The 113,197-nt window shown below is 64.5% G+C and carries 105 protein-coding genes and 1 pseudogene (1 of these 106 cut by a window edge); 51 read left to right on the forward strand and 55 right to left on the reverse strand.

Features of this window, described 5'->3' with window-relative positions; all coding sequences use genetic code 11:
- The 5 genes and pseudogenes from IGS61_RS17355 to tssF form a co-directional block, all read right to left on the reverse strand.
- Positions 1–686 (reverse strand): annotated as a pseudogene (locus IGS61_RS17355) (virulence factor); the annotation flags it as partial.
- 34 nt (positions 687–720) lie between these two features.
- Positions 721–2,943 (reverse strand): T6SS effector phospholipase Tle3 domain-containing protein, encoded by a 2,223-nt coding sequence (locus IGS61_RS17360; RefSeq protein ID WP_230540816.1) that lies wholly within the window; start codon positions 2,941–2,943, stop codon positions 721–723.
- A 40-nt stretch (positions 2,944–2,983) separates the two neighbouring features.
- Positions 2,984–5,737 (reverse strand): type VI secretion system Vgr family protein, encoded by a 2,754-nt coding sequence (locus IGS61_RS17365; RefSeq protein ID WP_230540817.1) that lies wholly within the window; start codon positions 5,735–5,737, stop codon positions 2,984–2,986.
- 79 nt (positions 5,738–5,816) lie between these two features.
- Positions 5,817–6,848 carry a type VI secretion system baseplate subunit TssG gene (tssG, locus tag IGS61_RS17370; RefSeq protein ID WP_230540818.1) on the reverse strand — a complete coding sequence of 344 codons (1,032 nt, stop codon included), beginning with the start codon at positions 6,846–6,848 and terminating at the stop codon, positions 5,817–5,819.
- Positions 6,812–8,653 (reverse strand): type VI secretion system baseplate subunit TssF, encoded by a 1,842-nt coding sequence (tssF, locus tag IGS61_RS17375; RefSeq protein ID WP_230540819.1) that lies wholly within the window; start codon positions 8,651–8,653, stop codon positions 6,812–6,814. The genes tssG and tssF overlap by 37 nt, the downstream gene beginning before the upstream one ends.
- A gap of 483 nt (positions 8,654–9,136) precedes the next feature.
- Between tssF and leuA the strand changes: the two genes are divergently transcribed.
- Positions 9,137–10,843 (forward strand): 2-isopropylmalate synthase, encoded by a 1,707-nt coding sequence (gene leuA, locus IGS61_RS17380; protein WP_230540820.1) that lies wholly within the window; start codon positions 9,137–9,139, stop codon positions 10,841–10,843.
- 168 nt (positions 10,844–11,011) lie between these two features.
- On the forward strand, positions 11,012–12,616 hold the full coding sequence (locus IGS61_RS17385) for a methyl-accepting chemotaxis protein (RefSeq protein WP_230540821.1): 1,605 nt from the start codon (positions 11,012–11,014) through the stop codon (positions 12,614–12,616).
- Positions 12,617–12,639: 23 nt separating this feature from the next.
- Here the strand turns inward: IGS61_RS17385 and egtB are convergent, their stop codons facing one another.
- Positions 12,640–13,884 carry an ergothioneine biosynthesis protein EgtB gene (egtB, locus tag IGS61_RS17390; RefSeq protein ID WP_230540822.1) on the reverse strand — a complete coding sequence of 415 codons (1,245 nt, stop codon included), beginning with the start codon at positions 13,882–13,884 and terminating at the stop codon, positions 12,640–12,642.
- A gap of 7 nt (positions 13,885–13,891) precedes the next feature.
- A complete protein-coding gene (gene egtD, locus IGS61_RS17395; protein WP_230540823.1) occupies positions 13,892–14,884 on the reverse strand; it encodes an L-histidine N(alpha)-methyltransferase in 993 nt (330 codons plus the stop codon).
- 322 nt (positions 14,885–15,206) lie between these two features.
- Here egtD and IGS61_RS17400 point away from each other — a divergent pair, with 322 nt between their 5' ends.
- From IGS61_RS17400 to IGS61_RS17410, 3 genes are all read left to right on the forward strand, one after another.
- On the forward strand, positions 15,207–15,899 hold the full coding sequence (locus tag IGS61_RS17400; RefSeq protein ID WP_230540824.1) for an ABC transporter ATP-binding protein: 693 nt from the start codon (positions 15,207–15,209) through the stop codon (positions 15,897–15,899).
- Positions 15,900–16,080: 181 nt separating this feature from the next.
- On the forward strand, positions 16,081–16,368 hold the full coding sequence (locus IGS61_RS17405; protein ID WP_034786045.1) for a hypothetical protein: 288 nt from the start codon (positions 16,081–16,083) through the stop codon (positions 16,366–16,368).
- Positions 16,369–16,650: 282 nt separating this feature from the next.
- On the forward strand, positions 16,651–22,110 hold the full coding sequence (locus tag IGS61_RS17410; RefSeq protein WP_230540825.1) for a CHAT domain-containing protein: 5,460 nt from the start codon (positions 16,651–16,653) through the stop codon (positions 22,108–22,110).
- Here the strand turns inward: IGS61_RS17410 and IGS61_RS17415 are convergent.
- On the reverse strand, positions 22,043–22,804 hold the full coding sequence (locus tag IGS61_RS17415) for a GNAT family N-acetyltransferase (RefSeq protein ID WP_046683713.1): 762 nt from the start codon (positions 22,802–22,804) through the stop codon (positions 22,043–22,045). The genes IGS61_RS17410 and IGS61_RS17415 overlap by 68 nt on opposite strands.
- Positions 22,805–22,948: 144 nt before the next feature.
- On the opposite strand from IGS61_RS17415, the gene IGS61_RS17420 reads away from it, so the two are divergent.
- Positions 22,949–25,252 (forward strand): FdhF/YdeP family oxidoreductase, encoded by a 2,304-nt coding sequence (locus IGS61_RS17420; protein WP_230540826.1) that lies wholly within the window; start codon positions 22,949–22,951, stop codon positions 25,250–25,252.
- Here the strand turns inward: IGS61_RS17420 and fdhD are convergent.
- The 4 genes from fdhD to IGS61_RS17440 all read right to left on the reverse strand — a co-directional run bounded on the left by fdhD (position 25,249) and on the right by IGS61_RS17440 (position 29,637).
- Positions 25,249–26,076: a formate dehydrogenase accessory sulfurtransferase FdhD gene (fdhD, locus tag IGS61_RS17425; RefSeq protein WP_230540827.1), complete on the reverse strand. Its 828-nt coding sequence runs from the start codon at positions 26,074–26,076 to the stop codon at positions 25,249–25,251. The two genes, IGS61_RS17420 and fdhD, sit on opposite strands and share 4 nt — an antisense overlap.
- Before the next feature lie 67 nt (positions 26,077–26,143).
- Positions 26,144–26,836 carry a hypothetical protein gene (locus IGS61_RS17430; protein ID WP_268993928.1) on the reverse strand — a complete coding sequence of 231 codons (693 nt, stop codon included), beginning with the start codon at positions 26,834–26,836 and terminating at the stop codon, positions 26,144–26,146.
- A gap of 95 nt (positions 26,837–26,931) precedes the next feature.
- On the reverse strand, positions 26,932–28,389 hold the full coding sequence (locus IGS61_RS17435) for a Ppx/GppA phosphatase family protein (RefSeq protein WP_230540828.1): 1,458 nt from the start codon (positions 28,387–28,389) through the stop codon (positions 26,932–26,934).
- A gap of 165 nt (positions 28,390–28,554) precedes the next feature.
- A complete protein-coding gene (locus IGS61_RS17440; protein ID WP_230540829.1) occupies positions 28,555–29,637 on the reverse strand; it encodes a calcium:proton antiporter in 1,083 nt (360 codons plus the stop codon).
- Positions 29,638–29,930: 293 nt separating this feature from the next.
- Here IGS61_RS17440 and IGS61_RS17445 point away from each other — a divergent pair, with 293 nt between their 5' ends.
- Positions 29,931–30,290 (forward strand): hypothetical protein, encoded by a 360-nt coding sequence (locus tag IGS61_RS17445; RefSeq protein WP_230540830.1) that lies wholly within the window; start codon positions 29,931–29,933, stop codon positions 30,288–30,290.
- A 19-nt stretch (positions 30,291–30,309) separates the two neighbouring features.
- Here IGS61_RS17445 and IGS61_RS17450 read toward each other — a convergent pair whose 3' ends face one another.
- Entirely contained in the window at positions 30,310–31,461 is a 1,152-nt protein-coding gene (locus IGS61_RS17450; protein WP_230540831.1) for a GGDEF domain-containing protein, read from the reverse strand.
- A gap of 37 nt (positions 31,462–31,498) precedes the next feature.
- Positions 31,499–31,774, reverse strand: coding sequence for a hypothetical protein (locus IGS61_RS17455; protein WP_230540832.1), 276 nt, complete (start codon positions 31,772–31,774; stop codon positions 31,499–31,501).
- A 152-nt stretch (positions 31,775–31,926) separates the two neighbouring features.
- On the opposite strand from IGS61_RS17455, the gene IGS61_RS17460 reads away from it, so the two are divergent.
- Both IGS61_RS17460 and IGS61_RS17465 read left to right on the forward strand, forming a co-directional pair.
- Positions 31,927–32,697, forward strand: a complete 771-nt coding sequence (locus tag IGS61_RS17460) for a transferase spermidine synthase (RefSeq protein ID WP_230540833.1) — start codon at positions 31,927–31,929, stop codon at positions 32,695–32,697.
- Between the two features lie 153 nt (positions 32,698–32,850).
- Positions 32,851–35,736, forward strand: coding sequence for a bifunctional diguanylate cyclase/phosphodiesterase (locus IGS61_RS17465; protein ID WP_230540834.1), 2,886 nt, complete (start codon positions 32,851–32,853; stop codon positions 35,734–35,736).
- 17 nt (positions 35,737–35,753) lie between these two features.
- Here IGS61_RS17465 and IGS61_RS17470 read toward each other — a convergent pair whose 3' ends face one another.
- The 5 genes from IGS61_RS17470 to IGS61_RS17490 form a co-directional block, all read right to left on the reverse strand.
- The gene (locus IGS61_RS17470) at positions 35,754–35,978 is read right to left on the reverse strand and encodes a hypothetical protein (RefSeq protein ID WP_230540835.1); all 225 of its coding nucleotides are present in this window, start codon (positions 35,976–35,978) and stop codon (positions 35,754–35,756) included.
- A gap of 23 nt (positions 35,979–36,001) precedes the next feature.
- A complete protein-coding gene (locus IGS61_RS17475; protein ID WP_230540836.1) occupies positions 36,002–36,883 on the reverse strand; it encodes a LysR family transcriptional regulator in 882 nt (293 codons plus the stop codon).
- 91 nt (positions 36,884–36,974) lie between these two features.
- The gene (trhA, locus tag IGS61_RS17480; RefSeq protein WP_070222989.1) at positions 36,975–37,592 is read right to left on the reverse strand and encodes a PAQR family membrane homeostasis protein TrhA; all 618 of its coding nucleotides are present in this window, start codon (positions 37,590–37,592) and stop codon (positions 36,975–36,977) included.
- Positions 37,593–37,728: 136 nt separating this feature from the next.
- Positions 37,729–39,216, reverse strand: coding sequence for an NYN domain-containing protein (locus IGS61_RS17485; RefSeq protein ID WP_230540837.1), 1,488 nt, complete (start codon positions 39,214–39,216; stop codon positions 37,729–37,731).
- A 111-nt stretch (positions 39,217–39,327) separates the two neighbouring features.
- Positions 39,328–40,467, reverse strand: a complete 1,140-nt coding sequence (locus tag IGS61_RS17490; RefSeq protein WP_230540838.1) for a dienelactone hydrolase family protein — start codon at positions 40,465–40,467, stop codon at positions 39,328–39,330.
- A gap of 226 nt (positions 40,468–40,693) precedes the next feature.
- Between IGS61_RS17490 and IGS61_RS17495 the strand changes: the two genes are divergently transcribed.
- Positions 40,694–41,065, forward strand: a complete 372-nt coding sequence (locus IGS61_RS17495) for a flagellar basal body protein (RefSeq protein WP_230540839.1) — start codon at positions 40,694–40,696, stop codon at positions 41,063–41,065.
- Between the two features lie 16 nt (positions 41,066–41,081).
- Here the strand turns inward: IGS61_RS17495 and IGS61_RS17500 are convergent, their stop codons facing one another.
- On the reverse strand, positions 41,082–41,690 hold the full coding sequence (locus IGS61_RS17500; protein WP_230540840.1) for a TetR/AcrR family transcriptional regulator: 609 nt from the start codon (positions 41,688–41,690) through the stop codon (positions 41,082–41,084).
- A gap of 140 nt (positions 41,691–41,830) precedes the next feature.
- Between IGS61_RS17500 and IGS61_RS17505 the strand changes: the two genes are divergently transcribed.
- From IGS61_RS17505 to IGS61_RS17515, 3 genes are read left to right on the forward strand one after another with little or no spacing between them, the layout of a single operon-like run.
- On the forward strand, positions 41,831–42,892 hold the full coding sequence (locus tag IGS61_RS17505; RefSeq protein ID WP_230540841.1) for a sugar phosphate isomerase/epimerase family protein: 1,062 nt from the start codon (positions 41,831–41,833) through the stop codon (positions 42,890–42,892).
- A gap of 13 nt (positions 42,893–42,905) precedes the next feature.
- Positions 42,906–43,766: an alpha/beta fold hydrolase gene (locus IGS61_RS17510; RefSeq protein ID WP_230540842.1), complete on the forward strand. Its 861-nt coding sequence runs from the start codon at positions 42,906–42,908 to the stop codon at positions 43,764–43,766.
- Positions 43,763–44,692, forward strand: coding sequence for an alpha/beta hydrolase (locus IGS61_RS17515; protein WP_230540843.1), 930 nt, complete (start codon positions 43,763–43,765; stop codon positions 44,690–44,692). The genes IGS61_RS17510 and IGS61_RS17515 overlap by 4 nt, the downstream gene beginning before the upstream one ends.
- A gap of 52 nt (positions 44,693–44,744) precedes the next feature.
- Here IGS61_RS17515 and IGS61_RS17520 read toward each other — a convergent pair whose 3' ends face one another.
- A complete protein-coding gene (locus IGS61_RS17520) occupies positions 44,745–45,290 on the reverse strand; it encodes a molybdopterin-dependent oxidoreductase (RefSeq protein ID WP_230540844.1) in 546 nt (181 codons plus the stop codon).
- A 27-nt stretch (positions 45,291–45,317) separates the two neighbouring features.
- Positions 45,318–47,297, reverse strand: a complete 1,980-nt coding sequence (locus tag IGS61_RS17525; protein ID WP_230540845.1) for a TonB-dependent receptor plug domain-containing protein — start codon at positions 47,295–47,297, stop codon at positions 45,318–45,320.
- A gap of 280 nt (positions 47,298–47,577) precedes the next feature.
- Between IGS61_RS17525 and IGS61_RS17530 the strand changes: the two genes are divergently transcribed.
- From IGS61_RS17530 to IGS61_RS17565, 8 genes are all read left to right on the forward strand, one after another.
- Entirely contained in the window at positions 47,578–48,402 is an 825-nt protein-coding gene (locus IGS61_RS17530; RefSeq protein ID WP_230540846.1) for an IclR family transcriptional regulator, read from the forward strand.
- A gap of 39 nt (positions 48,403–48,441) precedes the next feature.
- A complete protein-coding gene (locus tag IGS61_RS17535; RefSeq protein WP_034782861.1) occupies positions 48,442–49,596 on the forward strand; it encodes an acyl-CoA dehydrogenase family protein in 1,155 nt (384 codons plus the stop codon).
- An 11-nt stretch (positions 49,597–49,607) separates the two neighbouring features.
- Positions 49,608–51,146, forward strand: coding sequence for a class I adenylate-forming enzyme family protein (locus tag IGS61_RS17540; protein WP_230540847.1), 1,539 nt, complete (start codon positions 49,608–49,610; stop codon positions 51,144–51,146).
- Positions 51,147–51,206: 60 nt separating this feature from the next.
- The gene (locus IGS61_RS17545; protein WP_230540848.1) at positions 51,207–52,373 is read left to right on the forward strand and encodes an ABC transporter substrate-binding protein; all 1,167 of its coding nucleotides are present in this window, start codon (positions 51,207–51,209) and stop codon (positions 52,371–52,373) included.
- A gap of 104 nt (positions 52,374–52,477) precedes the next feature.
- A complete protein-coding gene (locus IGS61_RS17550; RefSeq protein ID WP_230540849.1) occupies positions 52,478–53,350 on the forward strand; it encodes a branched-chain amino acid ABC transporter permease in 873 nt (290 codons plus the stop codon).
- On the forward strand, positions 53,347–54,330 hold the full coding sequence (locus IGS61_RS17555) for a branched-chain amino acid ABC transporter permease (protein ID WP_230540850.1): 984 nt from the start codon (positions 53,347–53,349) through the stop codon (positions 54,328–54,330). The genes IGS61_RS17550 and IGS61_RS17555 overlap by 4 nt, the downstream gene beginning before the upstream one ends.
- The gene (locus IGS61_RS17560; protein ID WP_230540851.1) at positions 54,323–55,036 is read left to right on the forward strand and encodes an ABC transporter ATP-binding protein; all 714 of its coding nucleotides are present in this window, start codon (positions 54,323–54,325) and stop codon (positions 55,034–55,036) included. Before IGS61_RS17555 ends, IGS61_RS17560 begins: the two co-directional genes overlap by 8 nt.
- Before the next feature lie 28 nt (positions 55,037–55,064).
- Positions 55,065–55,766 (forward strand): ABC transporter ATP-binding protein, encoded by a 702-nt coding sequence (locus IGS61_RS17565; RefSeq protein ID WP_230541021.1) that lies wholly within the window; start codon positions 55,065–55,067, stop codon positions 55,764–55,766.
- Positions 55,767–55,780: 14 nt separating this feature from the next.
- Here the strand turns inward: IGS61_RS17565 and IGS61_RS17570 are convergent, their stop codons facing one another.
- Positions 55,781–56,782, reverse strand: a complete 1,002-nt coding sequence (locus tag IGS61_RS17570; RefSeq protein WP_230540852.1) for an HDOD domain-containing protein — start codon at positions 56,780–56,782, stop codon at positions 55,781–55,783.
- A 160-nt stretch (positions 56,783–56,942) separates the two neighbouring features.
- Here IGS61_RS17570 and IGS61_RS17575 point away from each other — a divergent pair, with 160 nt between their 5' ends.
- The gene (locus IGS61_RS17575) at positions 56,943–57,527 is read left to right on the forward strand and encodes a DinB family protein (RefSeq protein ID WP_230540853.1); all 585 of its coding nucleotides are present in this window, start codon (positions 56,943–56,945) and stop codon (positions 57,525–57,527) included.
- Between the two features lies 1 nt (position 57,528).
- Here the strand turns inward: IGS61_RS17575 and IGS61_RS17580 are convergent, their stop codons facing one another.
- On the reverse strand, positions 57,529–57,921 hold the full coding sequence (locus tag IGS61_RS17580; RefSeq protein WP_230540854.1) for a VOC family protein: 393 nt from the start codon (positions 57,919–57,921) through the stop codon (positions 57,529–57,531).
- An 81-nt stretch (positions 57,922–58,002) separates the two neighbouring features.
- Here IGS61_RS17580 and IGS61_RS17585 point away from each other — a divergent pair, with 81 nt between their 5' ends.
- The 7 genes from IGS61_RS17585 to fghA all read left to right on the forward strand — a co-directional run bounded on the left by IGS61_RS17585 (position 58,003) and on the right by fghA (position 63,488).
- Entirely contained in the window at positions 58,003–58,545 is a 543-nt protein-coding gene (locus IGS61_RS17585) for a GNAT family N-acetyltransferase (RefSeq protein ID WP_230540855.1), read from the forward strand.
- Between the two features lie 79 nt (positions 58,546–58,624).
- A complete protein-coding gene (locus IGS61_RS17590) occupies positions 58,625–60,199 on the forward strand; it encodes an oleate hydratase (RefSeq protein WP_230540856.1) in 1,575 nt (524 codons plus the stop codon).
- A 126-nt stretch (positions 60,200–60,325) separates the two neighbouring features.
- Positions 60,326–60,577, forward strand: coding sequence for a hypothetical protein (locus IGS61_RS17595; RefSeq protein WP_230540857.1), 252 nt, complete (start codon positions 60,326–60,328; stop codon positions 60,575–60,577).
- A complete protein-coding gene (locus IGS61_RS17600) occupies positions 60,574–60,819 on the forward strand; it encodes a hypothetical protein (RefSeq protein WP_230540858.1) in 246 nt (81 codons plus the stop codon). Before IGS61_RS17595 ends, IGS61_RS17600 begins: the two co-directional genes overlap by 4 nt.
- Positions 60,820–60,981: 162 nt before the next feature.
- Complete coding sequence (gene lepB / locus IGS61_RS17605; protein ID WP_230540859.1) at positions 60,982–61,653, forward strand: signal peptidase I; 672 nt, start codon at positions 60,982–60,984, stop codon at positions 61,651–61,653.
- Positions 61,654–61,701: 48 nt separating this feature from the next.
- Complete coding sequence (locus IGS61_RS17610) at positions 61,702–62,565, forward strand: NAD-dependent protein deacetylase (RefSeq protein ID WP_230540860.1); 864 nt, start codon at positions 61,702–61,704, stop codon at positions 62,563–62,565.
- A 56-nt stretch (positions 62,566–62,621) separates the two neighbouring features.
- Entirely contained in the window at positions 62,622–63,488 is an 867-nt protein-coding gene (gene fghA / locus IGS61_RS17615) for an S-formylglutathione hydrolase (RefSeq protein ID WP_329958070.1), read from the forward strand.
- Between the two features lie 9 nt (positions 63,489–63,497).
- Here fghA and IGS61_RS17620 read toward each other — a convergent pair whose 3' ends face one another.
- From IGS61_RS17620 to IGS61_RS17635, 4 genes are all read right to left on the reverse strand, one after another.
- Positions 63,498–64,163 (reverse strand): dienelactone hydrolase family protein, encoded by a 666-nt coding sequence (locus IGS61_RS17620; RefSeq protein ID WP_230540861.1) that lies wholly within the window; start codon positions 64,161–64,163, stop codon positions 63,498–63,500.
- A gap of 174 nt (positions 64,164–64,337) precedes the next feature.
- On the reverse strand, positions 64,338–66,656 hold the full coding sequence (locus tag IGS61_RS17625) for a xanthine dehydrogenase family protein molybdopterin-binding subunit (RefSeq protein WP_230540862.1): 2,319 nt from the start codon (positions 66,654–66,656) through the stop codon (positions 64,338–64,340).
- Positions 66,649–67,116 (reverse strand): (2Fe-2S)-binding protein, encoded by a 468-nt coding sequence (locus IGS61_RS17630; protein ID WP_230540863.1) that lies wholly within the window; start codon positions 67,114–67,116, stop codon positions 66,649–66,651. Before IGS61_RS17630 ends, IGS61_RS17625 begins: the two co-directional genes overlap by 8 nt.
- A gap of 29 nt (positions 67,117–67,145) precedes the next feature.
- The gene (locus IGS61_RS17635; protein WP_230540864.1) at positions 67,146–68,444 is read right to left on the reverse strand and encodes a cytochrome c; all 1,299 of its coding nucleotides are present in this window, start codon (positions 68,442–68,444) and stop codon (positions 67,146–67,148) included.
- Between the two features lie 176 nt (positions 68,445–68,620).
- Here IGS61_RS17635 and IGS61_RS17640 point away from each other — a divergent pair, with 176 nt between their 5' ends.
- From IGS61_RS17640 to IGS61_RS17670, 7 genes are all read left to right on the forward strand, one after another.
- Positions 68,621–70,273, forward strand: a complete 1,653-nt coding sequence (locus IGS61_RS17640) for a Na+/H+ antiporter (RefSeq protein ID WP_230540865.1) — start codon at positions 68,621–68,623, stop codon at positions 70,271–70,273.
- 195 nt (positions 70,274–70,468) lie between these two features.
- Positions 70,469–71,050, forward strand: a complete 582-nt coding sequence (locus tag IGS61_RS17645) for a YfiR family protein (RefSeq protein ID WP_230540866.1) — start codon at positions 70,469–70,471, stop codon at positions 71,048–71,050.
- 8 nt (positions 71,051–71,058) lie between these two features.
- A complete protein-coding gene (locus tag IGS61_RS17650; protein WP_230540867.1) occupies positions 71,059–72,318 on the forward strand; it encodes a diguanylate cyclase domain-containing protein in 1,260 nt (419 codons plus the stop codon).
- Between the two features lie 16 nt (positions 72,319–72,334).
- The gene (locus IGS61_RS17655; protein ID WP_230540868.1) at positions 72,335–72,838 is read left to right on the forward strand and encodes an OmpA family protein; all 504 of its coding nucleotides are present in this window, start codon (positions 72,335–72,337) and stop codon (positions 72,836–72,838) included.
- 29 nt (positions 72,839–72,867) lie between these two features.
- The gene (locus IGS61_RS17660; RefSeq protein ID WP_230541023.1) at positions 72,868–73,338 is read left to right on the forward strand and encodes a gluconokinase; all 471 of its coding nucleotides are present in this window, start codon (positions 72,868–72,870) and stop codon (positions 73,336–73,338) included.
- 71 nt (positions 73,339–73,409) lie between these two features.
- Complete coding sequence (locus IGS61_RS17665; protein WP_092712778.1) at positions 73,410–73,727, forward strand: DUF3144 domain-containing protein; 318 nt, start codon at positions 73,410–73,412, stop codon at positions 73,725–73,727.
- Positions 73,727–74,668: an acyl-CoA desaturase gene (locus tag IGS61_RS17670; RefSeq protein WP_230540869.1), complete on the forward strand. Its 942-nt coding sequence runs from the start codon at positions 73,727–73,729 to the stop codon at positions 74,666–74,668. The genes IGS61_RS17665 and IGS61_RS17670 overlap by 1 nt, the downstream gene beginning before the upstream one ends.
- On the opposite strand, the gene IGS61_RS17675 is transcribed toward IGS61_RS17670, so the two are convergent.
- From IGS61_RS17675 to IGS61_RS17695, 5 genes are all read right to left on the reverse strand, one after another.
- Entirely contained in the window at positions 74,641–75,183 is a 543-nt protein-coding gene (locus IGS61_RS17675) for a gamma carbonic anhydrase family protein (protein WP_230540870.1), read from the reverse strand. The two genes, IGS61_RS17670 and IGS61_RS17675, sit on opposite strands and share 28 nt — an antisense overlap.
- Before the next feature lie 35 nt (positions 75,184–75,218).
- On the reverse strand, positions 75,219–75,962 hold the full coding sequence (locus tag IGS61_RS17680; RefSeq protein WP_230540871.1) for a CPBP family intramembrane glutamic endopeptidase: 744 nt from the start codon (positions 75,960–75,962) through the stop codon (positions 75,219–75,221).
- An 85-nt stretch (positions 75,963–76,047) separates the two neighbouring features.
- The gene (locus tag IGS61_RS17685; RefSeq protein ID WP_230540872.1) at positions 76,048–77,250 is read right to left on the reverse strand and encodes a benzoate/H(+) symporter BenE family transporter; all 1,203 of its coding nucleotides are present in this window, start codon (positions 77,248–77,250) and stop codon (positions 76,048–76,050) included.
- Between the two features lie 95 nt (positions 77,251–77,345).
- Complete coding sequence (gene pdxR / locus IGS61_RS17690) at positions 77,346–78,815, reverse strand: MocR-like pyridoxine biosynthesis transcription factor PdxR (RefSeq protein WP_230540873.1); 1,470 nt, start codon at positions 78,813–78,815, stop codon at positions 77,346–77,348.
- Entirely contained in the window at positions 78,812–79,759 is a 948-nt protein-coding gene (locus IGS61_RS17695; protein ID WP_230540874.1) for a hypothetical protein, read from the reverse strand. The genes pdxR (IGS61_RS17690) and IGS61_RS17695 overlap by 4 nt, the downstream gene beginning before the upstream one ends.
- A gap of 151 nt (positions 79,760–79,910) precedes the next feature.
- Here IGS61_RS17695 and IGS61_RS17700 point away from each other — a divergent pair, with 151 nt between their 5' ends.
- Together IGS61_RS17700 and IGS61_RS17705 are read left to right on the forward strand one after the other, a co-directional pair.
- Entirely contained in the window at positions 79,911–80,378 is a 468-nt protein-coding gene (locus IGS61_RS17700) for an META domain-containing protein (RefSeq protein WP_230540875.1), read from the forward strand.
- Between the two features lie 55 nt (positions 80,379–80,433).
- Complete coding sequence (locus IGS61_RS17705) at positions 80,434–81,144, forward strand: HAD-IA family hydrolase (RefSeq protein WP_230540876.1); 711 nt, start codon at positions 80,434–80,436, stop codon at positions 81,142–81,144.
- Here IGS61_RS17705 and IGS61_RS17710 read toward each other — a convergent pair.
- From IGS61_RS17710 to ssuE, 5 genes are read right to left on the reverse strand one after another with little or no spacing between them, the layout of a single operon-like run.
- On the reverse strand, positions 81,101–81,931 hold the full coding sequence (locus IGS61_RS17710; RefSeq protein WP_230540877.1) for an ATP-binding cassette domain-containing protein: 831 nt from the start codon (positions 81,929–81,931) through the stop codon (positions 81,101–81,103). The two genes, IGS61_RS17705 and IGS61_RS17710, sit on opposite strands and share 44 nt — an antisense overlap.
- 17 nt (positions 81,932–81,948) lie before the next feature.
- Complete coding sequence (gene ssuC / locus IGS61_RS17715; protein ID WP_230540878.1) at positions 81,949–82,740, reverse strand: aliphatic sulfonate ABC transporter permease SsuC; 792 nt, start codon at positions 82,738–82,740, stop codon at positions 81,949–81,951.
- A gap of 1 nt (position 82,741) precedes the next feature.
- A complete protein-coding gene (gene ssuD / locus IGS61_RS17720) occupies positions 82,742–83,902 on the reverse strand; it encodes an FMNH2-dependent alkanesulfonate monooxygenase (protein WP_070218242.1) in 1,161 nt (386 codons plus the stop codon).
- A gap of 17 nt (positions 83,903–83,919) precedes the next feature.
- Complete coding sequence (locus IGS61_RS17725; protein WP_230540879.1) at positions 83,920–84,930, reverse strand: sulfonate ABC transporter substrate-binding protein; 1,011 nt, start codon at positions 84,928–84,930, stop codon at positions 83,920–83,922.
- A gap of 24 nt (positions 84,931–84,954) precedes the next feature.
- Entirely contained in the window at positions 84,955–85,575 is a 621-nt protein-coding gene (gene ssuE, locus IGS61_RS17730; protein WP_230540880.1) for an NADPH-dependent FMN reductase, read from the reverse strand.
- 255 nt (positions 85,576–85,830) lie between these two features.
- On the opposite strand from ssuE, the gene IGS61_RS17735 reads away from it, so the two are divergent.
- The 5 genes from IGS61_RS17735 to IGS61_RS17755 all read left to right on the forward strand — a co-directional run bounded on the left by IGS61_RS17735 (position 85,831) and on the right by IGS61_RS17755 (position 90,837).
- Positions 85,831–87,045 (forward strand): acyl-CoA dehydrogenase family protein, encoded by a 1,215-nt coding sequence (locus IGS61_RS17735; RefSeq protein WP_230540881.1) that lies wholly within the window; start codon positions 85,831–85,833, stop codon positions 87,043–87,045.
- A 21-nt stretch (positions 87,046–87,066) separates the two neighbouring features.
- A complete protein-coding gene (locus IGS61_RS17740) occupies positions 87,067–87,894 on the forward strand; it encodes a MetQ/NlpA family ABC transporter substrate-binding protein (RefSeq protein ID WP_230540882.1) in 828 nt (275 codons plus the stop codon).
- Positions 87,895–87,897: 3 nt separating this feature from the next.
- Entirely contained in the window at positions 87,898–89,289 is a 1,392-nt protein-coding gene (locus tag IGS61_RS17745; protein WP_230540883.1) for an LLM class flavin-dependent oxidoreductase, read from the forward strand.
- A gap of 86 nt (positions 89,290–89,375) precedes the next feature.
- On the forward strand, positions 89,376–90,272 hold the full coding sequence (gene bla / locus IGS61_RS17750) for a subclass B3 metallo-beta-lactamase (protein WP_230540884.1): 897 nt from the start codon (positions 89,376–89,378) through the stop codon (positions 90,270–90,272).
- An 85-nt stretch (positions 90,273–90,357) separates the two neighbouring features.
- Positions 90,358–90,837: an META domain-containing protein gene (locus tag IGS61_RS17755; protein ID WP_230540885.1), complete on the forward strand. Its 480-nt coding sequence runs from the start codon at positions 90,358–90,360 to the stop codon at positions 90,835–90,837.
- Positions 90,838–90,934: 97 nt separating this feature from the next.
- On the opposite strand, the gene epsC is transcribed toward IGS61_RS17755, so the two are convergent.
- Entirely contained in the window at positions 90,935–91,888 is a 954-nt protein-coding gene (epsC, locus tag IGS61_RS17760) for a serine O-acetyltransferase EpsC (RefSeq protein WP_230540886.1), read from the reverse strand.
- 189 nt (positions 91,889–92,077) lie between these two features.
- Between epsC and IGS61_RS17765 the strand changes: the two genes are divergently transcribed.
- Positions 92,078–93,265, forward strand: a complete 1,188-nt coding sequence (locus IGS61_RS17765) for a multidrug effflux MFS transporter (protein ID WP_230540887.1) — start codon at positions 92,078–92,080, stop codon at positions 93,263–93,265.
- A gap of 127 nt (positions 93,266–93,392) precedes the next feature.
- On the opposite strand, the gene IGS61_RS17770 is transcribed toward IGS61_RS17765, so the two are convergent.
- Together IGS61_RS17770 and IGS61_RS17775 are read right to left on the reverse strand one after the other, a co-directional pair.
- The gene (locus IGS61_RS17770) at positions 93,393–93,689 is read right to left on the reverse strand and encodes a hypothetical protein (RefSeq protein WP_230540888.1); all 297 of its coding nucleotides are present in this window, start codon (positions 93,687–93,689) and stop codon (positions 93,393–93,395) included.
- Positions 93,690–93,766: 77 nt separating this feature from the next.
- A complete protein-coding gene (locus IGS61_RS17775; protein ID WP_230540889.1) occupies positions 93,767–94,207 on the reverse strand; it encodes a carboxymuconolactone decarboxylase family protein in 441 nt (146 codons plus the stop codon).
- Between the two features lie 103 nt (positions 94,208–94,310).
- Here IGS61_RS17775 and pdxR (IGS61_RS17780) point away from each other — a divergent pair, with 103 nt between their 5' ends.
- Positions 94,311–95,783 (forward strand): MocR-like pyridoxine biosynthesis transcription factor PdxR, encoded by a 1,473-nt coding sequence (gene pdxR, locus IGS61_RS17780; RefSeq protein ID WP_230540890.1) that lies wholly within the window; start codon positions 94,311–94,313, stop codon positions 95,781–95,783.
- On the opposite strand, the gene IGS61_RS17785 is transcribed toward pdxR (IGS61_RS17780), so the two are convergent.
- The 5 genes from IGS61_RS17785 to trxC form a co-directional block, all read right to left on the reverse strand.
- Complete coding sequence (locus IGS61_RS17785; RefSeq protein WP_230540891.1) at positions 95,752–96,342, reverse strand: DUF1287 domain-containing protein; 591 nt, start codon at positions 96,340–96,342, stop codon at positions 95,752–95,754. The genes pdxR (IGS61_RS17780) and IGS61_RS17785 overlap by 32 nt on opposite strands.
- A 62-nt stretch (positions 96,343–96,404) precedes the next feature.
- On the reverse strand, positions 96,405–96,740 hold the full coding sequence (locus IGS61_RS17790; RefSeq protein WP_230540892.1) for a DUF6616 family protein: 336 nt from the start codon (positions 96,738–96,740) through the stop codon (positions 96,405–96,407).
- A 24-nt stretch (positions 96,741–96,764) separates the two neighbouring features.
- The gene (locus IGS61_RS17795) at positions 96,765–97,511 is read right to left on the reverse strand and encodes a HEAT repeat domain-containing protein (RefSeq protein WP_230540893.1); all 747 of its coding nucleotides are present in this window, start codon (positions 97,509–97,511) and stop codon (positions 96,765–96,767) included.
- Complete coding sequence (locus IGS61_RS17800; protein ID WP_230541024.1) at positions 97,508–98,029, reverse strand: MarR family winged helix-turn-helix transcriptional regulator; 522 nt, start codon at positions 98,027–98,029, stop codon at positions 97,508–97,510. Before IGS61_RS17800 ends, IGS61_RS17795 begins: the two co-directional genes overlap by 4 nt.
- 70 nt (positions 98,030–98,099) lie before the next feature.
- Positions 98,100–98,552, reverse strand: coding sequence for a thioredoxin TrxC (gene trxC, locus IGS61_RS17805; RefSeq protein ID WP_230540894.1), 453 nt, complete (start codon positions 98,550–98,552; stop codon positions 98,100–98,102).
- Positions 98,553–98,740: 188 nt separating this feature from the next.
- Here trxC and IGS61_RS17810 point away from each other — a divergent pair, with 188 nt between their 5' ends.
- Positions 98,741–100,156, forward strand: a complete 1,416-nt coding sequence (locus tag IGS61_RS17810) for a coniferyl aldehyde dehydrogenase (protein WP_230540895.1) — start codon at positions 98,741–98,743, stop codon at positions 100,154–100,156.
- Here IGS61_RS17810 and IGS61_RS17815 read toward each other — a convergent pair whose 3' ends face one another.
- The gene (locus tag IGS61_RS17815) at positions 100,157–100,762 is read right to left on the reverse strand and encodes a LysE/ArgO family amino acid transporter (RefSeq protein WP_230540896.1); all 606 of its coding nucleotides are present in this window, start codon (positions 100,760–100,762) and stop codon (positions 100,157–100,159) included.
- A gap of 204 nt (positions 100,763–100,966) precedes the next feature.
- Between IGS61_RS17815 and IGS61_RS17820 the strand changes: the two genes are divergently transcribed.
- Positions 100,967–101,872: a LysR family transcriptional regulator ArgP gene (locus IGS61_RS17820; RefSeq protein WP_230540897.1), complete on the forward strand. Its 906-nt coding sequence runs from the start codon at positions 100,967–100,969 to the stop codon at positions 101,870–101,872.
- Positions 101,873–101,957: 85 nt separating this feature from the next.
- Positions 101,958–102,980, forward strand: coding sequence for an alpha/beta hydrolase (locus tag IGS61_RS17825; protein WP_230540898.1), 1,023 nt, complete (start codon positions 101,958–101,960; stop codon positions 102,978–102,980).
- Positions 102,981–103,086: 106 nt separating this feature from the next.
- On the opposite strand, the gene IGS61_RS17830 is transcribed toward IGS61_RS17825, so the two are convergent.
- The 6 genes from IGS61_RS17830 to IGS61_RS17855 all read right to left on the reverse strand — a co-directional run bounded on the left by IGS61_RS17830 (position 103,087) and on the right by IGS61_RS17855 (position 107,698).
- On the reverse strand, positions 103,087–103,725 hold the full coding sequence (locus tag IGS61_RS17830) for a phasin family protein (protein WP_230540899.1): 639 nt from the start codon (positions 103,723–103,725) through the stop codon (positions 103,087–103,089).
- Positions 103,726–104,005: 280 nt separating this feature from the next.
- Positions 104,006–104,341 (reverse strand): hypothetical protein, encoded by a 336-nt coding sequence (locus tag IGS61_RS17835; RefSeq protein ID WP_230540900.1) that lies wholly within the window; start codon positions 104,339–104,341, stop codon positions 104,006–104,008.
- Between the two features lie 27 nt (positions 104,342–104,368).
- Complete coding sequence (locus IGS61_RS17840; protein WP_230540901.1) at positions 104,369–104,740, reverse strand: VOC family protein; 372 nt, start codon at positions 104,738–104,740, stop codon at positions 104,369–104,371.
- Between the two features lie 115 nt (positions 104,741–104,855).
- The gene (locus tag IGS61_RS17845) at positions 104,856–106,133 is read right to left on the reverse strand and encodes a YncE family protein (protein ID WP_230540902.1); all 1,278 of its coding nucleotides are present in this window, start codon (positions 106,131–106,133) and stop codon (positions 104,856–104,858) included.
- Between the two features lie 54 nt (positions 106,134–106,187).
- The gene (locus tag IGS61_RS17850; protein ID WP_230540903.1) at positions 106,188–106,958 is read right to left on the reverse strand and encodes a creatininase family protein; all 771 of its coding nucleotides are present in this window, start codon (positions 106,956–106,958) and stop codon (positions 106,188–106,190) included.
- 272 nt (positions 106,959–107,230) lie between these two features.
- Positions 107,231–107,698, reverse strand: coding sequence for an SRPBCC family protein (locus IGS61_RS17855; RefSeq protein WP_230540904.1), 468 nt, complete (start codon positions 107,696–107,698; stop codon positions 107,231–107,233).
- A gap of 214 nt (positions 107,699–107,912) precedes the next feature.
- Between IGS61_RS17855 and IGS61_RS17860 the strand changes: the two genes are divergently transcribed.
- The 3 genes from IGS61_RS17860 (at position 107,913) to IGS61_RS17870 (ending at position 110,279) form a co-directional block, all read left to right on the forward strand.
- Positions 107,913–108,332, forward strand: a complete 420-nt coding sequence (locus IGS61_RS17860; RefSeq protein ID WP_230540905.1) for a hypothetical protein — start codon at positions 107,913–107,915, stop codon at positions 108,330–108,332.
- A gap of 430 nt (positions 108,333–108,762) precedes the next feature.
- Entirely contained in the window at positions 108,763–109,164 is a 402-nt protein-coding gene (locus IGS61_RS17865; RefSeq protein WP_230540906.1) for a ribonuclease E inhibitor RraB, read from the forward strand.
- Positions 109,165–109,322: 158 nt separating this feature from the next.
- The gene (locus tag IGS61_RS17870; RefSeq protein WP_230540907.1) at positions 109,323–110,279 is read left to right on the forward strand and encodes a hypothetical protein; all 957 of its coding nucleotides are present in this window, start codon (positions 109,323–109,325) and stop codon (positions 110,277–110,279) included.
- 305 nt (positions 110,280–110,584) lie between these two features.
- Here IGS61_RS17870 and IGS61_RS17875 read toward each other — a convergent pair whose 3' ends face one another.
- A complete protein-coding gene (locus tag IGS61_RS17875; RefSeq protein WP_230540908.1) occupies positions 110,585–112,225 on the reverse strand; it encodes a methyl-accepting chemotaxis protein in 1,641 nt (546 codons plus the stop codon).
- A gap of 93 nt (positions 112,226–112,318) precedes the next feature.
- Positions 112,319–113,197: the 3' portion of a patatin-like phospholipase family protein gene (locus IGS61_RS17880; protein ID WP_442908079.1), read on the reverse strand. 237 nt of this gene lie beyond the right edge of the window; 879 of the gene's 1,116 nt are visible here — the last part of the coding sequence; the start codon falls outside the window, past its right edge — the gene reads right to left on this strand; the stop codon is at positions 112,319–112,321.

The following is a 113,197-nucleotide window of genomic DNA, read 5'->3' on the forward strand; positions in this document are numbered from 1 at the left end:
GTTTCCTTCGGATGCGCCTGCAGATAGTCGAGGGCAGCCGCCAGAGACACAAAGCCTGCATTCGCGCCGCCGGCCGTCACGCGCACGTCGGGTGGCGTGGACTTGGTCCAGGAGTTGGGGAAGTTCGGGTTGCCGATGGAAAAAGTACTTGTAATTTGCTTGCGCAAGTCATCCCCGGCGAGAAGGGGATCAAACCGTTCTGCAGGCAAAGCGTACTCAACATGGATACCCGCCAGTTCATTCCAGCCTTTTTTGTTTTTTACGTCGTGGGCGTTATAAAAATAGGTTGGATTTGAAAAATACATACCATGGAATTTTGTTATTATTTGCCTAGCGTATTTAATATGGAAATCACTAAAATTAATTCTCCCATCGTTCGAAGATGCTATCCCTGCAACGGATCTTACATTCGAAAAAATAGCTGGGTACAACTCTACCATGTCGTCTTTTTTATTTGGACGAACTTTTCCCATAGTCCACAATAACTGCCATTCAGTAGGATAATCTTGTCTATGAAGCGGATTCAACCATTGCACCCCAACTACTTGGGCAGTAAAAGGCACGCCAACATCAGCAGTACCATTTTTGCTTTTATCGATAATTGGTTCCGATTTGAGTACGCATGACGATAGTCCTACCGTCGCCATGATCGCCGCGACAGAAGTAAATATAAAATTCTTAGCCACTCTCCCCTCCCATGCATATATTTAAAAATAAAAATTAAGGTACATTATTTTCACGTAAATCACTTATTTTTTTTGGCATTACGCCGTCTACTGATTTTCTTACCCACTTCGAAGGCGCGGCTCCATTCACTTTGCCTTCGTAAAAATATTCAATAGACATATTTATATGCTCAGGGCCTCCAAGATCATCAAGAAACCGCCAATCCGCCATCGTCCTCAACTCCCGCAAATCCGTTTCCAACAAATGGCAACAGCCCACGGCCACGTCATACGCCAGCGCCTTTCTGGAGTGCTCGCTGTTGGTCAGGATGGTGGAGTGATCGGTGGCATAGGTGCCCACATTGCCAGCCAGGCCCGCCTGGATTTTCCGATGGCGCCATGCCGTGTATTGCGCACTCGCCGTCTCGGGACGGTCTTCTTCCGTGACGTGTTTGTCTTTCCCGACCTTGCCTTCGCGCTTGGCCATCATGCGCAGGGAGGCGTGGTATTCGTATTGCAGCGCCGCTTCGCTCTCCTCGTTGCCGCGCGCGGCATCGGTGCGCTGTTTTTCGCCATGCAGGCCGCCGCGCGGTATCGACAGCTCGCGCTCGCCATGGAACGGGTCGCCCGCCGGATGGGCGGCATCCTTGTTGCGATTCCAGCCATGCGGATGCAGTCCCATGTCGAAACTGGGGCAGATAGCGCCAAACAACTTCGCCTGCGGGAAGAAGGTCTCTGGCAGGTCGGGCGCTTCCAGCGGGATTTTCCAGTACTTGTCGGGCGAGGCATTGATACGCTTGCGCATCAAGGTGGTGGCCACGATGGCGATGGGCGCAAACGCCACGGTGAGTATCTTGAACAGCCAGTTCTCTTGCGCTTCCACCCCCTTTTCCACGCTATAGGTGGAAATCATGGAAGGCGGATTCCAGAAATGGTCGCTGCCAAAATCAATGGCAGGACGGTGATCACCCCAGTAGTCGTACGCGCCTTTTACGCCGACGGGAAAACCCTCGGCAAACACGCGCTGGGTAAATATTCCCTCGCCGCCTGCCCTGGCGATTTCGCCGGGGTCGAGCTTGCCCTGGCGGTCTTTCTTTGGCAGGCCATTCTTGTCCAGCACTGGGCCGGCCAGGCCGCGCCAGCCGATGCCTTGCACCGTCAGGGACGAGATCACCTGGTCGTGCGGATTGCAATACAGGGTCACGCGTCCCACGGTCGCGCCCCGTACGCCATAACTGTCAATATCGTGCTGCGCCTTGAATGGGTGGTGCGCGCTGCTCATGGACTGGTCGATTTTCCCGGCTGGCCATTGTGCGGCGCGCCGCTCGCCGATGAGGGCAAAAAAGGCCGCCAGCGTGTCGATGCGCGCCGCGGCCGTCTGGCGGCCCGTGCTGCCATCGGCCGCCTTCAGATTCGACGACGTCCAGTTCTCCGCCATATTGTCTTCCACCACGCTGTAGGGTGGATTGCACAACACATAATTGTCGGCAATACAAGGCCACAGCCTGCCTTGGGAATCAGCCACCTTGGGCAGGCGTTCGCCCAAGAAGGCCGCCGCCATGCTGACCATATTGCCCTGGCTATGGCAGACGATGGTGATCGGCACGTCGGCCTGTTTTTGCCGGATGGCCTCGATCAACCGGGCCAGGCGGTAAGCGGCCAGCACGAAGTACGGGCGCGGCGGGCAGGCATACACCTGCCGGTCATTGGTCGGGTTCATGTGCTGGATCTGCATCCACAGGAACAACTGGTCCGACAGGCCTTCGCCCCACAAGTCCGGCAGCGAAGTGCAGCCATTGGCGAACGGTCCGCCGCCCCAGTAATTCTGTTCGTTCAGGAATATGCCGTCGCCATACGTCTGCAACTCGATATCATTGGCTGCGTAACCCCAGCGAAAGCGGATCACGGGCGAATAGCCATCGCCTTCCATGAAGGTTCTGGGTTTCATCAGCGGGTTAATGAAACCGTCGCGCGTCAGCTGTTTCAGATAGCGGGCCGGCGTCATGGCGATGCCTTCCTGGGCGCCACGCCCGGCATCGTGTACGCGCCGGTGCAGGCGCGCATTCAATCCCGCGCACAAACCGGTTTCCGCCTCGTCATACCATTCGCCATCGGAATTGACGCCATGCACGAAGATCATGATGCCTGGCAAGGGCAGGCGCGTGGTAATCGGCAGCGTGTCATGGTCGAAGCGCAGCAAGCCGTCTTTTTCGCCTATCTGCAGGTATTTGCTTTCATCAAAGGGCAAGGAACCCGCCTTGGGCTTGTGCACGCTCATGCTTGACTCCCGTGAATGATGGACAACGCACTATCCACGCTCAGTCGCGCGGCCTGAAAATACGCACCTTGAGTTTTTCCAGGCTGTCGCCCACGATGGCGGCCCCCTTGCCTTCGCTGTCGGCATCGACCACTTGCTGCGAACCATCTTCGCGCTCGACGACGATTTTGACGCCACTGACGGGACTGCCGTCGAGGCCGGAAAGCACCTGCGGCATGCGGCCCAGGTCGCCCTCGTCAAAGCTCGGCAGTTCAGCCTTGCTGCTGGCCGGGCCATTCCAGTGATGGCCGTCGGTCTTGATGGTCAGCGCACCCGGGCCGCCCAGTTCCACGCTGCCGCCCGCCAGTTTCAGATAGGCGCCCCCGGCCGTCATGAACGTGATTTCATCCTGCGCCATGCCGATCAGGCGGGTATTCGCCGTCAATTTCAGGGCCTTGGCGGCGTTCAGCTGCATCTCGTCAAACTGGCTCTGCATGAGAAATTTGCCATGGTGCGCGATCTGGGTGATGCCGCCCTTGTGGGCAAACACGGAAACGCCGTCGCCAGCCTGTATGCTGCAGCGCTGGCCCGCGATCACGTGTACATGCTGCTGCGCCACCGTATCGACATTCACGCCGGCGTAGCTGACGATGGTCTTCGGGCTGCTCAGCGCCAGCCCCGCAGGCGCCGTCAGGCTGGCCGCAGGCGCCACCGCACCCGCTACCGCCTCCTTCAAGGCTGCGGCGGGCGCTGCGTCGACCGGCAGCGCCTGGTGCGCGCCAGCGTACTCGCCCAGCGATTTGAACAGGTCCAGGCACTCCTGCATCAGGGCCACATGCTCCTCGGCGGATAACTGGCCGCCTGTGGCGTCGAGCCGCTGCCAGGCCGACAGCAGCAGCGCCTTGCCGCTACGCACGGCGCCGCCATGATCGCTGCGCAATTCGAATCCGTCGCCGCGCTGCCGGCCAGCGCCGCCGGCGCGCGGCTCGACGAGGAATCCCAGGTTCAGCTCGGTGGCGGCGTGATCGCTGGCCAACTGGGCGCTGATCTGCCGCGGCGTATCGTCGAAACGCAGCTGATTGCCGCCCTGACCACGCACTTCGCGGCTGCGCATGCCCGCCAGGTAACGGTTGCCCGGCAGCGCGCCGCGCTTGCTGAGGGCCGGCGGCGGCGCCACGGTATTGAACAACTGCCCCAGGACAATCGGCCGGTCAGGGTCGCCCGCCAAAAATCCGATCAGCACTTCCGACCCGACTCGCGGCAACGCCAAGGTGCCGCACTGGTGCGCGCTGCCCTGTCCGTCGCCAGCCCAATTGCCGACGACGCGCAGCCAGGCTGTGTCGCGCTCCGTATCCGAGGCACCGGAACCTTGCGCGTGCGCATGGTCTGCGGCGCGGGTGGCAGGGAAACGCACCTTGATGCGCCCCTGTTCGTCGCAATGCACTTCTTCACCGGCAGGTCCGACGACGATGGCGCTTTGCAGTTGCGGCTGGGGCACATCGCGTTGCGGATCGAAGGCGGGCACCAGCACCACGCTGGAGCGGACGCAACTGAAGCGCATGCGATAACGCGGCGTTTCCGGCCCCGTCTCGCCGTGCAGCCAGGATGTTCCTTGCGCCTGCCAGCCATTGGAGGCGAACAGGCGCGCGAGGCGCGCATCCAGGGTTTGCGGCAGATTGTTGCTGGCATGCACCTCCAATGCCGTGACCAGGAAACGCCGGCCATCCGGCCGGTGCCGGTCGATCTCCGGATGACCTTCCAGGCTGAACTGCTGGCCGGCGCACAGCGAGCGCACCACGCCCTCGCCATGAAAACACTTGGTTTCCACGTCATGGCGCGCCATCGCCAGCAAACCCAGCTGGCGAAAATCTTCTGCATCGTTGCCCAGGTGCGGCGTCGCCACAAAATAGTCGTCGAGGCTGGTTGCCAGGCTATTGCCGCTGGCACCCTGGTCCGCCATCGCGCCCGCATCCGTTTGCATGAACTGGCGGTTGCGCGGCGCCGCATAATCCCAGCTATGGCGCCCCGTGCTGCCTGCCTGCAAAGTGCGTACGGCGCCCCAGGCCGTGATGGTATCGCTCTCTTCAGTGCCATCCGCCCGGTGGTAGCGGATGACCGGCGCCACATTCTCCGGCAGGCGGCTGGCGTCGTCGAACAGCAACAAAACGTGCGAGGGCATGGCGTCGGATGCCCCATGTTGTGCGGCGCCAGGCTGGATGACCCAGGAAATGCCGCGCCGCCGCAGCAGGCGCCGGATGAATGCGGCATCGGATTCATTGTGCTGCATGGTCAGCTCGCGCGCCGGAAAGTGACGACCGGCCAGGGCCTGATCGATTTTGCAAGCGAACGTGGCACCGATGATGCTGTTGCCCAGCCGCCATTCGGCAATCAGTAATTCGACGATCTCCAGCTCCGTCTTGGCACGAAAAACCCGCGTATTGCGGCGCTTTTCCATCAAGGTCAGCGCATCGTGCAGCACCAGCCGGTAAGTGGCGAGGCCGCCATCGCTCAGTCCGGCCGATGCCTGCGCGACGATGCCGCACACGCTGCGCAATTGCCCCGTATCGGTGACAATCTGCAACTCGGCCGGCACACCGATGAACTGCTTGAGCGGCAAATGCGCGTCAAGCGAGACGCAACCTATGCTGTACTCGAGGCCAGCACAAATGGCTTCGCGGCCATCTACCCGCTGCGGCAACAGCACATCGTCGTTGATGCCGTCCGCATACGCCAGCCGCAGGCGCAATGGCCGGTTGCTGGAGTTCAATTCCTTGTCCGCCAGCATGAATTGCATGAATTCGTCCGCGCTATCCATTCCATCTCCCTCAATGCCGATAGGCATCGCCCCAAGCTCATCAGTATTCATGCATTTACCGGCGGCCAATTGCGGCACATCAAGCGGCGCCGGGAAACCGGAGGTCATAGTGCATGGCGTCGCAATCGCTGCTTGCCTCTCCCGCCAGCAGACGCGCTGCCTGCCCCAGGCAAGCTGCGCCTTGCCCCATCCTGTCCGTCAGGCTGCTGCCGTGCACATCCGCAGTGCGCAGGATCAGACGGATTTCGTATTGCATGGAAGGCATGCCAAACAGGCTCAACATGCTTTTCAAGGCCAGCGCGCCTGAATTTCCAGGAAGAAAATCGTCAAACTGTGCCCGCGTCAGAGGACCCAGGTAAAGGCGCACGCGCAAGTCCCGGCGCCGGCAGCGTGCGCCCAGCATGGCACCCTGCCCCAGACTCACATTGCCAAGGTTGAGCAGGGAATGCTCATCGCCTGGGCGCACGTGCCAGGTGCTGACGAAGGACTCGATGCGCAAGGGCACGCCGAAATAGTCGCCCAGCACGTCCGCCATCAATTCGGCGCTGACGGGGCGGTGCCGCAGTGCCGCCGCGTAGTAAGCCAGCGCTTCCGGCGGCAGCGCGCCAGCACTTGCCAGGCGCGACGGCCAGGCGCCAGCCAGCGCCAGCTGCAACGACAGGAAGCCGGGGCGGCCGCTTGCGTCGGCCTGGCACTCGATCCGGCTGCCGGCCCAGGCCTGATAAAACAGCACGGGGGCGCGTTGCGACAGGGCATCGAGAAAAGCACGCGCGCCGGCATCGCCCATGGCACGTTCCTGGCGAATCAGGCGTTCCGTATAGTGCAGGGGCAAAGTGCCGTTCACGCCCAGCAAGCCCATGAAACTGGGCCGCAGGTGCAGGCGGCCATGCTCGCCGTCATGCCACACTGCCTCTATTTCACAGGCAGGAAAGGCCAGCGCAACGCTCTGATGGAAACGCAGGCCATCGTGCAATGCGGAATCGGCGCACGCTCCCTGCCGGCATAGCCAGCGTTCGAGCAAGCGCACGGTCTGAAAGAAACCAAAACGGTATGGCGCCTCGGACAGCAGCGCGATTACGCCAGTGCTTGCTGGCCATTGCGGGGCAGGCATCGCAGCAGCTCCTTCCCACTCTTGTGCGAAATCAAGAACAAACGGCAATAGCTGTTGACATGAACATACATGCCCAGCACATGCTCGATCACTTGCGCAAAGATATGCAGGCCACTGCCGACGTAAGCCTCTTCATCCACTGCCAGCAAGACATCGATGCCAAACACCAGCACGCCGCCACTGGCGTCGGGCATCCAGGTGCTGCTGGCGCGCTGCGTCAACGCCTTGATGCCTTGAATTTGCCGTTGTGACATCAAGGAAGCGGGCAAATCATGCAGCGCCAGCATTTCCTGAAACAGCGCCAGACCATCGTCCAGCAAAGATTGATGATTCAACGACAACAATGCCAGCAAACGGGCTTGCGCAGGCAAGTTGGCTTTAAAGCGATACGCCGGACTCGGCTGGCGCAACAGGCGCACCGGCAGCGCACCAGCCGCCCCCTCGTGCCGCAGATCGCCACCGGGCACGCCGAATGGCAATGCGCTCGGTAAATCGCGATTGCTGCACGTCAGGTCGACCGATACCGTCGCCAGGCCGTCATAGGTATCGTCCTCGTCGCTGTCGACAAACGCCAGGCTGCTTTCGTAACCGGGATGGCTGAGCGCCCGCGCTTCATCGCGCCGCGCCACCCAGTAACGGCGCTTCGCTCCGCCAGCCTGCCCATGGTGCATGGCATAAAACGGTTGGCAGTGTGTCACCATGCCGGCATCGGCGCCCTGCCGTACCACACGCACGGCATCGACACTATGGATGTCGTACGCGTGCGCATATTTATGCTCGGCGAGCAACGGATATTCGCTGTGCATGTGCGTCAGCCTGATCGGCGCTGCCGCTTGCTGGAACAGATTAATCACTGGCGTGCAGGCAAGCAACAAATTACTTGCCGATACAGAACGCAGCAGGCGTGCGCCAGCGCTGCTGACGGGCATGTCCCGCAGGCCGACATACAGCGTCCAATTCCGGCATCCAGGCGGCAAAAGCGGTGTGATCAAGCCAAGGTCGATATCGAAGAACTGGAATTTTTCAGGGAAGGCAAAGTATTCGGTCAGCAGGCAATAGGCACGATGGGAACCCGGCTTGCGCGGCAACAGCGCTTCCTCCGGCAAAAACCCGACGGCACGCAGCGGCACTTGCGCCAGCGGCAACTGCGCGCCTCCGGCCTCGATCCAGGCGTACGCGGCATGCAGAAACAGGGCATCGCGCAAGGTGGCCGTCAGCGATGGCGTGCCGTCGATGAAGACGCGTACGCCAGGCAACGTCAATTGCTCCAGCGTGCCAGTGGCCGATGTGGACACGATATCGATGGCAATCGCGGTCGATATGTCGGACGGCAAATGAATCGCCGCAGTAACATCAAGAATGGGAACGAAACGCGCGCCAGCGAGGCTGAGCGGCGCCAGCACCACATCATAGGCGGTGCGAAACTTGCAGACGACACCCTGATATTGCGGTGCATGCATCAAGGTTCCGCGCGGCAGCGTGTCGATGCCGTCACGGGCCTGACCAAGCGCTCCACTGGCATCCACATGGGCAATCGAACACGCTGGAAACGGCCTCAGGTAGTGCGGAAAATTCACTTCCAGCATGGACTCGGTGAAAACATGGCGCGCATCATCGATCTTCTTGGCCGTGCGGGCATTGCACAGAGCGTATGCCTCGATCAGGCGTTCGATGTGCGGATCGTGGCAGTTGCTGCCCACGATACCCAGTGCGGCAGCGACACCAGGATAGCGGGCGGCAAATTCCTGCTGGTGCGTACGCAGCATGCCCAGTTCCAGTTCATAGTATTTCAGCAAGGATTCCATGCAGCCGACTCCAATGCAGGACGGGCGACAAACGTCGCCATACGGAAACTGTATTATTCAACAATGATAGAAAAGTAAGTTGCGCAGGAACAATAAGTCGCCCTGCGGCATGGCAGCAGCAGCATTCCCGGCTGAAATATGCTTGACAGCCCCGCCCGACATCCCTTACATTGAGTGCATGTCCTCCTTCAAACATTCCTCCCCTTCCCTGCTGTCGCTATCGCGACTACTACTAGCACGCGCATAAGTTTGCCGCATTGCTTCGCCTGGCCACACGCCGGCGTGTTTCAAAAACCCTGGAAGGTTTGATGATGTTTGCACCATCCCCATACGTACACGTAATCCCCGCTGCGACCGCTCCTGCCGGCATCGCGGCCGCACTGCTACCGCTACCGATCGCTTGCCTGGCCTAGTGTTGCGTGGCCGCCCGGCAAGCTTGCGCCACAACCATTGATTTCCCCCTATCTTCAGGAGTACCCGATCATGATGTTGCAAAACCCAGCTTCCAAATACCGCGCCTTTCCTCCAGTCAAATTGACCGACCGTCAATGGCCGAACCAGATCATCAGCAAGCCGCCCATCTGGATGAGCACAGACTTGCGCGACGGCAATCAGTCCCTGATTGAGCCGATGAGCGCGGAAAAGAAGCTGCGGTTCTTCGAGATGCTGATCGCCATCGGCCTGAAGGAAATCGAAGTGGGTTTTCCATCGGCATCGCAGACGGATTTCGATTTCGTGCGCAAGCTCGTCGATGAAGGCCGCATCCCGGACGACGTCACCATCATCGTGCTGACCCAGTCGCGCGAAGAATTGATCCGCCGCACGGTGGAATCCGTCGTCGGCGCCAAGCGCGCCATCGTCCACCTGTACAACTCCGTGGCGCCCGTGTTCCGCAAGGTCGTGTTCGGCATGTCGCGCGAAGAAATCACGCAGATCGCCACCACCGGCACCACCCTGGTAAAACAGCTGGTGGCCCAGCATCCGGAAACGGAATGGGGCTTCGAATACACGCCGGAATCGTTCTCGACGACGGAACTCGATTTCTCCAAGCATATCTGCGACGCCGTCAGCGCCATCTGGAAGCCGACGCCGGCCAACAAGATGATCATCAACCTGCCGTCGACTGTGGAATGCAGCACGCCGAACGTGTATGCGGACCAGATCGAATGGATGTCGCGCAAGCTGGCGCGCCGCGATTCCATCATCATCAGCGTGCACCCGCATAACGACCGCGGCACGGCCGTCGCCTCGGCCGAGCTGGCCGTGATGGCGGGCGCCGATCGCGTCGAAGGCTGCTTGTTCGGCAATGGCGAGCGCACGGGCAACGTCGACCTCGTCACTTTGGCGATGAACTTGTACACGCAAGGCGTGCACCCGGGCCTGGATTTTTCCGACATCGACACCGTGCGCAAGTGCGTGGAAGAATGCAACCAGTTGCCCGTCCACCCGCGCCACCCGTATGCGGGCGACCTGGTGTTCACGGCATTCTCCGGCTCGCACCAAGATGCCATCAAGAAAGGTTTTGCCAAGCAACAACCGGACAGCATCTGGGAAGTGCCCTACCTGCCCATCGACCCGGCCGACCTGGGCCGCAGCTACGACGCCGTGATCCGCGTCAACAGCCAGTCCGGCAAGGGCGGCATGGCGTATTTGCTGGAACAGGAATACGGCCTGGTCTTGCCGCGCCGCCTGCAGATCGAATTCTCGCGCGCCGTGCAAGCCGTGGCCGACGCCACGGGGCGCGAAATCGCCGCGCAGGATATCCACGAAATCTTCCAGAAGGAATACCTGGAGCAAACGGCGCCGTACGCCTACGCTTCGCACCGCATGGTGGAAGACACCAGCAGCGACGAGTCCGTGCAGATCGACATCAGCCTGTCGCACCGCCAGACGCCATTGGCCCTGCAAGGCGGCGGCAACGGCCCCATCGACGCCTTCGTCAATGCGCTCGGTCTCGACATCAAGCTGATGGATTACCATGAGCACTCGATCGGCTCCGGCGCCAATGCGCAAGCGGCTTGCTATGTGGAATTGCGCCTCGACAACGGCCCGACCCTGTTCGGCGCCGCCATCGACAGCAATATCGTCACCGCCTCGTTCAAGGCAGTGCTGTCGGCCGTGAACCGCCGCATCAAGCAGACGGACGCCGAAAAAACAACAGCGGCCGACGTGGCGGCCAGCGCCGCCTAAGAACGACGCTCCCTCTCGCACAGGAAAAAAAAGCGGCATGGCTTGATCCACGTGCCGCTTTTTCATTTCCGTAGGGCAATTGTTGCTGCAAAAGAAGTATCACTCGCCGTATAATCGACTCATAATAAGACCACCGGGGACAGGATTCTAGCTACCGAGGGAATGAGTATGAAATTGACGGACATGAAGATAGGCGCGCGCCTGGGCGCGGGTTTTGGCGTGGTACTGCTGCTGATGGCGGTGCTGGTGGGCACGGGCCTGTTCCGGCTGGACAAGATCGGCGCGCTCAGCGAAGCCATCATCGAAAAAGACTGGGCCAAGGCGGACGCCATCGCCACCATCCGCAGCACCACGCGCTCGAACGCGGCGCTCGTGCTGGAACTGTTCATCCATGAAGATCCGGCCCGCGCCAGCGCCATCCACGGCGAAATCGACGCCAACAAGGCCACCATCACCGATGCGCTGGCCATCCTCGACCGCCTGATCGTGCTGCCGGAAGGCAAGGAACTGCTGGCTACGCTGAAACAGCAGCGCAAGGCCTATGTCGTCTCGTTCAGCCAGGCAGACAAGCTGCTGGTGGCGGGACAGCGCGCGGAAGCGGCCAAACACGTGCGCGACGACACCCTGCCCGCCCTGAATCAGTTGCAAAAGACGGTCAACCGCCTGAATGAAATCCAGCGCGGCGTGGTCGTGCATGGCGGCCAGCAAATCCAGCAGAATATTTCCGCCGCTAATGTGCTGATGGCCAGCCTGGGCACGGCCGCCTTGCTGCTGGGCATACTCTTTGCATGGCGGGTCACGCGCTCGATCACCACGCCCGTCGCCTATGCGCTTGGCGTGGCGCAAGCCGTTGCGGCAGGCGACTTGAGCAGCAAGATCGTGGCCGAGGGCAACGATGAAATGGCCCAGCTGCTGCGCGCGCTGCACGACATGAACCACAACCTGGCCACCCTCGTGGGCCAGGTGCGCGGCGGCACAGGCACGATCGCCGTGGCGTCGAGCCAGATCGCCAGCGGCAATGCCGACCTGTCGGCCCGCACGGAAGCGCAAGCGAGCGCGCTGGAAGAGACGGCCTCGTCGATGATCGAACTGACGGGCACCGTGCGCAGCAACAGCGACAATGCGCGCCAGGCCGACAGCCTGGCCCGCTCGGCGTCCGCCATCGCGCAGCGCGGCGGCACGGCCATGGCGGAAGTGATCGGCACCATGGACGCCATCAATGCCTCGTCGCGCAAGATCGTCGACATCATCGCCGTCATCGACGGCATCGCTTTCCAGACGAATATCCTGGCGCTCAATGCGGCCGTGGAAGCGGCCAGGGCCGGCGAGCAGGGGCGCGGCTTTGCCGTCGTGGCCACCGAAGTGCGCAGCCTGGCGCAACGTTCGGCAGCGGCCGCCAAGGAAATCAAGGAACTCATTGCCGACTCCGTCAACCGCGTGGGCCAGGGCGCGCAACTGGTCAGCCAGGCGGGCGCCACAATGGATGAAGTAGTGGCCAGCGTGGGCCGGGTCAGCGCCATCGTCGGTGAAATCAGCGTCGCCAACCACGAGCAAAGCGAAGGCATCGAGCAGATCAATGCCGCCATCATGCAGATGGACCAGACGACGCAGCAGAATGCGGCCCTGGTCGAGGAAGCAGCCGCAGCCGCCGCCGCCATGCATGAACAGGCGGGCGAACTGGAAACCCTCGTCAGCCAGTTCAAGCTGGAACAGAACGCCGTCGCCAAGGCGCCGCCCCGCCCTGACGCGCCCGCCGTCCCGCGCCTGCACTAAGTTACTCCACCTTTATTCCACCTTTATTCCACCTGGCGCGCCAGGCGGATGCCGGCAAACTGCCAGCGCGCGCTTGCTGGAAAGAAATTGCGGTAGCTGGCGCGCGCATGGCCGGCCGGCGTGGCGCACGAAGAGCCGCGCAGCACGTACTGGTTCAGCATGAACTTGCCATTGTATTCGCCCAGCGCCCCGGGCGCCGTGCGGTAGCCGGGATACGGCGCGTAGCTGCTGCTGGTCCATTGCCAGCAGTGGCCGAACATCTGCCGCAACCCTGTTCCCGGCACGCCGGCCGCCGGATGCAGCCGGCCCACTTGCATGTCGACGCCCTGCGCCGCCACTTCCCACTCCGCTTCCGTCGGCAGGCGCGCGCCGGCCCAGTGCGCATACGCATCGGCCTCGAACAGCGACAGATGCGTGGCCGGCGCCTGCGGGTCCAGCGGGCGCAAGCCGGATAAAGTGAATTCCTGCCAGTGCCCCGCGTCATCGCGCTGCCAGTACAGCGGGCATGCCAGCTGTTGCGTGCGGACCCAGTCCCAGCCCTCGGCCAGCCACCAATGCGCCGTGCGGTAGCCGCCCGCCTCGATGAAGGCGAGAAATTCGCCATTCGTCACGAGCGCGCTGGCCAGTTCGAACGGCGCCACGTATTGCGGGTGGCGCGGCAATTCATTGTCGAAGCAAAAACCGTCGCCCGCGTGGCCGATCTGCGCCAGGCCGCCGTCGAAGGCGAGCCAGGCCGTGGGCTGCGCGTGTTCTTGCGCTGGCGCAAACGTGCCGTCCAGCGCATTGTCCAGGTAAGCGGGAAACAGGGCGCTCTGCGCCAGCAGGTGCTTGACATCCGTCAACAGCAATTCCTGGTGCTGCTGCTCGTGTTCCAGGCCCAGCGCCAGCAGCATGGTCAGCCGTTCGCGCGCGTCGCGCGCCAGTTCGCCCGCCAGCAGGCGCGCAATGCGCGCATCGACGTTGGCCCGGTAGGCACGCACGACGTCCATGCCGGGGCGCGTCAGCAAGCCACGCTGGGCGCGCGGGTGCTTTTCGCCCACGCCGTTGTAATACGAGTTGAACAGCACGCGGAAAGCGGGGTGGAATGGCGCGAACCCCGCTTCCATGCTCTCCAGAATAAACGTTTCAAAAAACCAGGTGGTATGCGCGAGGTGCCATTTGACGGGACTGGCGTCCGGCATCGACTGGGCGCCGCAATCCTCGTCGGACAGCGGTTCGGCCAGCCGCAGCGAGTGCTGGCGCACTGTATGGTAATGATCGATCAGCATCTTTTTCTTAATCCCTGATGATGCGCGCATAAATGACGGCAAACCACTGCTGCGGGTCCGTCCAGACTTGCACGGTGGAAAACCCTGCCTGTTCCAGCAAGCCGACGAAGGCCGGGCGCGTGTATTTATAGCTGTCTTCGGTATGGATGCGTTCGCCTTTCGCGAAACGGCGCTGGCCACCTTGCCAATGGACAAACTGTTCGCTGCGCGCCTCCAGGTGCATTTCCACGCGGTGCTCATCGGCATTGAAAAACCCATGGTGCCGCCAGGCGCGCACGTCGAAGTCGGCGCCGATCAAGCCGTTCACGTGGCGCAGCATGTTCAGATTAAAGGCGGCCGTGACGCCCAGCGCATCGTCATAGGCCGCGTCGAGGACGGCGTCATCCTTGATCAGGTCGACGCCGATCAGCAGGCCGCCATCGCCGTCCGCATTCGCGCGCAGGCGGCGCAGGAAGGCAGTCGCTTGCTCAGGCTCAAAATTGCCGATCGACGAGCCGGGATAGAAGAACAAGCGCCGCGCCTCGCGCACGCTGTCGGGCAAGTCCAGGCGGCTGGAGAAATCCAGGCCCAGGCCCGTCATCTCGATGTGCGGAAAGCGCTGCTGCAGCCGGCTCAGCGATTCGCTGAGAAAATCGTAGGAAATATCCACGGCCACGTATTGCGCCGGGTGCAGCAGGGGAAACAGGCTGGCGGCCTTGGCGCAATTGCCCGCGCCCAGGTCGATCAGGGTGCTGCCCGGCCCCACGGCGTGCGCGATCTCGGCGCCGTGGCGGGCGAAGATGGCCGCCTCCGTGCGCGTGGGATAGTACTCGGGCAAGGCGCAGATGGCTTCGAAGAGTTTCGAGCCCAGCGCATCGTACAGGTACTTGGGCGAGGTCCAGGCCGCGCGCGCCAGCAGGCCGCTGCTGATCTCGGCTATCGTGGCAGGAGTGGCGCTGGCCGCGCGGGCGTTGCTAGCGGGATACAAATCGGACAGATGCTGCGCGGGTGGCGTGGTCATGGGCTGGCGTCGTCAATGTTGGGTTCACGAAGGGCTTGCACGGTCGGCCACCGGACGCGCCGCCCCTGCCGCAGCGCTTGCGGGCGCCTTTGCCGATGACTTTTTCTCATCATAGCGGAATCCGCGCAAGCCAGCCGTGCGGCAGGTAACTTAAGGTCAACCGCGCGGCGCGCACATAAAATTGGTATTGCCAAGCAAAAAGCATAAGGCTGTCGTATACTACACATTGCCGGCCAAACAATCCGCGCGCCCTTGCAGTTCCCAGGCCCCCCTCTCCCCCGCGTGCCTCCCTTTACGATAGCCGTTATTAATCAAGATCACCATGCTCGAATTGCGCCATCTGTCGAAGTCCTATGCCAATGCCCGTCCCGTGCTGGCCAATCTTTCCTGCCGCTTCAAGGCGGGGGAATTCATCGCCATCATGGGCGATTCGGGCGTGGGCAAGTCGACCTTGCTGAACCTGATCGCCGGCCTCGATACGCCCGATGCGGGTGCCGAAGCGCACCCTATCCTGGTGGACGGCATTGCCATGTCCAGCCTCGATGACGCCGCCGCCACCCGGCTGCGTCGCGCCCGCATGGGCTTTATCTTCCAGGCCTTCCACGTCTTGCCGCACCTGACCCTGCTGCAAAACGTGGCCCTGCCGCTGCTGCTCAACGGACTGCCCCAGGAGCGTGCCGCCAGCATGCTCGAAGCGGTCGGCCTGGGCGGACGCGGCGGCGACTTTCCGCAGCAATTGTCGGGCGGCGAAATGCAGCGCGTGGCCATTGCCCGCGCGCTCGTGCACAAGCCGGCGCTGGTGCTGGCCGATGAGCCGACCGGCAACCTCGATCCGGACACGGCGCACAGCATCCTGCAATTGCTGCGCGCCGAAATCAAGGCCAACGGCAGTTGCGCGATCATGGTCACGCATTCGCTGGCCGCCGCCGAAATGGCGGACAGAACCATGATCCTGACGAAAAGCGGCTTACAAAATACAACAATCGTCAACCAAATTGATCAAACAATCAGTTAATTTAACTGACCATCTGTCACAAGTTTTGTTATCGTAGTATTATTGAAAACACTTGCATGGTTATCAATGTTGTAACGCAAATGGTGTACTACGTCACCCGGACAGCCGTACTGCGATGACGAACTATAGCCGGGACCACGTAAAGTGGTCTCGTCCCTTGCATAACCTGAAGGAGGAGTAAATGAACGTTCGGCAAAAGAAGCTGGAAATGATTGAAGCGATGAACCGGGCGCGCGCGCTCGAACCATCGAGTTTTGTGCCCAACAAGCTGCTCGATACCCTGATCGAGAAGATGAACCTGAAAAATGATGCGGAACTGTGCCGAGTTCTCGAGGTCCAGCCCCCCATCATCAGCAAGATTCGTCACGGCAAACTGTCGGTCGGTGCAACGATTTTATTGCGCATGCATGAAAAATCGGACATCACCATCCGCGAACTGAAGGAACTGTCCGCCACGCCAGTCCATTGAACCACCCGCTGTTGTCATGCCATGCCAGGCACCCAGGTCCCCGGCGCCATGAACTTTTGCCATGAAATTCGCGTAGTTCGCTCACCGCACCGCATCCGGGCACGATAGCGAAGAGACCCAGCCCAAACCATGCTGACCGTTTCTCTGCCTTCCCGCTCCAGCAGCACCCCCTCCCTGCCCCGCCCTCCCGATCGCCAGCATTTCCACTCAAACTTGATCTGACACAACACGCATAGTCGCCGCAGGCATCAAGGTCAGCTTTTAACCAGTTTTCTCAACCGCATGTCCAGCGACCCTCTTGCGCCGCCCGTGCTGCGCCTGACGCTCACGCGCGATCCCCTCGCCGGCGCCGGCGACTGCCCCGCCGCGCCCGGCTGGCATGCCGAGACCCATGTGCTGTCGAGCGCGCGCGGCATCGGCAGCTGCCGCATCGCCCTCGATATCGGCCCGGCCGACGTGGTGCAGCTGCTGCTGTGCGACGGCAGTTCCTTGCTGGCAAGCAGCCTGGACCTGCCACGCTACCTGGGGCCGGCCACGGCGGCACGCGACGGCGCGCCCGCCAGCATCGAAGTGGGACTGGCCTTGCGCCCGCAGGCGGCGTGCCAGCCGCCCGGCGCCAGCCGCGACGGCCTGGGCGCCTGGATGCTGCGGGCCGTGCGCGTGTACCGCTGCGGCGCTGCCGCCATGACGGCGCTGGCGGCGGCGGGTACCTTTCAGGACCGCCAGCTGGAACAGCGGCTGGGCCTGTACCGCTGCGGCATCGAGGCGGGCAGCATGACGGCCGTCGCCAGCCTGCCCGCCGGGCCGGAACCGGTGCTGCTGCTATTGCACGGCACGGCGTCATCGACCCAGCGCAGCTTTGGCGGCCTGTGGCGCAACGGCCTGGCGCCGCAGCTGGCGGCACAGTACGGCAACCGCATCTATGGCTATGAGCACCGCAGCCTCAGCGAAAGCCCCATCGACAACGCGCTGGCCCTCGTGCGCCAGTTGCCGCACGGCGCCGTGCTGCACCTGCTGACGCATTCGCGCGGCGGCCTGGTGGGAGAATTGCTGGCGCGGGCGCAGCGCATCGACAGCCGCGGCGCCGTCGACCTGGCGGGCGACGGCCTGGAGCGCCTGAGCGAAAACACGGTGGGCGGCGAAGCCTTCAACAGCCACGATATCGAGCACTTCACGGCGCAGGCGCGGCTGGGCGGACGCGGCGGCCACGACGGGGATGCGGCGCGCCTGCGCGCACTGGGCGTGGAGCTGAAAACGCGCGCCATCCGCATTACCCGCTTCGTGCGCGTGGCATGCCCGACGCGCGGCACGACCCTGATGTCGGGCCGGCTGGACCGCTGGGCCAGCGTGATGTTCAACCTGCTGCAGGACGATGCCCCCGATGGCGCCGCCGCCTTTCTGCTGGCCGTGGTGCAGCAGCGCTGCGACGCGCGCATCCTGCCGGGCCTGGAAGCGATGATGCCCGACTCGCCCCTGGTGGCGCTGCTCAATGCGCCCGACGTGCGCGTGGCCAGTCCGCTGCATGTGCTGGCCGGCGCGTGCAGCGGCGAGGGCCTGCTGGGGTGGCTGGGCGACTGTCTCGGCGAACAGCTGTACGGCGGGCAGAACGACCTGGTCGTCAATTGCGCCTCGATGGCCGGCGGCGCCACGCGCAGCACGCCCGTGCGGCAACTGCTGCTGCGCGGGCCGCGGACGCACCACCTGAACTACTTCGAGCGCGCGCCTTCGAGCCTGGCCGCCGTACAGGCGCTCACGGGCGACGAGACTGCCTACCAGCCGCTGAGCGGCATGGAACATGGCCCGCTGGGACGCGGCGGCGAAGTGCCGAAACGGCGCGCGCACGCGCCCATCGCGCTGCTGCTGCCCGACATGCTGGGCAGCCATCTGCAAGTGGGCAGCAACCGCATCTGGTTCGACCCCGTCAACCTGGTCGAAGGACGCATCGAACGCCTGGCAGTGGGCCAGCCGCACATCGTCAGCGCCGGCTGGCTCGAGTCCTGCTATGAGCCGTTTGCCCGCTTTCTCGCGCAAAGCCAGGAAGTGCGGCCCTTTACCTATGACTGGCGCCTGTCGCTGCAGCACTCCAGCAGCGCCTTCCTGCCCGTGCTCGATGAAGCCATGCGCGACGCCGGAGAGCGCGGCCAGCCCTTGCGCATCGTCGCCCACGGCATGGGCGGGCTGGTGGCGCGCCTGGCCCTGAAGGACCGCTGGCAGCGCTTCGGCGCCCTGCCCGGCAGCCGGTTGCTGCAGGTGGGCACGGCCAACCGGGGCACGCAGGCGATGGTGCAAGTGCTGCTGGGACGCGACCGGCTGGTGCAGATGCTGGCCTGCTGGATCGGCTGGAAGCACACGCGGCGCCAGTTTCTCGGCTTCGTGCGCGCCTTTCCCGGCGTGCTCGACATGCTGCCGTGGCCGCAGGCGGGCGGCATCGACTATTTCGACGCCGGCGCCTGGGCGCAGCTGGCGGCCGGCGACGCGCAAGCGGGCCTGCCCGGCGGCTGGCAGGCGCCCGAAGCGCCAGCGCTGGCCGCCGCGCGCGCCACCGTGGCCCTGCTGGAAGCGGCCCCGCTCGACGCCCGCCATTGCAGCTACCTGGCCGGCTGCGCCGACACGCCGGTGGCGCTGCGCCTGCGCGACGGCGGCATCGAGACGGCGTGGTCGCTGGATGGCGATGGCCGCACCGCCTGGCAAGGCGCCGTGCCGGCCGGCGTGGAAGCGTGCTACCTGCCCGTGGCGCATGGCGACCTGCTGCTGCAAAAGGAATACTACCCGGCCATCGCGCAGCTGCTCGAGGGCGGCCAGGCGGCAGCCCTGTCCCGGCAGCCGCCGCACGCGCCTGGCGGCGTTCCGCCCCGCTTCCATCCCTACGTCCCCGAGGCCAGGCCGCTGTACCCGCAGCCGCAGGAATTGCTCGACGCGGCCATCGGCGCCGCCGGCCCCGCCAGCGCGCCGGAAAGCCGCGCGCCGCAGCTGAGCCTATCCGTCATCCACGGCAGCATGGCCTCGGCCGATGCGCCCGTCATGAGCGGCTGCTACGCGTCCGAATCGCTGCGCGGCAGCATGAGCTTTCTCGACCGCCTGCTGGCCGGCAAGCTGCAGGAAATCCACGCGCTGGGGCGCTTCCCGCAGCGCCCCGACTCCGCCCTGGTGGTGCTGCAGCCCGATGCGGCGCGCCGGCCCGGCGGCGCCATCGTCATCGGCCTGGGCGCGCTGGGCGAGCTGACGCCTGGCGAACTGGCGCGCGCCTTTGCCGGCGGCCTGCTCGAATACGCGTGCGTCTGCCTGCAGGTGCGCGCCGCCGGCCACGTGGCCGCGCCGCCGATGGGCGAACACGGCTTGCGCGTGGCCAGCCTGCTGTCCGGTTCCGGCTACGGCGGCTTGAGCATCGCCCTGTGCGCGCGCGCCCTGATCGACGGCGCGCGCAGCGCCAACCGGCGCCTGGAAGACGCGGGCATGGCCTGCCGCATCGGCCACATCGCCATCTATGAACAGTCCGAGGCGCGCGCCATCGCCGCCGCCGTGGCCATCGAGCAGATCATGGCCGAGGCGCGCTACCAGGGCAGCTTCTCGTTCGAGCGGCGCATCCGCCACAGCCCCGGCGGCTACCGGCGCATCCTGCCCAGCCTGAGCGGCGACAATGGCTGGCGCCGCGTGCAGATCGTCGCCGCGGATCTCTCGGGCGCCCTGCGCTTCACGGTGCTGACGGACCGCGCCCACAACAGCGTCGATGAAGAGCCGAACCAGCGGCAAGCCGTCGATGGCCTGATCATGGATGCCACCGACAACACCACCGACCAGCCGGGATTGTCGCGCGCCCTGTACGAACTGATGCTGCCCAACGGCCTGAAGGCGGCCATCCCCGAGATGCGCGGCCTGATCCTGGCCGTCGACCAGAGCGCCGCCATCTACCCGTGGGAACTGATGCGCGACGAGGCGGGCAGCGAGGAAAGCCCCCTGTCGACGCGCATCGGCATGGTGCGCCAGCTGGCCAGCCTGCGCGAGCAGCCGCCGGCCGTCAGCCCGCCCAGCAACAGCGTGCTGGTGATCGGCGACACCGATTCCGGCCTGCCCGAGCTGCCCGCCGCGCAGGCCGAGGCGCAGGACGTGGCGCGCATGTTCGGCGCGTACGGCTACCAGGTGCGCGAGCTGCTGCGCCCGCAGGCGCAGCGCGTGCTGGTGCACCTGTTCGACGAGCGCTATTTCGCCATCCACCTGGCCGGCCATGGCGAAGTGGCCGGCCCCGGCATCGCCCATACGGGCCTGGTGCTGGGACCGAAGACGCGGCTGACGGCGGCGCAGGTGGGCAAATTGAAGCGCGTGCCGCAATTCGTCTTCATCAATTGCTGCCACCTGGGCGACATGCGCGCGGACGCCATCGCGCCATGGTCGAAACTGGCCGCCAGCCTGGCCACGGCCTTCATCGAAATGGGCTCGCAAGCGGTGATCGCGGCCGGCTGGCGCATCGACGACGAGGCGGCCAGCATCTTCGCGCACAGTTTTTATCACGCCATGCTGAGCGGCGAGTACTTCGGCGACGCCGTGCGCCTGGCGCGCGAGGCGGCGTATCTGCGGTTCCCCGCGTCGAACACCTGGGGCGCCTACCAGGCCTACGGCGACGACCGCTACCGCTTTCCGAACACCCAGAGCCGGCCCTGGCAGGCGCCCGACTACCACTACCACGGCCATTTGCTGGCCGACCTGGAAACCCTGCACGCGCGCCTGGCGGGCGCCGATGCGGCGCGCCGCGCCGCCATCGAGGAAAAGCTGGCCAGCATCGAGGAAGCCGTGCGCGCGCGCTTCTTCGGCTGCGCCGACATCCGCGAAAACATGGCCGCCACGCGGGCCGGCCTGGGAGGCCTGGACAATACACTGCGCGCCATCGAGCACTATCGGGCGGCGCATAGCGCGGCCGACGGCAAGGTGGGCCTGCGCGCGCTGGCGCACTGGGCGGAACTGGAGATACGCCAGGGCGCGGCCCTGTGCGGCCTTGATGCGGGCGCCGGCATCGAGGTGCCGGCCGTGCCCGATCCGGTACAGGGACGCCAGCTGCTGCAGGACGGAAAACAGCATATCGACCTGCTGGTGGCGCTGGCGCCCACGGCGCAGCGCCTGGCCCTGCTGGGGCGCTACTGGGCCTTGCAGGGGCGCCTGGCCTGCGGCGAAGGAAGCTCCGGCGCGCCGGCCCTGCGCGCCATGACGGACGCCTGCCTGGCCGCGCTGGAAGAAGCGCGGCGGCGCAGCGGCGTGGCCGACTGCGACCTGATTTTCCAGGTGCTGGCGGGCGCCCTGCTGCTGAAATCCCACGGCGACGGCGGCCCCTGGCGCGCCCTCGATCCGCAGCTGGGCGACCTGCTGCACGACGCCATCGCCTATGCGCGCCAGCGCCACGCGGACGAACACCGCGCCATCGACGCCGGCGCCCCCGTGCGCGCCGCCCTGCTGGCGGCCCTGTGGCAGGTGCCGGACGGCCAGCCCCTCGACGCGCCGGCGCGCGCCGCTTTCCTGGCGCTATATCACGACGCCGTGCGGCGCCACGGCAGCATCGGCGAACCCGAGGCGATCACGGCGCCGTTGCGCTTCCTGCTCGAACTGCTGCCGCCCGGCGGCGCGGACACCGGCTTGCGCAGCGCCGTGCAGGCGCTGGCTGGCCAGCTGCAGGCTTCACTGCCCGCTCTTAGCCAGGCACCACCCCGTAATGGCGCGCATAGCGCTCGTCCAGATTCGCCAGCGGCATCATCATGAACATGTCGGCGCTTTCGAAGTCAGGATCCCAGGCCGGTTCGCCGCAAATCCAGGCGCCCGAACGCAGATAGCCCTTGATCAGCGGCGGCACTTGCGGCTTGTGCGCCGCTTCCACCTGATGGATGGGGAAAGGCAGGTGCGGCGTGACGCGGTACTCGCTTGGGGCCATGTGCTTTTCGGCCAGCGCCTGGTACACGGCGACGGCGTTATGGCCGCCATCGGCCAGGCTGATGCTGGCGCAGCCGACCAGGTAGTCGCAGCGCTCGCGGCGCATGTACTCGGCCAGGCCCGACCACAGCAGCATGATCACGCTGCCGCCGCGGTATTTCGGGTGGATGCAGGCGCGGCCCGCTTCGACCATGCGGCCGCGCAGGTTCTTCAGGCGGCTCAGGTCGAACTCGTTTTCCGAATACAGGCGGCCGATCTTGGCTGCCTTGGCCGCGCTCAGCACGCGGTAGGTGCCCACCACTTTCAGGGTATCGGCGTCGCGCACGATCAGGTGGTCGCAATGCGCGTCGAATTCATCGCTGTCGAGGCCATCGGCATTCGCCAGCGACGTCAGGCCCATGGTCTCGATAAACACCTTGTAACGCAAACGCTGGACTTCGCGCAATTCCGCCGCTGTAGTGGCCTGGCTCAGCACCAGTTGGACCGGCCGGGCCTTGGCTTCGTTTGATGCGATTATGTTTTGCATGGTTTCATCCCTGTGATCAAGACGACTCCAGCGTACTTGCCTAATATGTCAGGAAAATGACAGCCGAATGTCATTTCCATGACGCAAGTCAATGCCATGCGGGGATCGTGCATAATTACCACACTCCCCTTCCGGAAAGCCACGATGGACGATCACGAAGCGCCCCGCATCACCCCCTATACCAAGCCTGCCGCCGGCTGGGACTCCCTGAAACACATGGCCATCAGCCTGCGCCAGGAGCGGGTCGCGCCCGGGAACCTGAAGGCGCTGCTGGCGCAAAACCAGCCGGACGGCTTCGATTGCCCCGGCTGCGCCTGGCCCGACCGCAACCACGCTGCCACGTTCGCGTTTTGCGAAAACGGCGCCAAGGCCGTCGCCGCCGAAGCGACCAGCCGCCGCGCCGGCCCGGAGCTGTTTGCCAGCCACACCGTCACGCAGCTGCTGGAACAATCGGACTACGCGCTGGAACAATACGGCCGCCTGACCGAACCGATGGTCTACGACGCCGCCAGCGACCGCTACGTGCCCATCGCCTGGGAAGACGCCTGCGCCCTCGTGGGACGCCACCTGCGCGCCCTGCCCGACCCGAACCAGGCTGCGTTCTATACCTCGGGACGCGCCAGCAACGAGGCGGCCTTTTTGTACCAGCTGATGGCGCGCCTGTACGGCACGAACAACTTCCCCGACTGCTCCAACATGTGCCACGAGGCGACCAGCCGCGGCTTGCCGGCCACCGTGGGCATCGGCAAGGGCACGGTGACCCTGGCCGACTTCGAACTGGCCGACACCATCCTGATTTTCGGCCAGAATCCCGCCACCAACCATCCGCGCATGCTGGGCGAGTTGCGCGAGTGCGCGCGCCGCGGCGGCAGCATCGTTTCCATCAATCCCCTGCGCGAGCGGGGCTTGCAGCGCTTCATGGACCCGCAAAGCGCGCTGGAAATGGCGACCCTGGGCAGCACGCGCCTGGCCGGCCTGTTCGTGCAACCGACACTGGGCGGAGATTTCGCCCTGATCAAGGCCGTCGCCAAGCGCGTCGTCGAGCATGACGACGCGGCGCAGGCGGCTGGCGCGCAGGCCGTCATCGACCACGCTTTCATTCTTGAGCACTGCAGCGGCTTCGACGCCTTCCGCGACGACCTGCGTGCAGAAAGCTGGGAACTGCTGCTGCGGGAGTCGGGCGTGGCGCGCGCGCAGATCGAGGCATTGACGGACATTGTCGTCAAGGGCAAGCGCATCATCGCCACCTGGGGCATGGGTTTGACGCAGCACAAGCACAGCGTGGCGGCCATCCGCATGCTGTCGAACCTGATGATGTTGCGCGGCCAGATCGGCAAGCCGGGCGCCGGATTATGCCCCGTGCGCGGCCATTCCAACGTGCAGGGCGACCGCACGGTGGGCATCGAGGAAAAGCCCACAAACGCCTTCCTCGACCGCCTGGGCCAGGTGTACGGATTCGAGCCGCCGCGCGCGCACGGCCACGACGTGGTGGCCACCATCGAAGCCATGCGGCGCGGCGACGTCAAGGTCTTCATCGCGCTGGGCGGCAATTTCGCCGCCGCCACGCCCGATACGCCATTGACCTTTGCCGCGCTGCGCCAGTGCGCGCTGACGGTGCAGGTGGCCACCAAGCTCAATCGCAGCCACCTGGTCATCGGCAAGGAAGCCCTGCTGCTGCCCACCCTGGGCCGCACGGAGATCGACCTGCAGCACGGCGTGGCGCAGGGCGTGACGGTGGAAGACTCGATGAGCATGGTGCATATCTCGTACGGCCGCAATGCGCCCGCCTCGCCGCAGCTGCGCTCGGAAGTGGCCATCGTGGCCGGCATGGCCGAAGCAACGGTGGGCAGCGCCCTGGTGGACTGGCGCGCGTATGCGGCCGACTATGCGCGCATCCGCGACGATATCGAAAAGGTGTTTGACGATTTTTACGACTACAACGCCAGGGTGGCGCAGCCGGGCGGTTTTCATTTGACGGTGGCTTCGCGCGAACGCGTGTGGAAGACGGCCAGCGGCAAGGCCAGCTTCCTCGTCGCCCCGCTGGACCTCGATACGCCGCTGCACCGCGCCCGCGCGCGCCATGGCGAACGCCTGATGGTGTTGATGAGCACGCGCTCGCACGACCAGTACAACACCACCATCTACGGCATGGACGACCGCTACCGGGGCGTGTACGGCACGCGCAAGGTCGTCTTCGCGAATGCGGCCGATATCGCCATGCTGGGTTTTAAGGATGGCGACATGATCGATATGATTAGCGCCTGGGACGACGGCGTGGCGCGCCGCGCCGACGGTTTCCGCCTGGTCGCCTACGACATCCCGCGCGGCTGCCTGGGCGCGTATTACCCCGAAACGAATGCGCTGGTGCCGCTGGCCAGCACGGCCGACGGCGCCGGCACGCCCACGTCGAAATCCGTGCCGGTGCTGCTGCAGCGTTCTGCCGCTTAGATGCTGATGCCGGGCGTGTAGTCCACGTACGCATCCTGGCGGCAGAAGCCCACCAGCTTCATGCCCGCCTGCGCGGCGATGGAAATGGCCAGCGAACTGGGGGCGGAAATCGTCGCCAGCAGCGGAATCTGCATGCGCGCCGCCTTGCGCGCCAGCTCATAGCTGCCGCGGCTGGACAGGAAGACGAAGCCGCGCCGCATGTCGGCGCCGTTCAGCGCGAGGTGGCCGATCAGCTTGTCGAGGCCGTTATGCCGGCCGACATCCTCGAACACGTGCACAATGTCGCCGTCTGGCGCGCACCACGCGGCAGCGTGCACGCCGCCCGTTTCCCGCATCAGCGCCTGGCGTTCGCGCAAGCCCGCGGAGGCTCGCGCCAGCGCGGCCGGCAAGTCGACGCGGATCAGGGACGGCGGCAGCGCCGCAGGCTGCAAGTCGAGCATGTCGATGCTGTCGATGCCGCACACGCCGCAACCCGTGCGGCCCGTCAGCTGGCGCCGCCGATCCTTCAGGCGCATGAAATCCTCTTGCGCGATGGTCAAGGCCACTTCGGCGGAGTCGGAACGCAGGAACACTTCGCAATCGAAGATGGCGGCAGCCGATGCCACCACGCCTTCCGTCAGCGCGAAACCATACGCGAATGCTTCCAGGTCGCGCGGCGTGGCCATCATGACGACGTGGGAAATGCCATTGAAGACCAGCGCGACGGGGATTTCCTCGGCGACGTGGTCGATGGCATCGGTGGACTGGCCCGCCTGGTGGCGGACGATGGAACGCTCGACGAAGCCGGCGCGTTCGGTATTGGTATCTTCTGACATGGCAACCATGGGGGAACTATCACAGGCCCCATGGTAAACCAGAATGGGCAAGCGGGGGCGGCCCCTGCCCGCGCCATCAATCCTTCTTCGGACGGCCCGTTTTCAGCTGCGGCAAGCCGGCCAGCACGTTTTGCAGCGTGGCCAGGTCGATCTGGCTGATCAACGCCACGCCGATGCGCAGCAATTCGCTTTTCTTGATCTCGAAACCGGCTTTCAGGCAGGCTTTCTTGACCTGGCCCAATACCTCGTATTCCGCTTCCGGCATAGTGAAGCTGTCGCGCACCAGTTTCGGCTTGCGGGCTTTTTCCTTGACGGCGGCGACCTTGGCGGCTGGCGCCTTTTTCACGGCGGCGGGCTTGGCAGCAGCTTTGGCCGCCGGTTTGACCGTGGCTTTCGCTACCGGCTTGGCGGCTGTGGCAACTGGCTTGACAGCGGCTTTCGCGGCTGGCTTGGCGACAGCTTTGGCGGCAGGCTTGGCAACGGGTTTGGCAACGACGGCCTTGGCCGCCGGCTTGGCGGCTGGCGCCTTGGCTACGGCAGGCTTGGCGGCAACAGGCTTCGCTGCTGCCGGCTTGGCTGCTGCGGGTTTGGCAGCCACTGGCTTGACGGCGGCTTTGGCCACCGGCTTGGCGGCCGCCTTCGCCGCAGGTTTGGCGGCAGGTTTGCTGGCCGGTGCGGCCTTGGCCGCTGCCGCATTGATCGATGCGCTGGTGGGGAACATCGATACGGGCGCGCTGTCGGCCTTTTTCACTGGAACGGTTTTGGTCATGGATTTTCCAATCTAATCAATAATATAAACAATATATACTGTTTTTTGAAATCTTGCTTGCTGCACATCAAACCATGCGCACGACAGACACCCTCTCACGCGCTGGCGCGGATGGTGAAATCGACCCCGACCTCGTCCCAGAATTCCTGCTCCTTCTCGATCCAGAACGACACGGTGGGATGGTGCGCCACCCAGCCGCGCTTGATGTCGAGCTCGATGCGGCTCTTCATGCGCAGGCGCAGTTCGCTGAAATCGGCCTCGATGCGCGCGTGCATGAGCAAAATCGACAGGCGCAGCGCCAGCACGGCCTTGGCGAAATCTGGGTCGGACAGCACTTCGCCGATCTTGCGCAGGTTGCCCTTCTGCGCCAGGATCAAGCGGCTCATGGTCTTCTGTTCGCGCGTGGTAAAGCCGGGCAAGTCCGCGTTTTCCACGATGTAGGACGCGTGCTTGTGGTAGCCCGTCTGCGACACGGCCAGCCCCACTTCGTGCAGCAGGCTGCTCCAGCGCAGGCTTTTCACCAGGGCGTCGGACGTGGGCTTGAGCTGTGCGTACAGGGCCAGCGCCTGCTGCGCCACCCGGCCGGCGCGCTGCTGGTCGATATGGAACTTCTCCATGCAGCCCTGCACCGACTGTTCGCGGCGGTCGCGCTTGGTCGAGCGCAGGTACAAATCCCACATCACGCCCATGCGCAGGCCCGCCTCGATCGGCGTCATGGCGGGAATCGCCAGTTCGCGGAACAGGCCGATCAAGATGGCCAGGCCGCCGACGATGGTGCTGGCGCGGTCGGGGCGCAGGCCGGGCATGTCGATGCGGCTGGTGTGACCGAGTTCGATGAAGCGGCGCGCCAGCGCATCGAGGCTGGCGCTGGTGAGCAAGCCGTCGCCAAGCTTGTTGCGGGCGATGATGTCGGCGATGGTGCGGATGGTGCCGGAAGAGCCGTAGGCCGTCTTCCAGTGCTGCGGGTGGTACGGCGGCGCGGCATCCTCGAAATGGCTGCGCGCCGACAGGATGGCCGCCTCGAACGACGGCGCGTCGATGCGCCCGCCGATGAAGAACGACAGGCTTTGCTTGACCGTGCCCAGGCTGAACGACTCCACGCGCTCGATATCGTTGCCGCGCCCCAGTATCAGTTCGGTCGAACCGCCGCCGATATCCATCACCAGGCGGCGTTCGCCGGGAATGGCCAGCGCATTGGCCACGCCCATGTAGATCAGGCGCCCCTCTTCCTCGCCCGAGATGATTTCGATCGGGTAGCCGATGGCTTGCTCTGCCAGCGGCAGGAAGACGGCGCCGTTGCGCGCCACGCGCATGGCCGACGTGGCCACCACGCGCACGGCTTCAAGCTCGAAACCTGCCAGGATGGCGCGAAAGCGCTGCAGGCAGGCCAGCGCGCCCTGCATGGCCGCCTCGGTCAGGTCGCCATTGGCGTCCAGGCCAGCGGCCAGGCGTATCGGGTCGCGCACGCTCTTGACCACGCGGATGGTGTCGCCATCATGCTTGCCGACGTGTAAACGAAAACTGTTGGACCCCAGGTCCACCGCTGCATACATACTGGCCTCTTGTCTTGTCATTGCTGCACCAACTGAAAAAAGTTGGCAAAATCAGTTGCTAAACTATATAAATCATTTAAACGATTTAAAAATCCTACCACACTACCCTCATCGTATGACAGCGGCGTGACAGGATTGTGACAAAACGGCGGCCAGCCGTGGCGCTTACGGCACGATGGTGGTAAATAAATAAACGGCGAAAATCACCAGGTGCACCGTGCCCTGCATGACCGTGGTGCGGCCCGTGCCCAGCGACAGGGTGGCCACCATCAGCGACAGCAGCAGCAGCACTGTCGATTTGATATCGAGTCCCAGGGTAATCGTCAGGCCCGTGGCCAGCGACACGACCACCACGGCGGGTATCGTCAGGCCGATGCTGGCCAGCGCGGAGCCGAGCGCCAGGTTCAAGCTCGTTTGCAGACGGTTCGCGCGTGCGGCGCGCACGGCGGCCAGGCCTTCGGGCAGCAGCACGATGGCGGCGATGACGATGCCGACCAGGGTTTTCGGCGCGCCCATGGCGGCAATCGCCGTCTCCAGCGCGGGCGCCAGCGACTTGGCCAGCAGCACCACGGCCCCCAGGCACACCAGCAGCGCGCCGGCGCTGACCCAGGCGACTGTGGGCGTGGGCGGCGCCGCATGCACCTCTTCGTCGCCGACGGCTTCCTTGGGCAGGAAGTAGTCGCGGTGGCGCACCGTCTGCACCAGCACGAAGGTGCCGTACAAGACCAGCGAGATGACGGCGATGAAAATGAGCTGGCTGGAATTGTAGAAGGGGCCGGCGGCGCTCGACGTGTAGTTCGGCAGCACCAAGGTCAGAATCGCGATGGCGGCCAGGGTGGCCAGCGAGGCGCTCACGCCCAGCAGGCCGAAGGTCTGCTCGCGGTGGCGCCCGGCGCCCAGCAACAGGCAGATGCCGACGATGCCGTTCAAAATGATCATGATGGCGGCAAACACGGTGTCGCGCGCCAGGCCCGTCGTTTCCGGTCCGCCGGCCAGCATCAGCGAGACGATCAGCGCCACCTCGATCAGGGTCACGGCCAGCGCCAGCACCAGGGTGCCATACGGTTCGCCGATGCGGTGCGCCACCACTTCCGCGTGGTACACGGCGGCCAGCACGCTGCCGATCAGGCCAGCGACCAGCAGGATCTGGTAGTAGCCGCCGACATTGAAGGTGGAACCGAACAGGAACAGCCAGCCGGCAAGCGGGGCGGCAAGCGGCCATACAGGCAGGGATTTGAGCATTTTCATTATGGGCCTGGCAAGAGTAAGAAAGGGGAACTGCGGTGCGGACGACAAGAGGGGCCGAGCGTGCACCCCACAGCATAACTTGCTTAGCTTAAATGAATGTTAGGGAATGCACATGTCCGGGTGCCGGCGCCCGCGCCTGGGTCGCCTTTCAATCACCTTGCCACAGTGCACCTGCTTGCTATCGGTAACTATAGTCCCTTTGGTAACATGCCGTTGCAATTTTCTTGTCTTTTTACTTCCTGAATCCGTCATACTGCAGGGCAGGCCCTCCCGCCACCGACCAAGGACACACCATGAAACGAGCAAGCAGCGCAGCCACGCGCACCGTCACCGTATTAGCCATCTTCGCTAGCAGCCTGCTGTGCGCCGCCGCGCAAGCGGACACGCCGCCTGCGCCGCCAACGCAGGCAGCGCAGGTGGATGCAAACTGGGCCACCCCGCCCGCGCCCGCCGCAGAGGCACGCTGGCAGGACAGCCTGCCGCCCGCGCCGCCCGTGGCGCCACGCGAAGAAAAGATACTGCCCAAGAGCGAATGGCTCACCGTCGAGCCGATGAAGGCGCCGGACCGGCGCTGCGATCCCGGCCTGGACGCCCTGTTCCTGCCCAAGGAGTGCGGCAAGGAACCGAGCTGGCTGGGCTCGCGCAAGAAATAATCCGGTTTATTAGTCCGGTTTATATATCGAGGGTGCTGGCGCCCTGCGCCTCCACCACCCTGTTGCGGCCCGCCTGCTTGGCCGCCTGCAGCGCCTCGTCGGCCCGCTTGAACAGGCTGACGGTGCTGTCTTCGGCGCGGATGGTGGTCACACCCAGGCTGGCCGTCAGCTGCAGCACGGCGCGCTCCGTCTTGACGGGCAGCGCCTCGACGGCGGCGCGGATGCGCTCGGCCACCATCAGTGCATCGGCCAGGCTCGTGCGCGGCAATTGGATGGCGAATTCGGCGCCGCCCAGGCGGCCCATCAGGTCGCTGTCGCGCAGCTGCTGGCGGCACGTGTCGACGATGGTTTTAAGCACCGCATCGCCCACCGGATGGCCATAGCTGTCGTTGACGCGCTTGAAATGGTCGATATTGAGCACCACCAGCGCCGTCGGCAAGCCGGGCCGGCGCGCCAGCGCCATCCACGGCGCCAGCGCCTGGTAAAAACCGCGCCGGTTCGGCACGCCCGTGGCCGCGTCCAGCACTTCCAGGCGCGCCAGTTCGCCGCCCAGTTTTTCACGCGACAGCAGCAGATAGCCGAAGGCGTTCGTCAGCATCATCAGGTACAGGGCGCCAAAACCGGCCAGCTGCAGCAGCTCCGCGTCAAAAGCCGGGACGGCGGCGGCGAGCACGCCGCGCGCCGCGATCAGCAGCGACAGCAGGCCCATGCTGACGACGAGGAAGCGGCGCAGCATGCTCGCCTCGCGCCATTTCAGGCACAGCGCCGCCACGCCAGCGAGGAAAAAGCCGGCCACGATCAGCGAACCGCCGGCGCTGCGCAGCAATGGCGCCACGTCGAACAGGTAGCAGGCGGCAAACAGGCCGATCGCCGCGCCCAGCGCCGGCAATATGTAGCGGCGCCAGCCGCTGCGTCCGGCCGCCTGCCACAGCGCGCCCGCGTCCAGCGCCATGCCGGCAAACAGCAGGCTGTTGCCGAGCAGGATGGAGAGGAAATCGGGCAGCACGCCGCGAAAATACAGCAAACACCAGGCCACGGCCTGGCATTGCTTGGCCACCGCCCAGGTGGACATGCTGAGCGACTTCTTGCGCTCGTACTCGAAGAAGAACAGGGCCGCGCACAGGCTCAGGTTGCCGAGCGCCAGGGCCAGTACCAGGGTCTTGATATCCATGGCTTACAGTATCGCCGCGCTGGCGCGCCGCGCCGGGTCAGATTTCGTGTTCGACATTGGTGCTGCCGTCGCCGACCTTGCTGGCCCAGGCCTGCACGAAATACTGCTTTTCCACTTCGCTGGGAACTTCATGCCAGAACACGATGAGGGTGCCCTTGTGATCGTGGATTTGCGCCACTTTTTCAATGAAGCCGAAATTTTCGGCCTGGTCGGCCAGCGCCGCCGCGTAACCATACACGCGCGTCAGCCGCTCGATGCGGTCAGGTTCGGTAAAACTGTTCGTCGCCGTAATGATGGGGTGATCCAAAAACATGCTTGTCTCCATGGTGCCCGACTGCGCGGCCGTGCCGCCGCGTACCGTTACGCATGCTCGGCGCGGATTAATCGGGTATGCTCACGGGAGCTTATCAGATTTCTCTGAATGCAACAAAGCATCTCCCCCTGTCCACTCAGCGAAGTCGTCCCATGCCGGAAAACAGAAGCACCACCCCACTCGCCCCGCAGGTGCATACCTGCGGCGACCGGCGCCGGCTGGAATTCCAGCCAGGCATGATCCAGAGCGAAATGCTGCTGTCGCGCCCCGACCATCTGCTGCTGCGCTATGCGCGCGCCATGATGTGCTTTACCCTGTTCGTGCCGCGTCCGCGCCACATCCTGATGGTGGGCCTGGGCGGCGGCTCGCTGCTGAAATTCTGCCACCGGCACCTGCCCGACACGCGCATCACGGTGCTGGAACTGCGCGCCGACGTGATCGCCCTGCGCGAGCAATTCATGCTGCCGCCCGACGACGCGCGCCTGCGCATCATCGAAACGGATGCCGTCAGCTATATCCGCCAGCATCCGGGCTGCGCCGACGTGCTGCTGCTCGACGGCTATGATGAAACGGGCCTGCCGCCGGCCCTGGGCAGCGCGCGCTTCTATGCGGACTGCCTGCGCGCCCTGTTGCCCGGCGGCGTGCTGGTGGCCAACCTGTTCAGTTATGACGAGCACTACCCCGCCATGCTGGAACGCCTGATGCTGACCTTCCGCGGCGCCGTGTGCCAGTTCGACGGCATCGCCGGCAACAACCGCATCCTCTTCGCCGCCAGACCGGACAAGCTCGGGGCGGGCCGCGCCGTGCGCATGGTGCGGCTGGTGCGCTGGCGCCGGGTATGCGGCCTGGCGTTCCTGAACCGCTGGCTGCCGGCATGGCAGTTGTGGCGCTTGCGCCGGCAATCAGGCGCACCCGACAACTGATAGTCGTCCGCCATGGCCATAGATATTGTTGCTTATTAGCAGCGATCTGGTGCAAAATTCGCATGATGGATGTGGTTTATGACAAACTACGGCCTGCGCGGGCCCGCAGGTGCTGCCGAGCAATTGTGTCCATGAAGTGAGATAGGAAAACCCATGCTGCGTGGCCGCCTGCCATTGTCGATTTCCGCCGCGGCCGCGCTGACCTTCGCCTGCGGCGTCAGCGTGACGGCCGTGCTGTTCGCCGCCATCAGCCAGCTCGAATACGACAAGATGGGCCTGAGCCTGCAGCAGCGCGCCGGTGCCAGGGTGGCCGCCATCGAGCAGGGACTCGACGACGCGGTCGAGGTGCTGACGACGACGAACCAGCTGTTTTCCGCCGTCGTGCCCGTCACGCGCGAGCAGTTCCATGCCTTCACCACGCCGCTGCTGCAGCGCCACCCGTTCATCCAGGCCTTCAATTTCCACCGTATCGTGCCGCATGCCCAGCGCGACGCCTTCGAGGCCGGGCTACGGCGCATCGTGCCCGATTACGCCATGACGGAAATGCGCGACGGCGTCATCGTGCCCGCGACGACGCGCGCCAGCTACCTGGTGGTGGACTACCTCGAGCCCCTGCAGGGCAACCGCCCCGCCTTCGGCCTGAACGTCAGCCCGAACGGCGTGCTGGCGCGTGCGCTGGAACAGGCGATCATCAGCGGCCAGACCACCGCCACCGGCCTGCTGGCCCTGGCGCAGGGACCGCAGCAGGGCTTCGTCATCGTACGTCCCGTGTACCGCCACGGCGTGCCCCTGCAGACGGTACCGCAGCGGCGCGCGGCGCTGATCGGCGATACGGCGGTCATCGTGCGCGCCGGGGAACTGGTGCAGAAAATCCTCGCCGGCGCCGACTTGCTGGGCGACCCGCAGCTCGAACTGAGCGTCTATGCCGACGCCGGCGCCGACCCGCGCCAATTGATCTTCCGGCATGGCCAGGCGCCTGCTGTCGAAGCGGGCGGCGCCTGGGAATCGCTGCCACGCTGGCTGCAATTTGCCTACCACAGCCATTACGACCGGGCCTTCGTTTCCGCCGGCCGGCCGTGGCATGTGCGCGTGGTGGCCCATCCGCGCCCCTTCCTGGCCGACCACCTGGGTTCGCTGTTCACCCTGATCATGGGTTTGCTGTTCAGCATGCTGACGGCCGCCTTCGTGCAGTCGCTGACGCAGCGCTCGCGCCGCGTGCAACTGCTGGTGGAGCAGCGCACGGCCGACCTCAAACGCAGCAATGAGCTGCTCAGCGCCGACGTTCGGGCGCGCCAGCGCACCGAGCGCGCCTTGCAGGAAAGCGAAAAGCGCTTCCGCCGCCTGCTGGCCCTGTCCTCGGACTGGTACTGGGAACAGGACGCCAACTTCTGCTTCACCCACATCACCAGCGGTTTCACGGACAAGTCGAACATGCCGCTGGAACGCTTCATCGGCATGACGCGCTGGGACAACAACCCGGAGATGCGCAATTCGCGCTGGGGCAAGCAGCATATCGCCAACCTGGAAGCCCACCTGCCCTTTTCCAACCTCGAATACGCGATGCAGGACCGCAATGGCCAGCTGCGCTGGTTCAGCGTCAATGGCGAACCGCTGTTCAACGAACTGGGCGAGTTTCGCGGCTACCGGGGCACGGGGTCCGAAATCACGGAACGCAAGCTAGCCGAGCAGCAAATCCAGCACATCGCCCATCACGACGTGCTGACGGGCTTGCCCAACCGCGCCCTGCTGCGCGACCGCCTGGCGCAAGCGATGGCCCTGTCGCGCCGCAAGAACCGCGCGCTGTGGGTGCTGTTGATCGACCTCGACCGCTTCAAGTTCGTCAACGACAGCCTGGGCCACAAGGCCGGCGATCTGCTGCTGAAAACCATCGCCACGCGCCTGCAGGCCAGCCTGCGCGAAACCGATACGGTGGCGCGCCTGTCCGGCGACGAATTCGTCGCCATCCTGTGCGAACAGGCCGATGAAACCCTCAGCGCCGCCATCGTGCAGCGCGTGATGGATGCCGTGGCCCAGCCGGTACTGTTAGATGGCAAGGAGTTCTTCGTCACCTGCAGCATCGGCGTGGCCGTCTACGACATGTCGCGCTACGACGCCCCCGGCGACGTGACCCTGAATGGCGAAACGCAGAACCTGATCGAGCAGGCCGACATCGCCATGTACTGCGCCAAGAAACAGGGCCGCAACAACATCAAGTTCTACACGACGGCCATGAACCAGGCCACCCTGGAGCGCCTGCGCATCGAGACGGCGCTGCGCAACGCCCTCGAACGCGAACAGTTCGTGCTGCATTACCAGCCGCAGCTGGACCTGGCCAGCGGGCGCATCGTCGGCGTGGAGGCGCTGCTGCGCTGGCAGCATCCGGACCTGGGCATGGTGGCGCCGAACCGCTTCATCGCGCTGGCCGAGGATACGGGCCTGATCGTGCCGATCGGCGCCTGGGTCATGCGCGAAGCGTGCGCCCAGGTCAAGGCCTGGCATATGGCGGGGCTGGACAATCTGCGCCTGGCCGTGAACCTGTCGGCGCGCCAGTTCAACGAGCCGAATCTGGTGGCATCGATCGCCGCAGTGCTGCTGGAAACGGGCCTGGCGCCGGCCTGCCTGGAACTGGAATTGACGGAAAGCCTGTTCATGCACGATGTGGCGCTGGCCGTGAGCCAGCTGCACGACATGAAGGCGCTGGGAGTGCAGCTGTCGATCGACGATTTCGGCACCGGTTATTCCAGCTTCGCCTACCTGCGCACCTTCCCCATCGACGTGCTGAAGATCGACCGCAGCTTCATCAACGACGTGGCGCGCGACGCGGACGACGCGGCCATCGTCGTCTCCATCATCGCGCTGGCGCACAATCTGAAACTGCGCGTGGTGGCCGAAGGCGTGGAAACGGCGGAGCAGCTCGATTATCTGCGCAGCCACGGTTGCGACGAGGCGCAAGGCTATTATTTCAGCCGGCCTCTGCCGGCGCATGAAGTGGAACAGCTGCTGCGGGCAGAAACGAAGGAAGTGAACGCCGCGGCCTGACGGGGCGTGCGCGCAGGCTAACCGGCCGGCAGCTTGGCGAGCAGCTCCAGTTCCTTCCAGTCGTCAGCGAGACCGGCTGCCGCCAGAAACTCCGCCACGCCCTCGCTGGCGTCGATGTCGGGCGCGCTGCCCGGCTCGGCCCACAGATTGTCGCATTCGGTGCAAACCACCACCTCCTGCCCCGTCCTTCTGACTTTCGCAAGAATCAGGTCGCCGTATTCGCCGCAGGTGGGACACTCCATGCTCTTCTCCTTCATGCCCGCACCTACAGCTTCTGTTGCAGGAATTCGAGGAAGCAGCTGATGCGCTGCGCCAGCTGCGTATTGCGGTAGTAGACGGCGTGGATCTGCTGGCGGTAGCCCGTGTAGAATGGCTGCAGCACTTTCACCAGGCGGCCGGCGGCGATGTCGTCACGCGTCATGAAGTCGGACAGGCAGACGATGCCCTGGTCGTGCAGGGCCAGCTGGCGCAGGGTTTCGCCGCTGGAGGCGGCCAGCGCGGGCACGATCTGCAGGCTGTTGCCCGCTGCGTGGCGCAGCGGCCAGTTGTTGCCCAGGTCGTACTGGGCAAAGCCCAGCAGCGCGTGGCCGGACAGCGCTTCCGGCGTGGCCGGTTCGCCGTGGCGTGCCAGGTAGGCGGGCGTGGCCAGCACGTGCAGCGGGCTGGCAGTCAGGGCGCGCGCATGCAGGGTCGAATCGACCAGCGCGCCGATGCGGATGGCGATATCGGTGCGGTGCTCGAGCAGGTCGGCGATCTGGTCGTTGCTGGTCAGCTCCAGGCGGATGTCCGGGTACATGGCGCGAAACTCGGCCACGTGCGGCACCACGCAATGAAGCATGAAGGGCGAGGCGGCATCGACGGACAGCCGCCCGGCCGGCTTCTGGCGGCGGATGCGGATCGACTCTTCCACGTCTTCCATCGAGGCGAGGATGGCGCGCGCCTTGTCCAGGAACAGCTGTCCCTCTTCCGTCAGCTCCATGCGCCGCGTGGTGCGCGTCAGCAGCGACGTGGCCAGCTTGTCTTCCAGCCGCGACAGGGCGCGGCTGACGCCCGAGGTGGTTTGTCCCAGGTGCACGGCGGCCGCGCTCAGGGTGCCGCTGTCGATGACGGTGACGAAGATTTTCAGGTCGTCCGAATTGATATCCATTGTTGCCTTATTATTGCCGCATTGTTGCGCTATTTTCACATATCGCGCCATTATAATGGAATCACGGCAACAGTGACGGCTGCAGGCAACGTCAGGCAACGTAGAACAAAATGGCGATAAAATGGCAGCTGCTGCCGGCCAGCACGAACAAATGCCAGATGCCGTGGCCATGGCGCAGCTTGTGGTCGGTGGCGTAGAAAGCGATGCCGCCCGTGTAGCACAGCCCGCCCGCCACCAGCCACAGGAAGCCGTTCCACTCGAGCGCCGCCAGCAGCGGCTTGATGCCGATGACGATGAGCCAGCCCATGGCCACGTAAATCACCAGCGACAGGATGCGCGCGCCTTTCGCGTACACATATTCCTGCACGATGCCAAACAGCGCGAGGCCCCAGACGACGCCGAACAGCGACCAGCCCCACGGCCCGCGCAGGGTCACCAGCATGAAGGGCGTGTAGGTGCCCGCGATGAGCAGGTAGATGGCGCAATGGTCGAGCCGCTGCAGCACGGCCTTGGCCTTGCCGCGCACGCTGTGATACAGGGTGGAAGTGAGGTACAGGGTCAGCAGCATGGCCGCATACACGCTGCAGCTGACGATTTTCCAGGGGTCGCCCGTGCGGGCCGCCGCGACGATCAGGATGACGCCGCCGATGGCCGCCAGCGCGGCGCCCACCGTATGGGAAATGCTGTTGAACCGTTCACCGTGGTACATGCTTGACCGCCCGCTGCGTTAAAAACAGGCTCATCCTACACGCTTGGGGAGATCGGGGTGCGCGGTTTGCGCAAGGCAGGCACAGGAAAAGCCGGGGCGCATGCGATTGCCGCCCCGCTTGTTCCTGCTCAAACTATCAGGCAGCTTCCGCCTTCTTGCGCGCGGGACGGCGTGCCGGGGTCTTGCGCGGGGCCTTGGCAGGCTTGTCTTCCGCCACGACGGCCGCTTCCACCGGCGCCGCCTCAATCACAGGCGCCGCTTCCGCCACGGTATCGGCCGCCTTCCTGGCCGGCTTTTTCGCCGCTGCAGTCTTGCGCGCCGGCGTGCGGGGCTTGGCCTTCGGCTTCGCTTCGGCGGCGGCTTCCACGATCACTTCGGCTACCGGCTCAGGCACCGGTTCGGGCGCTGGCGCCACTTCGGCCACTTCGGCACGCGCTTCGCGGACGCCATCGCCATTCTTGCGGCCGCCACGGCCATTGCGGCGCGAACCGCGCTTGGCGTTGCCGTCTTCCGCCACCACCTCGACTGCGGCTTCGGCCACTTCGTGCACCACTTCCGGCTGCGGCGCCGGCGCATACTGCTCGATGACGGTTGTTTCGGCGTCGGCCACCGGCACGAAAGCCTGTGGCGCGGACTCGCCGCGGCGTTGCTCGTTCTGCTTGCGGCCACCACGGCCATTGCGGCGCGAATCGCGGCGGCTGCCGCCTTCGCGGTGATTGCCCTCTTCCGCCGTCGCGCCGGCTTCGCCGCTGGCGATGACTTCACTGGCGACTTCCCCGTTCACGGGCGCAGCGACAGGCACCAGGCCGCTGCTGCGGTAGACATAGGCGCCCGATTTTTCGTCGCGGCCAAATTCCAGCAAGCCGCGCGTCTGCGCTTCTTCCAGCAGGTTGCCGAAGGTGCGGAAACCGTAGTAGGACTCGCTGAAGTCCGGCTTGCGGCGCTTGATCGCTTCCTTCAGCATCGAAGCCCAGATCTTGCCGCTGTCGCCCCGCTCGGACACCAGCGCGTCGAACGTTTCGACGGCCATTTCGATCGCTTCCGTCTTGCGCGACTCGTATTTTTCCTTGCGGCGCACTTCTTCGTCGGCCGAACGCTTAGGCGCAGGCGTGTCGCGCGCGTCGCGCTTGGCGGCCGTGCGGCGGCTCTCGCGCACCAGGTCATCGTAGAAAATGAATTCGTCGCAGTTCGCCACCAGCAGGTCGGAGGTCGACTGCTTGACGCCCACGCCGATCACCTGCTTGGCGTTTTCGCGCAGTTTCGACACCAGCGGCGAGAAATCGGAATCGCCGCTGATGATGACGAAGGTGTTCACGTGGGCCTTGGTGTAGCACAGGTCCAGTGCATCGACGACGAGGCGGATGTCGGCCGAATTCTTGCCGGACTGGCGCACGTGGGGAATTTCGATCAGTTCGAAGTTCGCCTCATGCATGGTGCCCTTGAAACTTTTATAACGGTCCCAGTCGCAATATGCCTTCTTGACAACAATACTGCCCTTGAGCAGCAAGCGTTCGAGGATGGGCTTGATATCGAATTTTTCGTAATTTGCATCTCGCACGCCGAGCGCGACGTTCTCGAAGTCGCAAAACACGGCCATGCTGAGGTTTTCTGGGGATGACGCCATAAGGGTGAATTCTCGCTGATGATAAGGGCGGACGGGAAGCGCAACGCCTCCCTTTTCCCCTAGTATATTCGCCCATCCCCCGTTTCGGCGACAACTATCGTGCGCGGCAGCCTATTGCGCGCCGCCGGCGGCGCCCGCACTGGCGCCGGCGACCGGCCAAACAACGCTTTCATCGACCGAATACAGCTGGCATGGCAGGCTGCTGCGGCGCTGGCACGAAGCGAGCGCACGCACATCGGGGCTTTCGCCCTCTTCCGCCCAGCCCCAGGCGCCGCTGGCCGACAGGGCAAAGGCGCGCGGCGCGGTTTTCTCCAGGAAGACGCGATAGGCGGCGCGGCCCTGCTCTTCCAGGTACGGCACGGCGGCGATATCGTCCTGCGGCGCGAAATGTGTGGCGGGCGGCGGCGGCGCATCGGCCACGCGATAGACCTGGCGCACCGGCATGCCGATTCTCTGCAGGAAGCGCTCGGTGGCGGGCAGCCACACGGCCACGCCATCGCGGCTGCCAAGGGTCAGGTGGGCGTCGCGCTTGAACGGGCCATAGGCCAGCAGTTGCGCCCGGCCGCCGGAACCGGTAAAGGAATTGAACAGCCGCCGCGCCAGCGCCGGCGAAAAATACGCGTCGTTCGCGCCATACAGCCACAGGCTGGGAATGTGGTTGTAGGCGCCCAGGGTGGCGAAAGTCTTGGCCAGCGCCCCTTGCCAGTCGCAGCCGGGCATGTCGACGCGCAGGCCACCGGAAAAATTGAGCACGCCGCGCACGCCGGGCAGCACCCGGGTGGCCAGCGCCAGCGCCGCCATGCCGCCATACGACTGCCCCGCGACGACGATGCGCTGCGGGTCGACCCAGCTCTGGCGGCGCGCATATGCCAGCGCGGCGAGCATGTCGCGCGCCTGGCCCTGGGCGTTGCCCAGCATGTCGCAGCCGAAATCGCGGTAGGCGCCCGTGGAGCGCGCAAAGCCGGCGCGCATGGGCAGCATCACGGCGTAGCCGCGGCGCACGAACTCGGTCGCCATATAGATGAAGCGCTCGCGCTGCTGCAGCCGGGCCGGGCCGGGCTGCTTGCCGTGATTCATCAGCAGCAGGGGAAACGGGCCGGGGCCGGCGGGCCGGAATACCGTCGTTTCCAGCGCTTCGCGCAAGCCGTCGCCAGCCGGCACCATCAGCACCTGCTCGTTCAGGCGCGCGTCGAGCGGTAGTTGCGCGTAGGCAAGCTCGGCTTTCAGGGGCAGGCAAGGCAGGCAGAGCAAAAAAACCAGCGAAATGGGGCGAAGCAGGTGGAAAATGACGGACTCCGTGAATGACTTCCCTGCCAGTCTAGACAGTGAAGTAGCACAGAACAATATAAAAAAATTACGTGACGCACATATTTTTTACGGCAACTACCTGCGGAAAAAATTGTTGCCCTACACCAACCACCATCAGCCACTTTTCCCGCCGGAAGGAGTAAACTGGATACATTCTGAAGGAGCTGCCATGTCCATATCCGCCCTCACCACCGGTACCTCGGGGCTGACCGCCAACCAGCGCGCGCTGGACGTGGCCGCCAACAATATCGCCAATGCGAATACGCCGGGCTTCCAGCCGCAGCAAGCCGGGTTCCAGGAAGCCAGCCCGGCCGGCACGGGCGTTACCCTCTCCGTGGAAGGGCGCAAGCTGGCCGCCACGGAAAGCGTCAGCGGCGCCAATGCGACCGCGGCCAAGGCGGCCGAAAGCCGGCCGAACGGCGTCGGCCTGGCCTCCGAACTGACCGATAACCTCGTCTACAAGGCCGGCTTCAACCTGTCGGCAAACGTCGTCAAGGCGGCCGACCAGGCCCTGGGCAGCCTGATCGACGTCAAGACTTAAGCACAGTCACTAGCGCTTAGATAGTCTGCTTGTTCATTTCCAGCGCCAAGGGCGCCATTGCCGGCGTGATCAGCGCCAGCAGCCGTTCGGCGGGAATGCCGTCACGCGCCTGCACCGACAGGCCGTGCAGCAAGGCCGCATAGTAGTCGCCCAGCGCCTGCACGTCCGCATCCTCTTTTAATTCCCCTGCCAGTTGCGCCGCGCGCAGGCGCTCGATGACGGCTTGCGTGCGCGCGCGGCGGTGCTGCGCCAGCCAGTCGGCGATGCCCGCGTTGTCCGCGCTCGTATTCGTGGCGGCCGTCACCACCATGCAGCCTTGCGGCTGGCCGCTGCGCGTGTACAGCAGCACGGCCTCTTCCAGCATGCGCGCCACCGCGTCGCGCACGTTCAGGCTGGCCGCCAGCGCATGCACGGCAAACGCGCCTTCTCCCGTTTCATACAGCTCCACGGCTTCGCGGAACAGCTGCTCCTTCGAGCCGAACGCCGCGTAGATGCGCGCCGAGGCGATGCCCAGCGCCGCCACCAGGTCGGCCATCGATACGCCTTCATAGCCGCGCGTCCAGAACGCGTCGCGCGCTTTTGCCAGCGCCAGCGCGCGGTCGAATTCCCTCGGTCTTCCTGCCATTTTGATCCTCTGCTTACGAACTGGCGGCCAGTATAACGCCTGGCGCCCGCGGCGCGTTCGCCATTTATTTTGCATCACGGGCTTGACCGCGCCAACAATTTCGCCTATTCTTTGTCGATCGACAAACAATAGGAGCCGATATGAAAACCATCCAAGGACCAAGCCTGCACCTGGCACAATTCGCCGCCGACACGGCGCCCTTCAACACCCTGCCCGCCATCGCCGAATGGGCGGCGGGCATGGGCTTCAAGGCCCTGCAGATTCCCGCCTGGGATGCGCGCCTGTTCGACGTGGCGCAAGCGGCGCACAGCCAGCAATACTGCGACGACCTGGTTGCCATGCTGGCCAGCCATGGCCTCGTCATCAGCGAACTGACGACGCACATCCTCGGCCAGCTGGTCGCCGTGCACCCGGCCTACGACGCGCTGTGCGACAGCTTTGCGCCGGCACACCTGCACGGCCAGCCGGCTGCGCGCACCGAGTGGGCCATCGAGCAAGTGAAACTGGCGGCCATGGCCTCGAAACGCCTGGGCCTGACCGACATGGGCACGTTCTCCGGCTCATTCGCCTGGCCCTACCTGTTCCCGTTCCCGCAGCGCCCGCCCGGCCTGATCGAGGCGGCCTTCGACGAACTGGCGCGCCGCTGGCTGCCCATCCTCGACGTGTGCGAGGAACAAGGCATCAACCTGTGCTACGAAATCCACCCGAGCGAAGACCTGCATGACGGCATCAGCTTCGAGATGTTTTACGAGCGCGTAGGCCGCCACCCGCGCTGCAAGATGCTGTTCGACCCCAGCCACTTCGTGCTGCAGCAGCTGAACTACCTGGAATTCATCGATATCTACAAGGACCACATCCGCATGTTCCATGTGAAGGATGCGGAATTCAATCCGACGGGACGGCAAGGCATCTACGGCGGCTACCAGTCGTGGGAAAACCGCGCCGGGCGTTTCCGCTCGCTGGGCGACGGCCAGGTCGATTTCAAGGCGATCTTCTCGAAGATGGCGCAGAACGACTACGCGGGCTGGGCCACGCTGGAATGGGAATGCTGCCTGAAGGACCAGGAGGTGGGCGCGCGTGAAGGCGTGGCCTTCATCAACGCCCACATCATTCCCGTGACCGACAAGATCTTCGACGACTTCGCCGGCGCCCCCGTCAGTGAACAACAGATCCATCAATTGCTGGGTATCCAGCACAACTGAACAAGGAAACACCATGAACGAATTTACCCATGACTACGTCCGCATCGACGGCCAGCGCCTGCATTGCGTGATCGCTGGTCCCGGCACCGGCAAACCCGTGCTCTTGATTCCCGGCTGGCCGCAAACCTGGTATGCGTGGCGCCACGTGATGGCGGCGCTGGCCGCCAGCGGCTACCAGGCCATCGCCATCGATCCGCCCGGCAGCGGACACTCGGAACGTCCGGCCGGCGGCTACGACACGGGCGCCGTTGCCGCCACCCTGCACCGCGCCATGCTGGCCCTGGGCCATGCGCAGTACGACGTCGTCGGCCACGACATCGGCATGTGGGTCGGATATGCGCTGGCCAGCGATTTCCCGCAAGCCGTGACGAAACTGGCGCTGACGGAAGCCGTGATTCCCGGCCTGGCGCCCGCGCCGCCGATTTTCGTCGCGCCGTCCGACAACATCTTCCTGTGGCACTTCATGTTCAACCAGGTGCTGGACTTGCCGGAAATGCTCACGGCGGGCAAGGAGCGCGAATACATCCGCTTCATCCTGGACCGCTGGTCGTACCGCCGCGACAAGGTGGCCGTCGACGTGTATGCGGACGCGTATGCCACGCCAGGCGCCCTGCGCGCCGGCTTCGCCTACTACCGCGCCATTCCGGAAACCATCCGTCAAAATCTGGAACGGGCAAAACGCAGCCTGGCCATGCCCGTGCTGGCCATCGGCGCCGACCATGCGACGAATGACGCTCCCCTGCTGACCATGCAGGGCAAAGCGGGCAATCTAAAAGGCGCCATCGTCGCCGAATGCGGCCACTTCATCATGGAAGAACAGCCGGAAGCATTCATCGCCCACCTGCTGCCCTTCCTGGCGGGAGACGCGGCATGAACCTGGATCCGCTGATCGCCGCCTGGCTGGAACAGAGCAGGGATGCGCCGCCGCCCGCCTCGCTGGCAGACCTGCGCGCGGCCACGGAAACGGGCTTGCGCCAGCTGCATGGTTCCCTGGAAGATGTCACCTCGATCAAGGATTACGTGCTGCCGGGCGAGCATGCGCTGACCGTGCGCGCCTACGTGCCGGCCGGCGCGGAGACGGGCCAGCCCCTGCCCGCCATCGTCTTTGCGCATGGCGGCGGATGGTGCCTGTGTTCGCTGGACCTGTACGACAATCCGTGCCGCGCGCTGGCCAACGCCACCGGCTGCGTGATCTTTTCCGTCGACTACCGGCTGGCGCCCGAGCACAAGTTCCCCGTGCCGCTGAACGACTTTTACCGGGCCTTGTGCTGGGTCGCCGAACATGCGGCGGCGCTGGGCATCGATGCGAAACGGCTGGCCGTGGGCGGCGACAGCGCGGGCGGCAACCTGGCGGCGGCCGCCGCCCTGATGGCGCGCGACCAGGCGGGACCCGCGCTGGCGCACCAGCTGCTGCTGTACCCGGCGCTCGATTTTGCCTTCGACACGGCTTCGTACCAGCGCTATGCGGAAGGCCATTCGCTGACGCGGGAAGCGATGCGTTTTTGCTGGTCGGCGTACCTGAACGAGCCGTCCGACAGCGCGCAGCCTTACGCGGCGCCCCTGCGGGCGGCCTCGTTGAAGGACTTGCCGCCGGCCACGGTGCTGGTGTGCGAATACGACCCGCTGCATGACGAGGGCGTGGCGTATGCGCGGTATTTGCGCGACGACGGCGTGGCGGCGCAATGCGTGCAGCTCGACGGCATGATCCATGCGTCGATGCACATGCTGGGCTTGACGCCAGCGGCGCGCGGCCTGTTCGATGTGGCGGGCAAGGCCATGCGGCAAGCGCTGGCGGCATAAAAAAAACGCGCCGGGGATGGCTCCACGGCGCGTTTTTTCCATCAGTTGCGCATCATTCCACCAGCTTGCGCACTTCGATGCCGTTCAGCCACTTCACGTGGCGCGGGCCCGTGCGGATGTCCTTTGCCGAAATGAGGGCGATCTCGCCATCGTTGTCGTCGAGCGCCTTGCCGTTTTTTTCGTAGTAGACGATCACGCCCTCGCCGGCCGGCGCGTTATACAGCTCGCCCCAGGAAAACACCACCGCGTAGCCATCCGTGGCCGTGGCGATGATGGCGAGCTTCTTGACGTCATTGTGGCCGGGCGCATCGAGCACCGCCTTGTCGAGGATGTCGCGCAGGCGCACGCCCTTGTAGCTGGTGATGGTTTCGGCCTTGTCGCCATTATGGCGCGTGACGGCGATTTCCCCGCCGTTGGCCGGCGGCAGCTGGCGCAGGTCGGCCACCTTCAGGGTCAACGGCGTTTCCACCATGCCCGTCACGGCGAGCGCATGGCTCATATTGTCGCGCGCAGGCGCGGGAGCGGGAGCGGCAGACCACGCGGGCGCCGCGGCCAGCAACGCCGCCGAGGTAAAGCCAGCCAATATTTTCTTCAACATGCTGTGTCCTTTCATGACAGTGACAAATCAGAACTGGTACTGCGCATTGGCCAGCCACGTGCGGCCCGCGCTGGGGAAACCGTCGGCCAGCGCGTAATTGCGGTCGCCCAGGTTGCTCACGCCCGCTTCCAGGCTCAAGGCCGGCAAGGGCCGGTACACGGCCTTCAGGTTCAGCGTCGTAAAACCGCCCAGTTCCAGGGTGTTCGAGACCCAGCGCCCGCTGTTCGCTTCCGCGATGGCCACCACGTCGACCTGGCGCGCCGCGTGCAGCACGGCGTGGGCCGTCAGCTTGTGGCGCGGCACGTCCGTCAGGCGGATGGCGCGGTCGCTGACGTTCTTCATCTCCGTATAGGTGTAATTGCCGCCGAAATCGAGCCAGGCGCCGGCGCGGCCGCGCAAGCCCAGTTCCACGCCGCTGATGTGCGCCCGGCCCGCGTTCTGCATCTGCGCGCGCACGCCGGCCACATTCGCCACGCTCTGGATCTTGTCCTTCACGTCGCTGTAGAACAGCGCCGCTTCCAGGCTGGTGCCCTGCACGCTACCCTGATAGCCCAGCTCGTAATTCATCGCCTGCTCGGCGCGCAAGGCCGGGTTTTCGATGTACGTGCCCAGGCGCTGCGAGTAGCGGTCCTTCAGGGTCGGCAGGCGCGACTTGCGCGCCAGCGTGGCGTACACGCGCGATTCAAGACCGGTCTTGTGGAACAATCCCGCCTGCAGGTCGGTGGCCGATTGATTGTCCGGCAAGGTGTAGGCATTGCCGGCGCTATACACCGTGTCCGGGCGCAGCGCATTGCGCGACACGCCCAGCGACAGTTCCGTCGCGGCGTTCAGGGCGATGCTGTCTTCCGCGCCCAGGGTCCACAGCGCATCCTTGTACCAGGTGGTGCGCACGCCCTTGCCATCGCGTTCCTGGTGTTCGTCGGCCTTGTAGCTGGCCACGAAGCGCAGGCTGTGCGCGGCCAGGCGGAACGATTCGAGCTCCACCGCGCCGCCATTCGTGCGGTCGTTGTAGATGCTGCGCCCGCCGCTGACGCTGCCCTGGCCGCTGGTCTTGATGGTGCTGTAGCTGCCATTGCTGAACGAGGTGATTTCATTGTCGTAGCTGTCGTGGTACAGGCGCAGTTTCAGGCGCTCGGCTTCGCCCAGGCGCGTCTGCGAGACGAAATACACGCTTTCCTTGTTCCAGTATGGCCACTGCCAGTAGCGCGCGCCGGCGGGATTCGTCGATGGCGGCTGGCCCTTTTCGCCATGCTGCTTGTAGTAGCTCAGTGCATACTCGTCGCCGCCCACGGGCGTGTAGCCGACCTTGAACGACAGCTTGTGGTCCTTGCGATACGCGTTGTTGCGCGTACCGCCGTCTTCCGTAGCCGTGGGGCGGAAATCCGACGACATGGGGAAACCATCGCTGTCGATGTAGGACAAGCCCGCCTGCAGATACCACAGGCCCTGGTTCGTGCCCACGTTGGCCGACACCTGGCGCTCGCTGCCCGAACCGAAACCGACGGACGTGTCTCCCTCAAGGCGCGCCGTCGGTTTGCGCGACACCAGGTTGATGGCGCCGCCCAGGGTATTGGCGCCATACGCGACGGAACTGAAACCCTTGGCCACCTGGATGGCGGCCAGGTCGGCCGTCGTAAAGCGGTTGAAATCGACGTAGCCGTCATACGGCACGTAGACGGGAATGCCGTCGATGTACAGGGGCACCTGGCGCGCATCGAAGCCGCGGATGGCGACGGTTTTCTCATTGCGCGAATTGGTCGACAGCGACACGCCAGACAGCAAATTCAAGGCATCGCCCACGTTATCGCGGTTAAAGCGGCGCATCTCGGCGCGGCTCACTTGCGTGCCCACCTGCTGTTCCATCTGGCCTGCCTGTTCGCGCTGGCCGATCACCGTCACCGTGCCCAGCACGAACGGCGCCGCCGCATCCACATCTTCCTTGCCAGCAGCCTGCTGCGCCAGCGCCAGCAGTACGGCGCCTGCCATTACCTGTTTCACCATCGTCATGTTGTTCTCTTCCGTTATATATCAGCTTATATAGCGATATACAAAAAAATACAAAAAAAGCGGCCACGCATGCGGCGGCCGTCATCCAGCGGCGCAATATACAGATGTATATAGCGATGCTCAAGCGGCAAGGCCAAAAGGCCTCGCGCAAGTCAATTTCTCACGCTTTTTTCATGCACTGCAGCATTTCGCTGTGCGAACGAATGTTTCACAAAACGATTGACACGTCCAATTTGGCTAGGCAAACTGATTTCCAGGGAGTTCGAAAATGAATGCAAATATGACAAATGTTCAGGCCTCAGCGGATCCGGAAATCATCGTCTTCAGCGATGACGAGGAAGGCAAGGACCGCCAGTTCGTCAACGCGCTGGCGCGCGGACTGGAAGTGCTCCGGTGCTTTCGCCCCGGCGAAGTCTATCTGTCGAATGCGGACATGGCCAAGCGCACGGGCATCCCGAAACCGACGATTTCACGCCTCACCTATACCCTCACAAAACTCGGTTACCTGAATTATTCGGACAGCCTGGGCAAGTACCAGCTGGGCGCCGGCGTGCTGGCCCTCGGCTACCGCATGCTGTCGAACCTCGACGTGCGCAAGATGGCGCGCCCGCTGATGGAAGAACTGGCCGAACATGCGCAAGCCTCCGTCTCGCTGGGCACGCGCGACCGCCTCAGCATGGTGTACGTGGAAACGTGCCGCAGCAGCGCCAACGTCACCCTGCGCCTCGACGTCGGTTCGCGCATTCCCCTGATGACGACGGCCATGGGCAAGGCCCTGCTGTGCATCCTGCCGCAGGCCGAGCGCGACTACCTGATGGACCATGCGCGCGTGCACGAGACGGAACGCTGGCCGCGCATCAAGGCCGGCATCGAGCAAGGCTTCAAGGATTACCAGGATCGGGGCTTTTGCATCTCGGCCGGCGAATGGCAGAACGACGTGCACGCGGTGGGTGTGCCGATGCTGGGAGCCGACGGCGAACAGGTGATGGCCTTCAATTGCGGCGGCCCCGCCTTCCTGCTGTCGCGCGAAAAACTCGAAGGTGACCTGGGTCCGCGCCTGGTCGCCCTGGTCAAGACAGTGGAAAAAAACCTGGGTCGCGGTTAGACTGCGCGCCCCCTCTTAATTACAGTACTGAGGATCCCGATGATACGCGACGAAGAAACCCTGAACATCCTGCTCGACAGCATCGCCCGTTTCGTGCGCGAAGTACTGGTGCCGAACGAGGCGCTGGTGGCCGAAACGGACACGATCCCGCCCGCCATCGTGGCGCAGATGCGCGAACTGGGCCTGTTCGGCCTGTCCATCCCGGAAGCCTACGGCGGCCTGGAACTGAGCATGGAAGAGGAAGTACGCGTGGCCTTTGAGATCGCCCGCACCTCGCCCGCCTTCCGCTCGCTGATCGGCACGAACAACGGCATCGGCTCGCAAGGCATCGTGATCGACGGCACGGAAGCGCAAAAACAATACTATCTGCCCAAGCTGGCGGCCGGCGAGATCATCGGCTCGTTCGCCTTGACGGAAGCGGGATCGGGGTCGGATGCGGCCTCGCTGCGCACGACGGCCGTGCGCGATGGCGACTTTTATATCCTCAACGGCAGCAAGCGCTATATCACCAACGCGCCCGAGGCGAGCATCTTTACCGTCATGGCCCGCACGGACCCCGTCAAGCGCGGCGCCTCGGCCATCTCCGCCTTCATCGTGGAAAAAGATACGCCCGGCCTCTCGCTGGGAAAAATCGATAAAAAAATGGGCCAGCAAGGCGCGCATACCTGCGACGTCATCTTCGAGAATTGCCGCGTTCCGGCCGCGAACATCATCGGCGGCAAGGAAGGCGTGGGCTTTAAAACAGCCATGAAGGTGCTCGACAAGGGCCGGCTGCACATCGCCGCCGTCTGCGTGGGCGCCGCCGAGCGCATGCTGGCCGACGCCCTCGCCTACGCGATGGAGCGCCAGCAGTTCGGCCAGCCCATCGCCGAGTTCCAGTTGATCCAGGCCATGCTGGCCGACAGCAAGGCGGAGATTTATGCCGCGCGCAGCATGGTGCTGGACGCGGCGCGCCGGCGCGATAACAAGGAAGACATTTCGACGGAAGCGTCGTGCTGCAAACTGTTCGCCTCCGAAATGTGCGGCAGAGTCGCCGACCGCTCCGTGCAGATCCACGGCGGCGCCGGCTACATCAGCGAATATGCGGCCGAGCGCTTCTACCGCGACGTGCGCCTGTTCCGCATCTACGAAGGCACGACGCAGATCCAGCAGATCGTCATCGCCCGCAACATGATCAAGGCAGCGCAAAAGTGAAGGAGGCCGCGATGGACATTCCCGCCCTGCTGGCCCACTTGCCGGCGCGCCTGTCGGCCATTCCCGCCCACTGGGCCGCGCGCGCGCCGGACGCGCCCGCGCTGCACGAAGGTGGGCGCAGCTGGACCTACGCTCAGCTGCAGCACAGTGTGGACAGCGCCGCGCAGCTGCTGCGCCGGCTGGACGTGCGCGCCGGCGACCGCCTGATGGTGGTGGGCGAGAACTGCGCGCTGCAGGTGGCGCTGATTTTTGCTGCCGCCAGCATCGACGCGTGGATCGTCAACGTCAATGCCCGGCTGTCGGCGCGCGAGATCGACACCATCGCCACGCACAGTTCGGCGAGGCGCGTGCTGTTCATGGCCGGCGCCTCGCCGGAAGCGGCCACGCATGCGGCGCGTCTGGGCGCGGCCAGCGCCACGGTCGACGGCATGGGCGAGCTGCTGGCGGGCGAATTGAACGACGCAGCCATCGCGGAAGACACGGTCCCCGGCAACGAACAGGTGGCCGCGCTGATCTACACGACGGGCACGACGGGGCAGTCAAAAGGCGTGATGCTCACGCACCGCAACCTGCTGTTCATCGCCGCCGTTTCCAGCACCCTGCGCGGCTTGAGCAGCTCCGACCGCGCCTACGGCGTGCTGCCGATTTCGCACGTGTACGGCCTGGCCTCGGTGGCCCTGGGCACCCTGTATGCGGGCGCAGCCTTGTATCTGGTGCCGCGCTTTTCCGTCGACGGCCTGCTCTCGGCCCTGAAGGACGACGGCTTGACCATCGTGCAGGGCGTGCCCGCCATGTATGCCAAGCTGCTGCAAACCCTGGGCGGCCCGGACACGCCGCTGCCCACGCGGCTGCGCTTCGCGTATGCGGGCGGCTCGCCGCTGGCGCCGTCGCTCAAGCGCGACGTGGAAAAGCTGCTGGGCACCGCGCTGCACAATGGCTACGGCATGACGGAAAGCGCGCCCACCATCAGCCAGACGCGCCTGGAAACGCCGCGCCAGGACGATTCCGTCGGCATGCCGATCCCCGGCGTGGAAGTGCGCGTGGTGAGCGTCGATGGCCTTGACGTGGCGCCGGGCAAGCCGGGGGAATTATGGATACGCGGGCCGAACGTCATGGCGGGCTATTACCGCGAACCGGCCATGACGGCGGCCACCATGCGCGACGGCGGCTGGCTCAATACGGGCGACATGGCGCGCCAGGACCCCGACGGCGCCCTGTTCATCGTGGGCCGCACCAAGGAATTGATCATCCGCTCCGGCTTCAATGTGTATCCGCTGGAAGTGGAAACGGCGCTCAACGCCCACGCTTCCGTGGTGCAGTCGGCCGTGGTCGGGCGCACCCTGGCCGATGGCAACGAGGACGTCATCGCCTATGTGGAGCTGGATCCGCGCCAGCCCGCCAGCGTGGCAGAATTGCAGGCCTGGCTGGCGCAGACCCTGTCGCCGTACAAGTGCCCGTCCGCCATCATCGTCATGGAAGCGCTGCCGGCCGCCGCCACCGGCAAGATTTTAAAGGGGCATCTGCGGCAAATGGCGCAGAATGCACGATAAGTTGACCATGCAGTACCAGACCCGACAATAAAACCAAGCCACATCACCGGAGGAGACACGATGAAACGCACCTACACACGCATCGCCATGGCAGCGCTGGTCGCCAGCGCCTGGATGGCGCACGCCAGCGCCGACGAATTCCTGGTCGGCGCGGAAATCCCGCTGACGGGCAACCTGGCGCGGGTCGGCGCCGGCATGCAGGAAGGGATCATGGTCGCGGCCGAGGTATTCAACAAGACCAACGGCAAGCACACCATCAAGATCATCACCGTCGACGACGAATCGGCGCCCGCCAAGGCCATCGCCGCCGTGGAAAAGCTGGCCAGCCAGGGCGTGGTGGCCATCACGGGCGGCTACGGCTCGAACAATATCTCGCCCGCCTCGGACACGGCGAATAAACTGGGCCTCGTCTACATCACCTCGGGCGGCGTGGACGACAGCCTGGTGGCCAGCGGGCGCAAGAATTTTTTCCGCATCAATAACACGGCCGGCTACGAAAAAGCCATGCTGGGACTGCTAGCCGACGTGGGCGCCAAGTCCGTCTCCATCGTGTATTCGACCAAAGACGCCACCACGGGCCTGGCCAAGGACGTGGAAAAAGCCCTGGCGGCAAAGGGCGTGAAGGTGACGACGCACTCGTTCGACCCGGCTATTACCGACTTCAAGCCCATCATCAACAAGATCAAGCTGCAGGATAAATCGGAAGTGGTGGCCATGGTCGGCTACGAAAACGATTACGTGGGCATCATCCGCGCCGCCCGCGTGCTGAAACCGAAGATCAAGGCCATGGTGGGCGTGTGGTCGCTGGCCACCCCTAAAATGGCGTCCGACTTCCCCGACCTGATGCCGAACGTCTTCGGCACGGCCCTGCTGCCCTTCCCGACCGAATTCAAGACGGCCGACGGCAAGGCCTTCAGCGACGCCTACAAGCAACTGTACAAGAAGGAACCGGACTACCTGGGCCAGTTCGGCTATGTGCAGTCGATGCTGCTGTTCGAAGCCATCGCGCGTGCGGCCGACAAGGGCACGCTCAAGAAAGGCGGCGTGGCCGACGAGATGCGCAAGACGGACCGCGAAACGCTGATCGGCCGGGTGCAGTTCGCCGCCAACGGCGACAACCAGAACTTCGTGCACCGCATGGCGCAGCACCAGGACAAGAAGGTGGTGATCGTCTGGCCGAAGGAACACGCGACGGGCAAGCTGGCCTACCCTGCCCTGCCCTGGTAGGCAGCCTCCCGCTGCACACGCGCGCGCCCGCAGGACGCGCACCGATGAACGGCGGTCCTGGTGCCTCTTCGCGAAGCGCCTGGGCCGCCTGACGGGATGACGACATGACAGAATTAATCTTGCAAGCCCTGTATTCGGGCTTGCTGCAGGGCGGTTCCTACGCCCTGATCGCACTGGGACTGGCGCTGGTGTTCGGCACCATGAAAGTGATCAACCTGGCGCACGGCGAACTGGTGCTGCTGGCCGCCTACATCGCCTACAGCGTGGAGTCGGGCCTGGGCCTGGGGCCCATGTTCGCCATTCCCATCGCGCTGGTGATCGTCAGCCTGACGTCCGTGGGCGTGTACCTGATCGTCAGCCGCATCAAGAAGGACCGCGAAATCAATTCGCTGATCCTCACCTACGGCATCGGCGTCATCCTCACCAATTTCATTTTGCTGCTCTGGAAGGCCGACATCCGTTCGACGTCTTCCAGCTGGCTGCAGGAAGGTTTTGAAATCGGCCCGTTTTTCAGCATGCGCAGTGAAGTGATCTTCTTTGGCGTCAGCCTGGTGCTGATGGCGGCCCTGTGGCGCTGGCTGTCGACCAGCTGGTATGGCCGCGCCGTGCGCGCCGTCTCCAGCAACCGCGACGCGGCCAAGCTGATGGGCATCGACCCGGGCCGCACGGAACTGGTGTCGTTTCTGGTCGCCGGCATCCTGGCCGCCTTCGCCGGCGTGGCGCTGTTCAGCTATGGCGTGATCCAGCCGGCCTACGGCGGCGCGCTGACGGTAAAAGCCTTCATCATCACGGTACTGGCCGGCATCGGCTCGATACCGGGCGTGCTGCTGGCCGCCGTGCTGCTGGGCGTGGCCGAAGCGCTGACCGTCACCCTGGCCAGCTCCGCGCTGCAGGAATTGTCCGGCATGGTGCTGTTCCTGCTGGTGCTGTTCATCATGCCGAACGGCTTGTTCGGCGCTCAACGGAGGCGCGGATGAAGCGCTCGACTTTCCTTTCAACGGCAGCCCTGCTGCTGGCCGCGTACGTCGCCGTGCCGCTGGCCCTGGGCGCCAACCAGTACGTGATGAGCATGGTGGTGGCGGCCCTGATCATCGGCGGCGTGGCCATGTCCTGGGCCCTGCTGGGCAACCTGGGCGGCATGGTCAGCTTCGGCCACGCGGCATTCTTCGGCGTGGGCGCGTATGTCTCCGCGCTGGCCACCGTAAAACTGGGCGTGCCCGTGTTTGCCGCCATGCTGCTCGGCGGCGCGGGCGCGGCCCTCGCCGCCGTCATCATGCTGCCAGTGCTCCGGCTGCGCGGACCGTATTTTGCGCTGGCCATCCTCGCCTACGCCCACATCTTCCGCATCCTGGCCACGGAATGGAGCTCGGCGACGGGCGGCGCCGGCGGCATCAACAACATCCCCGCCCTGCCCACCGTCTTCGGCTTCGACCTGGCCAGCAAGACGGGCGCCTACCTGGTGGTGCTGACCCTGGTGGTGGCGTGCGCGTTTGCCTACGGCCGCATCCGCACCAGCCATTACGGCATCGCCCTGCGCGCCATGCACGACAGTGAAGACGCCACGCGCGTCGTCGGTGTCAACAGCACCTTGCTGAAGGGCGCGATGCTGCTCGTGTCGGCCTTCATGGCGGGCCTGTTCGGCGCCTTCAACGCCCACTACATCAACTTCCTGGAGCCCGACTACGCCTTCAACAGCCTGTGGGTGACTTTACCGATCGTGGCGGCCATCTTCGGCGGCTACCGCACCATACTCGGGCCCGTGCTGGGCGCCGTCGTGGTCTACCTGGTCGACCAGCTGATTTTCAAGTCGCTGATTCCGACCGGGCACCAGCTGGTGCTGGGCGTGCTGCTGGTGGCGATGATCGTCTTCAGTCCGAACGGCCTGCTGCCGCTGCTGCAAAAATGGCTGAAAAAAGCGCTGCTCAAGGGGAACGCGAAGGAGAAAGCACATGCTTGAACTCGATAATGTGTCCGTGCGCTTCGGCGGCCTGACGGCCGTCGACGGCGTCACCTTAAAGGTGGGCAGCCACGACGTGATCGGCCTGGTGGGCGCGAACGGCGCCGGCAAGACCACCCTGTTCAATGCCATTTCCGGCCTGGTGCGCCCCACCAGCGGCAACATCCGCTTCGAGGGACGCGACATCATGGCCACGCCCATGTACCAGCGCGCCCGCCTGGGCCTGGGCCGCACCTTCCAGATCCCGCAACCGATGCATGAATTGACGGTGCGCGAAAACCTCGTCGTGGCGCAACGCTTCGGCACGGGCAAGGTGGACCAGCGCAAGATCGATGAAATCCTCGATTTTACGAGCCTGCTTGACAAGGCCGGGCGCGATGCGGCCGGCGAACTGGCGCTGACGGAACTCAAGGCGCTGGAAGTGGCCAAGGCGCTGGCGACGAACCCGAAACTGCTGCTGCTAGACGAAGTGCTGGCCGGCCTGGAAACGAACGGCAAGCGCCGCTTCATGGGCATGCTGAAGGACTTGCACGCCGCCTTTGGCGTGGGCATCGTCATGATCGAACACGACATCGAAACCATCAGCAATCTGTGCCAGCGCGTGGCCGTGCTCAATTTTGGCCAGCTGATCGCCGACGGCACGCCCGATTGCGTCTTCCGCGATCCGGCCGTCATCGAAAGCTATACGGGAGCCGCTCATGCCTGAATCGATGCTTGAAGCGATGCCTGAAACGATGCTTGAGATAAATCAACTGCGCGCCGGCTATGGCGCCATCAATGTGCTGTGGGACGTGTCGCTGTCGATCCAGAAGGGCAAGCTGACCACCATCATCGGCCCGAACGGGGCCGGTAAGACGACCTTGCTGCGCGCCATCATGGGCCTGCTGCCCGTGGGCGCGGGCAGCATCGCGCTCGACGGCCAGGCCATCAACGGCACGCCGACGTGGAAGATGAGCGACGCGAGGGTCACGATGATCCCGGAAGGCCGCATGACGTTTCGCGACATGAGCGTGGAAGAAAACCTGATCATGGGTGCGTTTCCGAAGGAGCACCGCAGCCACATGCCGGCGCGCCTGGCCGAAGCCTACGCCATGTTCCCGCGCCTGCATGAACGGCGCAGGCAGCTGGCCGGCTCGCTCTCCGGCGGCGAGGCGCAGATGCTGGCGATGGCGCGGGGCCTGATGTCGGACCCGTCGCTGCTGATCATCGACGAGCCGTCGCTGGGCCTGGCGCCGCTGGTGGTCAACGAGCTGTTCGACATCCTCGCGCGCCTGAACGACGGCCGGCGCACCATCATTTTAGTGGAGCAGAACACGGCGCGCGCCGTGGGCGTGGCCGATCACGTCTACCTGATGCAAAGCGGTAAGGTGGCGCTGTCGCAGGCAGCGCGTGATGTCGACCTCGAGCACCTGCATGCGCTGTATTTTGCGCGCTGAGCGGCCTGCAATCATCAACCCTCGTCGTCGTCCTCGTCGTCGGCCAGCTTGTCAAACACCTGCAGCTCGGCCTTGCTCAGTCCCGTCATCACGAAGGGATCATCGGCAGGAAAGCGGCCGGTGTCGACCAGCATGCGCAGCTTGCTCAAGCGATCGCCCAGCGCCAGCGCTCGCGCCTGCGGATCGGCATCGGCGTGGGCATCGGCGCCGGCATGCCCGATCGCGCGGGTCACGGACTCGGGAAACTCCCATAACTCGGCGATCCGCACCGACAGGATGCGCGCTTGCGCAAACACCTGGGCAATGAAGGCGTCCGATTGCGGGAAGGCATCGGGCGCATGCATCTGGTCGATCAGGCGGAACGCCACCACCAGGCCGACATTGGCCATCAGTCCCGCCAGATAGGCGTCGAAGGCGTTGGCCTGCATGGCCGGCGCGACCAGGTTGGCCGCCAGTGCGCATTTCTCGGACTGGCGCCAGATCAGTGGCGCCGTGCGTATGGTCAGGCCGCCGCTCTGCATGCTGACGATGGGACGGAAGGCGACGCGGGCGAGCAGCATGCGCATGCCGTTTTGCCCCAGCAGCATGATGGCGCCTTCCATGTTGTTGATCGACGGGCTGGCGTTGTAGCGCGAATGGTAGCGGGGCCGGTTCGCTTCGCGGTAGACCTCGGCGACCAGCAGCACGTCCTGCGCCAACTGGCGCGAGAGCTCGGCCGCGCTCATGTTTTCATTTTGCAAAGTCCGCATCAACTGGGGAATGATGGCCGGTATGCGCGGTATCAGCGCAGCGCCAGCGACCGGCTCACGGGCCAGGCGCGTCAATTCATCCAGAATCTGCCGTTCCGCCTCCGCCGGAGCCTGCGCCGAACCGGCGGCCGCCAGCCAGCGGTAATAGATGGCATCGATTTCGGCGATGGTGGCTGCTTGCCGCGTCATCTCGGGCGCCGCCGCCGCGAGGGGTGCGAGCTTGTTTTTTCCGTCGCCGCCGTTCAGTAATTTTCCTATCCAACCCATTTTGCTTTTCCAGCCCTATATGCATCACTATCGCGACATCCGCTGCGCGATTTTACTTGATGACGGCCGTGCCGGTGCGGCGGGCGTAGCCGCCCAGGTCCACCTGCCGCAAAGTGCTACAGTGGCACCCTCGCAGTTTCCCCTCTTTGCAAGGTAAATCATGAGCAATATGCTGGCCCAGTACGTCACCGCCCAGGCGTACAACAACGCCTGGGCCAACCACCGCCTGCTGAAAGCTTGCGGGCAGCTGACCCAGGCCGAGTTCCAGGCCGCGCGCGTCAGTTTTTTCCCCACCATCGGCTTCACGCTGAACCACATCCTCACGTGCGACTGGTTTTATCTCGACGCGCTCGAGCGCGAGCTGCGCGGCGAAGCGCCCCATCCCGACTGCTATGTCTTCTTTGCACAGGACGAGCCGTTCACCGATTGCGCGGCCCTGCATGCGGCGCAGCGCGCCTCGGACCTGCGCCTGATCGCGCATTGCCGCAGCCTGTGCGACGCGGATCTGGCGCGGCCCGTGACGATATTGCGCGACACGCCGCAAGTCGACACGCGCCTGCGCCTGCTGGCGCATCTGTTCCAGCACCAGATCCACCACCGGGGGCAAGTGCACGCCATGCTGGCCGGCACGCGCATCGCGCCGCCCCAGCTCGACGAATTCTATTGCGCCGGCGAAGCGGGCGAGCGGGCGCAGGATTTTGCGGAGCTGGGCTGGACGGAGGACGACGTCTGGGGAGCGCGCTGAATCATTCTTCGGCGTGACAGCAGACGCACAGCTTGTTGCCGTCGAGGTCGCGGAAATAGGCGCCATAGTAGTTGGCGTGGTAATGGGGCCGCAATCCGGGCGGCCCTTCGCACGCGGCGCCCAGCGCCAGCACGGCCTGGTAGCAGCGGTCCACCTGCGCGCGGCTGGCCGCCAGCAGGGCCGTCATCTGGCCATTGCCGGGCGTCGCCGGCAAGCCGTCATGCGGCGCCGTCAGCACAAACAGGGGGCGCGGCGCCTGCTGCGCCATCCAGCCCGCCCAGGGCTTGGCCGGATCATGAAATTTTTCGATCAAGTCGAGTTCTCCCAACAGGGCCGCATAGAAAACATACGCGCGGGGAAAGTCGTTGGTGCCAAGGCAAATATGGGACAGCATGCTGCTCCTCCATGAATTCAAGCATGTGCGGCGAAAGGCGCCAGCTGATTATAATGGCGCATTACTTTCCAACCGGATTCCATGCCCGACCTCGACCGCCTCCAATTACAAACGCCGACCAGCGCCGACCTCCCCGCCCTGCTGGCCTTCGAACTCGACAACCGCGCCTATTTTGAATCCTGGGTCACGGCCCGGGCGCCGTCCTACTACACTGCCGAGGGCATCGCCACCGCCATCGAACAGGCGCAGCGCGAACGCGAGAAAGACACGGCGCACCAGTATCTGGCCACACTGGACGGGCAAATCATCGGCAGGGTCAACCTGACGGCCGTCACGCGCCCGTATTTCAACAAGGCCGCGCTCGGCTACCGCATCGGCGAACGGTTCGGCGGACGCGGCTACGCCACGCGCGTGGTCGCCCTGCTGCTGCAAGAAGCGTTCGGCGCACTGGACCTGTGGCGCCTGGAAGCGACGGCGCGGCCGCAAAACATGGGCTCGATCGCCGTCATGCAGCGCAACGGTTTTCACCAGTATGGCCGCTCGGAAAAAGCCATGCGCTTCCAGGATGCCTGGTCGGACTTGCTGTACTTTGAACGGCGCAAGGACCACCCCGGCATCGAATAAAATCGAGCAGTTGCTCTATTGAGCAGGCGGCTCGCCCCTGGTGTTGTAAAATAGGCAAATATCACACTCAGGGAACAACATGCGCAATACAAACAAAAAAGCCTACCTCGTCGGCGGCGGCATCGGCTCGCTGGCCGCGGCCGCCTTCATGATACGCGACGGCGGTATGCAAGGCAGCAACATCACCATCTTCGAAGCGTCGCCCGTGACGGGGGGCAGCCTCGACGGCGGTGGCAATGCCGAGGATGGCTATACCCTGCGTGGCGGGCGCATGTTGACCACCGACAATTACGAGTGCACCTGGGACTTGTTCAAGAGCATCCCCTCGCTCGAACATGCGGGCCAGAGCGTCTACGACGAAACCATCGCCTTCAACGAGCGGCACCTTCCCCACTCGCGCGCGCGCCTGGTCGACCGCAACCGCTTCAAGGTCGACGTCAGCAGCATGGGCTTTTCCATGCAGGACAGGCTGGAACTGCTGAAGCTGACGGAAGCCGACGAGGACACCCTGGGCAGCAGCGCCATCACGGACTGGCTTTCGCCGGAATTCTTCGATACCAAATTCTGGTATATGTGGGCCACCACGTTCGCCTTCCAGCCCTGGCACAGCGCCGTCGAATTCAAGCGCTACCTGCACCGCTTCATGCTGGAGTTTTCGCGCATCGAAACCCTGGCCGGCGTCAAGCGCACCGTCTACAACCAGTACGACTCGCTGGTGCGCCCGCTGGTCGCCTGGCTGCAGGCGCAAGGCGTGAACGTCATCATGGATTGCACGGTAACCGATATCGAGGTGCAGGAATCCGAAGACCGCCTGAGCGCCACCGCCCTGCACTGCCAGCGCCGCGGCCTGGCCGACGTGATTCCCGTCGCCGCGGGCGACCTGGTGTTCTTCCAGAATGCCTCGATGACGGATGCGTCGAGCTACGGCAGCATGCGCAGCGCGCCGGCCAGACGCACGAAGCACGACAGCCATGGCTGGCGCCTGTGGGAAAAACTGGCCGAGGGCCGGCCGCAACTGGGGCGCCCCGCCGCCTTCAACAGCAGCATCCCGGAATCGTACTGGGCCTCGTACACGGTCACCCTGAAGGACAGCGCCTTCTTCGACCGCATGGAACAATTCACGGGCAACAGCGCGGGCACGGGCGGCCTCGTCACCTTCAAGGACAGCAACTGGTTCATGTCCATCGTGCTGGCGCACCAGCCGCATTTCGCGGGCCAGCCCGAGGGCGTGCAAGTATTCTGGGGCTATGCGCTGCACCCCGACCGCATCGGCAACTTCGTCGCCAAGCCCATGTCCGACTGCAGCGGCGAGGACATCCTGCGCGAACTGTGCGGCCACCTGAATTTCGACCTCGACATCATGGCCACGGCCAATTGCATTCCCTGCCGCATGCCCTACATCACCAGCATGTTCATGCCCCGCGCAAAAAGCGACCGCCCGCTGCCCGTGCCGGCCGGCTCCATCAACCTGGCCTTCGTCAGCCAGTTCGTGGAAATTGCCGACGATGTCGTGTTCACCGTGGAATACTCGGTGCGCGCGGCGCAGACGGCCGTCTACCAGTTGCTCGGCGTACAGCGCGCAGTACCTGCCATCCACGCGCACGACAAGTCATTGAAAGTCAAGCTGGACGCCGTCATCAAGGCCTTCAAATAGCCGTATTTTCCGGCGTCAACGCCGTTTTTGTCCTACCGGCCGTGACTTTGTCGCAGCGCAAAGCACGGCGATATCGGACTGATAACGTCAAGGTTCGGGAATTTCCCCACTCTTGCCAAGTCCAACATGAAATTGCGTCACCGCCTGTTCGAACATGTGCTGCTGGTGCTGGCCTTGGCCGTCGTCATTTTTGCCGCCGCCATCGTGCTGGCACGGATGACGCAGTGGGCAGAAGTGCAGGAACTGCCCCCCTATCTCGTGCAGGGCATGCATCTGGTGGGCAAGGTGTTGTTTTTCCTGGACGGCTGCATCGTCGTTGCCGTCAGCAGCATCCTGGCCGCCCGGCTGTTCCGCATGCTCACCAAGGAGGACCTATGAACGACCTGCACTACCTGCTGACCCTGCGGCATCCGCGCCGCTTCTGGTGCAGCGCCCTCGTCATCGCCGTCGCCTCGGCCATCCTGCTGGGCCCCTGGCTCGACAGCATTCCATGGCTGGTCGCCGTTCCTTTCGTGGCCGGCGGCTTGCTGGTGGCGCTGGGCGAACTGTGGGATGACATGCACGGCAAGCGCCTGCAGAACGGCGACGACGACGCGCAAGCGCCCTGCGGGCATCCCTGACGCTGGCGTCGTGATGTTTACACGCAACAACGGTGACGCCATCGGCCCCCGCATGCGTTTGATTTAAGGCTCGCTTCAGCCTCGCCATGCATCGTGATATGGCGTCAGCAACAATGACGCCTCCCTTCACCATCACGGGCACAGCCCAGCGAAAGAGCCGATATGAGCACATGGATGCGCGCCAACAAAGGTTTTTTGATGTTTCTGCTGCTGTTCGGCGTATTCCGCACGGCCGTGGCGGACTGGAATCCGATACCGTCGGCGTCCATGCGCCCCAACCTGCTCGAAGGCGACGTGGTCTTCGTCAACCGCCTGGCCTTCAATTTGAAAGTGCCGCTCACCGACATCGTGCTGCAGCGCCTGGGCGAGCCGCAGCGGGGCGACATCGTCACCTTTTCCTCGCCGAAAGACGGCACGCGCTTGATCAAGCGCATCATCGCCCTGCCCGGCGACACCGTGGAAATGCGCGATGAACGGCTGGTCATCAATGGCCAGCCCGCCCAGTACACGGCGCTCGACACGGCGCCTGAAACCATCGCCCACGTGGGCCAGCTGACGGCGCAGCGCGTCCGCGAACGCAACGCGACGGAACAGCACCGCATCCAGGTCTTGCCGCAAATCACAGGGGCGGCGCGCAGCTTTTCCCCCGTGACGGTGCCGCCCGACCACTTCATGATGCTCGGCGATAACCGCGACAATAGCGCCGACTCGCGCTACTTCGGCTTCGTGCCACGCGAATTGCTGATCGGCAAGGCCGAACGCATCCTCGTCTCGGCCAATATCGACGAGCATTGGCAGCCGCGGCTGCAGCGTTTCGGCATGAAACTGGAATAACCATCGTCCTTGCAACGGCGCCGTGCTTTTCGGTTAGCATGGCGCATCATGCAAAATCTTTCCTCAGCCAGCCAGCGGTCCGCCAGCGACGATCTTGCCCTTGAGCAGCTGGCGCAGTTCCTGCAGCGCCATCCCGACGTACTGCTGCTGACGGGCGCCGGCATCAGCACGGCGTCCGGCATTCCCGATTACCGCGATGCGGATGGCGTGCGGCGCGGCAACGCCCCCGTGCAAGGACCGGACTTTCGCCGCCAGGAAGCCGTGCGCCGCCGCTACTGGGCGCGCAGCATGGTGGGCTGGCCCACCCTCGCGCGCGCCACGCCCAATCCCGGTCACCTGGCCATCGCACAACTGGCGCAGCGTGGACTCATCGGCGGCCTGGTCACGCAAAACGTGGATGGCCTGCACCAGCAGGCCGGCAGCGCGGCCGTCACGGAGTTGCACGGCAGCATACATGGCGTCGTGTGCCTCGATTGCCGGACTCTCCATACGCGCAGCCTGATCCAGGATCAGCTCGAACATGACAATCCCCAGATGCTGGGCGCCACGGCCACGCCGGCGCCCGACGGCGACGCCTTGCTGGAGCCATCGCAGCTGGCCACCTTCCACCTGCCCGTCTGTCCCCGCTGTGGCGGCACCCTGCAGCCCGATGTGGTGTTTTTCGGCGACGGCGTGCCCGCCGCCTGCGCGGCGGAGGCCGAGCGCAAGATGACAGAAGCTGGCGCCTTGCTGGTGGTTGGCTCGTCCGTCATGGTGTATTCGAGCTTTCGCCTGTGCCGCATGGCGGCAGAAACGGGCAAGCCCGTGGCTGCCATCAACCTGGGCAAGACGCGCGCCGACCATTTGCTGGCCTTCAAGACCGAAGCGCCGGCACAGGACATCCTGCCTGCATTAGCGGCCATGCTGGGCTGATCCCGAGCCGGCGGCATGCCGCTCTCGCTATACTATGGGATTGACGAGGAGAATTCATGCTGGAACTGTTGAGTGAACACGCCTGTTTTGGCGGCGTACAACGTTTTTATCGCCACGATGCGCAAACCACCGGCTTGCCCATGCGTTTTTCGGCCTTCATCCCCGACACGGCGCCGGGCAGCGCCGTTACCACCAAACGCCCCGCCCTGTTTTTCCTGGCGGGCCTGACTTGCACGGAAGAAACCTTCATGATCAAGGGCGGCGCCCAGCGCGTGGCCGCCGAAGAAGGCCTGATCCTGATCGCCCCCGACACCAGCCCCCGAGGCGCCAACATCGCGGGCGAGACGGATGCCTGGGATTTCGGCGCGGGCGCCGGCTTTTACGTCGATGCCACCGAGGCGCCGTGGAGCAGCCGCTACCGCATGTACAGCTACATCCTGGAATTGCGCGCCCTGCTGGAGCAGGAACTGGCCATCGATGCGCAGCGCACGGGCATTTTCGGCCACTCGATGGGCGGCCACGGCGCGCTGGTGCTGGCCTTGCGCAACCCGGCACTGTTCCGCTCCGTCTCCGCCTTTGCCCCCATCGCCGCACCGAGCCAGTGCCCATGGGGAAAAAAGGCGTTCACGGGCTACCTGGGCAGCAACGAAGCCAGCTGGCAGCAATACGACGCCAGCGCGCTGATGCGCGGCCTGCAGGGCCAGCCCTTACTATTTCCTAACGGCATCTTGATCGACCAGGGCCTGGCCGACAAGTTTTTACCGGAGCAACTGTACCCCGAGGTGTTCGAAGCGGCATGCCGCGACGCCGGCCAGCCCTTGCAACTGCGCCGCCATGCCGGCTATGACCACGGCTATTACTTTATCGCCAGCTTCATGGAAGAGCACGTGCGCTTCCATGCGCGAAACTTGCGCGCCGCCTGATCTGCTGCCTTACTGCCCCGTGCTGGTATGCCCGTTGAAATGGCGCGTGTACCAGTCCGTTGCCAGCAAGGCCGCCTGGTGGCGCGTGTCGGGGCCGCCTGGTGCGGCGATCTGTTCCAGTTGCTTGTCGCAGCGCAAGGTGGCAAACGCCATGCGGTTCAGGCCGGCCACGTCGGGGTCGCGTCCGCCCACGATCAGCAACGAAGGCACGCGCACGTTTTCCAGCGCCGCCTTGCCCGCCATTTCCACCTGCCCATCGCAGACGGCCAGCGCGGCGATTTCCGCGCTGCGCCAGGCCGCAAGCTGCATCACGACGGCCGCGCTGGTGCCATAGCCATACAAGCCGCAGGGCAAGCGCCGCGTGGACGGGTCGACTTGCAGCCAGCCCAGGGCTTTTTCCAGCTGGCGCGCCAGCAGCACGATGTCGCTGCGCACGAAATACGCGTGGCCATTGCTGCCGCCGCCGGGCCCGACACCGCCCTGGTCGAAACGCAGGGTGGCGATGCCCGCTCGTAGAAAATCCTGGGAAGTGGCATGGCTGGAGGCGCCCAGATAGTCGCTGTCGGCGCCCGCGCCATGAGCGAACAGGACGATGCCCACCGGCCGCTCGGGCATTTCAAGCACGCCGTCCATTTGAAGTTCATCGGCCGTGATGCTGACAAATTGTTCTTGCATGGCTGCCTCCGCTATCGAGCTGAAATCAAGCTGAAGTCAAAATGTGCTGTTGCACAGATTTTGCGCTGATCTTGCCGGAACGGGCGTCGCCTGCGCGCCCTGAGCGGCAAGCCTCAGTGTACCAGCCTGCGTCCGTTCACGCGCGGCGCACGTCAAATTTGGCACGCGCCCGCATCAGACGGCGCCGTGCCGGTCCAGCCCCTTGAGCACGGCTTCCGGGCGGATCGGCAAATGCCGCACGCGCGAGGCCACGGCGGCAAAGATGGCGTTGCCAATGGCCGGCGCCACGGCCGTCGTGGGCGGCTCGCCCATGCCCGTCGCCGTTTGCGTATTGGCAACAAATTCGATGTCGAGCTCGGGCACGTCGGCCATGCGCAGCGGCGTGTAAGTGTTCAGGTTGGTATCCTTCACTTCGCCATTCAGGAACGCCGTGCCTTCATGCAAGGCCATGCTCACGCCCCACAGGGCGCCCCCTTCCGCCTGCGCCAGCGCGCCATCGGGATCGACGATGCTGCCCGCGTCGATCACCATGAACAGCTTTTCGACTTTCACCATGCAAGTGCTGCGGTCAACTTTCACCCGGGCAACACAGGCCGTCCAGGTGGGCATATCGCGTTCCTGGCCGAACGTGGCGGCGATGCCCAGGCCCGTGTCGGGCGGCATGGCCGTGCCCCAGCCCGCCTTGTCCGCCACCCGCCGCAGCACGTGGGCCAGGCGCGCGGCGCCGCCGACGGCGTTCGGCGCGCTGCCCGCATTGCGCCCCGTGGCCTGCAGCAAGGACAGGCGAAACGCCAGCGGATCGACCTTGGCCGCCTGCGCTGCCTCGTCCATGAAACTTTCCACCGCCCAATTCGTCCAGCCCGGCCCCACGGAGCGCAGCCAGCCGGGGCGAAAACTGCTGTTGGCCAGGTCGTTCGACACGGCCCGCACGCGCTGGGCGCCCACCGCGTACCAGTGGTCGGCGCCGGCGATGGCGAACGGGTCGTACGGATGGCCCTGCTTATCCTTGGCCAGCAAGGCGGGAATCATCGCTTGCGTGGGCCAGCCAGCGCTGGCCTCGTGCACCATCGCCGACACCTTGCCGGTCTCGTCGAACGCCATGCGCACGTGCTGCACGGACGGCGAACGGGGCGAATCGAAACGCGCATCGTCGGACCGCGTGCAGATCATCTTGACGGGACGCCCCACGGCTTGCGCGGCCAGCGCGGCCGGCACGCAATAATCGCCATTCAGGCGCCGCCCGAAGCCGCCGCCGAGCAAATAGGTATGCAGCATCACCTTGTCCTGCTCCACCTTGAGCGCCTGCGCCAGCACGGGCAGGATCAACGATTGCCACTGGTTGCCCGCATGAATGTGCCAGACGCCGTCGATTTCCTGCGCCAGCGCATTCACGGGTTCGAGCTGGAAATGCAGCACGGTGCTGGTCGTGTAGTGGCGTTCCAGTTGCAGGCTGGCATCCTTGAACGCTTGCTCCACGCCATCATCGTCGACCACGCGGGCGCCCAGGCTGGCGTCGGCCAGCTGCTTGCCCGCATAGTTGACGATATCCTGCTCCGACACGTGGGCCGCCGCGCCGGCCCGCCATTTCACCTGCACCAGGTCGGCCGCGCGCATGGCGGCCGCATACGTGTCGGCCACCACCATGACCCAGCCGGGCACCGTTCCGCTGGGGTCTTGCAGCGCCACCGAGCGCAAGTAGCCGTTCACTTTCTTTGCCGCCGAGTCGTCGATGGACACCACTTTTGAACCGTAGCGCGTGGGCGGTATCTTCGGGCGCGCATACAGCATGCCGTCGACCTGCGCATCGATGCCGTACACGGCCGTGCCATCCGTTTTCGAAGGAATGTCCAGCGCCTGCACCTGCTGGCCAATCAGCCTGCGCTGCTGCGGCGTTTTCAGCACGATGGCCTGCAATTGCTCCGGCGTATAGCGGCGCGCCAGCTTGCCACGGCGCACGATGTCGCCATAGGCAATCGACCGGCCCCGCCCATGCACGACGCCGAGCCGGGCGTGGCAGGCGGACACGGGCACGCGCAGCAAGCGCGCGCCCTCCTCGATCAGCGCAAGGCGCCCGGCCGCGCCGGCACGGCTGAGCGGATCGAAATTCTGCCAGACGGACCAGCTGCCGCCCGTCACCATCACGCCCCATTTCGGGTCCGTGTCCACGTAATGCAGGCGTACCTTGCTCCAGTCCGCTTCCAGCTCCTCGGCGACGATGCGCGCCAGGGCCGTGCCGATATGCTGGCCCATTTCCGCCTTGGCGATATTGACGGTGATCATGCCATCGACGCCAATCTCAAACCAGATGCTGGGGTCGAACACGGGCGCGGCGGGCTTTGTGCGCTGCACGGGCGCCGCCTTGCCGGCGGCCAATGAGCTGTCGGCGCGCAAGAAGGCCAGGGTAAAACCCGTGCCGGCGGCGGCGATCAGGAAACCGCGCCGGCCCAGCGAGCTGGGGCGGGCGCCTGAATTTTCTTTCGGCAACTTAAACACGGGGCGCCTCCTGCATGCCGGCCGCCAGTTTAATTGCCTTGCGGATCCGTACATACGCCATGCAGCGGCACAGGTTGCCGCTCATGACGGCATCGATATTCGCATCCGTCGGCTGCGGATAGTCTTTCAACAAGGTGGCCGCCTGCATGATCTGGCCCGACTGGCAATAGCCGCACTGGGGCGCCTGCGTGGCGACCCAGGCCCGTTGCAGCGGGTGCGAACCATCGGGTGACAAGCCTTCGATGGTGGTGATGGCGCAACCGGTGACGGCGGCAATCGGCGTGATGCACGAGCGCATGGCGCGCCCATCCACGTGCACGGTGCAGGCGCCGCACATGCCGATGCCGCAGCCAAACTTCGTGCCTTTTAAATGGGCTTCGTCGCGCAGCACCCACAGCAGCGGCGTGTCGCCATCGGTCTCGGTGCCGAAGGGCTGGCCATTCACAATAATGTTATACATGAGTGTTACACATAAGAAACTTTCAAGAATTACTTGCCGGCGCGCGTGCGCGCCACGGCCGCTTCCAGGTTCGTCCAGGCCGGCTGGTGGCTGCGGCTGCGGCGCAGATAGGCGGCCAGCTGGGCCACGTCGTTGTCCGTCAGCGAAGCGGCAAAGCCAGGCATCAGCACGCCGGGCATGGCTTCATCCTTGCCGATGCCATGCAATATCACCTGGATCAGGTTGGCGGGATCGGGCGCGCTGACGGCGCTGTTCAGGCTCAGCTCGGGACGCAGGGCTGCGGGCCGGCCGTCGCTGTTCGAATGGCACGCCGCGCAGGCGGCCACGTACAGGCTGGCGCCACGGTCGTTGTCGACCAGGCTGACGCGCTGCGAACGGACGATGCCGGCCTTGATCACGGCATCCGCATCCGCCTTGCGCCCGTCAGCTCCGGCCACACCGGCAAAATACGTGGCCAGCGCGCGGATATCGCTATCGGGCGAGGCGCCCATGCCTTCGTGCACGACGGCCGACATGGGCCCGGCCGCCACGCCGTGCAGGGCCGTCGCCCCCGTGCGCAAAAAGGCATACAGCTCGTCCTGGGTCCACGGCAAGGGCGCCGTGTTGGCGCTGGTCAAGGCTGGCGCGTACCAGTGGTCGATGGACGCGCCCAGATACGCCGCACCGGCAAGCTCGGCGCCCAGCGCGTTGCGCGGCGTGTGGCAGGCGGCGCAATGGGCCAGGCCCTCGGCCAGGTAGCGGCCCCGGTTCCAGTCCAGCCCTTGCGCAGGATCAAGCTGAAAATTGGCCGGCTTGAAAAACAGCAGCTTCCAGCCCGCCTGTAGCGGCCGCAAATTCAGGGGGAAAGGCACGCCGTTGGCGGGCGCCACCGCATACACGGGCGGGCGCGTCATGAAGTAGGCGTACAGGGCCGTCAGGTCGGCGTCCGACACCAGGTTGAAATGGGTGTACGGAAAGACGGGATACAAATGCGCGCCATCGCGGCCCACGCCTTCGCGCATGGCCCGCTGGAAGGCGGCCGGCGACCAGCGGCCGATGCCCGTTTGCCGGTCCGGCGTGATGTTCGTCGCGTAAATCGTGCCGAACGGCGTGGCCAGCCCGTGGCCGCCCGCGTACTCGGCGCCGCCCTTGGCCGTGTGGCAGGCGGCGCAATTGCCCATGCCGGCCAGGATGCGGCCCCGCTCCACCACTTGCGGGGAAAAAGCCGTGGCGGCAGGCGGATCAATGGGCGCCAGCGCGGGGCGCCAGTAATACAGATACGCGGCCAGCGCGGCGGCGATGAGCAGCGCCAGCAGGAGCAGCAAGCCGGTGAAAATTTTCTTGAGCAAAACAGGAATCCGGTAAAAGGCCAGGTACGCGCCTGCCGCGCGCGGACGGCGGCGGCAGGCGATGGTGACAATCTTACCGCGATTGTGACTTGTTGTATGTACGCAATGACACGGAGGTCGTGCCGCAAGCGGGCTGCGCCTTATAATCAGCGTTTCAGCACGCCGCCGCTCTCTTCATGCATACCGTTACCATCATCCTCATTCTCGTGTTGACCGTCGTCCTGTGCGGCTTCATTGCCCGCTCGCGCTGGGTCAAGCTGCCGCTGCCCCTGATCCAGATCGCCGGCGGCACGGGTTTGGCCCTGTTTGGCGTGCAAGTGCCGCTCGATCCCGATATTTTCTTCCTGCTCTTCATTCCGCCGCTGCTGTTTCTCGATGGCTGGCGCATTCCCAAGGGCGCCTTCTTTTCCGACGCGCGCTCGATCCTGATGCTGGCCATCGGCCTGGTGCTGTTTACCGTGCTGGGCATGGGTTTCTTCATCGACTGGCTGATTCCCAGCGTGCCGCTGGCTGTGGCCTTCGCGCTCGGTGCCATCCTGTCGCCGACGGACCCCGTGGCCGTCTCGGCGATCGCCGCCGGCAACCCCATCCCGCCGCGCCTGATGCACATCCTCGAGGGCGAATCCCTGCTGAACGACGCTTCGGGCCTGGTCTGCTTCACGTTTGCCGTGGGCGCCATGATGACGGGCGGCTTTTCCATCGGCGCCGCCTCGCTGAGTTTCCTGCAGGAAGCGGGCGGCGGCATCGTCATCGGCCTGGCCATCTCGTGGGGCGTGGGGCTGGCGAATAAATGGCTGGTGAGCAAGGTGGGCGAAGAGCCGGGCCTGCAAATCCTGATCAGCATCCTGATCCCGTTCGCCGCCTACCTGGGCGCCGAGCAAATCCACGGTTCGGGCATCCTGGCGGCCGCCACGGCGGGCGTGTCCATGCATTACGCCGACCTGATCGGCCGCCCGCTGGCCGCCACGCGCACCCAGCGCAAGGCCGTGTGGGATACCGTGCAACTGGTCTTGAATGGCGTGATCTTCGTCATGCTGGGCGCGCAGCTGCCCGCCACCGTGGCCGGCTTGCCCGCCGCTTCCATGGAAGTGGGCGCCGGCAGCGCCTGGAAACTGCCGCTGTTCGTCATCGCCATCACGGTGGGGCTGACCTTCATGCGCTTCCTCTGGGTCTTCATCTCGATGAAGCTGACCCTGTTCAAACACCACAAGAAAGTGGCGGGCGAGCCGAAGGACGCGGCGCTGCTGGCGCGCCCCAGCCTGCGATTGCTGCTGGTGGCATCGTTCGCGGGCGTGCGCGGCGCGCTGACTCTGGCCGGCATCCTGACCTTGCCGTTGTTTTTGCCCGACGGCACGCGCTTTCCCGCGCGCGACCTCGTCATCTTCCTGGCCATGGGCGTGATCTTGCTGTCCCTGGTACTGGCCAGCGTTACCTTGCCCCTGCTGACCAAGGGCCTGGTGTTCGCGCCGCCCGCGCGCCGTTCGACGGAAGAGCGCAACGCGCGCGCCGCCGCCGCCGAAGCGGCCATCGCGCGGCTGGAAAAAGTGTGCGAAGGCATCGACAAGAATGACAAGCAGCAAGTCGTCACGGAGGCGGCCAACCGCCTGATCGAAGCCTACCGGCGGCGCCTCGCGTATGGCGAAAGCAGCAACGACGAGGCGATGCGGCTGCAGGAACTGGCCAAGGCCGAGCGCGCACTGCGCCTGGAAGCGCTCAATGCGGAACGCGATGAACTGTTCCGCCGCCGCATTTCGGGCGAACTGGACGACACCATCCATTTGCGCCTGCTGCGCGAAATCGACTTGCTGGAAGCGACACTGGAAGAATAGCAACACTCTGGCGCAGCAAAGCAGTGTTGATTAGCAATTCTCATGGTAAAGAATGCAAGTTTTCACATTCATGTTTATAATGCAAGGTTTATGGCGTGATGCCGTGATTTACTTTCAACATGGACTTCCGTACAGTCTGTGTTGTTGAGTAACTATTTGAATAGCCACCCCGACCTGCATAAAGACACCGACGCCGTGCCCTCCTCCCCCCGCCACCGGCAACGCCCCGCGCTGCCCGCCCTGCTCGCCTCCGTGCTGCTGGCCTCGCTGCTCGCCGGCACTGCGCTGGCGCCAGCCGCGGCGTGGGCGCAAGCGGGCGCGGCGGCCGACGCCAGGCGTCCCGCCGAAGTGGCCCAGGTCCTGTTTGGCATCATCAGTTATGTGCGCTGGCCCGTGGCGCGCCCGGAAGTGCGCGTCTGCATGCTCGGTACACCCCGCTACGGGGCGGCCATCATCGACACGCCCGCGTCCAGCCTGGGCCAGCGCATCCGCGTGAAAACCCCGGCGGCGGCCAGCGCGGCCAGCGAATGCGACGTCGCCTACCTGGGCAGCCTGCCCGAGGGCGAACGCGAGCATCTGCTGACGCAGATCATCGGCAAGCCGATCTTGTCGGTCGCCGAACCGGGCACATCCTGCACCGTGGGCACCATGTTTTGCCTGCGCCTCAACGAGGCGCAGATCGGTTTTGACGTCAACCTCGACGCCATCGCCCGCAGCGGCCTGCGCGTGCATCCGAACGCCTTGCAAATTGCACGTCGCAAGGGACCGCCGCCATGAGCCCCGGCATGCCCCCTAAGCTGGCGCGCAAGCCCCGCCCCACGCTCGACAGCGTGCTGCGGCGCGCCCACCTGAGCGTGTCGCTGATCGCCGTGCTGGCGGCCGGCCTGACCCTGACGGCCGTGGCGCTGCTGGCCCTGCGCGTGTATTCGGACCAGAACCTGCGCCTGGTGGCCCGTTCGATGAGCTACACGGTGGAAGGGGCCGTCGTCTTCGGCGACTCCATGGCCGCCAGGGAAGCGCTGGCCTTGATCGGCGTCAATGAAGACATCGACCAGGCCCAGGTCAACGACAAGAACGGCAAGGTGCTGGCCCGCTGGGAACGGGGCCAGCACAGCACGCGCTACTACATCGAACGGGCGCTGACGGGCTGGATGCTGCCCGATTCGCTGACCTTCCCCATCACGCGCAATGAGCAGGTCATCGGCAGCATCAAGCTGGTGCCGCACAGCCGCAGCCTGCTGCCCTTCCTGCTCAGCGGCCTGACCTGCCTGCTCGCTTGCCTGGTGCTGAGCCTGGCCGTCGCCGTGCGCCTGTCGCGCCGCATGGAAACGGAGATCACGTCGCCCCTGCGCCACCTGGCGGAAACGGCCCACCGCGTGCGGCGCGACCGTTCGTTCGAACTGCGGGTGCCGCCGGCCAACATCGCCGAACTGAACCAGATCAATGACGACTTCAATGCCCTGCTCGACGAACTGGAAGCATGGCAAAGTCATCTGCAAAAGGAAAATGCCTCGCTGTCGCACCGCGCCAACCACGACAGCCTGACGGGCCTGTCGAACCGCGCCTTCATGGAGGCGGAGCTGGAACGCGCCATCCTCGAAGCACGCATCGGCAACGGCAAGGTGGCCGTACTGTTCCTCGACAGCGACCGTTTCAAGTACATCAACGATACGTTTGGCCATGCCTCGGGCGACCGCGTGCTGGTGACGATCGCCGCGCGCATCAAGCAGCAATTGCGCGAAGGCGACCTGGTGGCGCGCCTGGGCGGCGACGAATTCGCCATCCTGCTCAAGCCGCTGCGCAACAGCAGCGACGCCATGCACATCGCCGACAATATCATCGCCGCCATGGCGCAAGCCATTGAACTGCCCACAGGCAATAGCATCGTCAGCTCGCTGACCATCGGCGTGGCCGTCTTCCCCGATCACGCCATCGACGCCGTGTCGCTGGTAGGCGCGGCGGACGAAGCCATGTACCGCGCCAAGCAGGCGCAGCGCGGCACGCGCCAGGTGGCGCGCCTGCCGCAACCCCACACTCACCCCTGAACCAAGGAGCAACACCATGCAATTTATCTACAAGCAATTACGTCTCGGCTTCCTCGGCCTCTTCTTCGTTGGCCTGCTGGCCGCCTGCCAGAGCACGCCAGCGACCAAACCGCTGTTCAATGCCGAGCAAGTCGCCACCCTGAAGGAGCAAGGCTTCAACCAGACGGACGAAGGCTGGGAGCTGAGCTTTACCGACAAGCTGCTGTTCGAATTCGACGCCGCCAAGCTGACGGCACCGAGCCGCAACGCCATCCAGAAAATCAGCGCCGCCCTGCTGAAAGTGGGCATTACCCACATGCGCGTGGAAGGCCATACGGATAACGAAGGCACGGAAGCGTACAACAACAAGCTGTCGCTGGCGCGCGCCAACGTGGTGGCCGACGCCATGAGCGCATCGGGCATTCCACGCGACAACATCAGCGTCAAGGGCCTGGGCATGAGCAAACCGGTGGCCTCGAACGCCAGCAAGACGGGCAAGGCGGAAAACCGCCGCGTCACCGTCATCGTTTCGGCGCCGTGAGCGTGGGCGAGCCCGTCCGCTGGGTCGTGATGGGCGTGTCCGGCTGCGGCAAGAGCGCCGTCGGCAGCCTGCTGGCCGACGCCTTGCACGTGCCCTACGTGGAAGGCGACGACGTGCATTCCCCGGAAAACGTGGCCAAGATGGCGGCCGGCATTGCGCTCGACGATGCCGACCGGGCCGGCTGGCTGGCCGCCCTGCGCGACCGGATCGCCACGGCCCGCGCGCAGGGCAGCGGCCTCGTTGTCTCCTGCTCGGCCCTGAAGCGCGCCTACCGCGACGTGCTGCGCGCAGGCGCCCCTGCCCTGCGCTTCGTCCACCTGGACGGTCCGCGCGCCGTGCTGGAGCGCCGCATGCAGCGCCCCGGCCATTTCATGCCGTCCAGCCTGCTCGACAGCCAGCTGGCCACCCTGCAGCCGCTGCAGGCGGACGAGGCCGGCATCGTGCTCGACATCCGCCAGCCGCTGGCCGTGCTGCTCGGACAGATCCTGCAAGCGCCCTGACGGTCAGCCGCGCGGCTGGACAGCCCGCGGCCCCCTGTGTAGACTGGCGCGCACTTTCATGAGGGATTTTTATGAGCACACCAACAACAAAACCAGCACCAGGCCCGGAATTCTGGGAGCGCGCCGACCAGGTCATCGCCCTGGCCAATGAACAATGCATGCACAGCGGCGGCAATGAAGTGGCCACCTCGCTGCTGTACGCGGCCGCCCGCTTCAACGCCTTCCTCGTCGCCAGCAAGAGCAACGACGTGGCCAAGATGCAGGCAGAGAAGGAAGGCGCCGTGGCGTTCTTCACGGAACAGTACAAACGCATGCTGACCGACAACTTCAACGACTACATCACCAACTTCGACAAGTACACGCAACCGTCGTCGGCCCCCAAGGGTTGATGTCCGCAGCCAGCCTGGACGGCCACCGCGCCCGCGCCACGCACGCGGGCAGCGTCCTGGACGGCACGGTGCGCTTTGCTCCGCGGCAATCGCTGTGGCTGACGGCCATGCTGGCCGGTGCCGTGACCGGCGTCCTGTGCTTCTTCAGCTGGACGGGCCTGCTGCTGCTTGCGGCCGGTACGGCCATCGTCCTGCTGTTCGGCCATTCGCTGGGCAGCCACCGCAAACTGATCCACGACAGCTTTCAATGTCCGCCATGGCTGGAATACCTGCTCGTTTACCTGGGCGTGCTGGTGGGACTCAGCGGCCCGCTGGGTCTGCTGCGCCAGCACGAACTGCGCGACTATGCCCAGCGCCTGCCCGCTTGCCATCCCTATTTGCGCCACGGCGCCGGTTTCTGGCGTGATGCCTGGTGGCAACTGTTTTGCCGCCTCGATCTCGACCATCCGCCGCACATCGCCATCGAGCCGCGCATCACGCACGACCGCTTTTACCGTTTCCTGGAAGCAACGTGGATGCTGCAGCAATTGCCGTGGGCCATGCTGTGCTTCGCCTGGGGCGGCTGGGGTCTGGTTTGCTGGGGCGTATGCGCCAGGGTCAGCGCCGGCGTGCTCGGCCACTGGCTGATCGGCTACTTCGCCCACAACCATGGCCAAATGCACTTCCATGTCGACGGCGCCGCCGTACAAGGGAGAAATATCCGCCTGACGTCGCTGCTGACCATGGGCGAATGCTGGCACAACAACCATCACGCGTATCCGGGCTCAGCCAGGCTGGGCCTGCTGCCGGGCGAATGGGACCCGGGCTGGTGGATGCTGCTGCTGTTGCGGCGCCTGGGCCTGGTGTCAGCCCTGCGCCTGCCGCAAGACCTGGCGCCGCGGCCGGAATTGCGCCGCCTCGATCATGCCGACGATCAGGCGCCGTCGCCACCGGCCAGGTAATTGTTTTTGACACGTACGTAATGCTCGGCCGAATAGCGCAGGTAGGCGATCTCGGCATCCGTCAGTGCGCGCACCTTGGCGGCCGGGCGGCCCACGTACAGGTGGCCGCTTTCCAGCACCTTGCCCGGCGACACCAGGCTGCCCGCGCCCAGCATCACGTGCTTTTCCACCACCACGTCATCCATGACGATGCTGCCCATGCCGATCAGGCATTCATCGCCAATCGTGCAGCCGTGCAAGATCACGGAATGGCCGATGGTCACATACTTGCCGATGGTCAAAGGCGAGCCATCGGGCTTGGCCGCATTTTTGTGCGACACATGGCCCATGGAAAAGTCCTGGATATTGCTGCCCTCGCCGATGACGATGCGGTTCACGTCGCCGCGCAGCACGCTGTTGCACCAGATGGAGCAATCGTCGCCGATCTGCACATCGCCGATCACTTGCGCCGTGTCATGCAGGTAGACTCGTTCGCCCAGCACGGGGCGGGTATTCAGGTAAGAACTTACAGGCATTGTCTTCTCGTTTCTTTGATATTAAACAACAGGTTTCACACCCAGCCAGCCGCCAGCGCAAAAATCGCCAGGCCATGCGCCAGCGATGCGCCCAGCAAGCCGGCACGGCAATATACCAGCCCCGCCACCACGCCCTCGATCACGGTGAACACGAGGATGGGTGCGCCCACCTGCGTGACGGTGGTGGCGAGGAAGGCGTGGCACAGGCCAAACAGCAGGCCCGACACCAGCGCCGCGCGCCAGGCCGGCAGCCAGGCGCGCAATTGCTGCTGCAGCAAGCCGCGGAACAGCAATTCCTCATAACAGTTGGCCGCCAGCGCAAAACCCAGCAGCAAGGGCAGCGCGGATGGGGCGACGGGCGGCAAGGATGGCAAGTTAAACAGGGCTTTCAAGCCCGTTGCCAGCGCGATGATCATACACGCGCCCGCCACGCCCAGCAGCAGGGACAGGACCGGCCGCGTGCCGCACCAGCGGATCTGGCGGCGCGCCTCGCTTTCCAGCCAGCACGTACTTGCCACCAGCCCCAGCGACATCGCGCCCAGCGCCAGCAAGACCGGGGGCGGCGCCGTGAAGCGCAAGCCGCCCGCCGCCACCTGCCAGTAGCCGTGCGCCGTCATCGCATCGCGCGCCAGCACGAAAAACAGGATATGCACGAGCACACGCAGCAGCGGCACAGTGCGTGGCGCAGTACGGGGAATGGCCAGCAGCAAGGCGGCGCAGACGAGGAAAGCGGGCGTGATCGCCAGCAGATACTGCGCCAGGGAAGTCAGGTCGGCCATGGCTCACATCGGGAAAAGGACGGTGCCAACGGGCACGGGCGCAGCAATTGTATGCGGCGGCTGGCAAAACGGGCAACCTGTCTTGCTATGCCGCCTTGCGCCAGCCATGCATCAGCGCATGCGCCGCCAGTCCCGCCGCCAATCCCCACAAGGCGCCGCCCACGCCCAGCAGGGTGACGTTCGCCGCCGTGGCAAGAAACGTGATCAGGGCCGTTTCGCGCATGCGCGCGTCCGCCATCGCCTGCGCCAGGCTATTGCCGATGGCGCCCAGCAAGGCCAGACCCGCCAGCGCCGTAATAAAACTGCGCGGCAAGACCATGAACAGGCTGGCCAGTGTCACGCCGAAGATGCCCACGAGGATGTACAGCACGCCGCACGCCAGGCCCGCCACATAGCGCTTCGACGGGTCCGCATGCGCATCCTTGCCCGTGCAGATGGCGGCCGTGATGGCGGCCACGTTGAAGGCGTGCGCGCCGAATGGAGCCATGAGCAGCGAACCGAGTCCCGTCACCGTCAGGATGGGATTGGCGCTGACCTGGTAGCCGTCATTGCGCAGCACCAGCATGCCGGGCATGTATTGCCCCGTCAGGGTGATCAGGAACAGGGGCAGCGCCACGCCCAGCAGGGAGGCCACGGAAAAGCGCGGCATCTCGAACACGGGCGCGGCCAGGGCCAGTGCTATGCCTTGCGCATCGATGCGCCCCTGCGCCAGCAGCAGCGCCAGGCCGGCCAGCATGATGCCCACCACGGCAAAGCGTGCCGTGAAACGGCGCAGCACGGCGTACGACAGCAGCAATACCACGACCAGCACGGGATCGGCGCTGGCGCCGCCGAAGGCGTTCACGCCAAACTGCAGCAGAATGCCGGCCAGCAATCCCGCCGCGATGCCGCCCGGTATCAGCCGCACCAGGCGCTCGAAGGCGCCGGACATGCCCAGCAGAATGAAGGCGATGGCGGACACGATATAGGCGCCGATCACCTCGGCATACGGCGTGTGCGGCATGACGGTGGCCAGGAAGGCCACGCCGGGCGTGGACCAGGCCGTGATGATGGGCGCGCGGTAGCGGTAGCTGAGCCAGATGCCCGTCACGCCCACGCCGATGCTCAGCGACCAGACCCAGGACGCCGTCTGCGCGGCGCTCAGCTGGGCCAACTGGGCCGCCTGGAACACCAGCACGAAGGTGCCGCCATAGTTGACGAGGACGGAGATGAAGGCTGCCATGATGGGGGAAGCCAGGTCGCGCCGGCGCGCCCGGTCGGCCATCGCGGTGGTGGTGGTTGATGTCATGTGTATGCCCCTGCCAATGAAAGGGAGCAGTGTAATGGCCGCATGGACTGTTCAGACAGGCCAATTTCCTTACATATAACAGACCACTTGCGCAATCACCCCAGGGCGCGGGCCAGGCGGACGATGCCGCTGTCGATCTCGTGCGGCGTGAGCGCGGCAAAGCCCAGCAGCCAGCCGCCCCGCACCGGCGGCCTCGCATACAGCCGGCTCAGGCCCGGCAGCACGATGCCCGCCTGGGCCGCCAGGCGCAGCGTTTCCAGCTCTGCCCTGCCCTCGTGCAGCAGGCATGGCAGTTGCAAGCCGCCCGGCGGCAGCTGCGCCGTGACGACGTGCGGCAAATGCCGCTGCACGGCCTGCGCCATCGCGTCGCGGCGCACGGCGTAGACCTTGCGCATGGCGCGCACATGGGCCGCGAAATGGCCGTCGGCGATGAAACGGGCCAAGGTCAGCTGATCCAGTTGCGGCGTGTGGCCATCGAGGATGCTGCGCGCATAGGTCATCGGTGTCACCAGCGCGGGCGGCAGCACCATGTAGCCGATGCGCAGACCCGGATACAGCGACTTGGCGAAGGTGCCCAGGTAAATCGTGCGCTGCCGCGTGTCGAGGCCCTGCACGCATGCCGTCGGCAAGCCCGCATAGTGAAACTGGCTGTCGTAATCGTCTTCGATGATCCAGCCCTGGCGCTCCGCCGCCCACGCAACCAGCTCCAGGCGGCGCCCGAGCGCCAGGGTGGCGCCCGTCGGGTATTGATGCGACGGCGTGACGTAGATCGTGTTGGCCCCGCTGCGGTCCGCGCGCAGGTGGTCGATGGACAAGCCATCGGCATCGACGGGCACGGGCACCACCCGCAATTGCGCCATCTCGAAAGCCTTGCGGGCGCCGAAATATCCGGGATCTTCCATCAGGATGGGGCCGTGCGCGTCGGCCAGCACCTGCGCGCACAGGTACAGGGCCTGGCGCGTGCTGCTCAGCACCAGCACCTGGCCGGCCGTGGCCCGCGCGCCCCGCTCCAGATTCACATAGTCGGCGATGGCCTGGCGCAGCGGCTCGGCCCCTTGCGGGTCGCCGTGCAGCAGCACATGGTGTTCGCCGGCGGCCTGGCGCCGCAAGCGCTCCCACACGTCGACGGGGAAGGCCCGCGTTTCCGGCAAGCCCGTGGCGAAAGCCTTCACGCTCTGCTGGTCGGCCACGCCGCCGCTGGCGAGGATCTGCGCGCCGCGCACGCTGAGCGCCACCGGCTGCGGGGACAAGGGCTGCAGCGTCGTCGCGGGCTTGCCCAGCAAGCTCGCGCCTATCGTCGGCGACACAAAACTGCCCGATCCCGCCTGCCGCCGCACATAACCATCGAGGCGCAGCTGCGCATACGCCATTTCCACCGTCTCGCGCGACACGCCCAGCGATTGCGCCAGCGCGCGCGTGGCCGGCAGGCGCAGGCCGGGCGCCAGCACGCCATCGAGTATCAGCTGGCGCAATGCGCGCTGCACCCGCACGCGCAAGTCGAGCGCCGCCAGTTCGGGCGCGGCGAGGCGGATTTTCAGGGTGTCGAGTTCGAACTGCGGCGTCATGGCGCCTTCGGCGCGGCGCGGACAGCATCCACGGCCGCCATGCTGCTGGCCAGCGAAAAACCGTGCTGCTGCAGCACCGCCACCAGCTGTTCGCCGGCGCAGCCAAGGCGCAGGTTTTCCGCCACCCAGTCCAGCCATTCGCGACTGATGTCCGGCATCGGCTCATCGTCCAAAGCGAGACCGAGTATGCTGCTGGCCAGTAAACCATTGATGCGCTTCGTGTCAATCAGGTGCTGCACCACCGCGTGGCCCGACTGGGGGAACGGATGCAGGGTACAGCGGCCAAATGGCGCCAGGCGCTGCGCGTGCATGGCGTCGAGGTTGACCGATTCGCTGGCGCTGGCGCCTCCTCCCCCGTTGGCCACGTCCGGCCGCGTGCCGAACAGCAGGTGCAGCTGCGTCTTGTCCGTCGCCCTGGCGCGGCACAGGGCCGCCAGGTCGTAATAGCCCGAGGCTGGCGGATCCTGCGCCAGCGATTCCATCACGGGCAGCCAGCGCAGCTCGTGGTACAAACGCGCCTGCTGCACGTCCAGAAAAGACAAGGGTCCGAAGGCGACGATCTGCTGCGCATCGAGCAGCAAGCCATACATGACGGCCGCGTATGCGCCCATGGACTGGCCCAGGGTGGCGACCTGGCTCGGTGCGATGCGGCGCACGAGATCGCGCAAGGCTTGCGCCGTCTCATCCACGTGGCTGCCCAGGCCCACGATGCGGCGGTGGTACCAGGCATTGCCCGAATCGCGCACGAGGATCTTGTTCAGATACTGGCCGCTGGCCTGCTCCAGCTTTTTCAGGCGCCCGTAAAAATCGAAGGCGGGGCGCGTCGTCCACGAAACGAAGCCGAAGGCAATGACCAGCGGCGCGCCAGGCACGATGCGGTCGACCAGCACGTCGTCGGCAGTGGTGGCGACCAGTCGATTATCCAGCGCTTGCGCTTGCAGCATCGGCCCCGCTCCCCGATCAAGGTTGAAACAGCAGAAAGCATGAGTTTAATGCCAGGACTGGCAAAATAGCAACATTCGCCGCTGCGGTACGCGGGCGGGCACGAAAAAACTGCTAGTCTGGCGGCTATTCGCCTTGACACTGGAGTTCACCATGCTGCATCGCCTGACGCATCGTTTCAAATACCTGTCCCTCGCCGCCGTCATCGCCATGGCCGGAGGCTGCGCCGCCACGCCCGGCAGTGCCAGGCCGGACACGGGCCTGACGCCCACGTACAGCCTGACGAATACCTACTGGAAGCTGACGGAGCTCGATGGCGCCCCCGTGACGATGGCGCCGCAGCAGGAGCGCGAAGTGCGCATCACCCTCACCGACGATGGCAAGGTCCACGGTTTTACGGGCTGCAACCGCGTCATGGGCGGCTACACGCTGGCCGGCACGGCCCTGCGCTTCACGCAGCTGGCCGGCACGCGCATGGCCTGCCCGCCGCCGTTGATGCAGCTGGAAAGCGCCGTGCTGGCCAACTTGAACAGCGTGACGGGCTACCGTTTCGATGGCGAGTACCTGATCCTGCTCAAGGATGGCGCGCCCGTGGCCAGGTTTGAATCGGTCTACCTGTGAAATAAAAACCGGCTGCCGTTACAATGGCTTCCAGTCCATCATCTGGAAGGAAGCCATGTCCGCACTGCCCTCGCCGTCGTCATCCCCAACACCATCGGCCGCCGGCCGCTACCGGGCTTTTCTTTTTGACATGGACGGCACCGTCATCAATTCCATCGCCGCCGCCGAACGCATCTGGGGCACGTGGGCGCAGCGCCAGGGCCTCGACGTCGCCACTTTTCTGCCCACCATCCATGGCGCGCGCTCGGTCGACACCATCGCCAGACTGCGCTTGCCCGGCGTCGATGCGCAGCGCGAATCGCAGGGCATCACGGATGCGGAAATCGTCGATGTGGAAGGGATTATTGAAATTGCGGGCGCGCTGCGTTTTTTGACGTCGCTGCCGCCCGCGCAATGGGCCATCGTCACCTCGGCGCCGCGCGCGCTGGCGACGGCACGCCTGAAGGCGGCCGGCATGCCGATACCGGCCATCATGGTCACGGCGGAAGACGTCAAGGCGGGTAAACCAAAACCCGATTGCTACCTGCTGGCGGCGCAAAAACTGGGCGTGGCGCCAACCGACTGCCTGGTATTCGAGGATGCATCGGTGGGCATTGAGGCGGGCGAGGCGGCCGGCGCGAAAGTCATGGTGGTCACCGCCACGCATGCGCACCCGCTGGCCACGCGCCACCCGGCCATCGCCAGCTACGAGGGCATCGTGGCGACCGTCGATGGCGACGGTTTTATTGTCCTGGCCGAGACGGTTGCAGCACCCGCGACAAGATAGCCTGCTCCAGCGCGGCGAAAGCCGCGGTGCCGCGCTGACGGGGGCGCGGCAAGTCCACCCGCACGTCCAGGGCGATCTGCCCCTCCTCGATCAGCAGCACGCGGTCGGCCAGGGCTACCGCCTCGGCCACGTCATGCGTCACCAGCACGGCCGTGAAACCGCGCGCCAGCCACAGCGACTCGATCAGCTGCTGCATCTCGATGCGCGTCAGGGCGTCGAGCGCGCCCAATGGTTCGTCGAGCAGCAGCAGTTGCGGTTCGTGCACGAGGGCGCGCGCCAGCGCCACGCGCTGCTTCTGCCCGCCCGACAGGGCCGACGGCCAGTCGTCCGCCCGCTCGGCCAGGCCCACCGTCCACAGCGAAGCGGCCGCCGCGCCGACGGAACGGGGCAGGCCCAGGGCCACGTTGTCGAGCACCGTCTTCCACGGCAGCAGCCGCGATTCCTGGAACATGATGCGGATGTCGGGCGCGCCCACGCCGCTGCCGATGGCGACCCTGCCTTCATCGATGCTTTCCAGGCCCGCGATCGCGCGCAGCAAGGTGCTCTTGCCGCAGCCGCTGCGCCCCACGATGGCGACAAATTCTCCCGCTTCCAGCTGCAGGTCGACGTTTTTCAGCACGGGGCGGCTGGTGTAGGATTTGCTCAGCTTCGTCAGTTCCAGGGGCACGCCACGCCGTTGCAAAGGGGCGGACGGCACCGCCTTCGCCTGCGGCGGCGCGCTGGACGGGTCGTACTGCACGAAATGCGACAAAAAGTCCGTTTCGATCTGGATGGGGGCGAGCAGCATGGTGTCCTCTTCAATCATTAGCGGTAGGCGGGATTCCAGCGCAGGCAGTGGCGTTCCAGCCCCCGCGAGAACCAATCGGCCAGCTTGCCCAGCAGGGCGTACAGCAAAATCCCCACCAGCACGACGTCCGTTTGCAAAAATTCGCGCGCATTCATCGTCATGTAGCCGATGCCGGCCTGCGCCGAGATGGTTTCGGCGACGATCAGCAGCACCCACACGAGGCCCAGCGAAAAGCGCACGCCGACCAGGATAGACGGCATGGCGGCCGGCAGGATCACGTCGCGGTACAAGGGCCAGCCCGACAGGCCATAGCTTTTCGCCATTTCAACGAGGCCCTGGTCGGCCGAGCGGATGCCGTGGAAGGTATTCAGGTAGACGGGAAAGAACACGCCGACGGCCAGCAAGAACAGTTTCGCCGTCTCGTCGATGCCGAACCACAGAATCACCAGCGGGATCAGGGCCAGCGCGGGGATGTTGCGCACCATTTGCAATGTCGTGTCGAGCAGGGTTTCCGCGTGGCGGAAGCTGCCCGTCAATAACCCCAGCAGCAAGCCCAGTCCCGCGCCGACGGCAAAACCGACCGTCGCGCGCCACAAGCTCGTTTTCAGGTGCAGCCACAGCTCTCCCGATGCGGCCAGGTGCCAGAAGGCTTTCGCCACGGCCCACGGCTCGGGCAGAATGCGGCTCGACAGCCAGCCCCACTGGGCGGCCAGCTGCCAGGCCAGCAGCAGCGCCACGGGCAAGGCCCACGGCGCCAGCGCATGACGCCAGGGCGTGCCGGACAGCCTATTGACGGCGGCCGTCGCCATCTCAGGCCGCCTTTTTCTGCGGTGCGGCCGGCACGATATTGCTGGCCATGACTTCGCCGAAAGGGCCGCTCAAGGACTGCTCGCCCACGGCCTTGCCCTTGCCCAGCAGCGGAAATACCAGTTCGGCGAAGCGGTACGACTCTTCCAGGTGCGGGTAACCGGAGAAAATGAAGGTGTCGATGCCCAGGTCAGCGTATTCCTGCATGCGCGCCACCACGGTCGGGCCGTCGCCCACCAGGGCCGTGCCCGCGCCGCCGCGCACCAGGCCCACGCCGGCCCAGAGATTCGGCGATACTTCGAGCTTGTCGCGCCGCCCGCCGTGCAGGGCCGCCATGCGTTGCTGGCCCACGGAATCCATCTTGCCGAACGCCGCCTGCGCCTTGGCGATGATGTCGTCGTCCAGGTGGCTGATCAGTTCATCGGCCGCGCGCCAGGCCGCCTCGTTGGTTTCGCGCACGATCACGTGCAATCGGATGCCAAACCGGACTGTGCGGCCTTTTTTTGCCGCGCGCGCGCGGATGTCGGCGATTTTCTCGGCGACGGCGGCGGGCGGCTCGCCCCACGTCAGGTAGACGTCCATCTGCTCGGCCGCCAGTTCGTGCGCCGGCTCCGACGAGCCGCCGAAATACAGCGGCGGATACGGCTTCTGCACGGGCGGGTACAGGGTTTTCGCGCCCTTCACCTGGATATGCTTGCCCTCGAAATCGTAGCCGGCCGCGCCGCCCTCGCCCGCCAGCGTGGCGCGCCACACCTTGATGAATTCGTCGGAAATCTCGTAGCGCTTGGCGTGGTCGGCAAACAGGCCGTCCGCTTCCAGTTCGCCCTGATCGCCGCCCGTGACGACGTTGATCAAGAGGCGCCCGTTGGACAGGCGGTCGAACGTGGACGCCATGCGCACGGCCAGGCCCGGCGTGGACAAGCCGGGGCGCACGGCCACCAGGAACTTGAGCTTTTGCGTCACGCTGATCAAGGACGAGGCCACCACCCACGCATCTTCGCAGGAGCGGCCCGTCGGCAGCAGCACGCCGTCGTAGCCGAGCGTGTCGGCGGCCACCGCCACCTGGCGCAAGTAATCGGCATCGACGGGGCGCGCGCCCTGCGACGTGCCCAGGTAGCGGCTGTCGCCGTGGGTGGGAATAAACCAGAAGACATTCAATGACATGACGTTTCTTTCTTTCGTTATTTGGAGCTGGTAGCCAGCTGGCGCGCCGGCAGCAGCGCGTCCTTGACGACGATCGGTTTCGGGATCAGCTTCAGGCTGGAAAAGGCATCGGCCACCCTTTGCTGCGAGGCGATGACGTCGGGCGACACGGGTTTGACGCCGTAGGCATAGCGCGAGGCGGCCAGCGCCACGACTTCCTTGCCCAGCCCCGTCTGTGCCGACAAAATCGTCGCCACCTCGTCCGGATTGTTGCGGCCCCAGTCATCGACCTTGGCCACTTCATCGAGCACGATGCGCAGGATTTCGGGATTTTTTTCCGCATACGTGCGCGAGGCCAGGTAGAACTGGTAATTCGCCACCAGGCCCTTGCCATCGGCCAGCACGCGGGCGCCCAGCTGCTTTTCGGCGGCCGCCAGGAACGGATCCCAGATGGCCCAGGCGTCCACGCTGCCGCGCTCGAAAGCGGCGCGCGCATCGGCCGGCGGCAGGAATACGGGCTGGATGTCGGCATAAGCGACACCGGCCTTTTCCAGCGCCTTCAACAACAAGTAATGCACGTTCGAGCCCTTGTTCAGGGCGATTTTCTTGCCCTTCAAGTCGGCCAGGGTGCGCAGGCCGGAACCCTTGGGCACGACGATGGCTTCGCTGGCTGGCGACGCCGGCTCATTGCCGACATACACCAGGTTGGCGCCGGCCGCCTGCGCAAAGATCGGCGGCGCCTCGCCCACGGTGCCGAAATCGATGCTGCCCACGTTGAGGCCTTCCAGCAGCACGGGGCCGGCCGGAAATTCCGTCCATTTCACGCCCACGCCCTGCTCGGCCAGGCGTTTTTCCAGGGTGCCGCGCCCTTTGAGCAAGGTCAATGTGCCGTATTTCTGGTAGCCAATACGTACCTGCACCTGGACTTCCCCCTTGGCCTGCGCCTGCGCCGCGAGCGGCATGCCGGCCACCATCACGCCGGCAGCGGCGGCAAACAGCAAGCCCAGAGTGGTACGGCGCGAGAGGCGTTGTGCGTGGCGGTGTGTCATGGTGGTTCCTTGGTCGGTGAATAATCAGGCGGCTTGAAATTGCGGAGCGTAAGGCTGGTCTTGCAGCGAACGCACGGGGTGCGGGAGCGCTACTGGCGCGGGCGGACGCTGCCCCTGCAGCACGAACAGGCCGGTGGACAGTTCCTCGATGCCGGCCTGCACGCGCGCGGCGATCGGCGCATCCAGGCTCAAGCCCCCCTCTTCGTCCCACGCCAGCTGCTGCGCATTGGCATAGATGCTGGTGAACACCTGCTTGGCGCCCAGCGCATGCAGCACGGGACGCAGCGCATAGTCGAGCGCCAGGGTGTGGGCATGGCCGCCGCCCGTGGCCAGCGGCAGCACCAGCTTGCCGGCCAGGCCATCCTGCGGCAGCAGGTCGAGGAAGGCTTTCAGCAAGCCCGTATAGGAGGCCTTGTAGATGGGCGTGGCGATCACGATGGCGTCGGCATCGGCCACGGCGCGCACGGCGCGGGCGATCGCCGCATCGTCGTAGTCGGCCAGCAGCAAGGCGTGCGCCGGCAAGTCGCGCACATGCAGCTGGGCGTAGCTGTGGCCCTGCAGCGCCAGCTGTTCGCCGATATGCAGCAGCAAACGGCTGGAGCTCGATGGGAGTTGCGGGCTGCCGCCCAATAACAAGATGCTCATGTGATGCCCGTCCCTGTAGGTAGTCGAAAGTGGCGTTGCTCGGATGCTTGCAGCCTATCGCCATCAGCAGTCCGGTAAAACGAATGCTTTCGCGCTTCGATATGCGTTTTTTGACTATCCGGGCCTGACGCCCCGCACGCCATGGCGCCGGCAGCCGCGCGGCTTTTTTTCGCATATCCATGCGCGGTTTTCTTCGTGTACGGCGCACGCGGAGCGGTGCAATATCGGCGTCATCGTCTTTCTGGAATGTCACTCATGTCTAGCGTTTTTCTCCATGCCGCCCGTCCCCAGCCGCCTGTGCCGGAACCCCTGCGGGACGCCATCAGCATCGCCACGTCGCTGGCCGCGCGCCTGGCCGAAACGGCCAATGCCCGCGACCAGGCGGGCGGCCATGCGGCGCAGGAACGCGAATGGCTGCGTGAATCGGGTTTGCTGACCCTGTCGATCCCCGTGGAATTCGGCGGTCAGGGCGCGTCGTGGCCCCTCGTGTACCAGGTGATTCGCATCCTGGCGCGGGCCGACAGCGCGCTGGCGCACGTCTTCGGCTTCCACCATCTGCAACTGGCCGGCTTGCAGCTGTATGGCAGCGCGCAGCAGCAGCGCCGCCTGCTCACCTTGACCGTCGACGAGCGCCTGTTCTGGGGCAATGCCTTGAATCCCCTCGACAAGCGGGTCACGGCCAGCGACAGCGGCGACGGCTATCTCCTCGACGGCATCAAGAGCTTTGCTTCCGGCTCCGTCGGTTCCGACTGGCTGACCGTCTCCGCCTGGCACGCGCCCACGCAGACGGCGCTGATCGCCGCCCTGCCCACGCGCCAGGACGGCGTGAGCGTGCAGGCGGATTGGGACGCCTTCGGCCAGCGTCAGACGGACAGCGGCAACGTGCATTTTCAACAAGTTCATCTGCCGCATGAGCTGGTGCTGCAGGCGCCCGCGCAGGCAGCCACGCCGCAAGCCACGGTGCGCTCGCAGACCGCACAGCTGATCATGGCGAATTTATATCTGGGCATCGCCGAAGGCGCGTTCGAGGCGGCGCGCCAGTACACGGACGAACAGGCGAAAGCCTGGTTTGCCTCGGGCGTGGACAAGGCAACGGACGACCCTCTGGTACAACACCGCTATGGCCAGCTGTGGCTCTTGCTGCGCCCCGCGCAAGTACTGGCCGACGCGGCGGCGCAGGAACTGGAAAAGGTCTTCCGCAAGGGCGCGCTGGTGACGGCGCGCGAACGGGGCTTGCTGGCCGTGGCCGTGGCCGAAGCCAAATGCCTGGCGCACAAGGCGGGCGTGGAAATCAGCAGCCAGATGTTCGAGCTGACGGGCGCCCGTTCCACCTCGGCCCAATATGGCTTCGACCGCTACTGGCGCAACGTACGCGTGCATACCCTGCACGACCCCATCGACTACAAGCTGCGCGACCTGGGACGCTTTGCCTTGACCGGCACCGTGCCCGAGCCGACCGCATATTCATAATTCACTCACCAAGGAGCCACCATGACCATCGCCCGCCGCAGCATCGTCCTCACCGCCCTGACCCTGGCCTTGACGGCCAGCTTCGCCCACGCCAAGGACCCGAAAGAGATCACCATCGGCACCAGCGCCGGGCCGTACGCGGACCAGATCAAGCTGGGCATCAAGCCCATCCTGGAAAAACAGGGCTACAAGGTCAAGCTGGTGGAATTCAATGACTACATCCAGCCGAACTTCGCGCTGGCAGAAGGCTCGCTGGACGCCAACGTGTTCCAGCACATCGTCTACCTGAAGAAATTCGCGCTGGAGCACAAGCTGGCCCTGACGGACCTGATCACGATACCCACGGCGCCGATCGCCATCTACAGCAAGAAGCACAAGACGCTGGACGACGTGAAGGAAGGCACGACGGTGGGCTTGCCGAACGATCCGACCAACCAGGCGCGCGCGCTGGTGCTGCTCGACCAGCTGGGCTGGATCAAGCTGCGCGCCAGCTTCGACCCCGTGCGCGCGTCGGAAAAGGATATCGCCGTCAACACGAAGAAAATCAAGCTGCTGCCGCTGGAAGCGGCGCAGCTGCCACGCTCGCTGGGCGACACCGATTACTCCTTCATCAACGGCAATTACGCGCTGGCGTCGGGGCTGAAACTGACGGAGGCGCTGGTGGCAGAGAAAATCTCGCCCAACTACATCAACCTGGTGGCCATCCGCGCGGCGGACAAGGACAAGCAGTTCGCCAAGGACATGGCCGCCGCCTACCGCTCGCGCGAATTCCTCGACATCACCAATAAACACTTTGCCGGCTATTCGAAACCCGATTACCAGCAAGCCTTGCAGACGGCGGCCAAATAAGCCATGGCCAAGACGATACGCTTCAACGCCTTCCAGATGAATACCGTCGGCCACCAGTCGCCGGGACTGTGGACGCATGCGCGCGACCGCAGCCACCGCTATACGGATCCTGCGCACTGGACGGAGCTGGCGCGCCTGCTGGAAGCGGGCCTGTTCGACGCGGTGTTCCTGGCCGACGTGCTGGGCGTGTATGACGTGTACCGGGGCAGCCTCGATGCGGCCCTGGAACACGGCGTGCAGGTACCGCTGAACGACCCGCTGGCCCTCGTGCCCATCATGGCGCAAGCCACCACGCACCTGGGCTTCGGCGTCACCTGCGCCCTCACCTACGAACATCCGTACACGTTCGCGCGGCGCATCTCCACCCTCGACCACCTGACGGGTGGACGCATCGGCTGGAATATCGTCACCGGCTATTTAGACAGCGCAGCGCGCAACCTGGGCTTGCAACAGCAGCTGGGCCACGACGAACGCTACGACCTGGCCGACGAATATCTGGAAGTCGTCTACAAGCTGTGGGAAAAGAGCTGGGACGACGACGCCGTCGTCAACGACAAGTCGCGCGGCATCTACGCCGATCCGGCCAGAGTCCATCCGATCAACCATGCCGGGCGCCACTACCAGGTGCCCGGCATCCATTTGTGCGAGCCGTCGCCGCAGCGCACGCCGCTGCTGTACCAGGCGGGCACCTCGCCGCGCGGCACGCGCTTTGCGGCGCGCCATGCGGAAGCGACGTTTGTCAGTGGCCCCAGCAAGACGGTCGTCAAGCGCTATGCGGACGACTTGCGCGCCGCCGTGCGGCAAGCGGGACGCGATGGCGACGCGCTGCTGATCTACGCCCAGGCGCTGGTCATCACGGGCGCCACCGAGGAAGAGGCGCGCGCCAAGCACGCCGACTATCTGCGCCACGTCAACATCGAGGCGGCGCTGGTGCTGTTGTCGGGCTGGACGGGGGTCGATTTCAGCCGCTACCCGCTCGACGCCACCATCGACTACATCGATTCCCCGGCCGGGCGCTCGGCGCTGGCCTCGTTCAGCCAGGCCGATCCGAGTCGCACGTGGACGGTGCGCGAGGCAGCCGAATACATCGGCCTGGGCGGGCGCGGCCCCGTGCTGGTGGGCGATGCGCGCCAGGTGGCCGACCAGCTGGAAGCGTGGCTGGACGAGACGGGCATCGACGGCTTCAATCTCGCCTTCGCCGTGGCGCACGACAGCATGGCCGACGTGGTGACCCACATCGTGCCGGAACTGCAGCGGCGCGGCCGCTACCGCACCGCCTACGAGGAAGGCACCCTGCGCCACAAGGTGTTTGGCCAGGGCCCGCGCCTGCCGGCCGATCACGCGGGGCGCCAGGTCAGCATCGCGCCAGACGAGGCCACGCTCGCCGCGGCCTGAACGCCGCCCGCGTCCCCGCGGGCATTTGCATCCAGGCCCGTTCCGTGTCAGCATACGCCACCTTGGCAACACGGATAAGGACTGCAATGCCCCCCACTCCCCTACGCGCGCTGGCCCTGGGCCTGCTGCTGGCCGGTCATGGTTCACCGGCGCTGGGCACGCCGCCGACGCCCGGCTGCGACGTCTGCGCTGCCTGGAATGCCGACCAGGCGCCGTTCCGCATCTTCGGCAATACCTATTATGTGGGCGTGAAAGGCCTCAGTTCCGTGCTCATCACCTCGCCGCAGGGCCACGTGCTGATCGACGGAGGCTTGCCGGAATCGGCACCCAAGATCATCGCCAATATCGGTGCGCTGGGTTTCCGCATCGAGGACGTCAAGCTGATACTCAATTCGCACGGCCATATCGACCATGCGGGCGGCCTGGCAGAACTGCAGCGGCGCAGCAATGCGCTGGTGGCCGCCAGCCCGTCGGCGGCGCTGGACCTGGCGTCGGGCGAAGTGGGGCCGGACGACCCGCAATACCACGCGCTGCCCAAGTACCCGCCCGTGAAGGACATGCGTCTGGCGCGCGACGGCGGCCAGTTCAACGTCGGCCCCATCAAACTGACGGCGCATGCCACGCCGGGCCACACGCCCGGAGGCCTGAGCTGGACGTGGGAATCATGCGACGGCCCCCGCTGCCTGAACATGGTCTACGCGGACAGCCTGAACGCCGTCTCGCGCCCCGGCTTCAAGTTCAGCGCCAGCAGCGAGTATCCGAACGCGGTGGATGATCTGCGCCACAGCTTCGAAACGCTGGAAAAGCTGCCCTGCGACGTGCTGATCTCCGCCCACCCGGAAGCGTCGCAGCTGTGGGAACGGCTGGAAGCGAGCGCCACGGCCGGCAGCGAGGCCTTTGTCGACCCGCAGGCCTGCCACGCCTATGTGGCGGCGGCGCGCACCTTGCTCGAGGCGCGGCTGGAGCAGGAAAAACAGCAGTAAGCTTGCCAAAGCGCTTGTCAACCGTGCATGCTGGCGCGGCGCGGATCTGCTAATCTGGCGCCATTCATTTGAAGAAGGAAATGCCATGTTCAATATCGCCAGACTGATCCCCCTCGCCGCCATCGTCGCCATCACCGCCGGCTGCGCGCAAACGCCCGTGCGCAGCGACGCTGCCGCCGCCGCGCCAGGCGCCACCTCGCCCGCCAAGCCGGCGCCGGCGCTGACGGGCACGCAGTGGAAGCTGAAGGAACTGAAGGGCAAGAAGATCGCGCGCAAGGCGCCCGAGCAGCGCGAAGTGACCCTGCTGCTGGCCGAAGGCCGCGCCAGTGGCCATAGCGGCTGCAACCAGATGATGGGCGGCTACACCAGCGATGGCGTCAGCACCCTGGCCTTCGGGCAGATGGCCGGCACCATGATGATGTGCCAGCCGCAGGACATGGACCTCGAACGCCTGCTCCTGACCACCCTGGGCGAAGTCAATGGCTACCGCTACGCGGACCAGGAATTGCTGCTGCTGAAGGATGGCGTGCCCGTGGCGCGGTATGAAGCGCTGACGGTGAAGTAAGGTTTTTGCAAAGCCAGGCGCCACGCCAAAGCTGTGGGGTCAGACCGCCGGGTCTGACCCCAGCCTTAGCTCTGGGCTTACTCCCCTTTCGCCACACCTAATCGTTACGCATCTGCGCCTGCGATACATTGCTATTCGCTGGCACGCTCTGCGTCAGCCACACATTCCCCCCGATGGTCGATCCCGCGCCGATGGTGATGCGCCCCAACACGGTCGCGCCCGCGTAGATGACCACGTCGTCCTCGACGATGGGGTGGCGCGGCGTACCCTTGATCAGCGCGCCGGATGCATCGGCTGGAAAACGCTTGGCGCCCAGGGTGACGGCCTGGTACAGACGCACACGCTGGCCGATGATGGCCGTCTCGCCGATCACCACGCCCGTGCCATGGTCGATGAAGAAGGAGGCGCCGATGTGCGCGCCCGGGTGGATGTCGATGCCCGTCAGGGTGTGCGCGATGTCGGCGATCAGGCGCGCCAGGAAAGGCGCACCGAGTAAATGCAGGCGGTGCGCCAGGCGATGGTACAGAATGGCGATGGTGCCCGGATAGCACAGCATGATCTCGGCCACCGAGGTGGCGGCCGGGTCGCCCGCGTAGGCGGCCTGCACGTCCGACACCAGCAGGGCGCGGATGTCGGGCAGGCTGGCGGCGAACGCCCGCGTGATGTCGCGCGCCTGCTGCGCCAGGGCCGCATCGTCGCTGGCGCCGTTCTGTTCATCGCCAGCCGGTACGGCGTGAGCCGGAGCGGAAAACAGCAAGCCGCGCCGCACCTGCTCGCTGAGGCGGTTCAGGGTGGTGTTCAGGGTGTCGCCGACAAAATAGTCGATGCTTTCATCGGTCAGATTCGGCCGTCCGTAGTGGGTGGGGAACAAGGCGGCTGACAGGCCGTTGACGATGGTGGTCAAGGCTTCGCGCGACGGCAGTTCGCGCACCCTGCCGTTATGGCGGATCTTGTGCTTGTCCTCACGCGAGCTGCGCAAGGCCTGGATCACGGGTCCCAGGTTCCACTGGGCCGTGTCGTCGGCGGGCGCCGCGGGATAAATGCTGTGCATGGCGTATCACTTCCAGAAAATGGCAAACAGGCCGGGTCGCCCCAGCTTAGCGGTGACGGCAAGCGATGCAAACGAAGAATTTCAAGATTGCATATGCAAAAAACGCATATGGATGGCAAACCGCCGCGGCACCGGACCCGATTCCAGCCACTAGCGTAAAATGACGGACTAACAAAAACACTCTTCAACATGACTAAATTATTAACCTGGATTTTGGCGGGCCTGGCGATGGTCGGACCGCTTGCAATTGACACCTATCTGCCGTCTTTCCCCGCCATCACGCAAGATTTCAATGCCAGCCCCCTGCTGGTGCAGCAAACCCTGAGCTTTTTCCTGTTCACGTTCGCCTTCATGATGCTGTTTTACGGCACCCTGTCCGATTCGTTCGGCCGCCGTCCCGTGATTCTCGTCTCGCTGGTGCTGTATGTGATCGCCTCCGTGGGCGCCGCGCTGGCGCCGTCGCTGGGCTGGCTGCTGGCCTGGCGCGTGCTGCAGGGGCTGTCGGCGGGCGCCGGTTCCGTGATCGGCCGCGCCATCGTGCAAGACCGCTATTCGGGCGCCGCCGCGCAAAAAATCCTCTCGCACATCATGATGGTGTTCGCGCTGGCGCCGGCCATCGCCCCCGTGCTGGGCGGCTGGCTGCAGGTCAGCCTGGGCTGGCGCTGGATCTTCTGGTTCCTGACGGCTTTCGGCGTGCTGATGTTCGTCGTCGTCTGGCGCGCGCTGCCGGAAAGCTTGCCGAAGGAGCAGCGCCACGCCTTCCACCTGGGCGACATCGCCGTCAATTACTGGAAAGTGCTGTGCCACCGCCAGTTCCTGCTGCTGTCGACGGCCATCGGCGCGGCCTTCGGCGGCTTCGCGCTGTACATCGGCTCGGCCGCCTACTTCATCATCAACATCCTGCACCTGCCGGAGACGGCCTTCGCCTGGCTGTTCATTCCTTTGATCAGCGGCATGGTGTTCGGTTCGGCCCTGTCGGCGAAAATCGCCCACCGCTACAGCCAGCGCCAGATGATCTGGGCCGGCTTCATCCTGATGCTGGTCGCCGCGCTGGCCAACATCGGCTACAACTATGTCTTTGCCGCCGAAGTGCCATGGGCCGTGCTGCCATTGTTCTTCTACTCGTTCGCCCTGTCCATCGCCATGCCGCCGATGACCCTGATGGCCCTGAACCACTTCCCCAACAACAGCGGCCTGGCGTCGTCGATGCAATCGTTCATCCAGATGCTGCTGTTCGCGCTGGTGTCGGGCCTGGTGGCGCCGCTGCTGTTCGACAGCGCGCTGAATCTGGCGTATGGCGTGATGGCGGGGCTGCTGGTGAGTTTGGTTTGCTGGGTGTTTGCGCAGGGCAAGAAAGCGGAAGTGGTCAAGCAGTAACTTTTACAGCGGATTTTTCAGGACGGGGGCACCTGAAAAACGTTCAGGACAAGGCGCCGTGCCGCAGGCAGTACGCTAGTACGGCCAGGCACGGCAACGCAGTCATGGACGTTTTCTCAGGCGCTCCTCAAGGCCAGGGGGCTGGCGTCACATCCAGATATTGCGCCCCGCCCTGCTCCGGTTCCGCCGCATGCTGCTGCGCCGGCTGGTTCAAGGAACCTGCCGGCGAACGCAAACTTAATATCTCCTTGCGCGTCTCGACGAAGTCTGCGGAACTCAAGGGATGCTGCTGGTCGGGCCAATGGCTGACGGCCCATTCCTGCAAGGCCTCAAAACGCCGCCACAGTTCCGCGATGAATTCGCGGCGCGCTTCTTCCTGCTGCTGCGGCGTCTTTTCCATTACTTCGCTGATATTGACTTCCATGGCCATTCCCTCGCTGACAGTGTCTTGCCAGACTACGCAGGGACAGGCCAGGCGTCTGTTCGCGAACGAACACACAGTTATTCGGGCATCTTGCGGAAACCCACGGCCAGGCGGTTCCAGGTATTGATGGAGCCGATGGCCAGGGTGACGTTGACCATTTCTGCCGGCGTCAATTGTTCCGCCAGCGCCGCGTACACGTCATCGGGCGCCTGGCTTTGCGGCAGCAGGGTCAGCGCTTCCGTCCAGGCCAGCACGGCCCGTTCGCGCGGCGTGAAGAACGGCGTTTCGCGCCAGACGGACACGGCATACAGGCGGCGCTCCGTTTCGCCCGCCTTGCGCGCATCGCTCGTGTGCAGATCCACGCAAAAAGCGCAGCCATTGATTTGCGAGGCGCGCAGGCGGATCAGCTCGAGCAGCGAATGTTCCACGCCCAGTTTGGCGATCGCCGCTTCCAGCGCATACATGGCCTTGACGGCGTCGGGCGAAGCTTGCGTGAAGTCGAGTCGTTGCTGTGTCATGATGTATTCCTTGATAATGAGAGATGCGCCATTGTAGAAGCGCGAATAACGCACGCGGCAGGCCAATCCCGCCGAAAAACGGCAGACCACCTACAGATACTCCATGGAATTACATATCCTGATCGACGGCACGCGCGACCTGGGCGGCCAGCTGTACCGCCAGCTCAGCGCAGCCATCCGCTCGGGCCGCCTGACGGACGGCCAGCAATTGCCGCCTTCGCGCCTGCTGGCCAGCCAGCTGGGCCTGTCGCGCAAGACGGTGTCCGACGTGTATGACAAGCTCGGCTATGAAAAGCTGCTGGTAGGAAAAGTCGGCGTGGGCAGCTTCGTGCAGACGCCGCATGCCTCGCCGCAGCGGCGCCATGCGAGCACGCCGCTGGCCAGCGCGCAGCGCATCGCCCGCTGGGAAGCGACGCCCACGCCCCTGCGGCGCGCCAGCCAGGAAGAGCCGGCGCGCTACGCCTTCATCGGCGGACGCGCCACGCCAGCGCATTTCCCGCAGGATGCATGGCGCGCCTGCATGCTGCATGCGCTGCGCCAGAGCGGCCAGGCGCGCGGCCGCTACGGCCCCGTGGAGGGTTTGCCGGCCTTGCGCGCGGCGATTGCCGGTCATGCAGCCTTCAGCCGCGGCATCCATTGCACCGAGGAGCAAGTACTCGTCACCAGCGGCGCGCAGCAAGCCTTGCACCTGCTCGCGCTGACCCTGCTGGAACCGGGCGACACGGTTGCCGTGGAAGAACCCGGCTATCCGGTGGCGCGCGCCGTGTTCGCCAGCCTGGGCGCGCGCGTGGTGGGCATCGAAGTGGACGAGGATGGCCTTGTCGTCGCGCAAATCCCGGACGGCACGCGCTTGATCTATGTCACGCCCGCCCATCAATTTCCGCTCGGCATGCCGATGAGCCTGGCGCGCCGCCATGCCTTGCTGGAACGGGCGCACCAGCTGGGCGCCATCATCATCGAAGACGATTACGACAGCGCCTTCCGCTACGAAGGCCGGCCCGAGGATTCCCTGCAAAGCATGGACCGCTATGGCGTCGTCGCCCACGTGGGCAGCTTTTCCAAGATCATGCTGCCGGAATTACGCCTGGGCTATGTTGTGCTGCCGCAAGCCCTCGTGGCCGCCATGCAGACGGTGAAATACCTGAGCGATTGCCACACGGCCAGTCTGAGCCAGCATGCGCTGGCCAGGTTCATCCTGGACGGCCATTTGCTGCGGCATATCCGCCGCTGCCATGACATTTATGCGAGGCGCCGCGAGCGGCTGCTGCACTGGTTCAACGGCCCCTTGGCGCCGTGGTTCCGCCTGGTGCCGGCCAGCGCCGGCTTCCACGTGGCGGCGCTGGCGCAGGCACCGCTCGATATCGCCGAATTGCTGCGCCGGGCACGACTGGCCGACGTCAGCCTGTATGCGCTGGCCAGCTTTTACCACGGCCCCGCCCGCCACGAAGGCCTGTTCCTCGGCTATGGCGCCATCGACAAGCTCGATATCGACACGGCGCTGGCCAGGGTGCTGGCGATCCTGCAAGAGATGGCGCCCTTGCCACTCAGCGGGGTTGCCAGCGATAGTGCCCCGTGATCGGATAGCTGAATAAAATATTTTCCTCGCGCGCGCCCTCGCCGATGTTGTGGATGATCAGCGGCACGCCGCTCCACGACTGCTTGTCGCTGACGATGCCGATGTGCGTGAGGTTGCGCGGCAGGCGCCAGGTGACGATGTCGCCCGCGCGGTAAGCACTCGCTTGCGTGGCTGGAGGCAGGCTGGTGCCGTGGCGGGCAAAGTAGGTGCCCAGATTCGGCACGCGCCGGTGGTCGATATTGCGGTCCGGCCCCTTCATCTGCCAGCGTCCCTGCTGCTGGTACACCTGCCATGCCTTGCGCATGTCTTCGTGCACCAGCACCTGCAAATCCTGCCCCAGCTGGCGGTAGGCCCGAACGACCACGTCCGTGCACACGCCCCGCTCCAGCGGCACGTCGCCGCCCGGATAGGCCAGGCGTTCATAGCGCGGGTCGTACTGCACCGTCACGCCCACCTGGCTGCGGGCGGCGGCAACGAGGGCTTGCGGGCTGGCAGGGGCTGCCGACGCCAGCATGGGTGCCAGGGCAAGCATCACGGTAAAAAGCGGTTTGATTGGCATCAACGTCGGGGCTTGAGTGTAAATGCCAACTTTACCGCAGCGGCAGGAAAAACGCCGTACGCTTAGACGGTCGACAGCTGCGCCAGGTGGCCAGGGAAATCCACGGCCGGGCCGGCCGCATTGACGGTGTCGAAATAATCATGCCAGCCCGTGGCGGCGATACCGGCCAGCAAGGCGTCCAGTGCCGCCTCGTCCGGGAAGCGCCAGACCGCATAAAATTGCTGGGCAGCCGCATGCAGCTTGCCGCCGTCGATGGCGCCCATGGCCAGCGCTTCGGCGCCGCTGCCCGACAAGGCCGCCATGCCGGCGCCCACCGTGGCGAAATACGCCAGGCGCGCGGCGCCATCGAGGGCCAGCCAGGCCGGTTTCGGGCTGTACAGCTCTAACAGATAATGCATGTTTTCTCCTTCGGTGATGAATGATCAAGCCAGCGAGCGCTGGGCGCGCTTGCAGATGCGCTGTGTGGCGGCATTGGGACTTTCCAGCAGCCATTGCGCGCACAGGCTGCGCACCCAGTCCGGCTGGCTCTTGGCTGCATCGTTGAGCCAGTTGGCCACGGAATCCTGCACGTAGACGGCCGGGTCGGCGCGCAAGGGCTGCAACAGGGGCAAGGCCAGCTGCGGCTGCTCTTTTAACTGGGCGATATGCGCGCACCACACGCCGCGCGGGCGCAGCGCTTCGCAGGCAAAGCGGCGCAGGCGTTCCGACGGATCCGCCGTCCACGGCGCCAGCAGCGCGATGGCGTCAGACAGATGCTCGGCCAGACGGGGCCGCAGCGCCAGCCAGGCCCATTCGCGCACGCCGAAGTGGCCATCGTCGGCCAGCGGCCGCATGGCGGCCAGCTGTTGCGGCAAGGTCAAGCCGGGTTGGTCGGCGATGGCAAAGCAGGCCCAGCCGCGCACCGTGTCGGAAACATGGCCTTGCAATTGCGCCAGATCAACGTTGGCATCGAGCAGCAATTGCCCAGCCAGCAGCATGCGCTTGGTGATACCCTCGGCGGCCTGGGCCCGCATTTGTTCCAGCCGTGCCCCGCCGATAGCGGGCACGGCGGCAGCCAGCAACTGGGCAAAATCGATGGCCAACCCTTCCGTCAGGGTGGTGCTGGCCACCATTCCCTGGTTCAGCAGGGCCAGGCGGGCGGGAGCGATATCGGCGACGCCACGGCTCATGCAGCACCCTGCATTTCACCCTTATCCGTCTTGCGCCAGGCTTTTTCCAGCAATCCACTCAACAACTGCATTTCTTCTGGCGTGAAATCGGCAAACAGGCTGGCGATCCACTGCGCGTGCTCATCGACCAGGGTGGCGGCAGCCATGTTTCCCTTGGCACTCAGGCGCACCAGCAGCTTGCGCCGGTCGAACTGGTCCGCGTGGCGCGCCAGGAAACCGTCGCGTTCGAGGCCGTCGAGCAAGCCCGTGATGGTGCCGCGCGTCACGCCGGCCCGCTCGGCCAGTTCGTGCGGGGAGAGCCCCTCGGGCACGTCGCGCAGCAAGGACAGCAAGACAAACTTGCCTTCCGACAAGCCATGCCGGCCCAGGCGCGTGGCGCAATCGCCATCGATGGCGGACGCCAGCCCCAGCACTTCAAAGCACAGGCGCAGCCTCCCGATGGATGCGGGCAGATCCGCGCCGAGCGCGCGGCGCTGGACGTCACCGAGCAGGGCCGTGTATTTCTGTGCGAGTTTTATCATATGGCACAATATAATATGGCACCATATTAAATGTCAAATGGAAAACCTGAACGGCTTTCCCCTGCGCCTAGAAATGCGCCTTGCCCCTTGCCCACGCGATGATGGCATTCGCATCGATGGCGCCCGGCTGGCGCGCCACTTCCACGCCGCGCAAAAACAGGGCCAGGGTGGGAATGCTGCGGATATTGAAACGGCTGCCCAGGTCAGGCGACGCTTCCGTATTCACCTTGACGACGCGGAACGCCGGTTCCAGGGTCCTGGCGGCTTGCACATAGAATGGCGCCATGCTGCGGCACGGGCCGCACCACGGCGCCCAGAAGTCGACCAGCACGGGAATGTCGCTGCGTTCGATATGCTTGAGGAAACGGGCGCTGGCCAGGTCCACGGGCTGGCCCGTGAACAAATCCTTCTGGCACTTGCCGCAGGTGGGCTGCTCCGTGAGCCGGGCGGCCGGCAGGCGGTTGACGGCGTCGCAATGGGGGCACACGATGTGCAGGGAGTCTGGCGTGGTCGGGGTCATGGCATTCCTGGATGCAAGCTGGTTAAAGCGCTCAATCAGGCATTCTACGGCGATTCGCGCCGGCCATGGCGGCGCGCACAACAGACAATTGTTGCTTGACCATAAATACTGCAGAATAGGCATCATTGCCGGATTGCCGTACCCTGCCCGGGACGACACCGCCAGCCCACGCGAGGAAACCCATGCACATGACCGCTCCCCCGGCGCACGCCGCGCTCGACGCCACCCTGGCGCGCCAGCGCGCCGCCTGCCTGGCCCACCCCGTGCCCACGTTCGCCGAGCGCAAGCGCGACCTGCAGACCCTGCAGCGCTATATCCGCGACCACAAGCTGGCATTGTGCGAGGCCATCAGCGCCGACTATGGCAACCGTTCCCACCATGAAACCTTGCTGGCGGAGATATTCCCCGCCATCGACGGCATCGATCATGTACTGAAAAAGTTGAAAAAGTGGATGCAGCCGCAGCGCCGCAGTGTGGACTGGCGCAATTTCCCGGGCGCCCGCAACCGCGTCATTCCCCAGCCGCTGGGCGTGGTGGGCGTCATCGTGCCGTGGAATTTCCCCGTCAACCTGAGTCTGGTGCCCTTGACCTACATCTTTGCCGCCGGCAACCGCGCCATGGTCAAGATGAGCGAGAACTCGCGCCACCTGGCCCGGCTGCTGATCGCGACCATGCCCGCCTATTTCCCGCCGGAAAAGCTGCAGTTTGTTGACGAGACGGGCGGCGTAGGCATTGCTTTTTCACAACTGCCGTTCGACCACCTGCTGTTTACAGGGTCCGGCCAGACGGGCCGCGCCGTCATGGCGGCGGCCGCACAGAATCTGTGCCCCGTGACGCTGGAGCTGGGCGGCAAGGCGCCGGCCATCGTCTGCGCCGATTTCGACGTGCGCACGGCTGCCGAGCGCATCCTGTTCGTCAAGTACCTGAATGCGGGGCAAATCTGCACCAGCGTCGACCACGCCTGGCTGCCCGAGGCCGGCATCGCCGCCTTCGTCGAGCATGCGCGCCGGATCATGCCCACGCGCTACCCGCGGCTCGATACGCCCGATTACACCTCCATCATCGATGAGGCCGCCTTCGAGCGCCTGCTGCAGGCCCTGGATGAAGCGCGGGAACGGGGCGCGCAAGTGATTTCGCTGCTGCCCGGCCCTGCCTGGGACCGCGCCACGCGCAAGATCGCGCCGCACATCGTGCTGGGCGCGCCCGCAGACAGCCTGCTGCTGACGCGGGAAATCTTCGGCCCCATCCTGCCCCTGCGCGGCTATACGAAGCTGGAGAACGTGATCGCCAGCATCAACGGGGGGCCGCGCCCGCTGGCCATCTATCCTTTCAGCAATGACAAGCGGACCGTGCAGATGCTGATCGACACGGTGATGTCGGGCGGCGTGTCCGTCAACGACGCCCTGCTCCATGTGGGCCAGCACGACCTGCCCTTCGGCGGCGTGGGCGAGTCCGGCATGGGCCACTACCACGGCGTCGAAGGTTTTCACACTTTCAGCAAGCTGCGTCCCGTGTTCTACCAGGCGCGCTACAGCGCCCTGGCACTGCTGCGGCCGCCGTATGGCAAGCTGGCCAGCCGCGTATTGAACTTCCTGACCCGCTGATTACAGGAACAGCGAGGCGGCGATGGCCCACATGACGAGGGCGATGATGCCGTCGAGCACGCGCCAGGCCATGGGCTTGGCAAACACGGGCGCCAGGTAGCGGGCGCCAAAGCCCAGCAGGAAGAACCACAGGGCCGAGGCCATGATGGCGCCGCCGGCAAAATAGAAACGCCCCATGCCTTCATGCTGGCCGCCGATCGAGCCGAGCAGGATGACCGTGTCGAGGAAGGCGTGCGGGTTCAGCAGGCTGAACGCCAGCGCCGCGCCGATCACGGCCCAGTAGCCTTCAGGCGCCTTGGCGGCCGATACCGTCAGGGCCGTCGGGCGCCAGGCCGACTTGGCGGCGCGCAAGCCATAGGCGATCAGGAAGGTGACACCGCCAGCCTTGGCCCACAGCAGGAAATTGGGGTTGTCGGCAATAAAAGTGCCCATGCCGGCCACGCCGGCCGTGATCAGGATGGCGTCGCACAGCAGGCAGACGAGGATGCAGGTAAGCACATAATGGCGCTTCAAGCCCTGCTTGAGCAAGAAGGCGTTTTGCGTGCCGATGGCCACGATCAGGCTCGCCCCGAGTCCCATGCCTTTCAAGAAAATTGCGCTGTCCATATCGATTCCTTTCCATTGCTTTCCATCACGCGCACGGCCGCCCACGCTCTGCCGGCAACGGCAAAGTCATCAGAGGTAGGTGGAGGGTGGTGCGGAACCAGGGGGACCGCGCGGGAGAGTGGAGTTGTTACCCTATTTCAACAGTGTAAAGAAAAAGTAAATATAAGTATAATGAATGATTCTAACCATATATAAGAGAAACTTATGCGCGTCGTCGATTACCGTGGATTGGCCGCCCTCGACGCCGTGATCGGCCTGGGCAGCTTTGAAAAGGCGGCGCAAGCGCTGGCGATCAGCCAGCCGGCCGTGTCGCAGCGCATCCGCACCCTGGAAAACCTGGAAGGCACGTTATTGATCATCCGCAGCCACCCGCCCCTGCCCACGGAAGCGGGCCAGCGCCTGATCGCCCATTACCGGCAAGTCAAGCTGCTTGAAGCGGCGCTCGACGCCCAGCCTGGTCCCACCACGCAATTGCCGGAACTGGCCATCGCCGTCAACGCCGACAGCGCCGCCACCTGGATCCCGGAAGCGCTGGGGCCGCTGCTGTCGCCGCCGTCCTGCCTGCTCGACATCCGCCTCGACGACCAGGACCACACCCTGAGCCAGCTGCGCGAAGGGCGCGTGTTTGCCTGCGTCACCAGCGCCAACGACCTGGTGGCGGGCACCACGGCCACGCCGCTGGGCGGCATGCGCTACCTGTGCGTGGCCTCGCCCGCATTCGCCCGGCAGTGGTTTCCCCATGGATTTACGGTGGAAGCCGTCAGCCAGGCGCCCGCCATCACGTTCGGCAGCAAGGATGCCCTGCACGAACGCTACCTGCAGCACCGCCTCGGCTACGCGGGCCGCTATCCGCACCATGTGCTCGGTTCGGCGCGCGACTTCGTGCGCTTCATCGAAGCGGGCTATGCCTATGGCATGGTGCCCCTGCTGCAGGCGGAAACGGCGCTGGCCGCTGGCCGGCTGGTCGACGTGGCCACAGGGCAGGCGCTCGACGTGCCCCTGACCTGGCATGCCTGGGATATCCAGACGCCCCTCACGCGCACCCTGTCGGACGCCGTCATCGCCACGGCCCGCAAATGGCTGCTGCAAGACAACATTGTTTCTGAATAATTTCTATGCCACTGCAACAACTCCTGCCCGCCGCGCCCCGCTTGGCCTACACTGCAACCATACTGCACAACGACAAGGGGCCGGCATGACGATCGTGCGCAACACTCTGCTGGGCTTGCTGGCGACGCTGCCCCTGGCCGCCGGCCTGATCGCCTGCTCGCCCTTGACGGCCATCAATGCCCTGTCGTCCGGCAGCGCCTCGAAGGTGACGCGGGGCCTGGCCTACGGCCCCCTGCCCCGGCAAAAACTCGATGTCTATGCCCCAAAAAGCCGCACGGGGCCCGTGCCCGTCGTGGTGTTCTTTTATGGCGGCAACTGGACTTCCGGCGAGCGCGCCGACTATGCCTTCGTTGGCCATGCACTGGCCGCGCGCGGCTACCTGGCCGTGATCGCCGACTACCGACTGTATCCGGACGTGCACTACCCCGAAATCCTGCAGGATGCGGCCCGTGCCGTGGCCTGGGCCGCGATGGAGTCGAGCCGCCATGGCGGCGACCCCGCGCGCTTGTTCGTCATGGGTCATAGCGCCGGCGCCTACAATGCGGCGATGCTGGCGCTCGACGCCAGCCTGCTGGCGCGCCACGGTATGCGCCCGCACGACTTGCGCGGCTGGATAGGCCTGGCCGGCCCGTATGATTTTTTGCCCATCGAGAACACCACGACCCGGCCCGTCTTCTTTTACCCGGACACGCCCGCCGCTTCGCAACCCATCCACCACGTGACGGCCGATGCCCCGCCCGCCCTGCTGATCGCGCCCCAACCCGGCCAGGACAAGCTGGTCAATCCGCAGCGCAACACGGGCGGCCTGGCCAAGGCCTTGCGGGCGCTGAACAGGCCCGTGACGGAAATGTATTTCGGTAAGGTCAGCCATACCACCCTGGTCGCCTCGCTGGCCGGCCCCTTGCGCATGCTGGCGCCCACGCTCGACGCCGTGAGCGCCTTTATCGACGCCAACAGCGCGGCGGACAAAGCAGCGCACAATGCGGGTACGCCGCGAGACACGGCCAAGCCTGCATCCCCGGCCAGGCCGCAGCAGCCGGCAAGGGCGCAGGGCGCCGCCATGCATGCTGCCGCGGCGCGCGCTGACGAAAAAACGCCCGCCCCCTGAGGGACGGGCGCTCTGCCAGACCAATACGCGCGACGCTGCATGTCAACCAGCCGCATCTCAAGGCTCGGCCCTCGCGATGCGGATGCAGCCGCCAGCAGCGGCCTGTTTACTCTTTACGGCTGGCGCTGCTGCTCTTGCTTTGAGCGGAGCCTGCTTGCGATGCGCTGCCGCTGGCCGAGCTTTCGCTGCCGGCCGACTGCTGGCTGCCCTGGTGGCTGGCGCTTTGCAGGCTTTGACCGTCACGGCTTTGCGCACCACGCTGCTGCTCGCGGCTGGCGCCATTTTGCTGGTAGGCCTGGAACGGTTCGGCCATGCGCTGCATCGCTTCCTGCTGCTTGCGCACGTTTTTCTCCGTTTCTTCCGAAGCCGTACGGGCCACTTCCTCGGCCAGGGCCTTGGCGGTGCGGCTCGTTTCATTCACATGACGCTCTGCCACATTGGCCAGTTCGACCTGCGTATCGGCTGCCAGGCGCGACACCTGTTGCTGGTATTTGCGCAGTTGCTCGGCGGCTGGCTGGCCCGAGGCGGCAGCCACCTGAAACACATCTTCAGCGCGCTCGACCGTCAGCAGGTTCTGGCTGGTGACCGTGCTTTCTTCCAGCAAGCCTTGCGCCAGTTGCATGTTCAGGTCACTGAAGTGCTGCACCGACTGGAACAACGACTTCGTCAAGCCATTGAAGAAAGCCAGTTGCGCTTCCAGGTGGTTTTTGGCGGCGGGGGTAACACTACGGGAATATGGATACATGGAGTTCCTCATTAGATAGCGGTTGGGTGGACACAAACAGATGGCGGCACCACCGACTACCGAACGCTTAGGCAGACGGCCGGGTTACGCCACGAAACGCGAAAAAACATATCCGATTGGTGGGACGATGCTTTGCAACGCGAGTCCCAAGGCTACGTGAGCACCGCAGATGAGGCATGATCTGGATCAAAGGTGCGCTAGGCTGTGCAGAAAGTTTTGGCTGGACGGCTTGCCCTTGGCAAACGTCAGTAACGGAAAGGAAAATCTGTGCCAGGCAGGCTCAGCCAGCGGCGCCCGTGCCCGGCACGACGGGCTTGTAGCCACGGCTGCGCAGCGACGCTTCCAGCCAGCGGTTGCCATACCAGCCACGCGCCAGCAGGTAACTGAGTTCCGCACCGGCCATCAGCAGCATCATCGGGCCGATGCGCAGTTCGCTGGCCAGATGGCTGCCAAACCACAGGCACGCATCCATCGCCAGCATGAGCAGCAACAGCCACCAGCGGCGCTTGGCCACGGCCCAGAACGAGCCCAGCAACAGAGCTGGCCAGGAAAAACCCGCCTTGACGTAGGCATAGCGGCCGGCATCGTCGGCAAACAGGGTGGCGCTGTGCTTCATGCTGCTCTCTTCAGGTAATGACCGGCCTCAAGGCTCGGGATGGTGGCAGACGGCTTCGACATTGTGGCCGTCCGGCCCCAGCACGAAAGCGCCATAATAATTCGGGTGATAGATGGCACGGATGCCGGGGGCACCGTTATCCTTGCCGCCCGCTGCCAGCGCGGCCTGGTAAAACGCGTCCACCTGGGCACGGTTTGCCGCCGCGAAGGCGAGATGCATGCCGGCATGCGGCGTGCCGCCCGCGCCGAACCAGAAATCGGGCTTGCCATCCTTGCCCATGCCGACCCAGCCCTGCTCTTCCATCACCACCGATACGCCCAGGGGCGCCAGGGCGGCCGAAAAGAAGGCCTTGCTGGCCTGTGCATCGCTGACGTTCAAACCGATGTGATCAAGAATCATGATGGCGCTCCCTGGAAGTCGTGGAATAGAATTGCAGTATGCACCAACATTGCCTTTTAGGCAATCACCACTGCAGATCCGGCACACTTGCTCCAGGGATGCGCCATGCGCCTGCCTAGCGCAGGTTGCCCGTATGACCCAGCGAATAGCGGCCCGGCTGCGGCCACACGGTCAGGCCGTGCGGTTCCTGCCCGACTTTCACTTTCGACACGTCGCCGCTGTTCGTATCGATGCGGTACACCACGTCGTCGAAGCGGCCGGACAGCCACAGATACTTGCCGTCGGCGCTCACATTGCCCATGTCGGGGCTGCCGCCGCCGGGAATCGGCCAGTTCGCCACCACTTTTTCCGTAGCGAAATCGATCACGCTGACGCTGCCCTTGCCCTTCGGCTTGCCATGGATGCGGTGCGTGCCGCGGTTAGCCACGTACAACTTTTTACCGTCGCGGCTCGGGTACAGGCCGTGCGCGCCCACGCCCGTCTGGATGAAGCCGATTTCCTTCAGCGTGGCGCCATCGACGATGTGCACGCCGTCGGCGTCCATGTCGGCGATAAAGAATTTCTTGCCGTCCGGCGAAATGCGTATGTCTTGCGGCATGCCCTTCTTGACGCTGCAGATTTCATTCGCCGGGCCGCCCACGGGGCCGGACTCGGCGAAGCGCTTGGCCGGCATCTGCAGTTTCAGGTAGCCGTCGACCTTGCGGCCCACCAGGTCGATCTTGGCAATGGTGCCGTCGAACTCGCAGGTGAACATGGCGTAGCGGCCGTCATTCGAGAAATCCGCATGGTTGATGCCGCCGCACTGGGGCGTGTCGATCGAATACTGCACCGCCATGGTCTTCGGATCGCGGAAATCGAGGCGGTGGCGCGCTTCGGCCACGACGATGGCCGACTTGCCGTCCGGCGTGAAGTACATATTGTAGGGATCGTCGACGGGCACTTCCTTGCCCGGTTTGCCCGTCAAGGGGTCGACCGGCGTCAGGCTGCCCTTGTCCGTGCGCTCGGCATTGTTCGCCACCCACAGGGTGCGCAAGTCCCACGACGGCACGACGTGCTGCGGGCCGCTGCCGACCTTGAACTTGTCGACCACTTTCAGGCTGTCCTGGTCGATCACGTAGACGTCGTTCGAGCGCAGATTGGGCACGTAGACACGGCGCAAGTGATCCTTGACGACGGGGCTCATATTGCTGCTGCCGATGCTGCCATACACGTTTTTCGGGTCCACCAGCGGCGGCATGCCCGGCAGCGGAGAATAAGCAGCCGCCGGCGCCGCGGCTACAGCGGCAGGGGCCGCTGTGCTGGCGCCGGTGACCTGGCTGGCCACGCCCAGGCCGGCCAGTGCGGCCGCCAGGACGGACAGGGTAACGATGGTGCGTCGTTGAGATGTTTTCATGTGTTTTCGCGTCATTTCATTGCAAAAGCCGGAAGTTCAGCACTTCCAGCGGAATTATTTAGGTCGTTGCAGCAGTTGCCTGATGGCGGCCACCGAGGTGTCCACCTGCAGCTTGATGCCGATCTGGCCCAGTTCAGCCGTGGCACGCGTGGCGTCGCCGCGCACGCCATCGGCCACACCGGGCTTCGGTCCGTGGGCCATGGCCTCGCTGCGCACGAGCGACGGGTCCGTCGCCAGCATCAGGGCCGCGTCCGCCAAGCCGGCATGCAGGCCGATCTCGGCGCCGCTATGGCCACGTTTCTGCAGTTCGACAATAAATTGCGATTGCGTAATGTCATAGTAATCGAGCAAGGCATACGCACGTGCATCTTTCGCCGTGGAAGCTTTGCCCCAGGCCCGATTGAGCTTATTCGCCACATTCTGCTCGTTCTTCTGGTAACCGCCGTGATCACCAAGGAAGATGATGTCGCGAAAACCATGCTGACGCAGGCTGGCGGCCGCCCCTTCCAGCACGGCCTCGAAGGCGGCCGGCGGTATCGAAATTGTGCCAGCGAAGCGCATGTGGCCGGCCGGTGGCGAAATCGCGCCTTCCGGCACGTAGGAAACGACGGGCGCGACGATGGTATTGCCCAGCTTTTGCGCGATCTGCCGCGCCAGCAGCCCGGCGCGCACATTGTGCTTGCCCAGCGCGATGTACGGTCCGCTTTGCTCGACGCCGCCGATGGGCACCAGCACCGTCGTGGCGCCATGGTCGATACGGCTGCGCAATTCCGTGCTGGTCAGTTCTTCCAGCATGACGCTGCTGCTGGCTGGCGTGGCCGCCATGACAGGCGCCGTAAGCAGCAGGCATGAAAACGTCAGGACGAACAGGGAAACGAGGGGCTTGCGTGAAAGGCGGAGCGTGGATGGCGCACAGGGCGCCGGTCGCTGGGGGAACTGCAGAGTCATAAGCCAACATCTTTCCGAGGTCAAAGGCGCCGTGCCCGGCCTTGCCAGGCAAGCTGGCTGCCACGCAGGAATTGTATTCCATCATGACGGGAAGGGCACGTTAATTTGACGCGGTGCTTTGCAAGGAATTGACCAAGAGAAACTATCTATCAGGCAGTGGTCGCCTTCGCCCTGCCCGCCTCGCCATCATGGAGGGTTTCGTTGCGTTTCTCGGCATAGGCCTTGAGCGAGCGCATCGTTTTGGGTAGCCCTTGCCGGACTTGCCTGGCAACGCCTGGCCCGAACAGAAAGGCAAGCGCACCAGTGAACCACACGCGGTGAACGACTTCCGATCCGCCATTGACGGCGGCAACCGTGTGCTCGAAGTGGATGCGGAACAGGGGGATGTGGCCCTCGACGGTGAACGAGCGGCCGGCCGTGCGCTCCGTGACCAGCATCGCAATACCCATCCCTTTATTCGGGACTATCCTGCCCTGTGTTCCAACAGCGAATGGCCCATTGAGCCCGGCTTGCTTTGTATCCGGATCCCACAGGTGCCATCGGTCGACTTCGCTCCAGATTTGATCGATGACCGTGGGCGTGACGGCAATGTGGATGCTTTCTTCGATTTGCGTCAATGGGGACTCTCCCTATTCATAGCAATATAATTAAATTCTGGCTGTACTTGCCGCAGACAGAGCCGGGCCATAACGACAGCCCTGTTTGGAGCCAGGCTTGAGCGGTAAGCCAGTGAGCAGGCGCGCTTGACAAGGCACAACCAGGCAAGCATGTCACACCTGGGCACGATGCTATCCTAAAAACGCTGACCGTGAGCACCTTGGACGTTGAGAAATGATGAACGCAACACACTGGAGGGTTGAAGAGCTAAAGCATCACACTGCGGATATCGTCTGGCTTGATGCCGAGGGTGCTCGCCGTGCCTATAATGTAGTGCGCCTTCATGATTCGAAGACGCATCACGGCCTGGACGTTAACACCGTTGGCTCCATCGAGCGGTTCGCATTCGGCAATGATGTGGCCAGCGCGACCAGATGCTTACGTGCCCGTATGCCGGGAAGTCAGCAGGTCGTAGTTGTGTTTGGAGAAGACGAATGCTTCGTATGCAGCAGTGTGTTCCTGGTCGAGAATTGGTCGGATATTTTTGTCCCTTCGCGTGACGACGCGATGATCCATTCGAACGACACGCCTCTTATCGTATTTTATTGCCATGAGAATGCATTCGAGGTGGGGCAGCGAATTGTCTTTGATTAAGAACCCGGTCCGACCAGGAGCCAACAACCAGGACGAGTCCGGTTCCGAATTGCACCGCTAAGATGAGCCTGCTATCATCGTTCGCATTCAACGCAACTACTATCGGAGTTCACAGTGACGGCATACATCCCCGCTTTGATCTGGCTGCTTTCGGCAGTGGCTTGCCACCTGATTGCCAAACGACGCCTTCTGAAAAAAACTGCGGTCAGGGACATGATAGTCGCTCTGACAGGCCCGTTTGCCATCCCCTGGCTTCTCATTGCAAAGCCCGAAAAACCCTAGCCACGCGAGCACCCGCAGGTTTGGACTGAACATCGGCAGTGGGGCGAAAACTGCTGGCGACGGCAGCCGGCCAGGCGTAGACAGTCAGCAGTCGTTGGCCAATGTGCCCACCACATTTTTATACTAGCTCAAGAAAGATCACATCTCTATGAAGCCACTTCGCCTGTTAATCTGCGCGACGTTGGTAATTGCATGGTTTGCAGCATCGACAGTCTTTGCTCAAACGCCAATTGCCGAACAACAGGATTCACGGGTCATAGAAACTCTGCGTCAGAACGGCGCGGATGTTACCAAAGTACATGACATCGATTTCTTTCTTGTCTTTACACGAAAGGACGACGCGGTTGCCACTGCAGAGAAAATCAGTGCCTTGGGATACGAGATTGTAGGCGTTGGCCAGCCGCCCACCACGAAGCAATGGGAAATTCACGCCAAGCGCAAGATGGTGCCAGAGTTGCAAGCAATGCAGGCGACTACACGCGCGCTGCAATCCCTGGCGGAGGTGCGCAATGGGTATTACGATGGCTGGGGTGCAGTAGGAGTCAAATAGCGGAATTTGCGGGACAGACGGCTTCATTGCGGCCACCGGCCGCAACCGGCAAAATCGGTCCCTCAACGCAATATTTTTATGCAAAATTCATTTATACACTTGGCAACCGCATTGCGCTAACTGTAAAGGTTTGTCTCACAACTTTATTTGGAGTGGTTATGTCTCTGGCAAACTCAGTAATGGGGTGTATCCCTATTTATGACCTAGTAGGAATTGGTGGCTATACTGTGCAGCAAGTTGAAATTGCCAGCATCAAAAGGGATGGGTACTTTTTTAGAGTTAATCATCCGGATTTTTATCTTTCCCTCGAGTACCAGGGAGGAGATTTCGTATTGAATCGTAATGGTTATGAGGTTCGCTTTCCCGCAACGGAAGGCGAAATAGATGGCATTTTTCACAACATTAATGTTCTTTGGAGTACCAATTCGCTCACTTTGACAGCAAATGGTAAGAAAATTACGACTAACACCCCCTATACGGTTCCACCCGAGTCAATTATTCGGCAAGCAAAGCTTGAAAACTTAATCCCAAATTCCGAGTTCGACTCCTTGGAATCGTTTCGCAGTAAAGTGCACAATTGTTTTGCGACGCTTGGGGATAAAATTGAGGAATCTTTGTCAACCGACATGTACTGGGATGTTTTAAAAGACGGAGGCAAGATAGTTGAAAGAAGACCCAAAGGCGAGACCGAAGTGCAAAGCAATTTGCATGCTCTTCTATATGATCAATTCTTTAGCCAATCGATCGAAGTTGTCCCCGAAGCTCGCAACGCAAGCGGAAGATTGGATTTTGCTCTTCTAGCCAATGTAAGAGGACTAGGGATTCAAAAGATAGCCATTGAGTTTAAACATGCACATTCTGATGACCTTGAGCATGGGTTACTTCATCAATTGCCAAGCTACATGCAATCAATAAAAGCAAAGTATGGAATATATTGTGTTTTGTTTTTTAAGTGCGGCTGGTTTGATCTTCCAAAAAAATATGAAAACCGCTTTACATTGGAAGTAAATCTGGCAGATATTCGTAACGTCACGAACTATCCTATTCAGCAAAACATCAAAGTTTATTCTATCCCTTTGGTGAGGCTTAAGGCAGCAAGTCTTAATGCAGGTTAGATAATTTCCATTAATAAATTATGCATTGTTATTCCGGAGTAAGGATGACTGGGTTATGGATCTGAAAATATTATACGATTAATTTAAGAGAATTCGCGAGTGTCCGCTTTGGGGCGTAAGCGGACTCACGCGCCCGAAAATGAGACAGGCACCCAGACTGGCGAAGGGCCGGGCGCCCCCTCCTTCCGCCCTGCCCGCCCGGGCAACTTGACGACCCTCGCCACAGGCGCAGCACGTCGGCGCTCGCGCACCGGACGGTTGCGCCGCACAAGAAAAACCCCGGCGTACCGGGGCAGTTACAACGGTTAAGCGCGGGCGCTGCGGCCCGGCAGCGCCAGGCGCCGGCTGGCCGTTGCCGGGGCCGGCAAGCCGCCCGCCACTTTCAACGGTTTTGCCTGGGCATCGCCGCGCAGGCGGAACACGGCTACCACGTCGACCAGTTCGACGGCGCGGTCTTGCAGCGAGGATGCGGCTGCAGCCGCCTCTTCCACCAGAGCCGCGTTTTGCTGGGTGACCTGGTCCATTTGCGAAATGGCCTGGTTCACTTGCTCGATGCCGGCGCTTTGCTCGTGGCTGGCGTTGGCGATATCGCCCATGATGTCCGTCACGCGACGGATGCTGGCGACGATTTCTTCCATCGTCGCGCCCGCCTGGTCGACCAGCGCGCTGCCCGTGTTGACTTTATCCACGGAATCCTCGATCAAGCCCTTGATTTCCTTGGCGGCCGCCGCCGAGCGTTGCGCCAGGTTGCGCACTTCCGTGGCCACGACGGCGAAGCCGCGGCCCTGTTCGCCCGCGCGGGCCGCCTCGACGGCAGCGTTCAGCGCCAAAATGTTGGTTTGGAAGGCAATGCCGTCGATCACGCCGATAATGTCGGCGATCTTCTTCGCCGATTCGTTGATCGAACCCATTGTGCCCACCACTTGCGCCACCACGGCGCCGCCCTTGCGGGCCACGTCCGAGGCGGACACGGCCAGCGAGTTCGCCTGGCGCGCATTGTCCGTATTCTGGCGCACGGCCGAGGTCAGCTCTTCCAGGCTGGACGCCGTTTCTTCCAGCGACGACGCCTGCTGCTCCGTGCGCACGGACAAGTCCGCGTTGCCGGCGGAAATCTGCGCGGCCGCCACGCTGACCGTATCGGCCGAGGCGCGCACGGTGGCGATCACGCCGACGATGCGCTCGAGGAATTTGTTGAAGGCAGTGGCCGTGCGGCCCACTTCATCCATGCGCTCGACGGGCATGGCGGCAGACAGGTCCAGCGAGGCGCTGACCCTCTCCAGGGTGTGTTCGATATTGCCCAGGCCGCCGCTGATGGTGCGGTAGATATGCCAGGCCAGCGCGCCCGTCAGCAGCACGGCCACGCCCAGCACGGCCAGCATGGTGTTGAACGCCGTATCGTAGGCGGCCAGGCTTTCCGCTTTGACATCGTCGACCAGCTTGTTGTTGTAGGCGATATGGTCATCCATGCTTTTCTTGGCGGCCGCGGCCGTGATGGCCAGCGGCGTGCCGGCCAGCAAGGTGGCGCGCACGCCATCCATGTCGCCCGCGTAGGCGGCGGCGAAGAACGGCACGAGCGCGCGGCGGTAGGCTTCCATGGCGGCCTGGTCGGCGTCGAGCATCTTGCTGTCCGTCGCGTCGTACAGGCGCTCGGCGCGGTAGGTGGCGATGACCTTGTCAAAATTCGTGTTGGCATCGGCCACGGCCTTGTCCAGCGCCGTCTTGTCGGCCAGGTTCGAGAACACGGACAGGCGGTAGCCGGCCAGGCGCGAGTCCGCCAGGAAACCCTTGGCCGCATTCAAGCCCTGGATGCTGGGAATGATGCGGTTTTGCACGGTGTCAAAGCGCTCCTGGGCGCGCTGCAGCTGGATGGCGCCGCCAGCGCCCAGCAATAGCAAGGCCAGCAAGGCGATGGTGAGGGTCAGAATTAATTGCTTGGTGATATTCATGGTGTTTCACAGTCAAAAAAGCAGCCTGGCAGGGCCAGGCGGGATGAGTAGCTGCCGATCGGGTGGCCGGGACCGGTTGCAGGCGGGGTCAGCTTAGGCCGCCAGCGGGGCAGCGTCGGGCGTGCGGCGCAGCAAGTCGCCATGTTCGCGGCAAAACGCCAGGCCCGCCTTGTGGCCCACGTCGAACAGCAGCTGCATGTTCGAGCTGGACCAGTCCAGGGTGTCGGGCCAATGCTGCTCCGGGATGCCGCCCATCAAGTCGAGCTTGAGCAAGCGCCGCCTGGGCTGGCCCGTGCTTCTGTCCGTGTTGTGTTCAAGTTCGAACAGGCGCAATTCGCTCTTGGAAATTTTCACCAGCGGCGTGATGATGGAGCGCACCCAGGCGTCGTACAGGTTGCGCGGCTTGCGCAGCAAGCGCTCGTCACCGAGGATGTCGAGGATGACCAGGGTGTCGGCGTCAGCGTGTTCACCCTTGCCTTCGATAAACGGATCGAAATTGAGCGTATCGAGGGCCGCGCCTTCGATGTAGTCGTCGCCGGCAATGGTCGTGGGCGCATACAGGAAAGGGAACGACAGGGCCGCGCGCACGTGAATCGGTTCGATCTCGTGCTTGCCCCAGATTTGCATGCGGTGCTCGCTGAGGTTGTAGGCATTGATGTAGAAATCGGGACGCATGCGCGCCACGCCCGAGAAATCCACGGCTTTTTCCAGGAAGGGCAAGTGCGCGCACAGGCCCAGGCTTTTCGCCGACAGGTCCGATGGCGACAGCGACGACACCATCAATTTCCCCCAGTCCGACCAGGCCGTGGGCACGCCCGCAAACGTTTGCTGGAAGGCCTGAAAAAAAGGATTGTTGGCCGGCGGCTGGAAAGCGTCGCGGAAAGTGCTCGCGTGCATGCCAGGCTTCTGGAATACCTTGTAGTTGATCGGAATCATCTTGTAGATGCTGTCGGCCACGCCCGTATCGGCCCA

It is taken from the genome of Janthinobacterium sp. FW305-129 (genome assembly GCF_020858115.1).
Taxonomy (GTDB): Bacteria; Pseudomonadota; Gammaproteobacteria; order Burkholderiales; family Burkholderiaceae_D; genus Janthinobacterium.

What these genes read in the sequence shown, in the direction of transcription:
- IGS61_RS17435 (WP_230540828.1), bottom strand. Translation starts at nt 28,389, where the DNA reads ATGTATGCAGCGGTGGACCTGGGGTCCAACAGTTTTCGTTTACACGTC.
- IGS61_RS17525 (WP_230540845.1), bottom strand. Translation starts at nt 47,297, where the DNA reads ATGACGATGGTGAAACAGGTAATGGCAGGCGCCGTACTGCTGGCGCTG.
- IGS61_RS17835 (WP_230540900.1), bottom strand. Translation starts at nt 104,341, where the DNA reads ATGAAGCACAGCGCCACCCTGTTTGCCGACGATGCCGGCCGCTATGCC.
- IGS61_RS17675 (WP_230540870.1), bottom strand. Translation starts at nt 75,183, where the DNA reads ATGCCTGTAAGTTCTTACCTGAATACCCGCCCCGTGCTGGGCGAACGA.
- IGS61_RS17840 (WP_230540901.1), bottom strand. Translation starts at nt 104,740, where the DNA reads ATGATTCTTGATCACATCGGTTTGAACGTCAGCGATGCACAGGCCAGC.
- IGS61_RS17875 (WP_230540908.1), bottom strand. Translation starts at nt 112,225, where the DNA reads ATGAATATCACCAAGCAATTAATTCTGACCCTCACCATCGCCTTGCTG.
- IGS61_RS17530 (WP_230540846.1), top strand. Translation starts at nt 47,578, where the DNA reads ATGACAAATGTTCAGGCCTCAGCGGATCCGGAAATCATCGTCTTCAGC.
- IGS61_RS17830 (WP_230540899.1), bottom strand. Translation starts at nt 103,725, where the DNA reads ATGTATCCATATTCCCGTAGTGTTACCCCCGCCGCCAAAAACCACCTG.
- IGS61_RS17485 (WP_230540837.1), bottom strand. Translation starts at nt 39,216, where the DNA reads ATGGCGTCATCCCCAGAAAACCTCAGCATGGCCGTGTTTTGCGACTTC.
- tssF (WP_230540819.1), bottom strand. Translation starts at nt 8,653, where the DNA reads ATGGAATCCTTGCTGAAATACTATGAACTGGAACTGGGCATGCTGCGT.
- IGS61_RS17590 (WP_230540856.1), top strand. Translation starts at nt 58,625, where the DNA reads ATGCGCAATACAAACAAAAAAGCCTACCTCGTCGGCGGCGGCATCGGC.
- IGS61_RS17415 (WP_046683713.1), bottom strand. Translation starts at nt 22,804, where the DNA reads ATGCAAAACATAATCGCATCAAACGAAGCCAAGGCCCGGCCGGTCCAA.
- IGS61_RS17520 (WP_230540844.1), bottom strand. Translation starts at nt 45,290, where the DNA reads ATGTTGAAGAAAATATTGGCTGGCTTTACCTCGGCGGCGTTGCTGGCC.
- IGS61_RS17775 (WP_230540889.1), bottom strand. Translation starts at nt 94,207, where the DNA reads ATGACACAGCAACGACTCGACTTCACGCAAGCTTCGCCCGACGCCGTC.
- IGS61_RS17515 (WP_230540843.1), top strand. Translation starts at nt 43,763, where the DNA reads ATGAACCTGGATCCGCTGATCGCCGCCTGGCTGGAACAGAGCAGGGAT.
- epsC (WP_230540886.1), bottom strand. Translation starts at nt 91,888, where the DNA reads ATGCACAGCATTTATCCCGCGGCGCCCGCCGACGACACGGCCCAGTGG.
- IGS61_RS17680 (WP_230540871.1), bottom strand. Translation starts at nt 75,962, where the DNA reads ATGGCCGACCTGACTTCCCTGGCGCAGTATCTGCTGGCGATCACGCCC.
- ssuD (WP_070218242.1), bottom strand. Translation starts at nt 83,902, where the DNA reads ATGTCATTGAATGTCTTCTGGTTTATTCCCACCCACGGCGACAGCCGC.
- tssG (WP_230540818.1), bottom strand. Translation starts at nt 6,848, where the DNA reads ATGCCTGCCCCGCAATGGCCAGCAAGCACTGGCGTAATCGCGCTGCTG.
- IGS61_RS17870 (WP_230540907.1), top strand. Translation starts at nt 109,323, where the DNA reads ATGTCTCTGGCAAACTCAGTAATGGGGTGTATCCCTATTTATGACCTA.
- IGS61_RS17660 (WP_230541023.1), top strand. Translation starts at nt 72,868, where the DNA reads ATGGGCGTGTCCGGCTGCGGCAAGAGCGCCGTCGGCAGCCTGCTGGCC.
- IGS61_RS17860 (WP_230540905.1), top strand. Translation starts at nt 107,913, where the DNA reads ATGATGAACGCAACACACTGGAGGGTTGAAGAGCTAAAGCATCACACT.
- trxC (WP_230540894.1), bottom strand. Translation starts at nt 98,552, where the DNA reads ATGACCCCGACCACGCCAGACTCCCTGCACATCGTGTGCCCCCATTGC.
- IGS61_RS17785 (WP_230540891.1), bottom strand. Translation starts at nt 96,342, where the DNA reads ATGCCAATCAAACCGCTTTTTACCGTGATGCTTGCCCTGGCACCCATG.
- IGS61_RS17795 (WP_230540893.1), bottom strand. Translation starts at nt 97,511, where the DNA reads ATGAGCCGTGGCGTCGCCGATATCGCTCCCGCCCGCCTGGCCCTGCTG.
- IGS61_RS17630 (WP_230540863.1), bottom strand. Translation starts at nt 67,116, where the DNA reads ATGTATAACATTATTGTGAATGGCCAGCCCTTCGGCACCGAGACCGAT.
- IGS61_RS17545 (WP_230540848.1), top strand. Translation starts at nt 51,207, where the DNA reads ATGAAACGCACCTACACACGCATCGCCATGGCAGCGCTGGTCGCCAGC.
- IGS61_RS17790 (WP_230540892.1), bottom strand. Translation starts at nt 96,740, where the DNA reads ATGCATTATCTGTTAGAGCTGTACAGCCCGAAACCGGCCTGGCTGGCC.
- IGS61_RS17430 (WP_268993928.1), bottom strand. Translation starts at nt 26,836, where the DNA reads ATGACCAAAACCGTTCCAGTGAAAAAGGCCGACAGCGCGCCCGTATCG.
- IGS61_RS17735 (WP_230540881.1), top strand. Translation starts at nt 85,831, where the DNA reads ATGTCTAGCGTTTTTCTCCATGCCGCCCGTCCCCAGCCGCCTGTGCCG.
- IGS61_RS17740 (WP_230540882.1), top strand. Translation starts at nt 87,067, where the DNA reads ATGACCATCGCCCGCCGCAGCATCGTCCTCACCGCCCTGACCCTGGCC.
- IGS61_RS17755 (WP_230540885.1), top strand. Translation starts at nt 90,358, where the DNA reads ATGTTCAATATCGCCAGACTGATCCCCCTCGCCGCCATCGTCGCCATC.
- IGS61_RS17460 (WP_230540833.1), top strand. Translation starts at nt 31,927, where the DNA reads ATGCCGGAAAACAGAAGCACCACCCCACTCGCCCCGCAGGTGCATACC.
- IGS61_RS17565 (WP_230541021.1), top strand. Translation starts at nt 55,065, where the DNA reads ATGCTTGAGATAAATCAACTGCGCGCCGGCTATGGCGCCATCAATGTG.
- IGS61_RS17770 (WP_230540888.1), bottom strand. Translation starts at nt 93,689, where the DNA reads ATGGAAGTCAATATCAGCGAAGTAATGGAAAAGACGCCGCAGCAGCAG.
- IGS61_RS17440 (WP_230540829.1), bottom strand. Translation starts at nt 29,637, where the DNA reads ATGAAAATGCTCAAATCCCTGCCTGTATGGCCGCTTGCCGCCCCGCTT.
- bla (WP_230540884.1), top strand. Translation starts at nt 89,376, where the DNA reads ATGCCCCCCACTCCCCTACGCGCGCTGGCCCTGGGCCTGCTGCTGGCC.
- leuA (WP_230540820.1), top strand. Translation starts at nt 9,137, where the DNA reads ATGATGTTGCAAAACCCAGCTTCCAAATACCGCGCCTTTCCTCCAGTC.
- IGS61_RS17815 (WP_230540896.1), bottom strand. Translation starts at nt 100,762, where the DNA reads ATGGACAGCGCAATTTTCTTGAAAGGCATGGGACTCGGGGCGAGCCTG.
- IGS61_RS17725 (WP_230540879.1), bottom strand. Translation starts at nt 84,930, where the DNA reads ATGACACACCGCCACGCACAACGCCTCTCGCGCCGTACCACTCTGGGC.
- IGS61_RS17650 (WP_230540867.1), top strand. Translation starts at nt 71,059, where the DNA reads ATGCCCCCTAAGCTGGCGCGCAAGCCCCGCCCCACGCTCGACAGCGTG.
- ssuC (WP_230540878.1), bottom strand. Translation starts at nt 82,740, where the DNA reads ATGGCGACGGCCGCCGTCAATAGGCTGTCCGGCACGCCCTGGCGTCAT.
- IGS61_RS17620 (WP_230540861.1), bottom strand. Translation starts at nt 64,163, where the DNA reads ATGCAAGAACAATTTGTCAGCATCACGGCCGATGAACTTCAAATGGAC.
- IGS61_RS17470 (WP_230540835.1), bottom strand. Translation starts at nt 35,978, where the DNA reads ATGGAGTGTCCCACCTGCGGCGAATACGGCGACCTGATTCTTGCGAAA.
- IGS61_RS17500 (WP_230540840.1), bottom strand. Translation starts at nt 41,690, where the DNA reads ATGGCAGGAAGACCGAGGGAATTCGACCGCGCGCTGGCGCTGGCAAAA.
- IGS61_RS17850 (WP_230540903.1), bottom strand. Translation starts at nt 106,958, where the DNA reads ATGGCGGCCACGCCAGCCAGCAGCAGCGTCATGCTGGAAGAACTGACC.
- IGS61_RS17465 (WP_230540834.1), top strand. Translation starts at nt 32,851, where the DNA reads ATGCTGCGTGGCCGCCTGCCATTGTCGATTTCCGCCGCGGCCGCGCTG.
- IGS61_RS17595 (WP_230540857.1), top strand. Translation starts at nt 60,326, where the DNA reads ATGAAATTGCGTCACCGCCTGTTCGAACATGTGCTGCTGGTGCTGGCC.
- IGS61_RS17495 (WP_230540839.1), top strand. Translation starts at nt 40,694, where the DNA reads ATGTCCATATCCGCCCTCACCACCGGTACCTCGGGGCTGACCGCCAAC.
- IGS61_RS17685 (WP_230540872.1), bottom strand. Translation starts at nt 77,250, where the DNA reads ATGACATCAACCACCACCACCGCGATGGCCGACCGGGCGCGCCGGCGC.
- IGS61_RS17505 (WP_230540841.1), top strand. Translation starts at nt 41,831, where the DNA reads ATGAAAACCATCCAAGGACCAAGCCTGCACCTGGCACAATTCGCCGCC.
- lepB (WP_230540859.1), top strand. Translation starts at nt 60,982, where the DNA reads ATGAGCACATGGATGCGCGCCAACAAAGGTTTTTTGATGTTTCTGCTG.
- IGS61_RS17600 (WP_230540858.1), top strand. Translation starts at nt 60,574, where the DNA reads ATGAACGACCTGCACTACCTGCTGACCCTGCGGCATCCGCGCCGCTTC.
- egtD (WP_230540823.1), bottom strand. Translation starts at nt 14,884, where the DNA reads ATGACCACGCCACCCGCGCAGCATCTGTCCGATTTGTATCCCGCTAGC.
- IGS61_RS17540 (WP_230540847.1), top strand. Translation starts at nt 49,608, where the DNA reads ATGGACATTCCCGCCCTGCTGGCCCACTTGCCGGCGCGCCTGTCGGCC.
- IGS61_RS17695 (WP_230540874.1), bottom strand. Translation starts at nt 79,759, where the DNA reads ATGCTGCAAGCGCAAGCGCTGGATAATCGACTGGTCGCCACCACTGCC.
- IGS61_RS17535 (WP_034782861.1), top strand. Translation starts at nt 48,442, where the DNA reads ATGATACGCGACGAAGAAACCCTGAACATCCTGCTCGACAGCATCGCC.
- IGS61_RS17820 (WP_230540897.1), top strand. Translation starts at nt 100,967, where the DNA reads ATGCGCGTCGTCGATTACCGTGGATTGGCCGCCCTCGACGCCGTGATC.
- IGS61_RS17455 (WP_230540832.1), bottom strand. Translation starts at nt 31,774, where the DNA reads ATGTTTTTGGATCACCCCATCATTACGGCGACGAACAGTTTTACCGAA.
- IGS61_RS17705 (WP_230540876.1), top strand. Translation starts at nt 80,434, where the DNA reads ATGTCCGCACTGCCCTCGCCGTCGTCATCCCCAACACCATCGGCCGCC.
- IGS61_RS17765 (WP_230540887.1), top strand. Translation starts at nt 92,078, where the DNA reads ATGACTAAATTATTAACCTGGATTTTGGCGGGCCTGGCGATGGTCGGA.
- ssuE (WP_230540880.1), bottom strand. Translation starts at nt 85,575, where the DNA reads ATGAGCATCTTGTTATTGGGCGGCAGCCCGCAACTCCCATCGAGCTCC.
- IGS61_RS17560 (WP_230540851.1), top strand. Translation starts at nt 54,323, where the DNA reads ATGCTTGAACTCGATAATGTGTCCGTGCGCTTCGGCGGCCTGACGGCC.
- IGS61_RS17400 (WP_230540824.1), top strand. Translation starts at nt 15,207, where the DNA reads ATGCTCGAATTGCGCCATCTGTCGAAGTCCTATGCCAATGCCCGTCCC.
- egtB (WP_230540822.1), bottom strand. Translation starts at nt 13,884, where the DNA reads ATGCTGATCGATCATTACCATACAGTGCGCCAGCACTCGCTGCGGCTG.
- IGS61_RS17510 (WP_230540842.1), top strand. Translation starts at nt 42,906, where the DNA reads ATGAACGAATTTACCCATGACTACGTCCGCATCGACGGCCAGCGCCTG.
- IGS61_RS17475 (WP_230540836.1), bottom strand. Translation starts at nt 36,883, where the DNA reads ATGGATATCAATTCGGACGACCTGAAAATCTTCGTCACCGTCATCGAC.
- pdxR (WP_230540873.1), bottom strand. Translation starts at nt 78,815, where the DNA reads ATGACGCCGCAGTTCGAACTCGACACCCTGAAAATCCGCCTCGCCGCG.
- pdxR (WP_230540890.1), top strand. Translation starts at nt 94,311, where the DNA reads ATGGAATTACATATCCTGATCGACGGCACGCGCGACCTGGGCGGCCAG.
- IGS61_RS17865 (WP_230540906.1), top strand. Translation starts at nt 108,763, where the DNA reads ATGAAGCCACTTCGCCTGTTAATCTGCGCGACGTTGGTAATTGCATGG.
- IGS61_RS17670 (WP_230540869.1), top strand. Translation starts at nt 73,727, where the DNA reads ATGTCCGCAGCCAGCCTGGACGGCCACCGCGCCCGCGCCACGCACGCG.
- IGS61_RS17450 (WP_230540831.1), bottom strand. Translation starts at nt 31,461, where the DNA reads ATGGATATCAAGACCCTGGTACTGGCCCTGGCGCTCGGCAACCTGAGC.
- IGS61_RS17360 (WP_230540816.1), bottom strand. Translation starts at nt 2,943, where the DNA reads ATGAGCGTGCACAAGCCCAAGGCGGGTTCCTTGCCCTTTGATGAAAGC.
- fghA (WP_329958070.1), top strand. Translation starts at nt 62,622, where the DNA reads ATGCTGGAACTGTTGAGTGAACACGCCTGTTTTGGCGGCGTACAACGT.
- IGS61_RS17410 (WP_230540825.1), top strand. Translation starts at nt 16,651, where the DNA reads ATGTCCAGCGACCCTCTTGCGCCGCCCGTGCTGCGCCTGACGCTCACG.
- IGS61_RS17655 (WP_230540868.1), top strand. Translation starts at nt 72,335, where the DNA reads ATGCAATTTATCTACAAGCAATTACGTCTCGGCTTCCTCGGCCTCTTC.
- IGS61_RS17810 (WP_230540895.1), top strand. Translation starts at nt 98,741, where the DNA reads ATGACCGCTCCCCCGGCGCACGCCGCGCTCGACGCCACCCTGGCGCGC.
- trhA (WP_070222989.1), bottom strand. Translation starts at nt 37,592, where the DNA reads ATGTACCACGGTGAACGGTTCAACAGCATTTCCCATACGGTGGGCGCC.
- IGS61_RS17575 (WP_230540853.1), top strand. Translation starts at nt 56,943, where the DNA reads ATGAGCAATATGCTGGCCCAGTACGTCACCGCCCAGGCGTACAACAAC.
- IGS61_RS17700 (WP_230540875.1), top strand. Translation starts at nt 79,911, where the DNA reads ATGCTGCATCGCCTGACGCATCGTTTCAAATACCTGTCCCTCGCCGCC.
- IGS61_RS17710 (WP_230540877.1), bottom strand. Translation starts at nt 81,931, where the DNA reads ATGCTGCTCGCCCCCATCCAGATCGAAACGGACTTTTTGTCGCATTTC.
- IGS61_RS17825 (WP_230540898.1), top strand. Translation starts at nt 101,958, where the DNA reads ATGACGATCGTGCGCAACACTCTGCTGGGCTTGCTGGCGACGCTGCCC.
- IGS61_RS17570 (WP_230540852.1), bottom strand. Translation starts at nt 56,782, where the DNA reads ATGGGTTGGATAGGAAAATTACTGAACGGCGGCGACGGAAAAAACAAG.
- IGS61_RS17385 (WP_230540821.1), top strand. Translation starts at nt 11,012, where the DNA reads ATGAAATTGACGGACATGAAGATAGGCGCGCGCCTGGGCGCGGGTTTT.
- fdhD (WP_230540827.1), bottom strand. Translation starts at nt 26,076, where the DNA reads ATGGTTGCCATGTCAGAAGATACCAATACCGAACGCGCCGGCTTCGTC.
- IGS61_RS17405 (WP_034786045.1), top strand. Translation starts at nt 16,081, where the DNA reads ATGAACGTTCGGCAAAAGAAGCTGGAAATGATTGAAGCGATGAACCGG.
- IGS61_RS17640 (WP_230540865.1), top strand. Translation starts at nt 68,621, where the DNA reads ATGCATACCGTTACCATCATCCTCATTCTCGTGTTGACCGTCGTCCTG.
- IGS61_RS17845 (WP_230540902.1), bottom strand. Translation starts at nt 106,133, where the DNA reads ATGAAAACATCTCAACGACGCACCATCGTTACCCTGTCCGTCCTGGCG.
- IGS61_RS17745 (WP_230540883.1), top strand. Translation starts at nt 87,898, where the DNA reads ATGGCCAAGACGATACGCTTCAACGCCTTCCAGATGAATACCGTCGGC.
- IGS61_RS17610 (WP_230540860.1), top strand. Translation starts at nt 61,702, where the DNA reads ATGCAAAATCTTTCCTCAGCCAGCCAGCGGTCCGCCAGCGACGATCTT.
- IGS61_RS17550 (WP_230540849.1), top strand. Translation starts at nt 52,478, where the DNA reads ATGACAGAATTAATCTTGCAAGCCCTGTATTCGGGCTTGCTGCAGGGC.
- IGS61_RS17665 (WP_092712778.1), top strand. Translation starts at nt 73,410, where the DNA reads ATGAGCACACCAACAACAAAACCAGCACCAGGCCCGGAATTCTGGGAG.
- IGS61_RS17365 (WP_230540817.1), bottom strand. Translation starts at nt 5,737, where the DNA reads ATGGATAGCGCGGACGAATTCATGCAATTCATGCTGGCGGACAAGGAA.
- IGS61_RS17585 (WP_230540855.1), top strand. Translation starts at nt 58,003, where the DNA reads ATGCCCGACCTCGACCGCCTCCAATTACAAACGCCGACCAGCGCCGAC.
- IGS61_RS17580 (WP_230540854.1), bottom strand. Translation starts at nt 57,921, where the DNA reads ATGCTGTCCCATATTTGCCTTGGCACCAACGACTTTCCCCGCGCGTAT.
- IGS61_RS17445 (WP_230540830.1), top strand. Translation starts at nt 29,931, where the DNA reads ATGAAACGAGCAAGCAGCGCAGCCACGCGCACCGTCACCGTATTAGCC.
- IGS61_RS17420 (WP_230540826.1), top strand. Translation starts at nt 22,949, where the DNA reads ATGGACGATCACGAAGCGCCCCGCATCACCCCCTATACCAAGCCTGCC.
- IGS61_RS17555 (WP_230540850.1), top strand. Translation starts at nt 53,347, where the DNA reads ATGAAGCGCTCGACTTTCCTTTCAACGGCAGCCCTGCTGCTGGCCGCG.